Raw genomic sequence first — 115,343 nt, 5'->3', positions numbered from 1 at the left:
GCGAGAACGCGGGCAATACGAATACGGGCGGCAACGCGCCGGCCAATAGCAGCACGAACACGGGCGGAGGTTCCGCGGAGAAGGTCACGCTGAAGATGATGCACCTGTGGCCCGCCGGTAGCTCCAAGCAGCAGAACATGATCGTCAATGACATCATTAACGAATACCAGACGGCGAATCCGAATGTCACGATCAAGCAAGAGATTCTCGAGAACGAGCAGTACAAGAACAAGCTGAAGGTGCTCTCGGCTTCGAACGATCTGCCGGACATTGGTATGACATGGGCGGCGGGCTTCCTGACGCCATACGTGAAAGGTTCCCTGTTCGCTCCGCTCGACGACGTGCTCGGCGACGGGCTGAAGGATTCGTTCGTCTCCGGCACGACCGAGGCTTACGCGGTGGACGGCAAGACGTACGCGCTGCCGCTCGAGCTGAACATTACGCCGGTGTACTACAACAAGGCGATCTTCGCCAAATACAATCTTGAAGTGCCGCAGACGTACGCCGACTTCCAGAAGGTCGTCGACACGCTGCAAAGCAATGGCGTAGCGCCGATCGCCCTCGGCAACAAGGACCGCTGGACCGGCTCGCTCTGGTACATGTACCTGGCCGACCGTCTGGGCGGACCGGAGACGTTGAAGAACGCGATCAACCGCACCGGTTCCTTCGAGGATCCTGCGCTTGTGAAAGCGGCCGAAGAAGCGCAGGCGCTGGTCGATAAGAACGCGTTCAACAAAGGCTTCAACGGCCTCTCCAACGACGAAGGCAAGTCCGAATTCATGAACGGCAAAGCGGCGATGTACCTGATGGGTACGTGGGAACTGCCGAACTTCACGACGAACGAGACGATCCCGCAAGAATTCCGCGATAGCGTCGGCTTCTTCAAATTCCCGACGATCGAAGGCGGCAAGGGCGACATCGACAGCTGGGTCGGTGGTCCGGGCGTAGGGTTGTTCGTGGCCGAGAACTCCAAGGTGAAGGAAGAAGCGAAGAAATTCGTGAAGTTCTTCGTGGAGAAGTGGGGCGAGCAATCGGTGACCAAGGCCGGCGTCATCCCGGCTACGAAGGTCGATACGTCGAAGGTCGATCTGCCGCAGATGTACATCGATATCCTCAACGAGCTGGGCAAAGCGAGCAACATTACGCTGTTCGCGGACGTGCAGATGAGCCCGGCCGTGGCGCAGGTTCACCTGAACAGCATCCAGGCGCTGTTCGGCAAGCAGGTAACGCCGGCCGATTACGCCAAGGCCCATGAAGAGGCGCTGGCGCAGGAAGCGGGCAAATAAGCGAGGACGTTCTACAAGCGAGAAGGATCAAGAAGGGCATATCCCCATTGTGCGCGATATGTCCTTTTTTGTACGCAGAAGTAGCGGAATGCTGCATGTCCAACCTCACGGTTGTATACGCAAGCCAATCCGCCTAGGTCAGGTGAATGCTGCATTCCACGCCTTCCCGGCTATGAATGCAGGATCCATCACCCGTAAAGGAGTTGTGAAGCATGGACAAAGTCATGTCGAATAAAAAAATGATCGCGCTCTACGTTCTCCCCGCGCTTGCGCTCGTGCTCGCGCTGATCTACGTGCCGATCGTCCTCACCGGCTACTACGGCCTCATGAAGTGGGACGGCATCGGCGCCATGGAATTCATCGGCCTCGATAATTACAGCAGGCTCGTCCAAGACTCGGCCTTCTGGCAGAGCGCCTACCACGCTTTCTTGCTGGCCGCATTCTCCGCGCTCAGCCTGATCGCGTATCTGGCGATCGCGCTGGTGCTGTCCGGCGAGATCAAGGGTGCGAATCTGCTGCGCAAAATATATCTCATTCCGATGCTCTTATCCTCCGTTGCCATCGCGCAGCTGTGGTTGAAGATTTACCACCCGACGAACGGCGTCATTAATAGCCTGCTCGCCTCGCTCGGCTTCACCGGTACGATCGAGTGGCTGGCGGATACGAAGATCGTGCTTCTCGCTATTTTTATCCCGATCATCTGGCAGTATGCGGGCTTCTATATTCTCATCTACTACGCCGCATTGAAGAACATCCCGACCTCGCTCGTCGAGGCGGCGCGAATCGATGGGGCGAATCCGCTGCAGATTGCTTTTCGGGTCAAAATCCCGCTCATCCTCAGCGTCACCAAAGTCACGATCGTCCTGGCGATCGTCGGCTCGCTGAAGTACTTCGACCTCATCTACGTCATGACCGATGGCGGTCCGAACGGCGCGAGCGAAGTGATGGCCTCTTATATGTACCATCAAGCGTTCCGCAGTTTCGACTTCGGTTACGGCAGCGCGATCGGCTTCTTCCTGCTGCTCATCTGCCTTGTCGTCACCTGGCTGATCCGCAAGCTGACGGACAGCGAAGAAATTCAATACTCGTAATCGGAAAGGAGCATCAAGACTATGGCACAATCACTAGCTGCGCAGCGTCTGCCAGCCCATGCGAGCCATCGGCCGATCGGAAGCAGAATCGGCATGTCGCTCCTATATATACTCTTGGCTATTATCGCGGTCATTCAAGTGTTTCCGCTCATCTGGCTGCTGTTCTTCTCGCTCAAGGACAATCAGGAAGTGTTCAATCTCTCTCCATTCGCGTTGCCGACGGATCCGAAGTGGGAGAATTACGCGAAAGTTTGGACGGAAGGGAACATCAGCCAGTACTTCTTCAACAGCGTCTGGTATACCGTTGCGGCGGTCGTGCTGACGGTGCTGCTGGCGAGCCTCGTGACATTCGCGCTGACGCGGATGAACTGGAAGCTGAAGAAGCCGGTGCTCGGCCTGTTCATGGTCGGCATCATGATTCCGATCCACTCGACCCTTATTCCGCTGTTCCAAATGTTCATGAAAATCAATCTGACCGACCATCCGTTGTCGATCATCCTGACGTATACGGCGTTCAACCTGCCGCTCACGATTATGATTCTGCTCGGCTTCTATCAGACCTTGCCGCGCGAGGTGGAGGAGGCGGCTGTCATGGACGGCTGCTCGGTGAACCGCATCTTCTTCCAGATCATCCTGCCGATGACCTCGTCGGTCATTGCAACCACGGTAATCATTAACATGATTTACAACTGGAACGAATTCGTGTTCGTGAACACGTTCATCAGCTCCGACGGACTGAAGACGCTGACGGTCGGCATTCAGAATTTCATCGGCCAATATACGACAGACTGGGGCGCGATCGGCGCGACGCTCATGATCAGCATCCTGCCGATTCTGATCGTGTTCTTCATACTCAGCAACCGCATCATGGAAGGCATGACGGCCGGCTCGGTCAAAGGTTAATGACGTTAATTCATGCGTGGGAAGGACGGAATTATTGTGGTTAAGAATCAATTCTTCAACGCCCATCATTCGCCGATCGGCGCCTTCGCGAGCTTCACGCTCGGGTTCCCCGGCAGCGGCGGCGGGCTCGATCTGGAACTTGGCCGTTCGCCGAGACAGAGCGTCTATATCGGCGTCGAATCGAAGGAGCAGGCCGGCATGTACGACGCGCTGCCGTTCTTCGCGGCCGCCGACGACGAGAGCAAGAGGTACGATATCGAGAATCCGGACCCGGAGCCGAATAAGCCGAAGATCATTATTCCGTTCGCGAAGGAAGCGGTGGAGCGGGAATTCCGGCTCGGCACGGACACTTGGCGGGCGGGTGACATCACGTTCACGATCTACTCGCAGGCGCAGTCAGTTCCAGATCCAGCCACTGCAACTGACGAAGAGTTGAAGCTGGCGCTCGTACCGTCCGTATTGGCGGAACTCACTATTGATAACCGCGAAGGAAAGGCCGCGCGCCGGGCGTTCTTCGGCTACCAGGGCAGCGACCCGTACAGCTCGATGCGCCGCGTCGATGACACCATGGCCGGCATCGCCGGAATCGGGCAGGGACGGCTGACAGCCATTACATGCGCCGATCCGGACGTTCGCTCCGCGCTTCACTTCAGCGTCGAGAACATCCTGACGACGCCGCTGACGGAGAACTGGACATTCGGGCTTGGCCCTGTCGGCGTGCTCGTCATGGACGTGCCTGCAGGCGAGCGCCGGACGTACCAGTTCGCCGTCAACTTCTACCGAGGCGGCCTCGTGACGGCAGGCATGGACACAGCTTATTACTACACGCGATACTTCCGCAATATCGAAGAGGTGGCGAGTTACTCGCACGCGAACTTCAAGGCTTTGCGGGAACGGGCGGAAGCGTCGAACCTGCTAGCGGAAGCGCCGCATTTATCGGACGACCAGCAGTTCATGCTGGCGCACGCGATCCGCAGCTATTACGGCTCCACGCAGCTGCTCGAGGCAGACGGCGAGCCGTTCTGGGTCGTCAACGAGGGCGAATACCGGATGATGAACACGTTCGACCTGACCGTCGACCAGCTGTTCTTCGAGCTGAAGATGAACCCGTGGACGGTCCGCAACGAGCTGGACATGTTCGTGAAGCGGTTCAGCTACGAGGATCGCGTCCGGTTCCCTGGCGACACAACGGAATATCCGGGCGGCATCAGCTTCACGCACGATATGGGCGTCGCGAATACGATCTCCAGACCAGAATTTTCGTCTTATGAGCTGTACGGACTCGACGGCTGCTTCTCGCATATGACGCATGAGCAGCTGGTGAACTGGGTGCTATGCGCCGCGGTTTATACGGAGCAGACGGGCGACCGAGCGTGGATGAGGTCGCAGTTAGAGGTGTTGGTCCGCTGCTTTACGAGCATGCTGAACCGCGACCATCCGGACCCTGCGCAGCGCAACGGCATCATGGGTCTGGACAGCACGCGAGTAATGGGCGGCGCGGAGATTACGACCTACGACAGCTTGGACGTATCGCTCGGCCAAGCGCGGAACAATATCTATCTGGCGGGCAAAAGCTGGGCGTCCTACGTCGCGCTCGAGAAGCTCTTCGCCGACTTCGGCAAGCCGGAGTTGTCGCGGGAAGCGGGCGAGCAGGCGGCACGTTGCGCACGGACGATCACAAGCCACATGACGCCGGATGGCTACATTCCGGCGGTAATCGGCGAAGGCAACGACTCCCGCATCATTCCGGCGATCGAGGGACTCATCTTCCCGTATTTCACGAACCGTCAGGATGCGCTGGCGAAGGATGGCCCGTATGCGGACTATATCGAGGCGCTCGGCACGCATCTGGACACGGTGCTGCGCGAAGGCGTCTGCCTGTTCGAGGACGGCGGCTGGAAAATCTCCTCGACGAGCAATAACTCGTGGCTGAGCAAAATCTACCTGTGCCAGTTCATCGCCCGTCAGATTCTCGGTCTTGCCTGGGACGATAAAGGCGTGGCCGCGGATGCGGCGCATGTGCGCTGGCTGACCCATCCGACGTTGTCGGTATGGAGCTGGAGCGACCAGATCATTGCCGGCGAGATCGCGGGCAGCAAGTATTATCCGCGCGGCGTCACCGGCATTCTGTGGCTGGAGGAAGCCGGCGTATAGCTTTAAGGCGAGAAAAAGAGGGACTGCTTCGGCGTCATCGTATGATGACAGCCGTGCAGTCCCTCTTTGCGTTAACGGGATATTGTGAGGCGTGTGAGCCTTGTTGCTGAGTTCAGGCTTTACGTAACCGAGCGCTTATTCTTGCGGAAGTTTCTTGCGCAGCAGCTCGAGCTGCTCGGCGACAAGCGCATCCTTCGCCGGGTCGCTAGGCGCAGCTGGCGAAGTTGGTACGGAAGGCGTGCCATATACGCCGTGCGTGCCGTATGGCGCGTGCTTGCCGCTGAGTTCCAGGCGCGCTTCGAGCTCGGCGATTTTCTCTTCCATGCGCTGGAAGCCGCGTGCAGCGGTGCCACCCTCGAAACCGGCCGTGCTATTGAAGCTCGGCATCGCCGTGCGTGCTTTGGCTTCGGCTTGCTGCAGGCGGGCTGTCAGCTCGGTCCGTTTCTTGTGCAGCGCCGCGAGTTCTTCATTGGCGCTCTCCAGCTTGTAAGTCAGTTCGTGCTTGCGCGTAACGGCAGCCTCATGCAGCTCGAGGTAAGCCTTTGCTTTGTCGGCGTAATGCAGCTTGGCGGTCAATGCTTCGCGCGCTTCGGCTTCGCGGCCGGCAGCCAGCGCTTCCAGCGCCTTCGCCTCATATTGCTCGGTATAGCGGGACATCTCGGCGTGCTGTAATTTGTAGCTGCGCGCCGCAGCCTCTTGGCGGGCCAACTCGCTTTTGACCTCGGCGATCTCGTTCTCCATGTCGCGGATATATTGGTTCATCATGATTGCAGGACTCTCCAGCTTCTCCAATACCTCATGCGTTGCTGCTTTAGTCAGTTCTACGATCCGTTGGAATACGCTCATTATGAAACACTCCTTCAAGTTAATTAGGTTAATTGTTTAGGCGGTTAATGGTCGGCGGCTGTTTGGCGATTAGTAATGGTGGTGCATGCGCTCATCATAGAAAGGGTTGAACGTCGGTTCCTTCGGGATGATGACGGCGGCCAGGATGTAGATCAGAAGCACGCTGCCGAAGCTGAACAACGCGGTAACGACCAGCGCCAGGCGGATCAGGGTGGCGTTGAAACCAAGGTATTGGGCAAGGCCGCCGCACACGCCGGATAACTTGCTGTCAGTGCTCGAACGGAATAATTTTTTCATAATCGGAATCGCTCCTCTAATTAGTTTCTTGCTTATCTCATAAGGCAATCTGCGTTGTTTGTTTCGTTTGCGTCGTTGTTCTTATGGCTTAATTCTACCTTCGGATACGGGATACGGTAACAGTCCCGGGGCGGTTTTTGGAGCTAGCCCGGAGGCGGGGATTGAGGTCGGACCTAAGGTAAGGATGGGCACGCGCACGAGTAACTACTATAGAAGAACCTTTGCGAACTTTGGGAGTATCCCGCGACAATTGGGGTTTCTTTTGGCAGGGCGGACATGTAGCGGCGGTGCTTATCGGGCGGGATAGGGGATGGGGGAGTGAATCACCGTGAGACTGCTGCGACAAGAACGCCTACTCATTGACTGCGCGCTATCGGAACGGCCGCCTAATAACGAAGGATGCAACCGCATATAGGCTGACTTGCCAATTTCGCCTCGTTTTCCACTTCCCGCGGCATCGAATTACTCTCCCCCCGATCCCCCCTCCTCCATCTCATTATCCGTTCCGCCGGCCGCTCCGCACACGCCTGAAACCTCACACGAGATTCGAATTTGGACAACCCGGTACCTTGTGAACCTCACATAAGTCCATTTTTCGATGATTTCCCGCCTGCCCATTCAATTGTGAAACCTTCACAAATCCCATATTTGTCCATAATTCGCCCCTTATCCTGTCATTTTCTTGCAACGGCGCGAGGTTAACCGTTTTCAAACTAATAACGAACAATGACACTTCATGTTAGATGTAATGTTCGAGTTCTCCTCGAAAAAGGGGCGGAAAAACATTTTATTTATTAATCATTGCCAAAAATGAGCTTCTGCGTTAAAGTATGAATAAATAATGTTAGAAAATCTAACACACAAAACGAAGTTCGTTCGTGGGTAAACATAGCATCACGAATAATGTAACACAATCATGTTAGATATTAGATTGGAGTGTGGGTTTCCATGAAGAAGAAACTTGTTTTGGTAGGAAACGGAATGGCCGGTGTGAATTGCATCGAACAACTGCTGAAGCTGGCTCCCAACCGGTACGACATTACGATTATCGGCAGCGAGCCGCACCCCAACTATAACCGGATCCTGCTGTCTTCCGTTCTGGCAGGGGACGCAGATATGAAGGATATCGTCATCAACGACTGGTCCTGGTACGAAGAGAACCACATTACGCTGCACACGGGTCAGACGGTGAACGCCGTTGATTCCGAGCGTAAGATCATCTCCACTGACGGCGGTCTCAAGCTTCCGTACGACGAGCTGATCATCGCGACCGGTTCGAATGCCTTCATGCTCCCGGTACCGGGTGCCGACAAACCGGGCGTTATCGCTTTCCGCGATATTAAGGATTGCGAGACGATGATGGAGACGGCGAAGAGCTACCGCAAGGCAGTCGTTATCGGCGGCGGTCTGCTCGGTCTGGAAGCGGCGCGCGGCTTGCTGAACTTGAATATGGAAGTTACGGTCGTCCACAAACACCCTTACATTATGGAACGCCAGCTCGATTACACGGCATCGACGATGCTGCGCACCGAGCTCGAACAACAGGGGATGAAATTCCTGCTGAGCAAGAATACCGAGACGATCTACGGCAAGAAACGGGTAAGCGGCCTTCGCTTCACCGACGGCACGGAGGAAGAGGCGGATCTGGTCGTTATGGCGATCGGCATTCGGCCTAACGTGGCGCTGGCTCGCCAAGCGGGCATCACGATCAACCAAGGCATCGTGGTCAACGACTTCCTGGAGACGAATCTCCCGAACGTCTATGCGGTAGGCGAATGCGTAGAGCACCGCGGCGTCGCTTACGGCCTGGTCGCTCCGCTGTACGAGCAAGGCGCCGTTATTGCCAAACGGCTAGCTGGTCTGGAGACGGACGGTTACCACGGTTCGGTCGTCTCGACGAAGCTCAAGGTATCGGGCGTCGACGTATTCTCGGCCGGCGTGTACGCCGATCGTCCGGGAACGCGTTCGATCCGGGTGCAAGACGATTTCGATGGCGTCTACAAGAAAGTCGTCATTCAGGACGGTAAAGTGATCGGCGCCGTATTGTTCGGCGATATCACGGACAGCTCGCGCTTGTTCAAGATGATCCGTACGGGAGAAGACGTGACTGGTCACGAGAAAGAGGTGCTGCTCGGCGCATCTGGCGGCGGCGCGAAGAAGTCTGGCGCGGACATGGTAGCCGAGATGCCGGACGACGAGATTGTCTGCGGTTGTAACGGCATATCCAAGGGCGCGATCGTGAGCGCCATTAACGAAAAAGGCTGCAGCAGCGTAAATGACATTAAAGCGTGCACCAAAGCAGGCGGATCCTGCGGCGGCTGTAAACCGCTCATCGGCGATGTGTTGACATACGTGCTCGGCGCGGACGGCGTCAAGACGGTCAAGGAAGGCATTTGCGGTTGTACGACGCTCGGCCGCGACGAAGTGGTCGAATCGATCCGCAGCATGCATCTGACGACGTCGAAGGAAGTCATGAACGTCCTCGGCTGGTCGAATACGGAAGGCTGCTCGAAGTGCCGCCCGGCGCTTAACTATTACCTCGGCATGGTATGGCCGGATGATCACGAAGACGAGCGCGAATCCCGTTTCGTCAACGAACGCAACCACGCGAATATTCAGAAGGACGGCACATATTCGGTCGTGCCTCGGATGTACGGCGGCGTAACGACGCCGGCGGATCTGCAGAGAATCGCCAATGTGGCGATCAAATATGATGTGCCTCTGGTGAAAATGACCGGTGGACAGCGGATCGACTTGCTCGGCGTGAAGAAGGAAGATTTGCCGAAGATGTGGGAGGACCTGGATATGCCTTCCGGTTATGCGTACGGCAAGACGCTTCGGACGGTCAAGACTTGCGTTGGCGAGACGTTCTGCCGCTTCGGTACGCAGGATGCGATGGGCATGGGCATCAAGATGGAGAAGAAATTCGAACGTCTGCCTACGCCGGCCAAGTTCAAGATGGCAGTCTCCGGCTGCCCGCGTAACTGCGCGGAAGCGACGATCAAGGACTTCGGCGTTGTCGCGATCGACGGCGGCTGGGAGCTGTACGTTGCGGGTAACGGCGGAACCAAGCTTCGCGGCTGCGATCTGTTGACCAAGGTGAAGACCGAGGACGACGTCATGGAATGGTGCGGCGCTTACATGCAGTATTACCGCGAGACGGGCAAATACAACGAACGGACTAGCGAATGGCTGGAACGCATTGGCTTGGATACGGTGAAAGCCGCGCTCGAGAAGCAGGAAGACCGTTTGGCGCTCGTGGCGCGCATCGAACACTCGCTCAGCCTGACGAAAGAGCCATGGAAGGAAATTATCGAGGAGAAGGCGCTGAACGCGACCTATGTACCTCTTGCTGAAGAAGCGCCCGCGTCGGCACGATAAGCTTGAAGGAAAAGGAGTCTGGTGAGAGATGAAACGAATCCACATTGGCTACGAAACGGATATTGCAGAGAAGCGCGCACGGGTCGTGCGCATCGGCGAACTGGAAATCGCGATATTCAAGCTGACCGGCGGGGAGCTGAAGGCGATCGAGAACCGCTGCCCGCACAAGGGCGGCAAGCTGTCGGAGGGCATCGTGTGCGACCATCATGTGTTCTGTCCGCTGCATGATTGGAAGATCAGTCTTAAGGATGGACTCGTTCAAGCGCCGGACGAAGGCTGCGTAACGTCCTACCGGGTTGAGATTGACGGCGCAAGCGGCGAAGTTTGGCTCCATCTGCCGGAGGAGCAGACGATCGCATCCTAGGGTGCCGATCGTCTCATGAAGGAGGGGGAGTCATCATGAGCCATACGACCAACAGACCGATAAGGGCCTTATTGTTATCTACGCTCGCGATGGCGGCGTCCTTCATCATATGGAATATGCTGTCCCCGCTGGCGGGGCAGATCAAGGAGCTATACCAGTTGACGGGCTTTCAGGCCAGCGCCCTGGTGGCCGCTCCCGTGCTGCTCGGGTCGGTGATGCGCATCCCGATGGGCATCTATACCGACCGCTTCGGCGGCAGGAGGGTGTTCGCGCTTACGATGCTGTTCCTGGTCGTGCCGCTCGTGGCTGCGAGCTTTGCAACCTCTTATATGGGATTGCTGCTGTGCGCGCTTTTCATCGGGATGGGCGGTTCGACTTTCGCTATCTCGCTCACGTATGTGTCCAGATGGTTCCCGCCGCAGAAACAAGGCTTCGTGCTCGGGCTTGCGGGACTCGGCAATCTGGGGGTAGCGGCGGCAAGCTATGGCGTTCCGGTGCTTCACGCGCAAGCGGGACTGCCTGGGACCTTCCGTTTGCTGGCGATCATGATCGGCGTTATGGCGATCGGGTTCTGGTTCCTTGCGAAGGATCTGCCAAGACCGTCTACCGTCAAAACGTTCAAGCAATCCATGTCGGTGCTGCGCGTCAGATCCACATGGCTGCTGTCGATGTATTATTCGCTCACCTTCGGCGGTTTCGTCGCATTCAGCGTTTATCTGCCGACGCTGCTGAAGGAACAGTTCGCGCTTAGCGCAACGGAAGCGGGACTCCGAACGGCGGTGTTCGTGCTGCTGGCGACGCTCATCCGTCCGCTCGGCGGCTTATGGGCAGACCGGATCGGCTCGCGGCGCGTCCTCGCGGTCGTGTTCGTCGGAATCGCCATCTCGGCGCTTCTGATGGCGTTCTCGCTGGAGCAGATCCCGCTGCTCACGGCAGGCTGCCTGATGGGAGCGGCGTTCCTCGGAATCGGGAACGGCGCGGTGTTCAAGATGGTGCCGGAGGTGTCCCCGCAAGATACGGGGGCGGTGACCGGTATCGTAGGTGCGGCAGGCGGCCTTGGCGGCTTCTTCCCGCCCCTGTTGCTCGGCTTCATTCATGACGCGAGCGGCTCGTATGTATTGGGCTTCATCCTGCTGACGGCATTCGCAGTCGTATGCTTCGGCTTCAATCAATGGACCAAACGCCCTGGCATAGAGAAACGGGCGGCTCACGCGGTATAGCGCACGGCCCTGCGATAAGTTCGGCTCGCGGCGTAAAGCGCGGAAGAGAAAGTTCTGGTGTGGACGTGGAGGGGAATCGCTTATGGGAAAAACGAAGCTCGTTGTCATTGGTAACGGCATGGCTGGTGTACGGTGCGTCGAGGAGATTCTTAAGTTGGCGCAAGACGAATTCGCGGTGACGATCTTCGGCGGCGAGCCGCACCCGAACTATAACCGGATTATGCTGTCGAAGGTGCTGCAAGGGGATACGCAGCTGTCGGACATTACGATCAATGACTGGCAATGGTACAAAGATAACGGCATCGCGCTCTATGCGGGCGATCCTGTCGTGCAGGTCGATATCGAGCGCAAACGGGTCATCAGCGCAAGCGGCGTCGTCGCTCCCTACGATAAGCTGATTTTCGCGACGGGCTCCCTGCCGTTCATGCTGCCGCTGCCGGGCGCCGATCTCCCGGGCGTCACGGCCTTCCGCGATATTAAAGATTGCAATACGATGCTGGAGGCGTCTAAGACATACCGTAAAGCGGCGGTCATCGGCGGCGGCCTGCTCGGCCTCGAGGCGGCAAGAGGATTGCTCAATCTCGGCATGCAGGTGGACGTCATCCACATCAACGAGTTTCTGATGGAACGCCAGCTAGACCGGGAAGCGGCGATCATGCTGCGCCGTGAACTCGAGCAGCAAGGGATGAACTTCCTGCTGACCAAGAACACGGAGAAGATTCTCGGCAAGAAGCGAGCCGAAGGGATTCTGTTCAAGGACGGGACCAAAATCAACGTCGATCTGGTCGTGATCGCCGTCGGCGTGCGGCCGAACGTGAAGCTTGCGGCCGCCAGCGGCATTGAGATCGACCGCGCGATTCTGGTCGACGACTATATGCGGACGAATGTGCCCGACGTGTATGCGGTAGGCGAGTGCGCGGAGCACAGAGGCATGGTGTACGGCATGGTTTCCCCGCTGTATGAGCAGGGAAAGGTGCTGGCCAAGCAGATTTGCGGCCAAGAGACGGAAGGGTACGAAGGTTCGATTCTGGCCTCGCACCTCAAAGTCTCCGGCGTGGATGTATTCTCCGCAGGCGAGATCCGCGACAGCGAGACGGATACGTCTTATAAGGTGTCCAACGGTATCAAAGGGACCTATAAACGCGTCTTCGTCAAGCGCAACAAGGTTGTCGGCGCGGTGCTGTTCGGCGATAGCGCGGAAGGCGGCAAGCTGCTCGGCTATATTAAGCAGCAATCCGATGCTTCCGTGCTGGAGCAGGATACGGCGCAACCGGCCGGCGGCGATGCGGAGGAAGCGGCGATCTGCGCGATGGGCGACAAAGATACCATCTGTTCCTGCAACGGGGTGAGCAAAGGCGCAATTGTCTCGGCAATCCGCGAGAACGGTCTGGAGACTTTCGAGCAGGTACGAAGCTGCACCAAGGCATCCAGCTCTTGCGGCGGCTGCAAACCGCTCGTATCCGCGCTGCTGGCCTACACGCTCGCGAACGAAGAAGAGCCGGAACCGCCGAAAGTCACGGTGTGCGGCTGTACGACGCTGAGCCACGCTGAGCTCCGCGCGGCTATTGTTGCAGGCCGGTACGGCGATGTTCAGGCGGTCCGTTCCGCGCATGATTGGAAGAGCGGCGAAGGTTGCTCCGTCTGTCAGTCGGCCATTGCTTATTACCTCGGCGTTGCGGCTGCGTTGAACCAAGCCAAGACGAAACAAGAGGGCGCATGGACGGCCGCGGTACGCGAGACGGCGGCCGCCGAGGCCGAAGGGACGCAGGCAGCTGGCGCAGGCCTTGCCTTCTCGCAGCTTGCGGACGGCACGTATTCGATCATGCCGCGCATGTATGGCGGCGTGACAAGCGGCGACCAGCTGCGGCGCATTGCCGAAGTCGTCGACAGGTTCGCGATCCCGCAGGTGAAGCTGACGAGCGGCGGCGGACTGGATCTCCGCGGGATTGCCGCGGAGCAGCTGGCCGAAGTCGGCGCGGCGCTGGCGATGCCGGTCGCTGCCGCAAGTTACGGCAAGCCGATCGGCGCGGTTATCACCTGCGGCGGATCGCAGTACGAATCCGGTGCGTGGCGCGATTCGGTCGCGCTTGGCGCTCGGCTGGAACGACTGCTCGAGGGAGCCGCGCTGCCGGCGGAATTCACCGCGGCGGTATCCGGCAGCACGCTGCATCGCGCGGGTACGCTGACCGCCGACCTCGGTCTGGTCGGCACGCCGGCGGGCTGGGAGATCTATGCGGGGGGCAGCCGGACCAAGGAGCTGCGCGCGCCGCAGCTGATCGGAGTCTGCCCAAGCGACGAGGAAGCGATTGCGGTCGCGGCCGCATTCGTGGCGTGGTACCGGGAAGAAGCGGAGTATGGCGAGCTGAGCTGGCAGTGGATGGAGCGGGTCGGATTGATTCCGCTTCGCGAGGGGCTTTTTGACGGCGATGTAAGGGAACGCTTCATGGCGAATCTGCCTTCGGACGGGAATGTGCTGCCTTCGTCCCCGGCCGTCGGATATGTACACATGCAAGACAGTGTCGTAAGCAGTCTGTGATCGGGAGGAAGTAGCGATGGAGACCATGCAGCAGGATCATACGAATACAGGTGCGCCGGTATTGAAGGTGATGGATACGCAATGCCCGTTCTGCAGCGTACAGTGCAAAGCGCAGGTCATTGAGGAGTGGGCGCCTGGGGCAACAAAGCCGACCTATCGGGTCGAACCGAAGATGAATGCCGCTTCGGAAGGCCGGCTCTGCATTAAAGGGATGAATGCCTACCAGCATGCGCTGCATCGCGAGCGGCTGACCGAGCCGCTGCTGCGGCAAGGCGGCCAATTCGTCCCGATCTCGTGGGATGCGGCGCTCACGCTGATCGGCGAGCGGTTCACCGCGCTGCAGGATCAGTACGGCCGCGATACGGTCGGGGTCTACGGCGGCGGGTCGCTGACGAACGAATCGGCTTATTTGCTCGGCAAGTTCGCACGCGTTGCGCTGCGGAGCAAATATATCGATTACAACGGACGCTTCTGCATGTCGGCGGCGGCATCGGCCGGCAATAAGGCGTTCGGCATCGACCGCGGCTTAACGAACCCTCTCTCCGATATTCCGCTAGCCAAGTGCATTATTCTGGCAGGCACGAACATCGCGGAGTGCCAGCCGACGCTGATGCCGTATTTTACCCGGGCCAAAGAGAACGGCGCGTTCATCATCGCGATCGATCCGCGCGAGACGGGGACGACGCGCATGTCGGATCTGCATCTGAAGGTGAAGCCGGGGATGGACGCGGCGCTCGCGAACGGGCTGCAGAAGGTGCTGCTCGAGGAAGGGTTGATCGATGCGTCGTTCCTGGGCGCGCGGACGAAAGGCTTCGCGGAGCTGAAGGCGCATCTCGAAGCGCTCGATCTGGAGGAAATCGCGCAACTGACCGGAGTATCGGAAGCGAATATTCGGAAAGCTGCGGTCACCTACGGGAAGTCGAGCACGGCGATGGTGTTCACGGCTCGCGGCGTCGAGCAGCAGACGGACGGCTATATGGCGGTCCGCGCTTTCCTCAATCTCGTGCTGATGTCGGGTAAAATCGGCAAACCAGGCTCCGGTTATGGCGCCGTGACCGGCCAAGGCAATGGGCAAGGCGGCCGCGAGCATGGGCAGAAAGCCGATCAGCTGCCGGGTTATCGACTGATCGAGAATCCGGGCGACCGTGCCTATATCGCGGATGTGTGGGATATCGAACCGGAGGAGCTGCCGGGCAAAGGCGTGTCGGCCTATGAAATGATGGAGAAGGTCCACGCGCAAGAGATTCGTTCGCTGCTCGTTATGGGCTCGAATCCGATCGTCTCGAACCCGAACGCCAATTTCGTCGAGGAAGGCCTGCGCAAGCTCGATTTTCTCGTCGTGGCCGATATGTTCTTCTCCGAAACCGCGCAGCTGGCGGATCTCATTCTCCCTGTCACTTCCTATATGGAGAACGCGGGTACGCTGACGAATCTGGAAGGGCGCGTGCTGCTGCGCGAAGCGAGCCGTCCTCCGGTCGGCCAATCGCGGGACGACTGGAGGGTACTGAGCGATATTGCGGACCAGCTGGGTCGCGGTCAATATTTCGAATACGGCAGTGCCGAGGATATTTTCGAAGAGCTGCGCGTCGCGAGCCGCGGCGGAATCGCCGATTACTACGGCATCACGTACGACCGTCTGCGCCGGGAAGAGGGCGTGTACTGGCCGTGTCCATCGACGGGCACGGTGAGCACGGGCCGGCTGTTCGAGCAGCAGTTCGCGCACGAAGGCGGCAGGGCGGAGCTCATTCCGGTCGACAACCATATGCCGGCCGAGCTGACGGACGACGCATATCCGCTCTATTTGACGACGGGACGCGTGCTCTCGCAATACCTGACCGGCGTACAGACGCGCCGAAGCCGCTCGCTCGCGGCCCGCGATGTTGAATCGTTCGTGGAGCTGCATCCGAAGACGGCGCGGGCTTACCGGATTACGGACGGGGAACTGGTGCGCGTCACCTCGCGCCGGGGCACCATCGTCGTGCGCAGCCGGGTGACGACCGATATCCGGCAGGACACGGTCTTCGTGCCGATGCACTGGGGCGATTCGCAGTGCGTCAACAAAATCACGAACCAGGCGCTCGATCCGACGTGCCGAATGCCGGGGTTCAAGGTGTGCGCGGTCACGATTGAACCGCTCGTTAGCGGGGCTTAGAGGTTAGCATTTGGATAGGATAGGATAAATAGATCATAGAGACAAAATAAGAGATTCGGCTGATGGCGGCCGAGTCTCTTTGTAGTTGGGAGATATTCTATTCATGAGGCGCTCCGACGTAAAGCGGCAACGTCTCGTATTCCATAAAGGAGGCATCGACCACGAACGCACGTGTTGCAGGCGCGGTATAATCCTGCTGCGGATCAATAAGACCTGCCTCTACGACGGCTGCCACATACCCTTGAGCCCATTCGGATACTTTGGCATCGGTAATGGTGGTTTGTTGAGGAGAAAGACCGGTCGTGCGCGTTAGAATAACGGCCAATTCCTGGATCGTTACCAGCCCGTCGGGATCGAACCGGCCATTGCCTTTGCCGACCATAACACCTTTGGAGGCCACGGCGCTAATCGTCCTCTTAGAGACCCAATGCCCCTCGAGATCAACGAAATCCGCTTCCGCCTTTGCAGGGGGTTGCAGATCCAATAACCGAGACAGGACGACAGCAAGTTCGGCTCTCGTAATGGACGCATCCAGATGAGCTTCCCCGTCCGGGTAGCCCTTGAATATGCCCGCCTTTTTGAACGCTTCGTACTTCTCCGCGACGGTCAACTTGTCGTTAGCAGCGTACGCCGCGGAGTGACTCCATAATAGAGCTGCGGCCCCCAGCAGGCCCAATGCCTTCTTCATCGCCTAGCCCTCCCCCAAATTCCTATGCAAATTTTACACCATATATTGGAAACGAACGCAGAGGCGGATTTGTTGCAAAAAAATAGCCCGCATCGCTGCGGGCTCCAGTCGTTCTATATTAAAGGGGGGTTGTTGGTTCTTATTATAGGGATGGAATCTTAAATGAACCTGAGAAAGAGATTACATGAGGATTAAGTTTGTACCCTAAGAGGCTAAATGTTCCGTTCCTCATACGCAAAGGGTTCCTCGCACGAATAGATGTCATGGAAAAACCCCATATACGGGATATCGTCTTCCAGGCATTTGATGCAATAAGACAACTCTTCGTCGCACGTCGTCTCTTCACCGTTGCGCCGCATATGCTCAAATGTATCAACGATCCGTTCCATAAGAGTGACTTGGATGAACAAAGGCAATTGATCGATCATCGAAGGAGGGATCCCGGTCTCTGAACGGTATCCCTCGAGGGCCGTCTTAAAATATTCATCCATGAATGTTTGGCGTTTCCCCGCATCGGGTTCAGCAGCGATCCAGCCCACTCCGCTTTTCCAGAGATCCGCCAGGTCATACATATACCAGCCGAAACAGGAATTATCGAAGTCGTAAACCGTTATTTGGCCGGTATCATAATCGATCATATAATTCCCGTCGTTGTAATCCAGATGGATCATGCCGTAAGATTCAGGGGCCGTGTCCAGTCCTTCTAAGGTATGAAGGAGCTCCACCAGCTTCTCCTTAAGCGGCGATAAGGAGTCGGGGATTAGTTGATCGATATATGCGGTATTATATTTATCCGAAAAACGGTACCGGCGATGGACAGGTTGGTATTCTTTCGACAATTGATGCAGCTTCCCCAGGACTTTGCCGCAGTTATAATAATATTCGGTAATAGGGACCCCTTCCCGATACCGGTAATTATGGTCCACCAGCTTCTTGCCTCTGGCTTTTTCGAACAGGCAGACGAAAAAAACGCGATTATGATGCGTGATCTCTTCGACCAGATTCCCTTTGATGGAGTTGACCACATTCGCGACGCTGCCGCCATGCTCGAATAGATACCGGATAAATTCATTCTCGCCCAACAAGTCTTCCCGGCTCCTGTCGGTTAAGAAAGCGATTCGCAGTATTTTGGCAGGAGCGCCTTCTCGCTCGCAGCTGTAGACCAGGTTTCTCCCTCCGGCATGTGCTTCAACCGGCCTGAATTCATAGCCTTCCAACGAATACAACTCGGATGCTAGTGCAAGTAAATAGGCTTCACTGTTGTTGACAACCTCGTTAAAAATAATAGGTTTTCCTCCTTTAAGGGCCAACTGAAAATGTCTCGGTTGCGAGTATCCGAGCTCCAATATACATATCCATAATTTTACAAAGTAAAGAGTGCTTTGACAAAAGAAAGATCAGTTATAACCGATTTGTCCCGGTCTAATAAAGAGCTTACTCGCTAAAAAGCTCCTTATGCTCCTCTGGAATCACGGTAATGCTTTGAATCGCTTGTTCCTTGTTCGGCGTTAAATTAACGAGGAGCATCTCTCCGTTATCCAGCGTGATGACCGTATAACTTCTGAAATCTGCCCTGGATGAATTGATATCCTTCAGCTGCTCGAATAACGCTTTCGTGGCAATACCCTTCTTACCTTCACTAAATAAGGACTGGAACTTCTCATAATCATCGAAGGTCAGAGCATTCTTCAACGAGATAGCCGTATCATTCGGGGAGGTGTCGTTGGAAGCGCAAGCAGCAAGCGCAGTAATTACGAAACTCATTAGAAGTGCAGTAACGATCTTTTTAATTTTGGTCAACTCCTTTTGGGTCTGCTGTCTATAGGCATAAACGTTACAGTTTTTTGACAAAGTTGCGCCGAACCGAGCGGTGAAGAAGCAATCGACCTCTTGTTCCTTCATTTCAAGCGTGTCCACGAAGGGGACGTCAAGCGAGAGTCCGCACGTATGCTGCAAGCTGCACAAGCCTACCAGGTCAGCTCCCAAGGCACCGACGCCGCGAACGAAGCTCGCCGTAGAGCTTTGTCTTGGCGGAATCCCGCATATCGAACTACCTGCAATATTCCGCCAAGACAAAAGCGGGCCAACCGCGAAAGGACAGATCGAAGACGGCCGCGTCCGAGTCTAGCTAGTTACGGGTGTCCAGAGGGCCGTGGCCCTTGGTTCCCCTTGGCGGAGGGGGAAGGGGCGAGGGAAAAGGCTCTATAGTACCAAACTGTAAGATTTTTGTAAACTCTATTCTATCAAACAAAAATCTTATATAATAGGCAAGAATTGAAAAAAATAGAAAATAGGTGATCAACGGATGTCGCAAAATTTGACGGTGCCTGTCAAGCTGTACTGCTTCCCGTTCGCAGGAGCAGGAGCCAGCTTCTATAACGGCTGGAACGATTATTTCGGGGATTCGGTTGAGGTTGTGCCGGTTCAACTGCCCGGGCGGGAGCGGCTCATTGCCGAGGAACCTTACCGGGATCTCCATACGGCGGCAGACGCCTTCGCCTCCATGATCGAGACGGAGAATGGCGCCCATCCCGTCGCTCTTTTCGGACACTGCTTCCTAGGGGCAACGATGGCTTTCGAAGTGGCCAGACGGCTGGAGAGCCGCGGCACCGTAGAACTGGTCCGGTTGTTCATCAGCGCGGCATCTACGCCGCATAGCACGCGCACTTATAAACTTTCCTCCTGCGCAGACGATTGCTTCGTCGAAGAGGTCCAGAACCTCACCGGCTTTACGCACCATGCTTTCGCCATTCCGGAACTCAGAGAACTGCTGCTGCCGGCGCTTCGGGCCGATTTCGAAATGGACGAGACTTACATCCCCGCATCAAGAGATTCCATCCATGCTTCCATCACAGCTATGTATGCCACAGAAGACTCCTTTGTATCGCAAGAAGACGTTGCCCGCTGGCAAGCGTGCACATCCGGCGAATTCGAGCTGTTCGAAGTGAACGGCGAGCATATGTACATCACCCACAACTCCCACCAAGCGAAGACCATCATCCAAGGTACACTTGCAAAACTGTATAAGGAAGGTGCCCTCCACCATGAGTAGGTTACAAGACAAGGTTGTCTTAATTACCGGTGCCGGGCGCGGGATCGGACGGGCATGCGCGCTGCGAGCGGCACAAGAAGGCGCGGATCTCATCCTCACCGACATTGGCGGCGCCAAAGATTTCGTCCCGTACCAGCTGTCGTCCAGCGACCAGCTTGAGGTGACGGCCGAACAATGCAGGGCTTACGGCGCAAGCGTGCTGACGCAGCTGGCGGACGTGGGCAGCATGGACGATGTCACGGCGCTCGTGGAAGCCGGGCTGCAACGGTTTGGCCGCATCGACACACTGGTCAACAATGCCGGCATCGGCGCTCCGGCGGGCAAAGCGACGCATCTGTATACGAGCGAAGAGTGGGAAGTGCTGATGGGCGTTAACCTGTCCGGTCCATGGCGGCTCATTAAGGCGGTAGCGCCGGTCATGATCGAACAGCAGCATGGGAGCATGGTTAATATCGCGTCCACGGCGGGGTTGCTCGGCTATAAGCATTTTGCCGGCTATGTAGCATCCAAGCATGGGGTAGTCGGGTTGACCAAATCCGCGGCGCTGGATTACGCGTCTTACAATATTCGAGTGAATGCCATTTGCCCAGGTCCGGTATATGACGATGAACGGTTGGACGGCCATATGACGAAGGTGGTCGCGGACGCATTAGGCATTCGATTGGGGGATCAGGAATCGATCGATCTGGCATCGGTCGCAATGAATACGGTGGTATCTCCGATGGACGTAGCGGAGGCTATGCTTTGGCTGGCCAGCGACGGGTCGCATCGGGTGACGGGAACGACAGTAACGGTAGATGCCGGTTACGCAGCCAAATAGCACTGGAGGGAATTTATAATCATGCAAGCAAACAACTTCATATCGGCGCTCGAGATGGATCAGGCAGCTGTAACCCAGGTGTTCGTCCGTCGTCTTACCCATGCATCCGTGATCGGAACGATAGATTCGATCCTGCGCGGCGTCAACGGAGACGAAGCGCTGCGGGATGTCATGCATGCTTGGGTGGAGCGCACGGCCTCGAAGGAACAGCACGAGGAGTTCGTTCGCAGGGAGTCGGCGAGATCCATCGGCTGCACGGGACGCATGCGGGTCATTCTGGCGGTGGCAAGCGAAGACGAAGCCGATCTGATCATCGTGGCGAACCGGGAACGCGCGACATTCCAAGATCTGCTGCAGTTGAGCGATTATTTGTCGGAGCGTCGTCCAGACTTCGCGGTCTCGGATGCGGCCAAGCCTAAGTACGGCTCGTATATTCGGCCCAAATGGGGCGTTCCGAACTGGAGCAGCAAGGCCGGATATTCGCAGTCTTACCGCGCGCAGCTGCCTGTGCCGGAAGGCGTATTCGATTCCGCCCGCGTATCGTCGGCGATTGCCTACGCGCTGCTCTTGACGCTGGACCGGTACGGTTCGAAGAACGGCAAGATCCGGATCGAAGCGAACGACCAAGCCGCGAGGACGATCCGGACGGGCTGGCTGGACGATAACAAGCAGCTCCAGTTCAAGGACGAGGGTATTCATGCGGACGGGGCGCACAGTGCGATCGACGCGGGCATTATCATCTCCGATCTCGCTAATCCGAACGATGCCTATACACCTTGCTTGACTGCGCTCTACCCCGTCACCGTGAGTGTTACGACGTATAACGGAACTCTGCATGCCCTGGATGTCGCGGCTAGCGAAAAGATGGTGCAGCCGGCCGTGCTTCAGCAATTCGCCCAGCTGATTCAGTTCTATCTGCAAGCGCAGGCGGAGCGCAGCGATCTGTCGCCGCACCAATGGCTGAATCTGCCGCTGCCTTCCCAAGCAGCGGTCAGCCATACGCCATCGAAGAAGGGCCGTATCGGACAGCCGGACAATCTGGCTCTGCTTGCGCGGCTTGAAGCGGTTGCGGCAGCCTACCCGGGCAAGACGGCCGTATCGGGCGAAGACGGCAGTATCACCTATGCGGAATTCAAGCTGAAAAGCGATACGATCGCTAAGAAGCTGATCGCCTCGGGTCTCCATCCCGGCGACAAAGTGATCGTCTCCTTGGATCAGACGGTCGAGCTTGTGCTGATCATGGCCGCGATCGTGAAGGCCGGCGGCACTTATATTCCGGTCGATCCGAATTATCCGCAGGAGCGGATTACGTTCGTCATGGAGGACTCGCAAGCGACGCATATCATTACTCGTTCGAAGGAGCTGTCCGCCCTGGATGCGCTACGTCGCATCGCGCCGGAGCTGCTGATCGAAGAGGAGCCGGACAAGCTGGACTCCGTCGTTTTGCCGAACATCGTCGCGGACGTGGCGTACATGATCTATACCTCCGGCACGACCGGCCAACCGAAGGGCGTCATGGTGCCGCCACGGAATATTATGTCGTTGATCGAGGCGACCGAGCAGGAATTCAGGCTGACTCATCGCGATGTGTGGACGATGTTCCACTCGGCTTCCTTCGACTTCTCCGTGTGGGAAATGTGGGGCAGCCTGCTGACCGGCGGGCATCTGGTCGTCGTTCCGCGCCAGACGGCCCGTTCGCCGTATGATTTCTACGAGCTGCTCGCCGAGAAACAGGTAACGGTGCTGAATCAGACGCCGTCGGCCTTCTATGCGTTGACGAAGGTAGACCATGAGCAGCGCCAGGCGAAACTGACGTCGATCAGGCTGGTCATCTTCGGCGGCGAAGCGCTCGACACGTACAAGCTGTCGAATTGGCTGGAGCGTTACCCGGTCAGCTGCTGCCGATTGGTCAATATGTATGGCATTACGGAGACGACCGTTCACGTCACTTACCGCAACATCCGTCACCGGGATCCGGAGTTTCTGGCGAAATCGGTCGGCGTTGCGCTGCCGGGCTGGGAAATCTCGATCCGGGACGAGCGAGGCGAGCCTAGTTTCTATGGGATGGAGGGCGAGATCTGGGTCGGCGGAGCCGGTCTGTCGCACGGCTATCACAACCGCGAGGAGCTTACGAGCCAGCGCTTCGTCATCGATCCGAAGGATGGCCGCAGATGGTACCGCAGCGGCGATCTGGGACGCATGAGACCCGACGCAAGCGTCGATTACCTGGGACGGATGGACAGCCAGGTGAAGCTGCGCGGTTTCCGGATCGAGCTGGACGAGATACGCGCCGTTATTCAAAAATTGCCGAATATCCGCAATGTCGCGGTGATGCTGCATGACGGCCAAGACGGCGAATCTTCCCACAAGCAGATCGTGGCGTTCATCGAAAGCGCGGATCGCCTGCACGGGGATAGCGTTCGGGGCGAGCTGAAGAACAAGATGCCGGAATATATGATCCCGGCCCGCATCGTCCGGGTTGGTGAGATTCCGATGACGATCAACGGAAAAGTCGACTACGGCGCCTTGACGCTGAAGCTGAATGAGCCGCAGCAGGAGGAGCGCGCGAGCGATACGGGCAACAGCGCGGACGGTTATCTGTCGCTGTGGAGCAAGGTGCTGGGACATGCGATCGGACCGGATGACAATTTCTTCGAGTCCGGGGGCAACTCGCTGCTGGCTGTCGAGCTCTTGTCCGCCTTGAAGAAGGAAGTCGACAGCGCCCTGACGCTGCGGGATCTATACATCCATTCCTCCCCGAATGCGCTGCAGCAGTTCGTATCCAGCAAATCCATCCGATAGGGAGGCACGTCATGACTTCTAATCTGCCTAAGATAGCCGTCATCCATGGGGAAGGCTCTGCCTCCCCTCTCACGATCAAAGCCGCGACGCTGGGCCTTTGCCAGCCGGTATTCCTCTATGCGGCCGATTGCCCGCAGAAGGATAAGGCTCAGTTGGAACTGCTCAAGAATCATGCCGGCGTGCATAATCTGGCATCGCTCAGCGACCACGAAGCCGTGGCGCTGCTCCGTCAGGAACAAGTCGCGGGGATCGTCACGTTCAGCGAGTACGAGCTGCCTACCGTAACCCGGTATGCCGCTGAGCTTGGGCTGACTGCGCATTCCGGCGAGACGCTCCTTTATTTGACGGACAAATATGCGCAGCGGGAACGGCTGGGCGATTGCGGCGTGCATACCGTGCGCCACGCGATCGTCGACCGGAGCCATCCCGAACGAACCGCAACAAGCGTAGGGTTCCCGTCCGTCCTCAAGCCGCGCGTCGGCGCCGGCAGCCGATGGACGGTGAAGGTGAATACGCTCGACGAGCTGCGGCAAGCGCTATCTGCAAGCCCGGCCGACGGCGAGTATGTGTTGGAGGAATATTTGGCAGGCGATCCGGCTATGCAAGGTCAGTTCTACGGCGATTATGTATCGGTGGAATCGGTTCATCGGCATGGCGTATCGCAGCAGGTGTGCATTACGGCCAAATTGCCGCTCACGGCGCATTTTGCCGAGACGGGCATGTTCGTGCCGCATCCGTTCTCCCCGGAGCTGGCGGAGCGGATTAGCGCGCTCGAATCGCAAGCCATTCAAGCGATGGGCATCGCCGACGGCGTTACGCATACGGAGATCAAGCTTACCGCAGACGGTCCGAAGATCATCGAGGTTAACGGGCGTCTTGGCGGCTATGTGCCCGAGATCGTGAAGCGGGCAATGGGGGTAGATCTCGTTCGGGTCGCCCTGCAGGCTGCCTTGGGACAAGAAGTGAAATTCGCGGCAAGACGCAATGATTCGGTCGTCTATCAGGTGTTCGTGCCGGCGCCGGTTAGCGAGCCCGCATGGCTCGCCGGCATGAACGGCACGGAAGAGGCCGTAGGCTTGGACGGCGTTCTGCATATCGAGATGACCAAGGACAAGGGACAACTGATCGATTACAGGCTGGGCACGCAGAGCAACCTCGGCATCGTGTACGGCGAGGCGCCGGACTGGGAATCCTTCGCGGGCCGGATCCAGGAGATCCGGGCAACGCTCGTTCCGAAACTTACGGTTCCGGGAGGCAACGAAGTCTATGCACGGTAACATAATGGGCATGACGTTGGGCAGCCGTTTCGATGCGATGGCGGCGCAGACTCCGGAGCATACGGCCGTAATCCACGAAGGCACGGCGCTTACTTACCAAGCGCTTCAGCGGCAAGCCGATGCGTTAAGCAGCGCGCTGCTGCAAGCTGGCGTTACGAAGGATAGCCGAATAGGGATGCTGTGCGACCGGAGTGCCGAGTGGGTCGCGGCCATGATCGCGATCGTGAAGCTGGGTGCGGCGTACGTGCCTTTGGCGATGGAAGATCCGCTGCCGCATATCGAACAACTGGCGGCCGATGTTGAAGTGAAGCTGGTACTGACGGACCGGGATGACGTGGAACTGTCGGCCCCAACGTTGAATCTGAAGCGTGCCATCAGAATGGACGCGATCCGTTCCGCAGCGGACAGCCAGCCGGTCACGGACGACTCGCTCGCTTACATCATGTTCACCTCCGGGACGACGGGCAAGCCCAAAGGGGTCGGCGTCACGCAAGGGAACATCCTTAATTTGACCGTAAATGCCGATTATGTCCGGCTGGATGCCGACATCCGCGTGCTGCAGACCGGCGCGCCTACTTTCGATGCGTCTACATTCGAAGTATGGGGAGCGCTGCTGAACGGCGGTACGCTGGTGATTCCGGGCAAGCGCGGACTAACGGATTTTGACTATATAGAGGACATGGTACGTACCTACGGCATTACGACGATGTGGCTGACGGCTCCGCTGTTCCATATTGCCGCAGAGCAGAACCCCTCGATGTTCGAAGGGATCCGCGAGCTGGTCGTCGGCGGGGATGTCGTCAATCAGGCTGCGGTGAACAAGGTGCTGGAGGCTTGCTCGACTATCCGTGTCGTTAACGGCTACGGTCCGACCGAGTGCACCACTTTCTCGACGACCTACCGCATTCCGCACAGCGAGACGCTAGGGCCGATCCCGATCGGCAAACCGATCCGCAATGCGAGCGTCCATATTCTCAATGAGCAAGGGCTTCCCGTCCCGCAAGGCGAGATCGGCGAGCTGTATATCGGCGGCAAAGGGGTAGGGGCCGGCTACATCAATCGTCCGGAGCTTAACGCGGAGCGGTTCGTCGACAATCCATTCGGCGAGGGGAAGCTGTACCGGACCGGGGATCGGGTGAGCCAGGATGCTGCGGGCAATCTTCATTACTACGGGCGCAAGGACAGGCAGGTCAAAATCCGCGGCTATCGGATCGAATTGGCTGCCGTTGAAGCGATGCTCGAGTCGATCGACGAGATCGAGTCGGCTGCGGTATGCGTAGTTACGAACTCGCTCGGCGGGAAGGAGATCGGGGCTTGCGTCACCGTGCGCGGCCAGCGGGAGATCCATGGGGAGGCGATCCGCCAGGCATTCGGCCTCGTTGCGCCTTCCCATGTTATCCTGACGCATCTGAGAGTGGCCGATGCCATGCCGCTCAACAAGAACGGCAAGATCGATTACGGGCGGATTCTATCGTTCTTCGAACGGGAACAGCCGGCTTCGGAGAAGGAGAATGGTGTGCCCGAAGTGCCCGAAGCGTCCGAGGCATCCTCCGAGACGGATGAAGCACGCATGATGGAGCTGATCAGCAGCCGTACGGGATTCCCCGTTACGGACCTGACGACATCCTTCTTCGAGCTAGGCATCGATTCCCTGATGGCCGTTTATTTGGCGCGCGACATGACGAACGCTTTTGGCACGAAAGTGAGCGCGGTCGATATTCTCGCCCACGCGACGCTGCTCGACTTGATGGTATTCCTCGGCAAAGGAAGCGCGGCCGCACAGCCGGCAGCATCCGGCATCGACGGCGGCGCTCGCAGAAGCGAAGCCAAGCAGCTGCCGCTGCTCGAGCAGCAGAAGCCGTTCTTCGTCGACTACCAAGTGAATCCGCACTCGATCCGATACAATGTGCCGCTGCTGATCGAGTTGGCAGCCGAGGTATCCGTTCCTCGGTTGATGGACGCGCTGCGGCAGCTCGTCGCCAGGCATGACGGGCTCAGGCTGCAATTCTCGATGGCGGGCACGGAGATGATGCAGACCCTAATCGACGGGCCGGTCTATACGATTGCTCGCGTGGAAGGCCGGCCTGACCTGCAGCAGCTGATTCGGCCATTCGATCTGACGGGCGGCCTGCCGTTCCGTTTTGCTCTGATTGAAAGCGCGGACAGCGCATGGTTGTTCATGGATTTCCATCATATCGCGGTAGATGGCGCTTCGTTAGCCGTCATCGTTCAGGACTTGAATCGTCTGTACGGCGGACTTCCGCTCGCGGAGCCTGACCACAACTTCGCGGCCATCGTGGAGCAAGCGCACGAGGCCTTCGATAGCAATCGCGAATCGAGCAAGGCGTATTGGCAGACGCGTCTGCGGCAATACGGCGGGATGGAGGAGCTGCCGACCGATAAGCGGCCAGGAAGCGGGAATACGCACAAAAGCGAGGTGTTCCGTTTCCGGATCGGCGAGGGGCGAACGTCGGCGCTGCGCGCATGGGCAGCTGCACATCAGATGACCGTATTCGAAGGGCTGATGCTTGGCTACGCCTGCATGTTGCATGCGGTCACCGCAAGTCCGGAGGTGGTATTCGCCACGCCGACCCGCGATTATTCGATCGCTGCCGACGAGCCGACCGTCGCAATGCTGACCCATACGTTATGGGTCCATTCCGAGGCCAAACAAGAGCAGCCTCTCGCGGAATTCAGCCACGCGTTCGTGCAGCACCTACGGGAATCGCGGAAGTATGAGCATGTGCAGTTGGATGAGATGTACGAGCTGCTGCGCATGAACACGCCGGAAGCGCGCGGGGCGGTAACCGACTCGCTCATCGCCTACCATAGCGTGAAGGAGATGCAGACGGAACTTTTCGGCCGGCCGTTACAGCTGAAGCCGATCAGTCCGGACGAGGGGATGTTCTCCTTGAATTTGCAAATCTATGACGGCGCGGATCATCTGGCATGCGAGTGGGAATACGTAACCGGCTTATTCGAGCCCGATACGATCGCAAGTCTCTGCGATATGTTCGCCTTCATGCTGGAACGACTCGAGCAGCAGCATCCGCAAGACCGAAGCGTGCAGGATCTGGCAGCGGCCTATGTTCGCCTGCAGCTGGCGTAGCGCAAATTCAGGGAACGGAGAATGAGGATGAAACCGAGAAGAACGATGGGTCAAAAGAAAATAGTGGCGGCCTCCATGCCGGAAGCGGCCGCGTTCTGGGGCCAAGAGCTGAGCGGCGCGATTCCGTCCGCCTATCCAACCGATTTCTACCGGACGATGGAGCCCGGTGCTGCTCCGCAATATGCCGAGGCTTCGGCCAAGCTGGATGCCGGCTTGCTGGACAAGTTGTCGGCCGCTTTCGGCACGAATGTGCAAGACCGCGGCGAGGCGCTCGCTTCTGCCGTGCTGGCGCTCGTGTATGTCGCTTACAACGGAGTCGCGCAAGACTTGACGGTCCAATATGCCGCCGAGTCCGAGACCGGGAGCTTCCAGCTGCCGCTGCGCCTGAATCTGGCGGACGAGAGCACCTTCGCAGCCGTGCTGCATGGCGTGCGGGAATACATCGGCAGGGCGCACGCGCACAAGAATTACCCGACGGATCTCATCATGCCCCAGCATCACATCGTGATCGACGTCGCGCCGCTTCGCGAGGAAGCATCTCGCAGGACCGCAATGGAGGCGACGCTTACCTTCGAGTTTGCCGTCAATCCAGGCAGCGGGGATGTGAAACTGACGGTCATCGGTGACGCTTCGCGTTATCTCGAAGCATCCGTTCAACAGCTTGCGGACAAAGTATGCCTGCTGATCGAGCGTTGCGCTGAAGCGCCGCAGGCGAATCTGCTGCAGTTGGAGTTGCGTTCGGCCTATGACCAGGATCTCAGCCGCGCATTGAATGCGACTTCGTATCCGTTCTCGGATCAGATGTCGCTCGTGGACCTGTTCGAGCGGACATTCCAAGCGCAGGGGGCGGACTTGGCTATTCGTAGCCGCGAAGGCGATCTTACCTATAAGGAGCTCGACCGCAAATCGAAGCAGATTGCTTCCCATCTCCTTGCGTCCGGCGATCAAGGCGGTGAGCCGGTCGTTGGCATTATGGTCGACCGTTCCCCGGATTTCCTGATCGGCGTGCTGGGCATCATGCGGGCAGGCAAAGCCTATGTGCCACTCGATCCCAAGGCGCCCGAAGAGCGGAATCACCGCATCCTAAGCCAGAGCGGGGCAGCGATCGTGCTCTGCGCCGAGCGGTATAGGGACAAACTTCCGGCGTCGGTCGCTTGCTATGCCATCGAGTCGATCGATGGGACGGCTGCTCTCGAGCAACTGCCTGCCGTTGCGCCGGAAGCGCTGGCTTACGTTATTTTCACGTCCGGCTCGACAGGTCTGCCGAAGGGCGTCTGCGTCAATCACCGGAGCGCGGTCAACCGTCTGGAGTGGATGCAGCGACGCTTCCCGCTGCAGCAGGATGACGTCATCCTGCACAAGACGCCGTCGACGTTCGACGTATCGGTCTGGGAACTGTTCTGGTGGCAGATTGCAGGCTGCCAAGCGGCGCTGCTGCCTCCCGGCGAGGAAGCCAATCCCGAGGTCATCATCGAGACGATCGAGCGCAATTCGGTGACGACGATGCATTTTGTTCCCTCGATGCTGAACGCCTTCCTGGACTATGTCGAGCTCACGGGCAGCGCGGGCCGGCTGCAATCGCTGAGCCGCGTATTCTGCAGCGGCGAGGCGCTCAGTCCCCATCACGTCGAGAAGTTCTATAAGCTGCTCGGCAACGTATCGCTCATCAATCTGTACGGGCCAACGGAGGCGACCGTGGATGTGACGTGCCATATCGCCCGCAAAGGCGACAATCCGGTTCCGATCGGAGAGCCGATCGATAATATCCGGCTGTACATCGTCGATGACCGCGGCCAGGAGCGTCCGACAGGCATGGTGGGCGAACTGTGCATTGCCGGCGTAGGTGTGGCCAACGGATACATCAACGATCCTTCCCGAACGGCGGAACGTTTCGTGGCGATGCCTTCGCTCGGCGAAGCGGTCGTCTACAAGACCGGCGACCTGGCAAGAGTGCGGCACGATAAGACGATCGAATATTTGGGCCGCAATGACCGGCAGGTGAAGGTGCGCGGCTTCCGGATCGAGCTCGGCGAGATCGAACATGCGCTGACGAGCCAATCGTACCTTAACGATGCGGTCGTGCTCAGCCATGGCGAATCGGACGGCATGTATCATTTGTATGCCTATGTCATTGCGGCAGATAAGACGGTTACGTACAAGCAAATCGTGTCCGACCTGGCGCTTATCGTTCCTTCGTATATGATCCCCGACAACGTGTACCTTATCGAGCGGATGCCGCTTACCCCGAACGGCAAGGTGGACCGGAACGCGCTGTTGTCGCTTCGCGAGCTGGAGGCGCGACCGGAGAAAGTGCTGCCGGTTACACCGGAGGAGCAGCGGATGGCACGGATTTGGGAGCAGGTGCTGGGCCTCGATGAGGTCGGCGTGACGGACAACTTCTTCGCGCTCGGCGGCAATTCGATCAACTTCGTCTCCGTCCTGGCGCTGGCAAGCGAGAAGGGGATGAAGATCTCCTATCAGCAGCTGTTCAAGCACCCGACCATCCGCGAGCTGCTCAATCCGGACGGCGAAATCGTCAGCGACGAGGCGCTGCTGGATCAGATCGACGCCTTCGCGCTCATCTCCGAGGAGGATCGCAGCCGCGTTCCGGAGGGCATCGAGGATGCCTATCCGATGTCGATGCTGCAGGCCGGCCTTGTCTACCAGAGCATCGTCATGCAGGGAGACAACAACTACCACGATATCGTGTCGTACACGATTGCCGGCGCGATCGACGTCGACGTGTTCCGCGAAGCGGTCCGCAGACTCGTGACGGAGCAGCCGATCTTCCGCACCAGCTACAATCTGCGGGACTTCTCGCAGTACATGCAGCTTGTCCACCGCGAGCTCGACAAGTTGCCGCTGAACGTCCATGACCTGCGCGGTCTGAAGACGCAAGAGGAGCAGGATCAATGGTACGAGGAGTGGTTCTGGAAGGAGCAGCACCGTCCGTTCGAGTGGGAAACGCCGGGCCTGGTCCAGCTGCACATCCACATCTTGCGGGACGATTCGTACCGGTACAGCATCAGCCAGCATAATTCCGGCTTGGACGGCTGGAGCATGAATAAGGTGCACACGTACTTGTTCCAGACGTATTTTGACCTCATTAGCGCCACGAACGAGCGCACCGTCACGATCAGCGGCAACGACCATAACCGGAACTTCATCTATCTGGAGCAGCGGGCGATCAAGTCCGAGCAGCATCGCAAGTTCTGGGCGGATCTGCTTCAGGATGCGCCGGACGGCGTCATTCCGCGGTCCAGACAGCCGAAGCCAAAGCAGGGCAACGAGGTTGTTTTCCATGACGTCGCACTGCCGGAAGGGCTATCCGCGAGCCTCGTTAAGCTGGCCAATGAGCTGAAGGTGCCGGTGAAGGATGTGCTGCTGGCGTCCCACATCAAGTTCCTATCCTTGCTGAACGACAGCCCCGACGTGTTCATCGGCTACGAGATCGGCGGGCGTCCTGAACGTGCGGGCGCGGAGGATGCGCTGGGCGTCTTCTTGAATACGATGCCGTTCCGGGTGAAGCTGAACGAGCAGCATTCGTGGCGCGAGATGATTCGCAGCGTGTATGACGTGGAGGCCCAAGTGCTGCCGTTCCGCCGTTACCCGATGGCGAAGGTGATGCAGGATCAAGGCACGATCGGCATGCTGTTCGAGACGGTCTTTAACTTCACGCACTTCTATTCCCTGAAAGCGATTCGGGACCTGCCGGGCTTCGATCGCATCGACGTCCGAGCGGCGGCCATTACCGAATTCCCGCTGCGGATCGAATACTCCCGTCACTTCTACGACGATCAGGTCGAACTCAGCCTGCATTACCATACGGCGGCGTTCGATGAAGCGGATATGCGGAATTTCGGCCATATCTTCGTCCGGATTCTCGAAGCGATGGTGGAGCGGACGGATGAGCGGCACCATGATCTGGCTGTGGGCGATCATCTGGAACGGTATACGATTGTTCCGGCCGCGGAAGTTCAGCAGGGAGAAGGGCAGCATCAGCAGAAGGAAGAAACCGCGGAGTCGATCGAGCAAGCCGGGTATGCGGAAGCGGTCGAACGGGTGCGATCGGTCTGGTCGAGCGTGCTCGGCATTCCGGCAGACGACCTGAAGCTGCAGGACGATTTCTTCCTGATCGGGGGCAATTCGCTGTCCGCGATGAAGGTATCCTTATTGATGGAAAAGCAGTTGTCGCTCAAGACGATCATGCAAAAATCGGTGCTGCACGAGCTGGCCTCCGCTTTGCTGACGAACGGCGCGAAGCCGGTCGAATCGACGAATGTGCTTCAGTGCTTAAGCAAATCGGCGACTGCGGCGCAAACAATCGTCTTCATTCCGTATGCGGGCGGCAATGCGCTCAGCTTCATGCCGGTGGCCAAAGCGTTCGAGGCAATCGATGCCGATGTGTCCGTATACGCCGTTGAGCTGCCGGGCCACGACCCGAATGCCGCAGCGGGATCCTTGAAGGATTTCGCCGCCGTGGCGAAGCTAATCGTCGATGAGATCGAGCTTAAGCTTGGTAATTCGGAGTTCGTGATCTGGGGCCATTGCGTCGGTACCGCCCTTGCCTATGAGGTCACGCGGCAGCTCGAAGCTCGTTCCCGTGCGCCGAAGAAGCTGTTCCTGGCCGCGAAGGTGCTTGCGCAGCCGGGTGAGATCGAAGAGACCATCGAGAACGCGAAACGCCTTGTGTTCGGCGATATCGCCAAGTTCCACGCCGAATGGAGCGGGACGAACGAGCTGTCGACGCTCGGGGAGACGTATGAACGCCACCTGGTCAACATCTTCCGTCATGATTCCATCGAGTCCAACCAATACCTGCTCTCGCTCTGGAATCAGTCCGGCGCAGCAGCCTTGCAGACGCCGACGGTCGCCGTTGTGACCAAGGACGATCCTGCGACGCAGACCTATGCGAGCGAATGGTCCGCTTGGTCGCGCTTCGCGCCGGAGCTGAAGCTGCAGACGTTCGAGTTGGGCGGACACTACTTCTTCCGTACGATTCAGCGTGAGATTGCCGGCTACCTGCTGGGCGAGATGGACAGCAAGCGCCAAGCCATACCATCGCATTAATCGGTTCGTTTCCCGAATGCCGCAGCCTCCTTATTCCCGATTCGCGCCAGATGATCGGGAATGGGAGGCGCGGCTGCTTGGCTTAACGGCCGTTCACCTTACGAGTAGAGGATGTGCACACTTACCCATGCAAGAAGATCGTTTGCCTACCCAGCCTTTGCGTGTCGCTGCCGCTCAGGCGATCTCGCAGTCAGGCGACATTGCCGCCAACGTGGACCGCGCGGTTGCCATGATCGCGGAAGCGGCGCAGAAGGACGCGGATATCGTCCAGTTTCCGGAGAAATATTTGACCGGCTATGTGCCGGAGATTATCGTGACCGATCCCGACCGTTACGCGGTCCGCTCGAACGATCCACGGCTTGCTCCGATCCGCGAAGCGTGCAAGCGGCATAAGATCGCCGCAATCGTGGGCAGCCCGACCCTTTCGGACGAGGGGTTGCATATTTCGTCCATCGTCATCGGCGCGGACGGAACCGAGCTGTCCGCTTACCATAAGACGCATCTGTTCCATAGCGAGATTGGCGTGTTCCGGCCGGATCCGCGGCTGAGCATCCTTACGCTCAAAGGCTGGAAGATCGGCCTTGGCATCTGCTACGACGCCGGGTTCCCGGAGCATGCCCGGGCGCTGGCCCAGGCGGGCTGCCACGTCTACATGGTCAGCTCTCTCTTCAGCAAAGGCGGCGGCTATCTGGAGTCCCGAATCTGGTTCCCGGCACGTGCCTTGGATAACACGGTCTACGCGGTGATGACCAATCATGCGGGCAAGACCGGCGTATGGGATGCCTGCGGCGCAAGCGGCATATGGAGCCCGATGGGTCAGCTGATCGTCGCAGCGTCCGAGTCGGAGGCCGAATTGATCGTGGCCGATCTGCACCCGGAAGCGCTGCAAGCCGCCCGGAAGGCCGAGCATATGCTCGCGGACTCCGTAGGGATTCGCCATGCGGCAGACGATATTGTCGAGATCGGGATGGACCGTTAAATGAACGCGTTGGAACGGGACAAATGGATACGCAAGTATCCTGCAACGACGAATGGAGCGTCTTCGCGTCTCCTTGTGCTTCCGCATGCCGGAGGCTCTGCAAACTATTATTGGCCATTATTCGCACAGCTCAGCACCTGCGGCATCGACTGTATGGCGATTCAATATCCGGGTCGTCAGGACCGGATCCGGGAGACGATGATCGACCGGATCGACGACTATGCGGATCGGATCGCCGAAGCGCTCGAAGGGTTGGGTGATAAGCCGACGATGCTGCTTGGGCACAGCATGGGCGCGTTGATCGGCTACGATCTGCTCGCGCGGCATGGACGCAGGCTGCCGTTCATCGACTGCTTCGTCGCTTCCGCCCATCATCCGCCCCGGCGTCAGGCGCCGTCCCGGTTCGCAAGGCCGATGTCCGATGAAACGGTGCTCGCCCATCTTCAGGCATTAGGCGGCATGGATGACGAGCTATTGTCCGAACCGGCGCTGCTGGACATGATCCTGCCGGCGGTGAAGAACGATCTGGAAGCGGTGGACGTCTTCGCCATCGAGCGGCTGGAACGGCTGCATGTGCCGATCCTGGCGGTCATCGGCATGGAGGATAAGAGCACGAAGCGGGAGGGCGCTTCGGATTGGGCACATTTGACCGAAAGGGACTTCCGGCTTGCGGAGCTGCCCGGCGGACATTTTTATTTTGCCCATCAGCCTCGGGAGCTGGCTGGCGTTATCGTGCAGGCACAACATTTGGCGGGGAGGGAAATGACATCTTAAGTCTTCAGCGGAACTCGAGATTACTGCTGATCGGCCAGGCGCTCTCCTTCATGGGGGATTACTGCGTCTTGCCGGCGCTGCTGATTCTATCGACGTATTACCAGGATTATTGGGTCACTTCGGGCGTCATCATCGTGCGCAGCCTGCCCATGATCCTGCAGCCTTTCCTCGGCGTCTTCGTGGACCGGGTCAGCCGGGTGAAAATCATGTTATGGACCGATATTGTCCGCGGCATCATCTTCTTAAGCGTCACGTTGTTGCCCGAAGGGGAGTATCCGGCGGTCTTCCTGCTTCTCTTGCTGCTGTCTTACGGGAGCGGCATCTTCTTCAACCCCGCCCGGCTCGCGGTAATGTCTTCGCTGGGTGAAGATATTAAGCAGGTCAACACGCTGTTCGCCAAAGCGACGACGCTATGCGTCATTGCCGGCGCGCTGATCGGCGCGGGCTTCCTCGCGTTCGGTTCGGTCAAAGCGGCCGTTGCCTTCAACGCCGTCACCTATTTTGTCTCGGCCATCTTCATCGGGCGCATGAACATCGCGTCGGAAGTGAGTTTGAAGCAGAATCGGATGCCGATCATTGCCTCGTTCAAGGTCGGGCTGCAAGAGATCGGGCGTAATTCGTTCGTCCTGAACGGCGTGCTGACGATGATGGTCATGTCCGTGCTGTGCGGCGTCGTGTACAGCTATTTTCCGGTGGTCAGCCAGTCGATGGGCGACGGGGAGATCGGCAACTTCATCCTGACCGTCACGATCGGCCTCGGCGGGTTCCTTGGCGCGCAATTGGTGACCCGATGGGGGTTCAACAGCGACAAGGGCTTGCTGTATTTCGTGCTGCTCAGCGTCGCCTCGCTGGCCGTGTTCATGTATGCGGGCAGCTTCACGGTAGCTTTCCTTGCCGCGGTCTTGCTGTTCGTCGCGCTCGAATACGGGGAGGTGCTTGCGAAAGTGAAGGTGCAGGAGCACGCTCCTAACGACATGCAGGGACGGATCTTTGCGGTGTCGGAGGCAATGATCGGCCTGTCGATCTCGCTCGGGTCGGTACTGATGAACCTGGCGGGCACCCATCTCATTGTGGCGCTCCTTGCCGCGGGAATGGCCTTACTGTTCGTACATACCAAGATCGTGAACAAACTCGTTGTATCCGCGCCGAATGAACAATCGTCGAAAATGGTGTGAACGACAAGAGAAGAGAAGGAGAATGACGCGTGAGTGCGAATGCGTACACGGGCCGATGGCAGATTTTTAAGTATCGGCCTTATCTGCTTTATTTCATCGGCCATATTATCTCGATGCTCGGCACGGGCATGCAGTTCATTGCGACCAGCTGGCTTGCGATGGAGCTGACCGGCAGCAGCGCTTCGGTGGCGTATGTGCTGATTTTCACCTCCTTGCCGGGCATTGTGCTCTCTCCTGTGATCGGGGTACTCGTCGATCGATTCGACCGGAAGTGGATGGCGGTCCTGATGGACGTGTTCCGGGCCGGCGTGTTGGTGGCGATCCCGTTCTTATGGTGGGAGGGATTGCTCGAGCCATGGCATCTGTATCTGGCGACGTTCCTTGTCGCGCTCGGCGACGAAATCTACACGCCGTCCGCCATGTCGCTCATTCGGGAGGTGCTCCCGTCCAATATGCTGCTCTACGCGAACTCCACGAACGCGATTGCGATGCAGGCCGGCGTTCTGTTAGGCGCAGGGGTAGGGGGCGTCATCGTCGGGTTCTCTTCCGCGGTGACCGTCATGGTCATCAATGTGGTCAGTTTCCTAGTCTCGGCGGTCTGCCTCGTGCTCATCCGCAAAGGCTTCGTCCGTCCGGCGGCGGCAGCCGAGGCGACCAAGGGCGGCTTCCGCAGCTTCGTGGCGGATATGAAGTCGGGTCTTGCTTATATTCGGGGACGCAACGGCATTTTGTTCTTCTACGCCATGATTTTCTTCATCCGCATGTCGCTCTATACGATCAACGTGCTGCTTGGTCCGTTCGCCAAAGATACGCTGAAGGTCGGCGCGGCTGGATTCGGCTACATCGACGCTTGTTTCGCGCTCGGCGCGGTCACGGGCAATCTGCTGCTACCGGCCGTTACCAAAGCTAGAGGCAATCGCCCGGTCATGGTGATCGGCATGTTCGGCATCGCGATCGCCTTGGTCCTCTTCGGCTTCAGCGCGAATCTCGCCACGGCCATGGTGTTCTATTTCCTGATCGGCGCCTGCTTCCAAGTCGGCATCCTGTTCATGACCAGAGCCCAGGAGGAGACCGAGCTGACGTATCAGGGGCGCGTCCATTCCACGTTCAATACGTTTTTCTCCCTGCTGTCGCTCGGCATCTACCTCGGCATGGCGTATCTGATGGAGAATCTATCGTTCCGCTCGCTTTATGTCGTGCAGGGCGTCATCGTCGCGCTCGCGGCGATTATGGCTTACCGGGCGCTGTATGCGAGAGGGGCGAAGGTGAAGATGGCGGGGGATGTGTCGGGGTAGGCGAAAGGAAGACAATGTATGGCTTTTAGACCGAAATGATCTATATCAGGCTTGTAGTTGTAAAGTCATAACCCATGCGGTTCTTGATAGGAATAATATGGGTATGATAAGATTAGAATAGATAAAGGCCTTGGTGCTGGAACACCAAGACCCCATGTTAGGAAGCTGGTCCGCTTTAAGAGCGGGTAGGCCGAGCTCATGGTTTAGCGACAACGAATAGACCGCCAATCCTTAGTCGGGGAAGGTACGGTCTATTTCCTTTTGTTTTGGTTTAGTGCGACGAACAACGTTACGGCGAAAGTAGCGATGCCTAGAATCAGCGAGCCAAAGTCCACCATTAACGTAAGTACGTCCTTAACCTCCACGCGGCCACCTCCTTTCGGAGTCTCGGCCAAGGAAACCGCCCTTCAAATCTTCCAGACAACCCAACTGCCCAATTATACCAAAAAAAGCTAAGTTTGTGGTATATATTACCACTGGAGGTTTGCTCTACCTTTGAGAGGTCGCTCTCCGTTTCTATTCCTTTTGTGTTTATTAATATGGCTTGGAAATGTGCCAACATATGGGTATATTGGTAGAAGTAGATTTATAGCGACGTAGATAGGGGGAGATCGAATGCGACTAGCGGAAGCGCTTGTGCTGCGGGCGGACTGCCAGCGGAAGGTGGCTCAGCTGAAGGCGAGGCTGGGCCGTGTCATCAAGGTGCAGGAAGGCGATCAGCCCTCCGAATCGCCGACCGAGCTGTTGGAAGAGCTGAACCGGACGCTCGATGAGCAGACCAGTTGGGTAAAGCGAATCAATAAGACGAATGCGCTTAGCGCGTTCGATGCCGACCTTAGCTTGGCGGATGTGCTGGCCGAGCGGGATCGCCTCATGCAGGAGCGGAATTTCATGAGCGGACTGCTGGAAGAGGCGTCGATCAAGCATGATCGATACAGCCGGCAGGAGGTCAAATTTTACACTACGGTCGATATCGCGGAGCTGCAAAAACAGGTAGATGCCCTCTCGAAGCGATACCGCGAGCTAGACTTCAAGATTCAAGAAAAGAACTGGAGCACGGAGCTGCTGGAGGACTAATCAAGTTGGTAGTCAGCCCCCCATACAAGCGAGCATAACCCGCCAACAGGGAAAGTTGGACCTCCGAATAGATGCAGGGCCACCATCTAACCTATTACGGTATTGCCCAGTACGGTTACAAGATTGCGCGGAGCATGCAAGTAGAGTTCAGCTTGTTTATTGTTATGACCATATGCTGGTGTATGGGGCTGGCGAGGGCGGGTTCGGGGACTTGAGGCTGGCAGCGTAGAGACGGGTAGTCGTTGGACGGACTCGTCTTTTTTGTTTCTGAATATAGGCTCTGATATGCGATGAACGGCAATCCCATTCCCTAGGAGAAGCTCCCTGTGTGGCTATCTCAGACGAAGACTATCTTAACGGTCGGTCATTGCATGTCATAGCAACATGCGTCCGCAATGGAGGCAATAACTAGAGGAGGACAGACAGATGATCGAAACGGACATCTATTCCAAGTTGGTCGAAGACGCGCTGGCGAATCGGGAGCAATATCTAAGTGAAGCCAGACAATCGGTCGTTCGATGGGATTATTACGATAATGAGTTTTATCGCGTCGCCCCTATGTATTTTGAGCAAAATCTAAGGGCAAGAGGTCAGCGCATTGACGAATCCACTGCTTCCACGAGCCCTTGGAGTTATGCGTACGGGTTTGATCAGAACGGCCATCTTCGTTACGTGAGAAGAGGCAACGAAGAAGAGGGGATCGAGCGAGACGGCTCAAAGCTGATCAATCGGCGGTATAACGATAGAGGCGTTTATGCCATCGAAGAACTCGTATACGAACAAGGTATGCCCAGCCGTTTCCTCGAGTTTAAGGAACCGGAGTGTTATTTTAAAGAAGAATACATCCACCGGGAATCCCGTTTAGTTCATGCCTCCAGATTCGAGCAGTGGCCGCATAGACAAGGAACAAGGGCGTACGAATACGATTTCGCCTACAACGCGGATGGCCGACTGCAATCGATTAAGCAGGATGGTAAAGTGATGTATCAGGCTTTGACGATAGATGAAGCGGCCGCCCTTAGGCAAGAAGTGTTCGAAGGCCTGGTGCAAGAAACGGAGCGAACGATCCTTCGGTTCGGAGACGTAGTTACGGAGGACGAGCTTTGTTTCGTCGGGATTTGGATCCATGGTGAAGCTTTCGGCATCTTGAATCCCATCTTCTACGGCGGAGTTCAACGGATTAGGGAGCAGCAGCTTGCTGATGGCGATGAACTTGGGTTAATCTGGTCTGCGGCTGAGCATCCGGATTATACCGAGGCGCTGGAGAACCCTGCGCTGGAGGAACGTTTCTCGCTGCTGTTACAGTATTGGAAGTATCATTCCGGCGTTCCGGCCAAACGAGAAGTTGAACTGGAACGAGGAGATATGTGGTGGGAGTGCCTGGCACTATGGCACGGCGTAGCCATGGAACTAAACATGCGTGATTGGACAGATCGAATCCCGGCAACGGATACATTCGTTATTTTTATCGACGAGGAAGCGTTGATGGTTGTGAATGGCGATCTGGAGCACAGTGTGCCGTCTAAGAAGATCCGCATGCTGAAGGAGAAGGGGCTGCTTTAGCTCGTTCCGTAAATCGGAGGTACCTGGAATTAATCAGCTAGAGAGTCTCTATTCAAAGTTAAGGCTGTTACGAAAGTGAAGAAAAACGCCCTAGCATCGGCAACCCGATGCTAGGGCGTTCTTGTTTCACTAGCAGCCTACACGCCGAAAGCGTTATTGCGCGGCTTCCGCCGCAATCCGCTCCGGATGCGTATACACGTTCATCGTATCGCCGCGGATGAACCCGGCGCACGTAATGCCGAGATCGTCGGCGAGCTTCAGCGCCAGGTCGGTCGGCGCCGACTTGGACAAGATGACGCCGACGCCGATCTTCGCCGCCTTCAGGACGACCTCCGAAGAGAGGCGGCCGCTGAAGACGATGACGAGATCGCGCGTGCGCAGCTTGCCGATCAGGCTGTAGCCGAGCAGCTTATCGAGCGCATTGTGGCGGCCGATGTCGCTGCGGAAGGCGAGCAGCGAATCCGCCGTGCCGAGCGCCGCATTGTGCAAGCCGCCGGTGGCCTGGAAGGTGTCGGAGGCATTCTGCAGCTCACGCATCAGCGAGAGGCACTGCAACGGAGACAGCCGCACCTTCGAGGTCGAGGTGCGGGCCGTCTTCACGTCGCTCGCCAGGTAGAACTGGCGGCTCTTCCCGCAGCAGGAGCCGATGACCCGCTTGGAGGTGTCGGCGACCGTCGATGCGGCAAGCGCATGGCGGAGCTCGGCGTAGATGAACCCGCGGTCCTCGTCGATCGTGAGGGACTGCACATCGTCGGCGCTACGGATCGCGCCTTCGGAGGCGAGGAAGCCGATCGCCATCTCGCTGAGGTCGCTCGGCGAACAGACGATCGTGGCGAACTCGGTGCCGTTCACGTGGAAGGTGAGCGCCACCTCGGCCGCCACCTCATCCTCTTGCGTGATCAGCCCGCCCGCGTCGGCCTGGAACTTATACATTCGCCAGCTGGTCGTTGACGATAACGTCATGGCGCGGTCGTCCTTTCTGCATGTACTCTCGAGCGCCAAGCACCCGGGTTGCATCGTTAACCAAGCACTTCGGTCTCGAGCTCATCGATTCTTCGCTCCACGTAACGGGTATCCTTGAACGCATGATACGTCTCCGCTTTCTCCAGCACGACCGCGATATTGTACTCGGGGATGCCGGCCATCGGCTCGTAGACGCCTTTGGCTAAGAGGACGTTGCCTTCCGGCCAGAATAGCTCCAGATTGCCCGGGGCTACATCGCCGAGCTTGGCGCGGCCGTGGAATACGCCTTGCCGGTTGTAGACGACGACGGCGTCGCCGCTGGCGATGCCGAGCGATTTCGCATCCGCGGGGCTGACGATCACGTCTTCGCGGTGGGCCGCATTGAACGGATCGGTGTCGCTGTAGATCATCGAGTTGAACTGTTTGCCGCGGCGCGTAGTGGCATAGAAGTGCCCCTCCGGCTTACGCAGCTCCGGCAGCTCGACGGCGATCAGGTTGCCGCGTCCATCCGGCGTCGGGCAGATCCCGTCCTCGCACAGCCACGCATTCCCCCATTGGAACACGTCCCCGCGCTTGCTTAAGTGCTGAATGCCGTCGTAGTTCGGCGCAGCTCGGGCAATCTCCGCGCGAATGGCAGCGGCGTCCTTGAACTGGACGATTCCCGCCTGATCCGGCTTCACGCGCGCGGCCAGATCCATATAGATCGACCATTCCGTGCGTGCTTCGGGCATTCGCGGACCATCAATCTCAGGCGAGAAATAAACCATCCGCTCCGTTGACGTCGACGTGCCTCCGCCCGGCTGCTCGTATCTCGTCATGGCCGGGAGGACGAGGACCGCCTCGCGTGCATCGGCAAGCGTGGAGGTGTTCAGCACAATATCCTGATGCACGCGGATATCGACGGATTCCAGGCAGGCGCGGACGAAATCCGGATCCGGCATCGTCTCGATGAAGTTGCCGCCGGACGTGTAGAACAGCTTCAGCTTCCGCTCATGATTGTCCGGCAGCATCGCGTTCTCAAGCGAGACGCCGACGATATCGCCCTGCCAGCGCGGCAGCTCGAAGCCCCAGACTTGCTCGATGCGCGGAATGTCCTCGCCCTTGAACTCGCCGCCCGGCAGCGAGAACGGATCGGCGCCCATCTCTCCCGACCCTTGCACGCCGCTGTGTCCGCGGATCGGCATCAGGCCGCAGTGCTCGCGGCCAAGGAAACCGCGCAGCAGCGCGAGGTTAGCGACCTGCGAAATATTATCCGTGCCGAACCGGTGCTGCGTCAGCCCCATGCTCCAGACGAACACGCCGGATTTGGACCGAGTCAGCAGCTCCGCGAACTCGGTCATGCGCGCGCGGGTGAGGCCGGAGGATTGCTCCAGCTGCGCCCAGTCTTGTTGCTCCACATGCTCCTTGAGCGACTCATAGCCGTTCACATGCTCGCGGACGAAAGCATGGTCGATCGCCGAGCCGGCTTGCTTACGCTCCATCTCGAACCAATGCTTCATGACCCCGTGCATGAAGGCGATATCTCCGCCGATGTTCACCTGGTAGAAGTCGTCGGCGATCTTCGTGCCGAACAGCGCCGATTCCGGGATCGAAGGGACCCAATAACCGTCCATTGCGGGTTCCCGGTACGGATTGATGACGATGATCTTCGTGCCTTTGCGTTTGGCCGCGTACATATATTTGGTCGATACCGGCTGATTGTTGGCGGCGACGCTGCCCCAGAAAACGAGCACGTCGGTGCCGATCCAGTCCTTATAGTTGCAACTGGACGCGCCGATCCCGACCGAGCGCTTGAGCGCCGTCTTCGACGGCGAGTGGCAGATGCGAGAAGCGTTGTCGATATTATTCGTGCCGAGGAAGCGGGCGACCTTGGCCGCCGCGTAATATGATTCGTTCGTAATGCCGCGTGCGGTGAGATAGAAGGCGAGCTGCTTCGGATCGATGTTGCGGATCTTCGCGGCGATCAGATCGAGCGCTTCATCCCAGCTGGCGCGGCTGAACTTCCGCTCGCCCTTGCGGCGAATGAGCGGGTAGGGCAGGCGTCCGAGCTTGCGCAGCTCGGTGCTGTCCATCCGCCGCAGCTCGTCGATGTCGGCATGCAGCACGGACGGCTTGATGGCCGGCATCGTGTTCAGCCGCAGCAGGTTGAGCCGGGTCGTGCACAGATGCGGCCCTTCGAGCGTCTGGTCGTATAGGCCGGATACGCCGAGCGCGCAACCGTCGCATACGCCTTGGGTGAGTATGCGCATCGCGTAAGGCAGATTGTCGCGGTTATCGGCCATGATTTTCATCGTGTCTCTGATATGGTGCGGTTTGATGCGGCCCAGGCCGAAGGGCATGGCGCTCACCCACAGCTTCGGGTCCGGCTTGCCCGGCAGCTTGATGCGTCCGGAATGTTTGGTTGTGCCCACGGGGCTTCATCCTCTCTCATGCGAATGGGAATAAAAAAACCGCTACAAGAGCATGATTCTTTCATCGAAATGAAAAATCTTCTCGTAGCGGTTCGTCTCTGGCAGGTGCGCTGCTGAGTGCGGACATGCTGTCCTATATTAAGCTTCGGTAATGGGCAGGGGTCGGTCGAATACGAAGATGGACATGCCGAAATCCTTGTCGATGTCGATATCGACGTACAGGTCGATAAAGGCTGCTCCGAGCAGCTGTTCCATCTCGACGGGATGGTTGTTGCGGTAAATATCTTTTACCCACTGCGTGCGGGCTTCGCGCAGCATCTGCTTGCCGTCCTCCGCGGAGGCGATGAACTTCTCCACCGGGGAGAGGTTGCCCTCCATCTCGCAGATCGCCCAATTCTTGCAGAAGGTCGTGGTGATGCGGCTGGGTCCTCTACCCATATGGCGTTTGCGGTAGGCCTTCACCAGGTTGCTGAATTCGGCTTCTAATCTGTTCATGCGTACCATTCCTTCTGGCGCGAACGGCAAATCGGTGGCAGGGACGCTGCTTCCGTGTCGAGCGGTTCGCTTATGGCAAATCTTCTCCCATCTTAGCAAGAAAGCGGAATCATGACAAGATACGGAGGGCATGCTGAAAAAAAGGGGTTTTCAAGACGAATTTAATTGTGTACAATACAATTGTAATCAATTAAACGAGGTGACGGATAATGAACGTATACGATTTTGATGTAGTAACGCCCCGGGGCGAGAACAAGAAGCTCTCCGACTTTCGCGGACAGGTGCTGCTCATTGTGAATACGGCGACCAAGTGCGGCCTGGCGCCTCAGTTCGACGGCTTGCAATACCTGCATGAGAAGTACAAGGATCAAGGACTCACCGTCCTCGGTTTCCCGTGCAACCAGTTCATGGATCAGGAGCCGGAGACGAACGATACGGTCGAGCAAGCGTGCAAAATCAACTTCGGCGTGACGTTCCCGCTCATGGGCAAGGTAGACGTGAACGGGCCGAGTACGGATCCGTTGTTCCAATATTTGAAGAAAGAAACGGGCGGTCTGTTCGGCTCCGGCATCAAGTGGAACTTCACCAAGTTCCTCGTCAACCGCGAAGGCAAAGTCGTCAAGCGGTTCTCCCCGACGACGGCGCCGAAGAAATTCGAAGACGAAATCGTCAAGCTGCTGAATCAATCGTCGGTCGGCGTATAGTCCAGACAGACCCGTGCGCATGCTCCCCTAACAATAGACAGGTGTAATGATACGCCGCTATTGGGAGGGGAGTTTTTTTGTTCCTGTAAGAATATCCCACCACCGGGATTTAGAAGTATAATTGGTCTAGCAGCTTACAAGTCAATGAGGCGGGTCGGGTGGGCGCTGCGAAACACAACGTTGATGAGGTGGGAAACGTATGCTCCAAGGGTATGAAACGGTGAGGAAAAGTCCGATCCCATGGCGATTGATATTCGGTTTGAAGCTCATCGGCGATGCGGCTTTAGCGGGCGTGTTTTATTTTCAGCATTCGCTAGCTGATTTTTGGAAACTGGGCTTTATTCTCCTTTCCCTGCTGATCTTCCTCGGGATCAATGCCTTTTATCTGAATAGGAAGAGACGGCCGAATTGGCTTCTTCACGTCCTTCTCCTCGACTTCCTGATCTCCGCCGCCCACGGCTATGCCTATATCAGTGGAGATTTCCCCAACCATCTATCCATTGGCATCACCGCGCTGGCGATTCTGATGGTGATCAAGGGGATCCGAAGGCTGATCGCGGCCTGCCTGTTGCTGCTTGCCGTGTACGTTGCGACGATGGGCGGCTTCGACTGGCATAACCATCACGAGCTCCATATAACCAGCTATTTCATCTCCTGCTCGTTCATCCTCTTCGCGGGTATCGTGAGCGCCGTCATTCAGCATTATCAGCGCGCCCGCGAGAATGCGATGCAGTTGTACGCGATGCTGATGCAGTCTCATGAGCAGCTGGCCGAATATGCGCGCCAGACGGAGGAGTGGGCCGCGACGAGGGAAAGAGTGCGGATAGCGCGGGATATCCACGATACGGTAGGCCACAAATTAACGGCATTATTGGTTCAAATGCAATTGGCACGCAAGCTGGGCAATTCGGATTCCTCGCGTAGTCAGCACATCTACCTGGAGTGCGAGGAGCTGGTCCGATCGTCCCTGCAGGAGGTTCGGCTTTCGGTAAGAGCCATTCGCGAAGAGCCTGCGGGGGGCGCCTCCTTGGTTGACAGCATCGAGAAGCTGTGTGCGGAGTTTACCAGATTCACCGGCGTACGGACCGCTGTCGAGATGAAGGGAGTCCCCGTCGCTCTTCCCCGCAATCTCCAGTTAACGGCCTACCGCATCGCCCAGGAATGCCTGACGAATGCGCAGAAACACGGCGATGCCAAGCATGTGAACGTGGCATTGGCCTATTCGGAGAACGAGGTGTCGCTGCACATATGGAATGATGGCGTCATTCCCCAAGAACTGAAACCGGGCTTTGGTCTAATCAGTCTGCAGGAACGAGCGAGGGAGTGGAATGGAGAGGTGCGGTTTATACGGGAGGAAGGCGAAGGTTTTGCAGTCCAAGTGGCTCTGCCTTATTCGGCAGCGTGAAGGAAGGGGGTCCATCTTTGAAAATTCTTATTGTAGACGACCAGCGGCTGATGAGAGAAGGGCTGGCTGCCCTCATCGGCCTTGAACCGGGAATGGAAGTGGTCGGGACGGCGGTGGATGGGAGAGATGCCTATGCCAAGGCGCTGGAATGTCGGCCGCACGTGGTGCTGATGGATATCCGGATGCCAGGGATCGACGGCGTGGAGGGGGCCCAGCTGATCTTGAAGCATTTGCCGGGCACCAAGATCCTGGTTCTGACCACCTTCGATGATACGGAGTTGATTCTGCGCGCGCTGGACCAAGGCGTTCATGGATACTTGTTGAAAGATATGCCGTCCGAGGCGATCGTAAGCGCCATACAGACCGTTCATAACGGCGGAACGGTGCTTCAATCCGAGATCACGGCCTCGCTGCTCAGCGAACTGAACAAAAGGCCAACACGGAGCATGGATAAGCCGAATCTCCTGAGCGATAGCGAACTGGCAGCCTTAAAGGCGCTGACCGAGCGCGAACAAGAGATCCTTGCTTTGCTGGGGCAGGGACTCAATAATAAAGAGATGGCCGACCGGCTCGTCATCACGGAAGGCACCGTCAAAAACCACGTTTCTAACCTTATCGCCAAGCTTGGCCTGCGAGACCGCACCCAGGCCGCGCTCTTATCGGTCCGTAACCAAACTTACGTGTAATAAGGCATGACGTTTGGCATAGTGCATGAGATTCGTCATGTTCTAGCGATCAAACGTTCTGCCTTTTTCTTTGGAAATCCATGACTTATCGCAGCTTTGCCCGTTTCCGATTTCAGCTAGAATCAACTTAGAGCAGCAGCCAATAAGAAACGGGGAGATGTTGAGATGAAAAAAGTCAAAATCACGTATTGGATTATTACGGTATGTACGCTCATCGGATTCGGAATCAGCGCCTTTAATGAGATTGCCCATTCGCCCGCAACGTTCACGCAAACGACCGAGCTGCTAGGGTACCCGGCTTACTTCTTGACGCTTCTTGGGGTGGCCAAGATCATAGGGATCGTTGTTCTGCTGGTCCCCCGATATTACAGGCTGAAAGAATGGGCGTATGCCGGGCTGACGATTGACTGCATTTCCGCCTTCTGGTCGCAGATGGCAGTAGGCAATCCGAAGGGGAGCATACAGTCTGTCGTGGTCATCACTTTTGTTCTGCTATCTTATTATCTGCTGCTGAGAATGGAGCGAGGCGTAACGACGGCGTCAGCCGCTACATCTTCCCGAACCGGAGAGCAGAAAGCTGTGCTATAATGATCCAAGCTTCGCGCCCTGGACGCGCGATAGCCGCGGTTCGAAAACTCCCGCGTTATCAAAACTAGGAGGAAGAAACATGTTCAACGTATGGTGGGGCGTATTGTTCGTCCTGGTCAATTTCGCGTTGTTCCTGATCTGTTACCGGGCGTTCGGCAAGAACGGCCTGTATGCATGGATCGGGTTCGCGACGATATTGGCCAATATTCAAGTGGTCAAGACGATCGGCATGTTCGGGCTCGTCATGACGCTCGGCAACACGATGTACGGCACGATCTATCTGACGAGCGATCTGCTCAATGAGAAGTACGGCGAGCGCGCGGCGAAGAAAGCGGTCTGGTTCGGCTTCTTCTCGCTCATCGCCTCGACGATTATCATGCAGATGGTGCTGCAATTCGAGCGGTTCGAATCGGATATCGGGCAGGCGCCGATGGAGACGATTTTCGGCTTGCTTCCGGAGATCGCGATCGGCAGCTTAACGGCGTATTTCGTCAGCCAGTTCCTCGATGTGCGCATCTATTCGTACTTGAAGCGCAGATTCCCGAAGCCGAATCAGCTATGGATCCGCAATAACGGCAGCACGCTGATCAGCCAGCTGGTCGATTCGTTCATCTTCTGCGCGATCGCCTTCAGCAGCACGGCCTATTCGTGGGACGTAAGGTTCGATATTTTCATAACGACGTACTTATTCAAGTTCATTATTTCCGCGGCTTCGACGCCGATTCTGTATATCGCCAGGACATTTACGTTCAAGGATGAAGCATAGGATAGACGTATAGCGGTTAACGGGAAGCCGGTGCATGAGCGAATGCATCGGCTTTTCTTCTATATGAATGTAAGAAGGGGGCGAGCGCCATGGCAGACCGAAGCTTAACGGGCTTAATCTTTGATATGGATAATACGTTGTTGCGTTCGACGATCGATTTTCCGGCGATGAAAGGCGCGGTGGCGGCGTATTTGACGGAACGCGGGCACATTGAAGCCGACTTCGGATGGACGGCCCACACGACATCGACGCTGCTGGCCCATGCGGAGGCGTTCGGCGGCCTGAGCGCGGCAGGGTACGAGGAAGCGATGAAGATCGCGGCGGTCCATGAGCGCCGGGGGATGGTGGATGCCGGATTGGAGCCGTTTGCCGAAGAGCTGCTCGAACTGCTGCATGGCCAGGCCACGCTGGTGCTCATTACGAATAACGCGTACGAAGCGGCGGAGGAAGCGCTAGAGCGGACGGGCATCGGGCGGTACTTCGACCTCGTCATGGGCAGGGAGCAGCAGGGGGCGCTTAAGCCGTCGCCGGCGGGATTCCTTAAGGTAAAAGCGCATTATCCGGCGATAAGCGATGAGCGCTGGCTCTCGATCGGCGATTCCTGGATCGACGGGCAAGCTTCGGCAGAGGCCGGCATTCCGTTCGTCTGTTACGGCGGCGCCTTGCAGGCGATGGAAGAGCGGGGCGTGCGGCCGGTTGCGCAGATGCAGCGGCTCGATGAGCTGCCGGTGTTGTTGACGAAGCTGGGATTAACGATTTAGCACCTATAAGGTTCACGTGATGAAGCGACATGGCATTATCTGTAAATGAATGCGTTTTAATGCAGAGCCACCTTTGTCCGGTTTCACCATGTCGCCACAACGTCATGAATACCGCGGAGCGTTTCTCGCAGCTTGCGTCCCGTTTAAGGAAGGATACATGCAAGCGGAGAACGGGAGGCGTTCGTGAATGACGTATACGTACATTGCGGTGAAACTGGTGACCGGGTTCTTCGGGCTGTGGATCATGACGAGGCTGCTCGGCAAAAAAGAAATTTCGCAGCTGACCCCGTTTGATTTCGTCACCTCGCTCATGTTAAGCGAGCTGGTCGGCAACACGGTGTATGACCGCGAGGTGACATGGAGCGAGCTCATCTTCGCGCTCACGCTCTGGATGGCGCTATCGCTGGCGCTCGAGAAGGCGATGCAGCTGTTCCCTTGGCTGTCGCGCCCGCTTAGCGGGCGGCCGGATATCGTCATCCGCGACGGCCGGATCGACGAAGCGGCGCTGAAGCGCAACAAGCTCGATATGCATCAGCTGGGCATGCTGCTCCGGGAGCAGAACGTGTTCAGCGTGCAGGAGGTGGCGTGCGCGATATTCGAGACGAACGGCAACTTGAGCGTCTTGCTGGCCTCGTCGGCCGATACGGTGAAGCGGGAGGACTTGGGGCTTGCGCCGAAGCCGGCGCAAATGACGTATATTCTGATCGATCATGGCTGCATCGAGCATGAGGTGTTGAAGGAGATCGGCCGGGATGAACGGTGGCTGCACAAGCAGCTCCAAGCCCGCGGCGCCGCTCGCCCCGACGATGTGCTGTATGTGGAATGGTCGGCAGACGGCGGATTGCATATGCAGCTTAGGCAGGAGAAGCAGGCAGCTGGACCGACTGCGGCCGGGTGACGCAAGCAACCACAGGTGCAATTCTGTTAGAATAGGAGAGTGACAAGCAGAATGCCTATTCCTATAGCGGATAACCACCTCGTACAAGGAGATATAACGATATGAAATTTGGATTCGATATTGACGATACGCTGATTAATTTGCGCGAGCATGCCTTCCATCTGTACAGCAAGAAACTGGATAAGCAGGTAGAGATCGAACGTTTCCACGAGCTGACCGATGTGCCGATCCACGAGCTGTTCGGCATGACCCGCGAGCAAGGCAAAGAGATGTGGAACAGCCAGCGGGACTCCATCTACTATTCGGACTGTCCGCCGTTCCCGAGCGCGATCGACGTGCTGCAGCAGCTCGTGCGCGAAGGGCATGAGGTGTATTACATCACGGCCAGAGCGCCCGAGCATTGCGAGCGGACGCGGGACTGGATGATTGCGGCCGGTTTTCCGGTGGACCCGGACCGCTTCTATTGCGGCATGAGCGACACGGAGAAGGTGCACATCATCGAGCGGCTGGGACTGGACTTTTATTTCGACGATAAGCCAGCCGTGCTCGACACGCTCACCGGGCTTCCGGTCCAAGTGTACGTGAAGGACACGTCCTATAACCGCCATCTGACGATCCCGCGGATAACCGATTGGGAAGAACTGCTCGAGATCCTCAACTATAAGCAATGAGCTTGGAATATAAGCATTGACGCCCAATTTTTACGCCACTACAATGGGTAGTGTGAGGTGCTTCCTTTTATGAAAATACCCAACTTCAAGACGAACGAGAGCGGGCTTAACCGGTTCTTCGGACCGCTCGAATCGAAGATTATGAACATCCTGTGGGAAGGCGACGAGATGCCGATCCGGGATGTGCAGCATCGGCTGGAGCGCGAGAAGGCGATGAGCTTCAACACGGTCATGACCGTCATGAACAGGCTCGTCGACAAAGGGGTACTGCAGAAGCGCGTCGAAGGCCGCACGTCGTATTTCCGACCCGTACAGTCCAAGGATCGCTTCCTCGAGACGCAGTCCAAGGAGCTGACCAACGAGCTGATGGAAGAGTTCGGACCGCTGGTCGTCAGCCATATGCTGGACGCGATCGACGAGGCGGACGAGGACCTGATTGCGAAGCTGGAGCAAAAAATCAAAGCGTGGAAAAAGGAACGGTAGCCGATGTGGAATAAACACTCGAGACGTTTGTTCTGGGCAGGCGTATTGCCTGCAAGTCTCCTCCTGTCCCAAATGATCATCTATGTGCTTCATCTTGCCGCTGGTTTCAAGCTTCACTTCAATCTGTTCGAGCTGTGCAGCAGCATCGTGCGCAGATATGGGCTGCTCGTAGCGGTCCATGCGCTCGATGCGGTCGTCATCACGACGCTGCTGACGGGCGGGGCCATGGTGCTCTATCAGCTCATCGTCTCCAGACGCGCCATGTATAAGCTGCACCGCGCCAAGGATGACAAGCTGACCAAGCTCTACAATAGCCAGTTCGGCGGCGGTAAGCTTCGGCTGGTCATCATCGGCCACGATGCCCCGGCCGCGTTCACCTTCGGCTTCTTCCGTCCGGTGATCGTATTGTCGACCGGCATGCTGCAGCTGCTCGACGAGGAGGAGCTGGAGGCCGTCATTCTGCATGAACAGTATCATCAGAGCCATGCGGATCCGCTTAAGACGTACGTGCTCTTCTTATTCAGCCAGACGTTGTGGTATCTTCCGATTCTCGGCTGGGTCCATCAGCAATACAAGCTGGTCCGCGAAGTGCTTGCCGACCAGTACGCCCTGCAGCGCCAAGGCTCGCCGGCCGGACTGTCGAGCGCGCTCGTGAAGCTGCTCCGCCGCGGACGTCCGCAGCAGATGGCTTTCGCGCATGTATCCTTCGCGGATACGGGCATCAATGTACGCATCCGGCAGCTGCTCGACCCGCATGATCAGGCGTCCTTCAAGCTGCCGATCACGCGCGCGGCGATCTCGGCTCACGTCGTCATCGTGCTGTTCGTTATGTTCTATCTTGCTTGCCTATAATTCGTACCCGATAGATATGACAAAGGGACTGGATCCGCGTGGATCCAGTCCCTTTGTGTTTGATTAGGCCGCCCGTTGCAGCGGCAGACGGATGAGCAGCACGCAGCCTGCGACCTCACCGGTGCGCGGGTCGCGGCCGGAGGAAATATCGACGGTGCCGCCCAGCAGGTGGACACGCTCCATCATGGCGCTGAGGCCGAAGCCCGGCTTCGCATTGCCGTAGGCTTCCCCATCGTTCGTTAGCTGGAAGAGCAGCGCGTCTTCCTCATGGCGCAGCTCGAAGTGGAAGGCGCTGCACCGTCCATGCCGGAGGCCGTTCGTCATGCCCTCCATCAGCGCATGGTAGAGGATGCGCTCCTTCAGGCCGCTCATGGGCGGGAGCGGTTCGATCCGGGCGTGAATCTGGACGCCGGCATTGGAGGACGTCTCGCGGATCAGCTCCTGCAGCGCGCTGGCGAGATCGATCGATTGCTCTTCATCCTTAAGCATGCGCACCGTGCGCCGGATTTCGTCGAGCCCCTTGCGCACCATGCCGCCGGCGGTGTCGACCCGAGCGAGCGCCTGATCAAGATCCCGCGGAGCCAGCTTCTTGGCGGCTTCCATCTGCACGATCGCGGCGGTCAGCGAGTGGCCGACCACGTCATGCATCTCGTGGGCGATCCGGTTGCGCTCCTCGAGCACCGATACTTCGGCGAGCGCTTCGGCCGTCTCGCGGACGGAACCGGCGAGCACCTTGTTCGCCTCCTCCAGCTCGGAGGTGCGTACGGCAACGAGCTGCTCGAGCGACAGGTGGAATTGCGCCAGCTTCAGCTGAATGTTCATGCGCGCCATCAGCTCGCCTTGCGAGAACGGCTTCGTGACGTAATCGTTCGCTCCGGCATCGAAGCCCTGCACCAGATCGATCGTGCGGTCGCGGGCGGACAGCAGGATGATCGGAAGCTCGCTGGCGCTGTAGCGCTCGCGCACCTTGCGGCAGACGTCATAGCCGGTCATGCCCGGCATCATGACGTCGAGCAGCAGCAGATCGGGCTTGCGCTTGGTCGCCCCGAGCATGGCGATGGCCTCGAGTCCATCGGCGGCCTCGATCAATTCGTAATCCGCATGGCGCATGTAGTGGCGCAGCACCTGCAGATTGATCGGCTCATCGTCCGCGATCAGGATGAGCGGGCGGTGAGCGGTCGCGACGGCTTCATCGTCATCAGCAGCTTCTCCGGATGGATCGGAGGGCTGAGTAAGCAAGTCGGCAGACGGCGGCGAGAGCGCTGGCGGAGCAAGCGGGAGGACTTGGGCAAGCGAATCGAAGTCATTGTCCTGCTCGGATTCCGTCCCTAGCTCAGACAGAGGAGATTCCGCCTTGCTGATATTCGCGGCAAGCCTTGGCTCAAGGGCCGGCAACGTGAAGGTCACGCGGGTTCCCTTCGGGGAGGATACGACGCCGATCGTCCCGCCGTGCAGCTCCACGAGCCTTCGCGTAATCGATAGCCCAAGCCCGGTGCCGCCGCCCAGCTGATGTTCGGCCGCGGCGAACGGCTCGAACAGGCGCTGCATCTGTTCCTCCGGGATGCCTTTGCCGGTATCCGCAACCGTGATCTCGATCTGCTCAATCGCTGCGTCAGCAGGTAAGGGCAGTTCGATTCCCTCGTCTTCCTGCCTGATTGACTCATCGGCAGTCGGGTCATCTAATCGGCCCGCCTTTTCGCCCGTCTTGGTCTGCATACTTACGATCGACACCGTTACCTGCCCGGACTCGGTATACCGGATCGCGTTGCCGACCAGATTGTAGAGCACCTGCTCGAATCGCCCGGGGTCGGCCTGAATGACCAGCTCCGGCAGATCGGCCTCCACGTTGACGAGCAGCCCCTTGCGCGCGGCCAATGGCGCGAGCGAAGCGGCGACGGCTTCCGCCGTGCGGCGCAGATGAACGTCCGCAAGCGTCAGCCGGACATCGCGGTGCTTCAGCCGGTACAGGTCGAGAATATCGTTCACGAGTCCGAGCAGGCGGCCGGAGCTTGCGAGCACCAGCTGCAAATTATCCGCCATCGGCTTGCTGACCGGACCGGCCGCGCCGCCGAGCAGCGATTCGGTCAATCCGGCGATGCCGTGCAGCGGCGTCCTCAGCTCGTGCGACGTATTGCGCAGGAAGTCGTCCTTCAGCTGATCGAATTGCGCCATGGCTTCGTTCCGCGCGACCAATTCGTCCGCAACTTGTTTCAGCTGCTTATGGACGTTGGCGAACCGGCCGATGAGCACCATGACGAGACCGAACAGGAACAGCAGCATGCCAATGGGCAATGCGTACTGCAGCAGAAGCTCGATGAACCACGGCCAGGGCCGGGTATTCGCATCGGCGGTGACATAGTTGCGGATCACATGAACGAAGCCGAACACGAGCAAGGATACATAACCGAAGCTCAGCCAGAACATCTCGGACGAACGCTGGGTGCGGAGCGTAAGGATGAGCGTCCAGGTAACCACGGCAAAGATCGCGATCATGACATAAGGGAGCCAGCGGATCAGCAGATCGATGTAGAACAACGGATTGGCGAAAGCGCTGATCGCCGTCAGCAGCGTATAGGCCCCCATAACTGCCAACAGCACCCGGTAGATGCGAGCGTATTCCCGGCCCATCGCCGTGCCGTAGAACCCGAGGAACGCCCATATGCCGAGCGGCAGCAGCATATCCCGGAAGTAATACAGCCGCGCAAGGCCGTCCGCATAGAATTGCCACGAGGCGATGAGCGATGCAATCCCGAAGCCTGCACAATACGTCAGCAGCGTGAACCAGCCGTAGAGCTGCTCCTTGGGCCGACGGATGAACATCGCCAGCGACGCCGTGCCGAACAACACGAAGACGGTGGCGTACACGAGCATCGGCCAATCCTGTTCGATCTGGGCATATTCCATGAATTGACGTTCGCCGAAAGTGTTCCAATAGAGCGGGAGCGCCTCGCGATTCCAGAGCAGCTTCAGCGTCAACGATTTGCCCTCGTCGCTTGCATGCAGCCGGATCTGGTGAACGACGGCATTCGGGTTGACGTAAGAATCAGGGCGCTCCATGTTGAAGGAATAGACCGGCTTGTCGTCGAGGTAAACGTCCATATGCCTCATCCGATAAATGAAGAGATACGGGTCGCGCCCGGGGATGGCCGGCAGCTGCGCGCGTTTGAGCCACAGCGTGCCTTCATAGTGGGGCAGCCGGCGATGCGCCGCTTCGTCTAGCGGCATCCATACGGCATTCGGCCCCGGCTCTTCGCCGAAGTACGCTTCCCAACGAGCGACAAAACGAATCTGCCGTTCCTGCCGCTCTTCTACCGCTTGGCTTCCGACGGATTCCGCATGAACCTGTTTCGGCAGCAAGGCGAAGTGCAGCAGGGGGAGGACCAGCGCGGCCAGCAGCAGGACGGCTATCGGCAGCGTGAACGCGGATCTGGCGATCTGCCGCGAGTGCCCTGGGCTGCAACGATACTGCCCTGCGCGCAGCAAGCGGCCAGCAGTGCCGGCCGTAAGTCGGCGGTATGGTCCCGTGATGGGCGGCTTGGCGTGCGGATCAGTATGCCGCATCGAGCAGCAGCTCCTTCAGCAGCGCGATCGCGGCCTTGCGGTCGTTGGTGCCGATTTTGTTATAGATGACGCTAATATAGTTGCGGACCGTGCCCTCGCTCATGAACAGCGTCACGGAAATTTGCTTGTTGGTGTAACCTTCGATCATCAGAAGGATAATTTTGCGCTCGCGCTCGGTCAACACGAGGCCGCTGCGCTTCAGTTCGCGCTCGTCGAACGCGTCCGAGCCTGCGGGAGACAACGCGGACAGGCGCGCAGCGAGCTTGGCGGCGATCGGGGCAGGCAGCATCAGCTGGCCGAGCAGCGCTTCGCGGATCGTGCGCACGACTTTGTCGGCGGACATGTCCTTCAAGAGGAAGCCGTCGGCGCCGCCGGCCATCGCATCGACGATGAATTTGTCCTCGGCGAAGGTCGTCAGCATGAGCACGATGGTGGCGGGGAAGTCGCGTTTGATCAGCTTCATCGCCTCGATCCCGTCCATCACCGGCATTTTGATATCCATCAGCACGATATCGGGCTTCAAGGAAGCGACCGCCTCATAGGCCAGCAGCCCGTTCTCCGGAATCCCGACGACCTCCATATCCTCCTCCAGCTGAATGATCGTCTGCAGGCCATCGAGCAATAGCCGCTGATCGTCGGCAATCAGGACGTGAATCATAGTGAACTTCCTTTCTCTCGCGGGGCTTCTTAAGGAAGATCCCTTGCCCGCCTATTAGATGTAAGAGGCTTATTCTTGTGCTCAAATTCTAACAACTTTTCCGAAAGACGCATAGTGGTCATAGGGCAATATACGACACGGATGACAAAAGTGATGACAGGGCGTCACTAGTGGCATGACTTGCACCTGCCATAGGATAAGGGGGAAGCTTAAGGCGCATAGGGGAGGAAACGAGATGATGAAGCATTGGGGAGTTGGGCGGAAGCTATCTAGGAGGCTGGTGCCCCTTGGAATTATTGGAGGCTTATTGCTGGCGCAATTCGGAACGATGCCGAGCCGATCTTACGGGGAGATGCCGAAGGTGCTTCCGGTGTATGAGGACGCGTTGTCGCCGGAGTTCGCGAATTACGGCTGGGCGCAGGCCGATCTGGCCGAGAGCGGGACGGTGCATTCCGGGTCGCGCGCCATTGCGCTGGAGCCGGACGAAGGCCAGGCGTTGTATCTGTACAAGGATCGCATTCTGAATGCGGCCGACTATGAAGCGTTGCGATTCTGGGTGCATGGCGGACCGACGGGCGGGCAGGCGTTCAAGCTGGTGCTGTCGCTTGGCGGCGAGGGGATCGTGGAGATTGGCTCGGACGAATTGGTGCCCGGCGGCGCTCCGGCAGGCGCATGGTCGGAGGTTGAGATCAAGCTGGCCGATTACGGCGTCACCGGCCTGCTGGATGGCATCTGGATCTGGGGGAGCGGGGAGCAAGAGACGCTTTACTTGGACGATATCGCCTTCTATGCCAAGGAGAACGCCGGCGGAGGCACGGGGTCAGGGTCCGGTTCCGGCTCTGGCGAAGAACCTGGCGGCGAGGCAGTGACTGGCATTGTTTTTGAACAGCCGCAGCTGGTCATGCAGGCCGGCAAGCTTCGCGCGGCGGTGCTGAATGCGGTATTCGAGGACGGCGCGACGAGAGCCGTGAATGAGGATGTCCAATGGTCTTCCTCGGATGAGTCGGTGGCGACGGTAGCCAATGGCCTGGTCTCCGCAGTGAAGCCCGGCGAAGCGATCATTCAGGCGGTGCATGCGGGCTTTATCGCACAATTGACTGTAACGGTGAACGAAGGCGTGCCGACCCCGCCGATCGAGCCGATCGAAGGGAAGTACGTGTTCGATGACGCGCTGGGCGAAGGAATCGCCGATTACAGCTGGGGTCAGCATGCGCTGAATGAGACCGATATCGTGCATACGGGAGATTATTCGATCCGTTACGTCCCGAATGGCGACCAGGCGCTGTATCTGTACAGCGGCTACCCGATTACGGCCAAAGAATTCGACCAGCTGCAATTCTGGGTGCATGGCGGAGGCAGCGGCGGCCAACAGCTGCGGTTCGAGTGGAAGTCGGGCGGCGAGACGGTCGTGACGAAGCAGCTGGATGAGCTGCTGCCGGGCGGTATTCCGGCTGGAGAATGGGCCAAGGCGAGCGTGAAGCTGGCCGATCTGAATCTGCCGGGCGGCTTGTACGACGGATTGCTTATTGCAGGCGCTGCGGGAACGGGCGATGCCCCGGCTGTCTATCTGGACGATCTGGCGCTCACGAGCAAAGCGGCCGTTCCGGTGGCGATCGCCGAAGTGCGGATCGATTCCCCGCAGCTGGTCGTGCTGCCGGGCGAGACGCATCGGCTGCATGCCGAGACGATGCTGGCAGACGGGTTGACGGAGGATGTCACGGCGAAGGCGGCATGGTCGACCGACCGCCCGGACTTGATCAGCGTGGAAGGCGGCGTAGTGACTGCTTCGAGCGGCGGTGTCGGGATCGCCAAAGTAACCGCGGCTTACAAAGGCTTCGCCGGCGAGTCGTACGTGCAAGTAACGGAAGTGGCGGCCGAGACGCTGTATGACGAAGAGTTGGCGACTGGCTACCATAACTACAGCTGGCATGACAAAGACCTGGCGAACAAGGAGCAGGCCGCAAGCGGCGAGGTGTCGATCAAGTTCGAGCCGGACGGCTGGGACGGCGTGTGGATCGCCGGCGATCGGAAGCTGGCCGTGAGCGAGTATTACGGCGTGCGTTTTGCGATCCATGGCGGAGCGACCGGCGGTCAAAAGCTGCTGCTGCACGTCTACGACGGCAGCTACTCGCTTGGCGCGATCGATCTGAACGACGCGCTGCCGGAGGGCGGCTTGAAGCGGGGCGAATGGACGACCGTTACGCTGAACATGGCCGATTTCGGTCTTCAATCCGGTCAATTCGACGGCCTCATCTTCCAGGCGGCGACCGAAGAGAATCAGGCGGCGGTCTATATCGACGATATCGCGCTGCTGCGCAATCTTCATGCCGGCGAGGTGCCGGAGCCGGAGCTGCCTGAAGTACAAGTCGCGATCGATACGGCGGCAGACCGCAAGCCGGTGAATCCGGAGATTTATGGCATTAACTATGACGACATGCATCCGACGGAATCGAAACTGGCGTTCCCGGTGGAGCGTTGGGGCGGCAATCAGACGACGCGTTACAACTGGGAGTTGGATGTCTCGAACCGCGCGAGCGACTGGTATTTCATCAACTATCCGAATGACGTTGCGAATCCGCGCGAACTGCCGAATGGCTCGACGTCGGACCGCTTCATCGCGGATGTGCAGGGCCAGGGCGGCAATGTGCTGCTGACGGTTCCGACGATCGGCTGGACGCCGAAGAGCCGCGCGGTGACCTACGGGTTCTCGGAGGCCAAATACGGCGAGCAGCAGGATAGCGCCCAAGAACTGCCGGATGCGGGCAACGGCGTGCGTCCGGACGGCACACTCGTGACCGGCAATGATCCGACGGATACGTCGAAGCCGATCGGCACGGAGTTCGTGACGCGCTGGATGGACCATATCGACAAGACGACGGACGGCCAGGGCGTCCATTACTACGCGCTCGATAACGAGCCGGAGATTTGGTACGTGACGCACCGCGACGTTCATCCGGAAGCGCCGACGTACGACGAACTGTGGAGCAAGACGAAGGAATACGGCACCGCGATTAAACAGAAGGATCCGTCCGCGAAGGTATTCGGTCCAGTCTCCTGGGGCTGGTGCGCCTACTTCTATTCTTCCGCGGATAACTGCGCAGAGGGGCCGGACCGCGATCAGCATGGCGGCACGCCGTTCCTGGCTTGGTATTTGCAGCAGGTCGGGAACTATGAGAAGCAGACCGGATTGCGCTTGGTGGATTATCTCGACATTCATTACTACTCGCAGGAGGACGTCGTCGGCTCCGGCGAGGAAAGCCCGAATGCGGCCAAACGCCGGTTCCAGGCGCTCAAGTCGCTGTATGATCCGAATTACGTCGATCAGTCGTGGATTCAAGAGCCGATCCGCCTCATCCCGCGGATGAAGGAGATCGTGAACGAGAATCTGCCGGGGACGAAGCTGGCGATCACGGAGTACAACTTCGGCAATGGCAACGGCATCAGCGCAGGCATTGCGCAAGCGGAAGCGCTCGCGATTTTCGGCCGGGAAGGGGTCGATCTGGCGACGCGGTTCGGTACGCTGCCTGCCGGTACGCCGCTGGAGGATGCGTTCAAGCTGTACCTCGATTACGATGGCCAAGGCAGCAAGATCGAAGGCACGAGCGTGAAGACGGTATCGTCGCTGAGCGATGCGGTCGGTTCGTACACGATCGAAGGCCGCGGCGGACAGCTGTACGTGCTGCTATTCAACAAGGATACGATTACTCGCCAGGTGCATGTGGACACCGGCGCTGCTCGTAGCAGCAACGCCGCGCAATTGTACCGGTTCGACGCGAAAGACCGCCTTGGCGAAGCTGGCCTCGCTGCCGTTACGGGCGAAGGCGAGCTGACCGTGAAGCTGCCGGCGCGTTCGGCGACGCTTGCGGTGGTGAAGCGGTAGGAGGCGGATTTAACGCTAGGCATTAGGAGCAGGTACCAGAAGAAGTTGGTACTGTGAGGGTAATCATGGTTTTCCTATAATGTGGATATCAGGCAGCAAGCTTGATTCAATCAACCGATAACCCACTGGAGGAATACACATGAATACCGCACGCAAACGCAATACCGCCGCTTTTACCTTTATGGCCTGGGCCGCTTTTATCTGCGCCTTCACCGGCATGTTCATCGGCATCTACACGTTGGATGAGGTGCTCAGCGTCAAAGGCTACTATGCGATTACCGCTCTGTTCCTGACGATGTCGTCGTTCGTGCTGCAGAAGGTCGTCCGCGATAACATGGAAGATGAGCACGATGGCAAAAAACGCAATACGCCGGCCTTCACCTTCCTGGCCTGGATCGCTTTCACCGCCGCGCTGCTCGGCATGTTCATCGGCATCTACACGCTTGACCAGAATCTCTCGGTCAAAGGCTATTATGCCGTCACCGCGCTGTTCCTGACGATGTCGTCGTTCGTCCTGCAGAAGACGATCCGCGACAACAACGAGGATTCGTACGACGAGCACGGCCAGAAGCGCAGCGAGTTCGAATAAACGACGAAGGGAGTCTCCAGTTTCGACTGGGGACTCCCTTTGCGTTCAATTGCGTTTAGTCGGTCCTCACATCTGCAGCGCCGTCACTGCTAGCGGGAGAAGTGCTCCTTCGCCTCGCCGATTTTTTCCTGCGCCTTGCCCTTTAATTTATCCGCTTTGCCTTCGGCTTGAAGGGAGGCGTTATCGGTCATGTTGCCGAGCTGATCCTTCAGCTCGCCTTTCGCCTGCGATACCTTCCCCTTAACTTTGTCGCTCCAGCCATTGTGTTGTTCTGCCATTGGAATCGCTCCTCTCATGTGTAAAAAGGATGTACCCATGAATACCCGTCCACCTCTGAAGTCAAACATTCCCATATCGATAACTGTGCTAAAAGACCTAATCAAATCATGGTAAACTGCCGATTATTGTTATAAAATGTAGAAAAATATGTGGATAGGAGTCCGATTGGCGATGCGCAGTTTTCAGACACGGCTTGCGGCCGTGCTTTTTTCTTTTGTTCTCATAGCGGTCATCTTAATCAGCACCATCGTCTATCTCAAAAGCACGCAGCTGGTGCACGACATGGTCGGCACGCAGGCGGTGTCCATAGCGGAGAAAGCCAAATCCGAGATTGACCCCGCGGCGTTCAACGCCATCCTGGAAGAAGGCGAGAGCAGCCCGGCTTACGATGAACTGCGTGAGCGATTGAACGAGCTGCGCGAGACAAACGGGCTCAAGTATCTGTACACGATGCGGATGGCGGAAAGCAATGGCACCCCCGTATATGAATACGTCGTGGACGGACAGCCTCTAGGCAGCGAAGAGGCTTCGGCATACGGCGAAGCGGAAGGCGATCCGGACGAAGGGTTGATCGCCTTGTTCGATACCGGCCAAGTTCAGCTCGGGTCGCTCACCGAGTCGGACGACTACGGCGCTACGCTGACCGCATACCTGCCGCTCACGGATCAACAAGGACAACTGATCGGCGCGGTCGGGGCCGATTTTGACGCGGCTAATATCTATGCGCTTCAGGAGAAGAACACCAGGACGATGATTGTGCTCGCGATTGCTCTTCTTGCGGCGTCGCTGATCGTATCGGTCCTTGCCGCCCGTCTGCTCATTCGCCCGTTGAAAAGGCTGGCTCAGCAGATGGACCAAGCCGGACATGGTGACTTGACGGTAGCGGTGGATACGAGCCGCAAGGATGAGATCGGCCAGCTGTCCCGTTCCTTCGCAGGGCTCGTCGGCAGCCTGAGCGCCTTCATCACGCTGACTCGTCAACATACGACGCAATTGGAGCATTCGGTTGCGCTGCTGCAGGATAACGCAGGGACGACGCAAGAAAGCAGCGCGCGGATTGCGCAAGCGATGGAGCAGGTATCCGGAGGCGCGCAGACCCAGTTGCACCGGTCCGCGGAGACGACGCGCGCGCTAGACGAAGTGGCGGCAGGATCGGGCCGCATCGCCGGCTACGCAGCCGAGGCGGCGGAAAGCTCGGCAGCGACCAAAGCGAAGGCTGAGCAGGGTCAGGCGCGGATCGGCGGCGTCATTGAACAGATGGGCAGCATTCGCGCGGCATGCGAGGATGTGCGGCAAGTCGTCGGCGAGCTGAAGGAAGGCTCTCAGGCGATCGACCAGGTCGTCGTGACGATTGCGCAGGTCGCTGCGAGAACGAATATTTTGGCGCTGAATGCGGGGATTGAAGCATCCCGGGCAGGCGAATACGGCAAAGGTTTCGCGGTGGTCGCCGCTGAAATTCGCAAGCTGGCCGAGCAGACGGCAGCATCGAGCGAGCAGATTGCGGCCATGATCGGCCAATTGGGCAGCCGCACGCAATACACGGTCCATGCGGTAGAGACGGCCGTGGAACAGGTGAAGGCGGGGCAGCTCCATGCAGGACAAGCCGGAGTGGCCTTCCAAGACATTATGGAAGAGATTCGCCTGCTGGACCTGCAGTTCGAAGAGGTCTCTTCCGCTTCGGAGGAGATGGCGGCGGGTACGGAGGAAGTGGCAGCCTCGGTCTCGGAGTCGGAGGTGATCGTACAGCAGTCGGTGCTGCATTTTGCCGAGGTGGCAGGGGCATCGGCCGAACAGCTGGACCGCGTGACGGCGCTGAGCGTCGAAGCGGAGATGCTGGCGCGAATGTCGCAGGAACTGAACGCGATTATTAACCGGTTTAAGGTTTCATCCCATTAACGATATTACCGCGTCCCCTTATTGCGGCGGTCTGAGCGTTCTGACAAGAGCGTCGGCTGCAGCCGTAAGGGGATTTTTGCATGGCATATGCACAAAAAAACGACTGCTTCCCAACTGAGAAGCAATCGCCTGTTATGATGTCGCCGGGCTCAGCCGCAGGTCCCATACCCCGGTTCCGAACATGACTTTGAAGGAGGTGCCGTCGGGCCGGGCGTGCGCGCGGATCGTCGCGCCATGGCGTTCGGCAATGCTTCGGCATACGGCAAGGCCGAGTCCGGTGCCATGGGCTTTGGTCGTGAAGAAGGGGGTGAAAATGCTGCCGAGCACCTTCTGGTCAATCCCCGTGCCCTGGTCGCGTACCTCCAGTACGGGACCGCCCTGCTCGACGTAAGTAAGAATGGATAACTCGCCGCCGCCTTGCATCGCTTCTACGGCGTTGCGGAACAGATTGAGCAGCAGCTGCCGGATTTCATTCTCGTTCATGAGCAGTGGCGGCACTTCTTCAAGAACGAGATTCAGCGCAATGTTGTGCTCGATCGCATCGGCTTCGAGCAGCGGCAGCATATACCGGATGAGGTCGTCCAACCGATGCCGCGCTTTCTCGGTAACCTTGTTGCTGGCCAGCGACAGATATTCGGTAATAATCGAGCTCGCGCGTTCCAGCTCGCTGGAGATCAGCGTGAGGCGGCTATGGTAGGCTTCGAGATCCTTCTGCTGCCGGAACAGCTGGATGAACCCTTTCACCGTCGTCATCGGGTTGCGCACCTCGTGGGCGATGCTGGCGGCCATGGAGCCGAGCATTTGGTATTTGTCCATCTGGGTCAGCCGGTTCTCGGCATCCCGCAGATCGGTAATGTCATTCATGATGAACAAGATATGGTCGCTGCCATCGGTAGTAATATATTCGCCGACGAGCAGCCCGACCCGGGGTTCCGTGCCGGCCCGAAGGAACGTAATCGGATAGTTGTGGGTCGGTCCGTACTCGAGAATCTGGGCTGTCGCCCGCCGGAACTCCGACATGTCCTCCCAGAGCCCCAGCTCGGAGATCGGCTGGCCGATCATCGTGTCGGCCGGGTATTGGGTGATTTCTTGAAAATTATGGTTCGCTTCCAGAATGATGCCGCTCTTCACATCCATAATGAAGTTGATCGTCGGCGCATTATGGAAGGCGCAGCTGAACTTCTTGTTCGAGTCGGCCAGTTTGGCTTCGGCGGCCTTTTGCGAGGCAACGTTCCGCCAGCTGATCGCGAACCCGTCGCCGAACTTGAAGTGGAGCAGGTCAAGCACGCCGGTCATGCGTTCATCCGCATAGGGCAGTCCTTCGATAAGGACGACATTGCCGGTCTCTATCACTTGCCGGTAGGTGTTCAACATCCGCTCCGAGGTCAACGGGTAGATCTCGCTCAGTTGTCGTCCAATCTGGGCATGCTGAGGAACGCCGGTCAGAGTGGCGGCGGATTGATTCACATATTCGATGCGAAAATCGACGATGCGCTGCGAGTCGTCCCGGACCGCCGAATAAATGCCGAAGCAGTCGAGTGCTTGATCGAGGCTCGAGCGATGCCATTGATTGTTCGTGAACGCGTCAAAAGAAGGAATCAAGCTTCCAGTCGCATACAAGCGCGAGCCGTCTGGACTGAGGGCTGCTTGCCACCGGATCTGAGCGATTGCGCCGGAAGCCGTCAGCAGGCGTTCGTCGATCGTAAAGCGCTCTTCCTGAGCGGCTTCATGCCAACGCCTGCGGCTGGTCGCCCGGTCATCGGGATGAAGGAAGTCCGGCAGGGAGCAAGCCTGCTCCGCTCCGAATCCCGTAAGCCGTTGGAAGGCCAGATTGCTCTTTATGACACGAAGATCGAGGTCGAGCATGACCATAATCTCCGAGGAGAGCTGGAAAAATGTTTCGTATTCGCAAGCCGTTGGATTGGTGGCGGCATAGTCCGTCATCATTTGAAGCTCACCCGTCTTCTACAATTCTTGAATGCAGTTCGTATACAAGTTTTGCGTTGTTCAATCAACCGTAGCACTTCCCGGTATGGAACGCAATCCACCAGAAGTTGGTGATTTCTTCCCTATCATCTTGCGTGAATTATATCATAAGGCAAGGCGATATGGATGCGAATTGCAAGGACATCTGTCCTAAACGGCGAAAAACATGAAAACTTCTGTAGAATTTTGCCAAATGAGGGATTGCGTGCTGCAGCCGCAAATAGGAGCAGCGACAACTGGCCTCTGACTGGCACGGAAGCACTGTATTTGGCATCAATCCGGCGGGCGGCGCTCATGTAGGAGACGAGCGTTCCTAGCTGCCGAACGGCCAACGGGACAAGCCGGGAATGCTTATGGTTGACGCATCCGGCGGTGCGGGGTAGAATACAACATGTTAGGTTTTGAACTGACACAACATGTCATAATGGAGTGGGAATCGCATGTTGAATTTACGCGTTTGGGCGATATGCGGCTATGTGGCCGTGATCTATTGGATCTCCCTGCATCTGCCGGCGCTCAAAATGCTCTTCTATCCGACGCTTGGCGCCTTCTGCTTCTTGTTCATGTCCCGGTCGGATTACCGGGGGATCGGACGCATCGCGCTCGGCGCTTTCATCGCATCCTTGATCGGCACACTCATTTTCTCCTTCGTGCCCGGTATTATGGCTCTATTCATCAATACGCTGCTCATCATTCAGCTTAAACATCTGCTCAAGCTGAACGCGCCGCCGGTGCTCGCCGTATCGTTCATTCCCTTCTTCTCCGGGGCGGCGGAAGCTTGGCACGTGCCAGTCTTGATCGGCGTCTCGCTAACCGGATTGACGCTGCTCTTGATGGGCGTCGATTGGCTGGAGAAGAAGCTGCCAGACATGTCGTGGCTGCCTATCAGAAGGCAGGAGACGACGAAAGCCGAACAGGCGCCATGAGCGCCGTTTCGTACCATAATCTCCTCGTCCCGATCGATTGCGGGATGGGGAGATTTTTTTCATGAAAAAGACGTTGAATCGCGCCTTGCCGCCAGTGCAGGCGAGGGATTCAGCGTCTTGGTCACGCGCTACGCTTCGTGCTATGCTAGCAATATCGTGTACATAGCGTTGCTTATAGCGAGAGGGAGAGGGAAACATGGGAGCGAATCGGGTACGAGTAGGAGTTGTGGGGATCGGGGACATCGCGCAGAAAGCTTATCTGCCGATCCTTGCCGTCCACCCCCAGGTAGAAGTTGTCGGGTTGATGAGCCGCAACGAGGAGACGATTAAGCGCGCGGCCGATCAATATCGGATTGCTGGACGGTTCACGCAGCTGGAGGAGCTGCTCGCCCAGCGGCCGGACGTCGTGTTCGTTCATAGCGCGACATCTTCGCATTATGAGGTCGCGATGCGCTGTCTCGCGAGCGGCGTGCATGTGTACGTCGATAAGCCGCTCTCTTGCGATATTCGGGAGTCGGAGGAGATGGCGGCCGAGGCGGTATCCCGCGGCAAGCTGCTCGCGGTCGGCTTCAACCGGCGCTTCGCGCCGATGGTGACCGGGGCGAGGCAATGGCTTCAGGAGGCAGGCGGGCCGCAGACCGTTCTCGTGCAAAAGAACCGGACCAAACCGCAGCGGCGCATCGCCAAGGAAACGCTCTACGATGATGCGATCCATGCCATCGACCTGGCGATGTGGCTCGCTTCCGCGCGAGGCGGAGAGGCGGAGCTCGCCGCGGCGACGGTGCTGGCCGACGAACAAGGTCAGCTGCGCTCGGCGCTGGGCATGCTGCGGGAGCGGCAGAGCGGCTGCACGGCGGTATTCTCGATGGACCGCGGCGCGGGGCTGGACAGCGAGCGGATCGAGCTGCACGGCAGCGGCCGCAGCGCCGTTGTCGAGGAGCTAGAGCGCGCGGTGTTATACGGGGATGCTGCCGGCGGGCAGACGCTGGGCTTCGGCGGATGGGATTCGCATCTGCTGCGTCGCGGCTTCGTCGGCGTCGTGGAGCATACGCTTGCTTCGCTTGCTGATCCGGCTAGCTGCAGCATCAGCGCCGATAAGGTGCTCGGCAGCCACTATATGGTGGAGAAGCTGGCCGCTTATTTGGAAGGGTAGCATGAAAAGGCTCACGTGCTTGATAGCGCGTGAGCCTTTGTTAATTATAAGCGCAAGGAGCCGGCCCGGTTATTTCATCGACTCCGCTTGGGAGAGCGGGGCCGAGGCTTGCTTGGGGCGTCTGGCGAGAAACTCCAGTACCACGGAGGCGAGAATGCCGACGACGAGTCCGTTGCTGACGAGCGGACGGATCGCGAGCGGCAGTTCGATGAAGACGGACGACGGCGTATTCATGATGCTCATGCCGAGCAGAATCGGAATCGCGATGCGGTAGAAGCCTTTGGCATCGATCTGCTGGCCCTGGATCGAGCGGAAGGCCGTGCCGAACATTTGGAGATAAGCGATGAACAATACGGCGCTCCCGACGCTGAGCGGCAGCTGGGAGAACCATAGTCCAAGGGCAGGGAACAGCCCGAGAATGAGGAACAGGCCGCCGCCGATGGCCAGCGCTTGGCGGTGCAGGATCTTGGTGCTCTCGAGCAGTCCGAGCGACGAGACGAACGTGCCGAAGGGCAGCAGGCCGAACAACGGCGCCGCGATCGTCGATAGCCCCGTCAGCAGGAACGACCGCTTGTATTGGCTCTCCGTCGGTGACTGGCCATACAGTTTGCCGGCCGCGCTCAGGGCGGTAATCGTGTTCGACATATTGATCATGCCCACGATGAAGGACGTCAGCATGATACCGAAGTCCAGGCGCGGCGTTCCCCAAGGGAACAGCGGCGTTACGCTGACGCTATGCGTGACGGTGCCGCGGGCTTCCGGGAAACACAGCTCGAAGGCGATCCAGCCCGCGATAATCCCGATCAGCATGGCGAAGTTCGAGACCCATCCGCGCACCTTGATCTGGATGAGGCCGACGAGGACGGCGATCGCGGCAGAGAGCGCCGCGACGGGGGCGTTCATTTGGCCATTGGCTTGAATGTCCAGCATCCCGGTAAAAAAGTGCATAATCAGCTGCACGGCCAGCAGGAACAGCGAGACGCTCATGACGACCGGCGTGAACCAGCGGGTGATATGCTGCGCGGCGCCGAGCACGCCCAAGACGGTCATCATGACGCCGGCCAGGATGAAGCCCGCCGCAAGTCCGCCTCCGATCTCCGAGATCGAAGCGCCGCTGGCGGAAGCGGCAGAGGTGAGGCTAAGCGTAATGCCCCACCAGACGCCGGACGGTCCGTCCATAATGGCGTAGCGATGGCCGACTAACGCCTGCAGCACGCAGACGATGCCGGTCAGCACGCACGACAGCTGAAGCGTAAACGCGATCTGCTCCGCCGGCAGCCCGAACAGCTGGCCGAGCGTAAGCGGGACGACGATGGTATTGGCAAGAATAAAAAACATCCACTGAACACCGGCAAGCATGACTTGAGGCGATCGTGTTGTTGGGGGCATGTTGGATTCGTTCCTTCCTATACGTTCTCCATGTAAGTCGCAAACATGGTAACATAGGACGTAACATATAAGGAAATATGAAAATGCTTCAGCTTCCATACTTTTTTCATATACCTGGTGATGAGAGGGGGCGAGGGCTTGGACATTAAGCAGCTGCGATATTTCATCGCGATCGCCGAGGAAGGCCAGATTACCGCGGCCGCCAAAAGGCTCCACATGGCGCAACCGCCGCTGTCTCAGCAGCTGCGCGCGATGGAGGAGGAGCTCGGCGCCCGGCTGTTCGAGCGGGATGGCCGGGGGATGCAGCTGACCGAGGAGGGCCGGGCGCTCTACAAGCATGCGGTCCGCATCGTCTCCTCCGTGCAGGAGGCGGCCGATGAGGTGCAGGCCATTCGGCACGGCTTGCGCGGGCGGCTCGCGATCGGCATCAACACGTTGTCCGATGAACGGCTGCCCCGGATCCTGCGGCTGTTCCAGCAGCGGTATCCGAATTTCACGTTCAGCATCCAACAGAACGATTCCGCCCACCTGTGCCAGCAGCTGAAGGAGCGTTCGATCGATCTGGCGATCGTCCGCCTGCCGCTCGAGCTCGACGGCTTCACGCTGCATTACGTGAAGAGCGAGCCGCATTATTTTGTGACGGCCTACGATTGCGACGAGCCGGGCGGCTCGATCTCGTTCACGCGCATGGCGCGGCATCCGCTGATCGTACCGAGTACGGAAGGGTTGGGCTTGTACCAGCTGATCCGGGAGGAATTCATGAAGCGGGGGCTGGAACCGAACATCGTGTGCGAATGCTCGGATATTACGACGCTCATGCAGCTGGTCTCCTCCGGCTTCGGGGCGACGATCGTGCCGGAGACGGTGGTGAAGCTGCACCGCGGCGTGCCGGTGCGAAAGTATGCGCTCGAGGGGAATCCGTCCCCGGCGCTGTTCGGCTTGATCGGCCATGCGAGCGGCTGGGTGTCGAAGGCGGCGCAGGCGTTCATCGAGGCCTATAGGGAAGCGGGCTCGAAAGCGGCGGAGTAGGCGATTAAGCGGCCAGCTGGCGACTACGGCGTGCCGAGCAAGCGAGCAGGGCGTGGAACGCGCGAAGCCCGGAGGCGAATACCTCCGGGCTTTTTGTCACGAACAGCAGTAGATGACTTCCCCGCAAACTGACTTACATCCGCCGCGCCTGAGTCGGCTGCGGTCCGCTAAGCGCTTGACGGAGCGTCATCATGCCGCTGCCGAACGATACCAGGAAGCAGAGACCGGCCGAGATCGGCAGCATGGACCATTCGAGTATAGGCTGACCGAGTACCGTCTGCCAACCGATGGCGAGCAGTCCCGCGATATAGAGCACGCCCGTAATATGAACATAACGCTGCCGAATCGCCAGAGGAAGCGCTGTGGACTTCGTCAGCCACGCGACGATCGGGATCGCTTGCAGGGCATGGAATCCAAGCCCGTGCAGCCAGATGATATTGCCGCCGCTCCCCGTGAAGCGTCCGGTGTTCATCGAGATCCAGATGCCGGCGGCGAAAGAGAGCAGGATGGCGATGATCGCATACCGGGCGGACAGCACCATTTCCGGATTGGCCCGATAGGTTTTGGCACGGAAGAAGTACGAGGCGAACGGCAGGTAGAGCACGATCAGCAGCATGGCAACCGTCGCGAATAGCGTGCCCACGGTCATATCGAAGGCGCTGCCGTTCTCCACGAACCTCGGATCGATGCCGCGGAAGTTCTGAACCGTCTCCGCGAAGTAGGCATATAGCGATAGCGCAATATACGACCAGCTGAACAGGTTGCGGACCTTGTTGCCCATTCGAGCGAAAGGGCTGATGAGCGCCGTCGAGATCAGGAAGATCCCGAGTGCGGCGTTGAAAGATACGGCTTTGGCGACATCGCCGTCCGGCAGTACCTCGCCCCCCCTGAATCAACACCCAAATTCCGCATGCCGCTGCCAGCAAGAAGCCGAGCAGTCCGGTATAGAGCAATGCTTTTTCCGCCGGAACCAGCCTGGTCTGCCGTTCCTCCTTACGCTTGTGAGCGCTGCTTGCGTTCATCCAGATAACCCCACCTTCCACGTTGAGTTGATACCTTCATTGTAGAGGTGGGATATGGAAGAAACTTCCGGCGCTGGCATGAACCGCAGCTAGACCTTAGATGAGCGGACCGCTCCCGTCTAAAGTCGAGTGCAGCGGGGACGGAAGGCGGAGCAGAGGGGTTTAAAATTGGACGGCCCCCGTCTCTGATCGAGACGAGGGCCTAATTCATTACGCGCTGACATGCGCCATATATGGTAGCGTAACCGCTCATGTTTTCCAAATGTCATCGTCAACGATTCATGCTGCATTCCCGGTCTTGCGACCTGGAGCATCAATCAATGACCTTGTCTTGCACGAAAACAACGAAAGCCCTAACCTCTCAATCGTCCTTGCGGTTCCTAGACCGCGCCAGTGGTGAATCCGTGTTCCTTCAACTGCAGCCGGTAATTAAAAGGAATGATGTGTTCGGATGTGAGGAGTGTGAGATAAATCCATAATCCTGATCGAGGAATTTATAAGGGGTTACTTTCACTACAAGAGAGAATTATACAAGATTACAGGTTCAAACACAACTACAAAATTCAGGAATTTGTCATTTGACAGCCATGCAACCGTAAATCAGGAGGCTGAAACACGGTTGTCTCCAGAGGTGCTGTCGTCCGCATGATGCGGGTACATACCGAAATCTGATATTTGTCATATGGATCTCATGATATTCATGTCTGATGCGCCTACCCCTCCATCCGGTACGATGAAGACACGAAGTTAGCTCAAGGGAGAGTGAAGGCAATGACCGCGGTAATCGAATTGAAGCAGGTCAATAAGGCGTATGGCGGCAAGAAAGCTGTAGACAACGTGACCCTCACCATAGAAAAAGGCAGCGTCGTAGCGCTGCTCGGACCGAACGGCGCAGGCAAAACAACGACGGTCTCCATGATCCTCGGCCTGCAGCAGCCGACGAGCGGGACGGTGAAGCTGCTCGGCCAGGACCCGCGCGACATGCAGGTGCGCCAACGGATCGGCGCGATGCTGCAGGAAGTGAGCGTCGTCGACGGCCTGAAGGTGGGCGAGACGATCGAGCTGTTCCGCAGCTACTATGAACGGCCGCTGCCGCTCGAACGGCTGCTGAAGATCGCGAACCTCACGCAAGAGAAGGACAAAATGGCGGTCTCGCTCTCGGGCGGCCAGCAGCGACGGCTCGGATTCGCGCTTGCCTTGGCGGGCGACCCGGACATTCTGTTCCTCGACGAGCCGACCGTCGGCATGGACGTCACGAGCCGGCAGCTGTTCTGGGAGACGGTGCGCGCCATGGCGGTCGGCGGCCGCACGATCGTGCTGACGACGCACTATCTGGAGGAGGCGGACAGCATCGCCGACCGGATCATCGTCGTGAATCAAGGCAAGGTGGCGGCGGACGGCACGCCGAGCCAGATTAAGGCGGAGACGACGGGCCGAATCATATCGTTCACGGCCGGCGCAGCGCTAACGACGGAGATACTGCAGGCGATTCCGGGCGTAACCGGCGTGGAATGGAACGGAGGCCGCGTCAAGTTGACCAGCCTGGATACCGATCGGTTGATCGCGGAGCTCATCAGAAGGCAGCTGCCGATGCGCGATATTGAGATTCAAAGCGGCGGGCTCGAGGAAGCCTTCCGGATGCTGGTCGAAACGAAAGGAGCCGTGAGCTAATCATGAACCTGACGATGAGAGCGCTAAAGGCGCAATTGAAAGCGGAGCTGCTGCGTACGATCCGCAACCGCCGGTTCGTCATCTTCACCATCCTGATGCCGGCGATGTTCTACTTTATTTTTACGGGAACGGTCGGAGATACGACGCAGGTTGGGGGCAGCGACTGGAAAGCCTATTATCTGATGTCGATGACGGCGTACGGGGTGATCGGGGCGAGCATGACGACGATGGCCGTCCGCTTCTCGCGTGAACGCGCGCAAGGGTGGAATAAGCTGGTGCGTCTCACGCCGCTCCCCAGCTACGTGCAGCTGCTGGCCAAAATTTTTTCCCAAGGCGCGCTGAATATGGGGATTATCGTGTTCTTGTTCCTGCTCGGGGCTTTCGTCAAAGATGTCGAGCTGAGCGCGGCGCAATGGGTCGAAAGCGGACTGTGGATCTGGGTCGGCGGCTTCGCCTTCATGTCGCTGGGCACGCTGCTCGGCACCATTCGTAATGTAGAGCTGGTGCAGGTCGTCAGCAATCTGGTGTATATGGCGATGTCCGTGGCAGGCGGCTTGTGGATGCCGACGACGGTTATGCCGGATCTGATGCAGACCATCTCCAAATTCCTCCCGACCTACCGGCTCGGCCAAGGCGCGTGGGACATCGTCGGCGGCAGCGGATCCATTCCGTGGGCGAGCGTCGGCATTCTGGTCGCGTACGTGCTTGTCTTCATGTTCATCTCGACGTATATTATGAAAAAACAGGAAGCGGTGTAGCTCCCATGCGTCGATGGTTAAAGCGGTCCAGCGATGGACCGCCTTTGGTTTTTTTCGCGGTATGGCTCGTGTACATGGCCTTTCCGCTCTATACGCTGTTCCAGCAGCCGATGGAAGAACGGCTGATCGGGCTCGCGTTCCTTCTCGTGTTCGCTGCTTCCTACTTAATCGGCCAACAGGTGAGAGAGCTGCGCTTCTACATGATTGTGCTGCAGATCGCGCTTATCTCGGTTGCTTGTTTCCGGTACGATCCGAATTTCGTGTACATGTCCTTCTACCCTTCTCCGCTTATCGGGATGCTCGCGACGCTTCGGCAGATGCTGTTGGCTCAAGGCATCATGCTCCTCATGCATGGACTCGTCTTCCAATATTATTCCGTACATGAGAATGCCGAACTGGTCATTCAGCTGCTGCCGGCGATGCTCATCACGCTATTCATGCCCTTCGCGATTAGGACCGGGCGCCGATCTAGAGAGCTGCGCAGCAAGCTGAGCGTGGCGAACGAAGAGATCGCGCGGCTGTCCAAGCAGGAGGAGCGGCAGCGGATCTCGCGCGACCTGCACGATACGCTGGGCCATACGCTGTCGCTCATTACGCTGAAGAGCGAGCTGGCGGAGAAGCTGATCACTCGGAACCCCGAGCGCGCCGTGCAGGAAGTGAAAGATATCCAGGCGACTTCACGCGCTGCCTTGAAGCAGGTGCGGGAGCTCGTGCTCAATATGAGCGCGGTGACGATCCAGAGCGAGGTCGAGCAGGCCAAGCAAATCTTGGCCGCGGCCGGCATCGAATTTACGCTGCGCGGCGCCGTGCAGGCACCGGCTCCGTCACCGATCATCGATAATATCGCGGGCATGTGCCTGCGTGAAGCGGTAACCAATATCGTGAAGCATAGCAAGGCACGTTCCTGCTTCGTGGAACGGCAGGAACGTGCCGAATCGATGGTGCTCGTCATTGCCGATGACGGTATCGGACTAGAGGCGGAAGCTAGCGAGCACAAAGCAACGAGCGGCTTGCGCGGCATGCGGGAGCGGCTCAAGCTGATCGAAGGGCAGCTGCAATTTCAGCCTAGGGAAGAAGGGGGACTTCGGGTGGAAATGATTATCCCCAAGCTAGCGAAATCCATTGCGATGGAGAACAAGGAGGGCAGACACCCATGAGAGTCATCATAGCGGAAGACCAGGCCATGCTGCGAGGCGCCTTGAGCGCCCTGTTGGATCTGGAAGACGATATCGAGGTCGTCGGCCAGGCCGGGGACGGGCAGCAGGCACTGCAGCTGATCATGCAGGAGCGGCCGGATCTGTGCTTGCTCGATATCGAGATGCCGCTGCTGAGCGGTCTGGATGTAGCGGAGAAAGTGAAGGAGCTGCAGCTCGATTGCCGCGTCGTCATCCTGACGACGTTCTCGCGGGCGGGGTATTTTCAACGGGCGATTCGTGCGGGAGCGCGAGGCTTCCTGCTGAAAGACTCGCCGATCGAGGAACTAGGAGCCGCGCTGCGCACCGTGCATGCCGGCGGCCGGGCGGTCAGCCCGGAGCTGGCGCTCACGTTCTGGGAAGAGGAGAATCCGTTGACCGAACGCGAGCGCGAAGTGCTCAAGCTAGCGGCGGAAGGCTTAAGCGCCGGCGAAATCGCCAAGTCGCTCTTCTTAAGCGCCGGAACGGTGCGGAACTATCTCTCCGAGGCGATGCAGAAGCTAGAAGCGAAGAACCGAATCGAAGCGATAGGGATCGCGCAGAAAAAGGGCTGGCTGGGATAATGATGATGGATGTTACGAGGAAGGCAACAAGGTAGGGGCGCAGCCCCTACCTTTTTTTGTAGTGGAAGACGTAAGCCTGTCCGCAAGGACAAAGCGTTCCAAGCACCTCGATCCAATATCACCACCTCATGAAGTCCATTCCACCCCAAGGCATCAACATAACGAACGAAGCTCGAACCCGAAGCTTTGTCCAAGCGAGTGGAGGCATGTGGTGTTCATGCCAATCACTTGTTAGGACAAAAGCGTCTCAGACCACGAAAGGACAGATCGAAGACGGCCGCGTTCCGAATCTCGCTCCTTACGGGTGTCCAGAGGGCGGTTGCCCTCGGGGTCCCCTCCTCAGGAGGGGATTTAGGGGAGGTGCAGGTGGAGTCCAGAGGGACCAACCCTCGGCCCTCGGAGAGTCATATTATGGAAAATTATCCAAACCTAGCGAAACTTATGGCCAAGGTCCGCGTTTAACTTTACGCATATCAAGTGACGGAGCCTGGGGAGGCGAATCCGTGCAACTAGAACGGACTGGAGTGGGAAGGCTTTGAGAAGAAGCAATTCGTTTATGCAACGGGCAATAGCTATTATCATCATGGTAACGACCTTATCTTCGGTCAGTGTCAGTTGGAGCCAGACGGTGTCGGCAGGCGGAGCGTCACAGCCGAGCGAGTGGGCGGAGCGGGATATACAGGAAGCCGAGATAAGCGGCATTCTGCCCCAATGGGTGGAGGGACGCTATACGAGCAAGATTACGCGCGTTCAATTCGCCGAGATGATTCTGCTGCTGTATGAAGCGTTGACGGGGCAGCGGCTGGAAGGCCCGGTCAGCAATCCATTCCGGGACACGCGCAACTTCTACGCGGCACAGGGCGTCAAGCTTGGGCTGATGAACGGGACGAGCAAGACGACCTTCTCGCCGGATTTGCTCATCACGCGGGAGCAGTTGGCGGTCATGTTGTACAACACGATGACGATAACCAACTTGAAGGGACGAATGAAACAAGAGGCGCTGCCGGCTTTTGCCGACGAGGAGCAGATGGCATCCTGGTCGCAAGAGGCAATCGAGGCGATGGCGTCCGGCGGCTTGATTCAAGGGAGCGTCTATCAGAATGAGGTCTATTTTCTCCCGAAGCAGACGACGACGATCGAGCAGGCGATCGTGCTCGTGAACCGCATCCATAAGCAGTTCGGCAAGCTGAAGGTGGGCACGGAGAAGGCGCTGCTAACCGCCGTTCAGTACGGACTGACGCCATCCATTACGGATACACGGGTGCAGACGATCTACGAGGAAGCCCACACGGTGCTGGCGAAGATCATCCGGCCGGGAATGAGCGACTACGAGAAGGAATTGGCGATTCACGATTATCTGGTGCTGAACACCGTCTACGATGAAGACAATTACAATCAAGGGACGGTCCCCAAAGATTCCTACAGCGCCTATGGCGCGCTCATCTTGGGCATCGCCGTCTGTCAGGGGTACGCCAACGCCGCCAATCTCATGCTCAATCTGGCGGGCATCGAGGCGCATATCGTAACCGGGACGGTGAACGGAGAAGCCCATGCTTGGAACAAAGTGAAGCTGGGCGGGGAATACTACAACCTGGACGTGACCTGGGATGATCCGGTGCCGGATATAGCGGGCCGCGTGGATTACGGGTATTTCAACGTAACGGACGAGGAACTGCGCCAGGACCACAGCTGGAAGGATAGCCTGCCGGAAGCGGCGGCGACGGCCTTCAACTATTACGTCATGAACGGGCTCGTCGCCGAGAGCCGGGAGGAATTCGTGGACCGGATCAACCGGGCGATCGGAAGCTACGACACCGCCATCACGATCAAACGCAGCTATACGCGCGAGAAAAATATGGAGGAGCTGAAAGCAATCATCTTCAGCCATCCGATCGTTGCGGGCTTCGACTGCGTCTTCGGCAGCGGCGGGGTGCTGACGATCTCGCTGCGTTACCGCTGATCCTATTATCGTTTCGGCTTGATACTTGCCGGCGGCGGGTAACGAGCATCCTAGCTTAATCCGGTTTGGATACGATGCCACCCCTTCGGGCATGTTAAGGCTTAGCAGGCCTCGACTACCAGGAAAGGGCAGGTGAGACGTAAATGGCAAGACGAAGCAGGAATAGACTGATCGTACCCGGAGCGGAGCAAGGCATGCGCCAATTCAAGGCGGAAGTGATGCGCCGGCAAGGCTATGCGGTGGATCCGTCTAGACCCGACGACGTGAAATACGAAGTGGCCCGAGAGCTCGGCGTCCCGCTGACGCCAGGCGGAGACAACGGCAATCTGACGACGGAAGCGGCCGGCCATGTTGGCGGTCAGATCGGCGGCACGATGGTGCGCGAGATGATCAAGCTGGCTCAGCAGCAGCTCGTCGATCAGCAGCGGCAATAGATACGGCAAAAGCGAAAGCCCCGCGGTTCATGTAACCGCGGGGCTTTTGCGTGGATTTTGAAGAGAGGCTGTTCATTCAAACACGCCGAAGTGTTGGATAGCGATAAAGATCAGCACGCCAGCGCAAACCATAGCCAGCATATAGCTCCAATGGCGGACGGCATCCGGCAGCGCCGACCACTCGACCACCTTCATGGGGCCGCCGGCTTCGAGCCGGTCCAAGCTATCCAGATTGAGGTCGAGCTCAAAGTCCTGCATGCGCGGGTTTACGGCCGCCTTCGCCGTTTGCTTCGGATCGTTGGCGGAATCGGACATCTGGATCACACTCCTGTTCATCTCGAGCAAGCCGTTCACGGTCAAGCCTTGCTACTGCTAGTCTATGGCCGAGCAGTCGGAAAGATGTTGGGCGCTTCGTTCTTCTACGGCGCGCTTGTTCGAATTGGACGTATGGGACAACTCGGCAGGCGAATAGATTGAACGGATAGGAAGGATTGCAGGCAAAGCAGGGAGGGATTCACAAGGTGTTCAGAGCAAGGCGCGTACCGCCTGGGCGGTATGTTATGCTGGTTATTCCCATTTCTTATATAAGGCAGTTCATCATCTATGATTTCATAGGCGGCAGCGCGGCTTATTGGCTGATGCAAAAAGGGCATTTGCCGGTCGTCTCCGCCTTCATCGGAAGCATGATCGCGCCGATCGCGATGAAGCGTGCCGTCCAGAGCGGCTCGCGCTTGCGGCGGGTCAAAGCGATTCCCTATCGTCTTGCGGCCCAGCAGCGCGCAGCTGCCCACGGCTTGCAGGGGAAGGCGTGATCGTGGCGCCGCGTTCGGCAGCTGACGGCCAAGAAGGGCAGCCCCTCTCATCCAAGATGAGAAAGGCTGCCCCTCTTATTTAGGAAAGCATAATGGCATTAACCGTTGATTTTGACGCGGATGACGTTCCAGGACGCTTTCGGCAGGGAGGCTTCGATCTTGTTGCCGTCTACCGTCGCGTTGCCGCGCGTATGCGGCGTCACGTTGTTCGGGTTGTCGAGCGTGTTCGCTGCTTTCAGATCGTCGTTCTCGAGGACGATGTGCTCGATGATGCGGCAGGAGCCGAAGCTGCGCAGGTCGATCTCGAAGCCGAGTTCGCCATTCAGGTCACGGTTGACCGCGAAGATCGTCACTTCGCCATTCTCCTCGTTGTGAACGGCTACGGATTCGAGGTAAGGCACGTCCGTGTACTCCGTTGAATCGTATTTCGGCGAGTTGATGAGCGGCACAAGCGCCGTGCCGCGGCCGAACAGGCTGGCATGCATGTATGGATAGTAGATCGTCTGCTTCCATGCTGCGCCGCCGTTTGCGGTCATGATCGGCGCGATAACGTTGACCAGCTGCGCGATGCAGGCCATCTTGACGCGGTCGGCGCGCTTCAGCAAGCTGATGAGCATACAGCCGACGACGAGAGCGTCTTCGTGGTTGTAGATGTCTTCGAGCTGCGGCGGCGCGATTTGCCAAGGATCAAGCTTGCGGTCCGCGTCGTTCGAGTGGAACCAGACATTCCATTCGTCGAAGGACAGGTTGATCTTCTTTTTACCGCGCTTCTTCGCTTGCACATAGTCTGCGGTGGAAATGACGGTATTAATGAATTTATCCATGCCGAGCGACAGCGCCAGGAAGTTGGCGGAGTCATTGGTTCGGTTGCCGTAATATTGGTGCAGCGAGATATAATCGACGTTGTCATACGTCAAATCCAGCACGGTCGCTTCCCACTCCGGGAAGGTCGCCATCTGGAGGCTGGAGCTGCCGCAGGCGACTAGCTCGATCGTCGGGTCGACCCAGCGCATGACTTTGGCGGTCTCGTTCGCGATCCGGCCGTATTCTACCGCCGTCTTCGCGCCGATCTGCCAAGGGCCGTCCATCTCGTTGCCGAGGCACCATGTCTTGATCGCGTGAGGCTGCTCGTAGCCGTGTTTGCGGCGCAGGTCGCTGAACAGCGATCCGGATGGATGGTTCGCGTACTCGATCAGGTCGCGCGCTTCAGCCGGTCCGCGCGTGCCGAGGTTGACGGCCATCATCGCTTCGGTGTTGGCCTTCTTACACCAGTCCATGAATTCGTTCAATCCGACCCAGTTCGGCTCGATCGTGCGCCATGCCAGTTCCAGGCGGCTCGGGCGCTGATCGACCGGACCTACGCCGTCTTCCCAGTTGTACCCGGAGACGAAGTTGCCGCCCGGATAGCGGACGATCGGCACGTTAATGCCTTTGACCAGTTCGAGCACATCGGAACGGAAACCCTGCTCGTCAGCGGAAGGATGATCTTTCTCGTAGATTCCGCCGTATACCGCGCGGCCAAGATGCTCAATGAAGGAGCCGTAGATGCGTTTATCGACTTCGCCGATCTGAAAATCTTTGTCAACGATCATCTTTGCTTTGTTTGACATGAGGGTCACCTCTGTTTAGAATTAATTATAATATTAACCGATTAATATAATTTCGTTTCACCATCATTAAACACGATCGTAAAAGCGATTTCAAGCTTTTCTTTTCCGGAATTTAGAATTAATATTTGTATTAATGCACGGCCGAACGGAACTATTATTGAAGGGGAAATTATGATGACCATTATTCACGCCAATACGAATCGCAAATGGCTGCCGTTGTACGAGGCGCTGGCCAGCGATGTCCGGCTGCGTATCCTGGAATTGCTTGCGGATCAGCCGATGAACGTCAAGGAACTGGCGGCTGCGCTCGGATTGTCCAGCGCCATCGTGACGATGCACACGAAGAAGCTGGAGACCGGCGGGCTCATTCGTTCCGAGCTCGTCCGCCGCGGCGGCGGCACCCATAAGATGTGTTCGCTTGCCGTCAGCCGCGTCGATCTGGCCATCCCGATGCCGAGCGAACAGGAACGGGTAAGGGAGTTTCAAGAGGTATCGATTCCGGTCGGGCATTACACCCGCTGCGAAGTCAACCCGACATGCGGCCTCGCGACGACCGAGAGCGTGATCGGCCAATTCGACGATCCGCGCTACTTCTTCGAGCCGGAGCGGATGCGGGCGCAGATTCTATGGTTCGGCCACGGCTTCGTCGAATACCGGCTGCCGAACTACGTCCTGCCCGGCCAGGTGCTCGAGGAGATCGAGATTACGCTCGAGATTGGTTCGGAAGCGCCGGGGACGCGGGAGAACTGGCCGTCGGACATTCATTTTTACTTGAACGATACGCTCCTGGGCGTATGGACAAGTCCAGGCGATCCGGGCGAAGGACGCGGGATTCTGACGCCGGCCTGGTGGACGGTTAACCAATACGGGTGGCTGAAGATGGTCCGGATTACGAAGAGCGGCACATTCATCGACGGTCAAATCCTGTCGAGCGTGACGCTAGACGATATCGTCATGACGCGCAACGACTGGGCGCTGCGGGTCGAAGTTCCGGTCAATGCCGCGCATGTGGGGGGAATTACCTTGTACGGAGAAGGGTTCGGCAATTATAATCAGGACATTGTGTTCCGGACGTATCGCCAATCGAATTCGTAACCGCCGTACGCCGAGCACATAGGCGAAGCGAAGGACATAAGGGAGTGCGGCCTACATGGCATCAACGAAGGCGGCAGACCGCTATTTATATCAGATTTCGTATCATGAGGACGAAGCCGAGCTGTGCTTCATGGAGATGCGCGCTCTGCTAGGCGCCGAGCCGGAGGAAGGCTGCATCGTGACCGACCGCGAGCTTCCGCCATCGCGAAGCCCGTTCATCCGCCAGCGGCTGGCCGTTCTTCTGGAGGCGGCCGAGCTGGATGAACTTGCTTCGGCGGCTGCGCAGCTGGATATGGAAGGCCGTACCTACAAGGCGATATTCGTCGCGACGGGCGGCAGTCAGATTTACGAGGAACGGCTCGCGATCGAAAGACAGATCGGCCGCAGCATCCGCGGACGTGCGGACATGAAGCAGCCCGAGCGGCTGATCGGCATCGCTTACGCGCGAGGACAATGGCTGCTCGGAGAATTGGAGCGCGCAGAGGCGGCTTGGCTGGTCCACAATCAGAAGCCGCAGCCGTACTCGACGGCGCTCAGCACGCGCGTGGCTAGGGCGGTAGCGAATATCGCCGCTCCGTACACGGAAGGCGTGAAAGTGATCGACCCGTGCTGCGGGATCGGCACGGTCATTATCGAGGCGATCTCGATGGGCATCGACATCGTCGGCTGCGACGTGAATCCGCTGGCGGTACGCGGGGCGCGGACCAATCTCGCGCATTACGGCATGCCGAACGTGGTGCGCCTGCTGGATATGCGTCAAGCGGAAGGCAGCTATGACGCGGCGATCATCGACCTGCCGTATAACCTGTGCTCGGTAATGGAGCCCGAGGAGCGGATCGAGATGCTGCGGAGCGCCGGCCGGCTAGCGCCGCGGGTCGTGATTGTGACGACCGAGCAGATCGATGAGGACGTGGCGGCGGCCAGACTTGTCATTGCCGACCGCTGCGTCGTGCGCAAGAGCAGGTTCGAGCGGCAGGTGCTGCTCTGCTCGCGGCAATAGGCGAGCAGATGGCAACCTTTTGTCATGAATGGACAGCTGACGGTCATAAGGTGTATTACAGCAAGCAACTAACACAAGACTGGTGAGGAAAGCATGAAAAAAATAATGTTCACCGGGGGCGGGTCGGCCGGTCATGTGACGGTCAATCTGGCCCTTATTCCACGCTTCCAGGAGGAAGGATGGTCCGTCGATTATGTCGGCTCCGAGGCAGGCATCGAGCGGCAGCTGGCCGGATCCCTCCCTGAGGTGCGCTACCATGGCATCGCGACAGGCAAGCTGAGAAGGTACTTCAGCTGGCAGAATGTGAAAGACCCGTTCAAGGTGGTCAAAGGCGCGTTCCAGGCCTACAATCTCATCCGCAAGGAGAAGCCGGATGTGCTCTTCTCCAAGGGCGGCTTCGTGTCGGTCCCCGTCGTGCTCGGCGCTTGGTTGAACCGCGTGCCGGTGCTCTTGCATGAATCGGATCTGACGCCGGGCTTGGCGAACAAGATCGCGATCCGTTTTGCCACGGGGGTATGCACGACCTTCCCCGAGACCGAGGCGCATATGCGCGGCGGCAAAGCCCATCACGTCGGCGCGGTTATCCGCGAGGAGCTGCTGCAAGGCGACGCTGCCAGAGGCAGGGCGTTCTGCGGCTTCACGGCCGTGAGGCCGGTGCTGCTTATTATGGGCGGCAGTCTTGGCGCAAGGCGCATCAACCAGACCGTGCGGTCTTTGCTCGATGAGCTGACGAAGACATTCCAGATCGTCCATCTGTGCGGCAAAGGGAATGTGGATCCGTCGCTCGAACGCCCGGGCTACATGCAATTCGAGTATGTGCAGCAGGAGCTGCCGGATCTCGTCGCTTCTGCGGATATCGTGCTGTCGCGCGCCGGCTCCAACTCGATCTTCGAGTTCCTCGCGCTGCGCAAGCCGATGCTGCTCATCCCGCTCAGCAGGCAGCAAAGCCGCGGCGATCAGATTCTGAACGCGAAGTCGTTCCAGGCCGCGGGGTTCTGCGAGGTGCTCGAGGAAGAGGAGCTGACCGAACAGGCGCTGCTACAGAAGCTGTCGCTCCTGTACGAGAACCGCGAACAGTATAAAGCGAATATGCGCAAGAGCGAAATGAACGACGCGCTAACGGCCGTATTCGAGTTAATCAAGAAGACCGCAAGCAAATAATAAGCAATGCCAAAAAGCCGGATCACATGCAGATGCATGTGATCCGGCTTTTTCAATGAGCACATTTAGTGCTCTTGTTCTTAAGTAGAGCGTGTCCACAAAGTGGACGTCAAGCGAAGGTCAGCACGATGAGGCATTGTGGCGCATGCATCAGCAGGATATCACACCAAGGCAAAAAGTGGCGTATGGAAGCGGGCATGAAGCTTTGTCCAAAGGACAACGCGAGTCAATGCGGCGAAAGCACACATCGAAGACGGCCGCGTATCGAGCGACGCCGTTTACGGGTGTCCAGAGGGCAGTTGCCCTCTGGTTCCCCTCCAATGGAGGGGGAAGGGGCGAGGATAGACAACGGGTTCCAAAGGGCGAAGCCCTTCCTATTCACCCGGCGTGTAGCCGATCGTAACCACCAGATTACGCGTCGTCCCTGCCGGAATCATCGGCAGCTCCTCTTTGCGGTTCAGCTCCGCGTTGAGCGCCATCCACGGCTCCACGCAGATGAACGGCTTGCCGTCCACTTGCCACAGGACGACGTACTTGAAGTCGTCGCTATACGTTAAGCGGACGCGGCCGGTGCCATCGGGACCCGGGAAGGCGATCTGGCGCTCCTGAGCGTCCAACAAGGCGATCGATTCCTTCAGCCCGTCCATATCGATGGCGCCGTCAATCGGCTTGACGACGTTGTCGTTGTAATCGAGGAATTTCGTCGCATCCGTCTCGTAGACGAATTTCTTCGAGCTGATGTTGAAGTACGGATGGAAACCGGCATATACCGGCATATCGGTATCCGCTTGGTTGGCATAGACTTGGCGGATATGGAGCTGTCCGTCCTTGAGCGTATAGGTGAACTCGAGCGCGAAGTTCCATGGATATTCATTATACGTGCCTTCGCCCGCGGTCAGGCGCACGGTAAGCGAAGCTTCGCCTTCTTCGGACGTCGAGACGACCTCCCATGCGCGGTTGCGGGCAACGCCGTGATTGCGCATCTGATAGACGACGCCGTCCCATTCGTAAGCGCCGTTCACCAGCTGGCCGCAGATCGGGAACAGGATCGGATTGCCGCCGCGAATATTAGCCTCCGGGTCGATGAAAGTGTCCCGGTCGAGGTAGAACAGCTCCTCGCCGCGCAGTTTGCAGCTGATGGCGATCGCTCCGCGCTCCGGACAGATCGTCACCGAAGAATCGGTCGCGCTTTCCGTTAACGTATACAGGGTGTATGTATCTTGATGCGTTGTGACTTGGTACTGGCTCATCATCCAACCTCCATTATTCGTTCTCTCAAGTTTTGGCGAAATTTGTCTAGCGTTAGAATACCATATTTTGTCCATGATGGGCACGAACCGATTCGGCAAGGCCTCGGTCTTGAGACCGAGGGGAATTTACGCAAGGAGGAGGAGGAGCCGCGTATGCACGGCATGGTATGATTTCCCTGTACCGATATCTAGTGCGCGTAGCTATTCGATAATGATGAATACCAAGTTATGAGTTATAGGGGGCGCGTTCTATGAATGTGCAGTTTAAGAAAGGCGTGCTCGATCTGTGCGTCCTCGCCTTAACCGCCTGGGAAGACCGCTACGGCTACGAGCTCGCGGTCGCGATGTCCTCGAAGTTCGAGGTTGCCGTAGGCAGCGTCTATCCGCTGCTGAACCGGCTGACGCAGGAAGGTTATTTCTCCACCTATTTGCAGGAATCCCCGGAAGGGCCGCCGCGCAAATATTACAAGCTGACCCCGCTCGGGCATTCGCACTTGATATCACAAATCAAGGAGTGGCGAACGTTTCAACTGGCGGTCGATGAACTGATTAAGGAAGGTGTCGAGCGATGAACATGAGGGTGAGAGAGCAATATTTGAATCAGCTGTGGCAGCTGCTGTCACCGGTGCCAGAGCCGCTGCGCAAAGAATGGATGTACGACTACGAGGAGCATTTCCGCGCGGCGGCCGAGCAGGGACGAAGCGAGGAGGCGGCAGCCGCGGAGCTGGGCGACCCTCGGATCATCGCCAGAGAGCTGCTGCTCGGCTACCGGGTGGAACAGGCGGAGAAGAGCGGCAAAGTCGGTTCGGTCTCCCGGGCGGTGTTCGCGACGGTGGGCATGGGTTTCGTTAACCTCGTCTTCGTCCTCGGGCCTTATCTAGCGCTGCTCGGCGTTGTGCTTGCCTTATGGGCGGTCGTCGCTGCACTGGCGATCGGGGCGGTCGTTGCCGTGATCGAGGGGCTGAACGGAGAGGCGTTCAATCGGGTGCAGGGCACGTTCATCGCGATGACGCTGATCGGCCTCGCGATGCTGTCCGGCGCAGGGATGAAGTCGATGACGCGCGGCGTCATGCAGATGACGATCCGCTATCTGAAATTCAATGGACGAATTATTGGAGGGAGTAAGCGATGAGAAACTGGATTGTAGTGGCCTTGATCCTTGTCGTGGTCGGGCTCATCGGAACAGGGGTAACGTTAGGCTCCATGGGAGCTGATGCCTTCTCGTTCGGCACCGAGAAGGTGGAGAAGGTGGAGCGCATAAGCGCGGATGGCTTGAAGTCGATTATGCTGCAGACGGGCAGCGCGGACGTGGACATCGTGCCGGGGACGGGCAGCGAGATCGTCGCCTCCCTGGATGGCCGGGCGAGCAAAAAATTCCGGGATAAGATCAAGCTGGAGCTGGAACGCAGCGGCAATGAACTGAAGGTACAAGTGAAAGCAGGCACGGGATTCAGCATCGGCGTGAACATTCTGGATGTGGATCTGCGTCTTGAACTGCCGCAGGCGCAATGGGAGAAGCTGACGATTAACGGAGGCAGCGGCAATACCGACCTGTCGCAGCTGGAAGCCAAGGAAATTAAGCTGGAGCTGGGATCCGGCAATGTAAGCCTCCATCAGATCAAGGCGGGCAAGGTTGCCGTCGAAGCGGGCTCCGGCAATATGAATGTCGACGCCAGCGAGCTGGAGAAGCTCGACGTGGATGTCAGCAGCGGCAACGTGAAGCTGAGCGACGTGACGGCTGGGCAGATCGATGCCGAGACGGGGAGCGGCAATATCCACATCTCGTCCAAGTCGCTGACGGGCGGGATCCAGGCGGAGACCGGAAGCGGCAACGTGACGATCGCGACGGACGAGGAGCCGGCTTCGGCGAAGATTCAGTACGAGACGGGCTCGGGCGATCTGAAGAACGAGTGGGGCGGCAGCTATCAGGACGATGACCGGAAGCGGACGCTCGTGTTCGGCGGCGGCCAGTTCGAGATTGAGCTTGAGACGGGCTCGGGGAATATCAATTTAGAGCGCCGATAGCGCCTAGTCTGGCAAGGGGGAGAGGGAACACACAGAATTATGCAGCGTCAGTATGGAGCTTGGGAGCGGGGCGGGGTGTTTAGGCAATCTTTAGCTCCCGCCAAGCCAGGCGGACGATAACTTGGATTGACGGCATAGAGCGGAGCGGCGTATGCTGAGAGGAGTGCACCATACGGTATAAAGACCTACTAAGAATAGGAGGAATAGGCATGCGCGTGAAAGGGAGAACCGCCCTAATCGGCGGCCCACTGCTCGCGACGATTCTCCCTCTGGTCGGCTATGAATGGCTGCGCTCCTCTGCGGCCTACGATCTGATGATCCATTCCCCTCATGGTCATTTCTATATTGTAAGCATAATCGCGGCGCTCTCGACGATACTGGCCGTGGCCGTAGGTTTTGCGGGCTATCGCCTTCGCAACATCAAGGTCGAGTTCCTCGCGCTCGCCTATCTGTCGCTCGCCGAATTGTTTATTCTGCACGGGTTATCCACGCCCGGCTTCCTGATGCACGATTCCTCCTTGCCGGGCATAGCGTCGCAGCTGAGCTTACTGCTGGCGGTCATCTGGTTATGCTTGTCCGCGGCTTCGACCGATAATCCTATCGTGCAATGGCTGGCACGCAGGCGGATGATTCTTATGCCGGTGTGGGGCGGCGTGCTGGCGCTGTTGTGCGCCGCCGCTTTTTTTGCCCCGGAAGTCATCCAGTCCTTGCCGATCAGCCAGAAGCCTTACAATTGGATCTCGGCGACGCTGACGGTATTCGGATGCCTATGGACGATCGTTCGTTACCGCAGATCTTATCTCGCTGCGGGGTTTCCTTTGCAGCAGGCGATTGTCTATAGTACGGGGCTTATAATCGCGGCCCAATATATTATGACGACCGGCGAAGCTTGGCGGCTGAGCTGGTGGCTGTACCACGTACTGTTGGTCGGTTCCATGCTGGTCATGATCGACGGGCTGGGGCGGCAGTATTTTGCCCAGGGCTCCTTCCAATCCTCTCTGAGAGTGTTGTTCAAATCCGACCCTCGCGCGTGGCTTGAAGCCTGCATTACGCCAAGCGTCCGTGCGCTTATCATGGCGACCGAGGTGCGCGACGCCTATACGGCCGGACATAATATGCGCGTCGCGCTGTACGCGCTGCGGCTGGCGGAGGAGATGGGGCGCTCCACGGAGGAGCTTCGCGCGATCGCGCAGGGCGGCGTCGTCCATGACGTCGGCAAGATCAAGGTGCCGGATGCGGTGCTGAACAAACCGGGCAAGCTGTCGCCGGAGGAACGAAGCCTCATCGAGCGCCACCCGGTCTGGGGGTATGACGTGTGCAAGCAGCTCGGCTTCTTCCCGGATGAACTGTCGATCATTCGATCCCATCATGAAAAATGGGACGGCACCGGCTACCCCGACCGGCTGGCCGGCGAACGAATTCCGCTGCTTGCCCGGATCGCCGCCGTAGCGGATGTGTACGATGCGCTGACCTCCTCGCGGTCGTACCGCAAAGCGATGTCCCACGATGAGGCGATGCGCATCATCGTCGAAGGAAGCGGCACGCACTTTGACCCGATGTGCGTGGAAGCCTGGCAGCGGCTCGGCACGAGCGATGAAGCGTTCCTGCTCGAGATCGCCGCTTCGGACCGTTATATCCGTCTCGTTCCGAATAAGGACGAACGCGCCATAAGCGGTTAATAGAGTTATAGCAAGTCCCGGAAGGCCATTTCCATGGTTTTTCGGGGCTTTTTTTGTTGGGATAAGCGTTTAGAACCTTGATTGGGGTCTAGAATTAAGGGTTATGCTTTTATATAGTGGCGCCTTGGCGGAATGGAGCCGAAGACGCTGGCGGGGTTGAAGCGTTAAAGGAAAAGGGAGAGCGCCGAGGCGCTCTCCCTTTGTTCTTGCTAGGGTGCCATATTCATATTCGCGGCGAATGTGCCTAGGAAGAGAACGATCACGACCACGTAGAATACGATGCCGATAAGCGCAAAGATCAAAGTTGCTTTGGCGTAATTCGCTTTGGTCGGATTCGTGCCGCCGCCGAAAGCCCACACGAACAGCATGACGATATTCACGATCGGAATCGCCATCAGAAGTATCGTGAGCATCCAGTGCTTCACGGAGATCACCGGCGCCACCTGCTGCTCCGGCGCGGATTGGTAATAGTGCGGGTTTACATTCGGATCCATGTTGTTTGTTTCCCCTTTATGTATATTGAGCGATGCCTACGAATCGATAGAATGGTCGATGCAGGCCACTACAATCAGCTCGTATGAATCGTAATACAGGACAGGGGAGGGACTCAAGTTAAATTTTGCTAAATACTTCTAAAAATGCGCGTGATTGAGAGGCGATTAAGGCTGTGAACGCGAAGAAGCGGTAAGGTTATTTCTTCGTATAGGTGATCATCTCAAAATAGAAGGGGTCCCCTGGTTCGTCCCAATTAGCGTTAGCGAAGCGGATACCTACGGAAAAGCTAGGCTGCTCGTAAGTGGCCGCAAGATCCATGAACCCATACGAAATCGCGTCCTTATAGATCGTGCCGTTACTCGTTCCGTACTCTTCCAAATATTCGAGTGCTTCTTCAGGACTCGTATTCCAGTATGTATCCGTGGCGTTCTTGCCGTTATTGTATAGCTGCTCTAGATACGCCTTGTCCTGCTTGTACGTCTGTATGGAGGCGTCATAATTCCAAGAGGTTTCCATATACGCTACGGAGATCTGAACGAGCTTGCCGTTCTCGAACGTGAAAGTATATGAGCCTTTTCGGCCATTCGGGATTTGAAGCCAATAATTCACCAGATGCTGCCTGCCCTCTTCTTCCAACTCTCCGGTTGGTTCCGTTGACATCAGCTGCTTGACCTCATCCACCGTCATGCCGAATTGAACTGGCGGCAGAAACTTGTCTTCGGCTTGACCGATCCGAATGGCACCGGTGGCCCGCTCATAAGTCGCTGGGACATGCGCGGCTTCTCGCAAGAACGACAGCGGCACATAGACGGTGCTGCCGATCGTTCGAGGGGCGACGGTCAGCGCGGTCTTCACGCCATTGACGAGCGCCGTATTCTTGCCCGGGGCAAAAGCGATTTTGATCCCCGTCTTCGTCAGCACGATGAGCCTGGCTTTCGGGTCATAAGCGACCGCATAGCCCAGCTTCGCGAATACCGGCTTGTAAGGCAAGTAGATGCCTTTCGCGTCGGTTACGGGTTTGATGCCGTTGTCTTGGATTTGCTCGCCATTAATGAACAGGCTGATCGCAGCAGGAGCTGCAAGCGCAGCCGGGACGGCCCCGATCATGAGCAGAATGGCGGCGAGCAGGATGGTCAGAATGCGTTTCATAGACAGATAGCCTCCCCTAACATCTCTTTATTTTACCTCTACCATCATACAGGGAACTGAGAGATTTGTAAGCAGGAGGAAGAAATGGAAAGTTGTTGACGAATATTAGGGGGGCCAATTACAATGACGTTGCACGTATGCTGCGCCAAATTGAGGGCGATGCTTCTTCGCTGATCGTGAAGAACAACCCCGGATCTCCTGAGGAGAGCCGGGGTTTATTGGCGTTCGGCAAGTGTTAGGGCGTTATTGTTTTATTCGAAGAGGAGGCGGTTAACGATGTCGGCAGCTTCAGAAGAAACGCGCGTGATTTGGACTCGGGATGAATTGGTGGAGGCGTTCAGGAACATTGGGCTTCAGGAGGGGCAGACGGTATTCGTCCATACGTCGCTGCGCAGTCTCGGCTATGTGGTCGGCGGGGCTGAGACGCTCATTCGGGCGCTGCTCGAGGTTGTGGGCATCGATGGGACGATCATGATGCCATCGCAGACGTGGAAGAATCTCGATCCGCAAACCGGCGTTCATTGGGAAGCGCCTCAAGCGTGGTGGCCGATCATCCGCGAGCATTGGCCCGCCTACGATAAGGCGCTAACGCCGGCGATCGGCATGAGCGTCGTGGCCGAGATGTTCCGCAAGTGGCCCGGGGCTATGCGCTCCGACCATCCGGCACGTTCGGTTGCGGCCGTCGGCAAACATGCGGCTTACTTGACCGAAGGACATGATCTGAGCTGCATTTTCGGACCCGGATCGCCAGTCGATAAGCTGTATGGGCTCGATGGCCATGTGCTGCTCATCGGCGTCGGGCACGACAAGAATACCTCGCTTCACCTGGCTGAGACCAGAGCGGATTTCCCGTCCAAAACGATGACCGAAGAGAGCAGCGCGATCCTCGTCGACGGCAAACGGCGGTGGGTCACGTACAGCACGCAGGCGGTGGACGACAGCGATTTTGTCCGACTAGGCGAGGCGTATGAACGGGAGAAGCAACTTCCGATTCATCGGGTCGGGCATGCCGAGATTCGGTTCATGCGGCAGCGGGAGCTTGTCGATTGGGCGACGGCGTGGATGGAGCGGAATCGGGCTTAGCGAGTACGTAATGGCAGCGCGGGCAGCAGGGTGGAGTTAGTTGGCAATGGCAGCACTTCGTCTCGGGGAGGCGAAGTGCTTTTTTGCGCGGGGGAGGTACTAGAAGGCGGAATAATAGTGGTATACTTTTGAATAGCTGGTAGTTTAGAGGGGATATATGGCAAACATCTTGTCAGTCGTGAGGAGCAGGCATTTGGAACGAGAATGGACATTTGAGATCACAACCAAGAAAAGAAAGGTGCTGCTGTGGGTAGTACTGATACCGCTGGCTCTTCTTTTTGTATGGGTAATAAGAGTACCAGCGGACGTGAAAGAAATTACGCTGACCGAGGTAAAGTGGTCTGGAGACAAGTTAATCATTGACGGCGAGTTCAACAACAAGTTCGATCGCTATAAGGGATACTCGATCGTGCATACGAATTCAGGCTATGTCAAACTGAAAATTTACGCGGGTTTGATTGGGAAGCGAAAGATACATATTGAGACCAGAGAAACTAAGCTTAACTCTGTTTGTTTTTATAGAAAAGGAAGCGTGAAACCGGAGGATTTGATCAGACCTACAGGTTAATGGTTGTTCAACGTCTCGTCGGCAGGAAGAATCCGGCGGATAGTGGACTGTCTATCGGCTTCGATAATTGATCGTTATCCGGATCTCCGTAGGAATGGAGGTGCATCCACCGCATGAAAACGAAATGGAAAGTCGTCATTGGTGTTGTTGCTGCCTTGCTCATCTTTGCAATTTTTATCAAGCTTTCGAGTACGACGCTTACTGTGGAATATGCGACAATTGTGAAGAAAGCATCTGACTCCATTTCCCTCGTAAATGAAGGTGGACGACCTGTGGAGGTTACGACATCCATCGATTTTAGCGATCTGATCGAAGTCGGACAGAAGTATTGGGTTAGATATGAGCAAAAGAGCTGGGGACCGCCATACTTGTTATCCATTGAGAAGTGAGAATACTTGGGTTGAAGTTAATGAAGATGTACTTATGTAGGGGTTGTCACTTATCCTATTGAAACTTAAAGGGAGAATATAGATGCTTTCGGTGAAACTGATGTTGTCCGGTATATTTCTGATTCTGCTGCAGATCTTCATAAGCGGCGAATACGTGGTTACTTTCTTTGTTGAACCTGTTCCGATAATGCCGTTGTTTTCCGTTCTGCTTTTCGTCAGCGGTTTGATTGTAAGAGAGCGGTTTCCCAAAAAGAAGCGAGATACTGAATTGGAAGTGCAAAAATAGCAGGGAGCGCACTCATTGTTCGAGATAAGGTTTACCTCGCAAAGCCTGCTTCGCTAGCAAAGCAGGCTTGGGGCCGCGTCTGTTTGCGACACAAAAGGGAAGACATCCGAACGAAGACCGGCTGCCTTCCCGATTTTGAACGCGTAACCGCGCTAGCATTTGATACTCACACATTCAAAGTAGAGGTTCTTCTTCTCGTCTTCCTGAATGGCGGGGGCGAGCTCCTTAAACCAGTTCTCCTGCAGGTCGGATTCGGACAGCGCAACCGGTCTCCAAAAAGAAAGGTTTAGCTCGGGAAAATAATAATCGAATCCTAGATCAAAGCCATTACGTTCATATTTCGATAGTTGATCAATCCTGTCCACCAATTCCTCCGCTTTCATATTGAATACGTCCCAAGTCTCAAACGTGCAACGGACCACATCCTTCAACGAAGAGCAAATTTGAATGAAGTTCACCCTTCCCTCAGCGTCATATTCAACCTGAAAACTACGTTTAATCGCTCCTGGATCATGGTATCGCAGCGGGTTTTGTTCGTACGTGATTTCGTATTTATCCGTGTAAATCTGGAGGCAATCTTCTACCTCGGACTGCGACATGCCCAGCCGTAAGAGGCCGATTCCCTTCATAGGTTCTATTCTAAGCTGATCCAACTATATTCCCCCTCATACAACCTCATTCAAACTCGAAATGATATACGAAGTGAATTGCTGGTAGTTGCTTTGTTTCATATGATTCCCCAATTCAGAGGTAAATGGTTGGCATAAAAGAAGATTGGATTTACAAGTAGTAGATTGTAAATATGTGGTATTATAGGAAAGGCGGAGGGCTCACAATGAACAAACCGATCGTAGGTCAGATTGATTGTGTATACTTGCCTGTTATTAACGAAGAAGGAACGATTAAATGGTATGAAGAGAAGCTAGGAGTTCGTTGGACAGGCTTTAGTTTTCATCTAGGGAATGGTCCGGAGATCATGCTAGTAACCGTGAACCATAAAGAAGACGTGAAACTGACCTATCAAACCGACCATTGGGAAGGTAAAGATTATGAAATGCACTTACTCACGTTTAAATCGGATAACATCGAAGAGACGCATAGCACGTTAGTAGAGCGAGGAGTACAGGTATCGGATATTAAGCTGTATGATGGGAATCGCAAAAACTTTAGGTTTTACGATTTGAACGGGAATCGGTTTGATGTATGGTCCGGCTGGATCTGAGAGTAGCCAGATGGACAGTCAGGCGCAATTGATCACCTTTTAAGGAGCTCACACATGACCAGAGACGAGATTCTTCAGCAGCTCGAACGATCCGGCCTCGGGCAATATACGCAGGCCATCGGCGGCTGGATTTTTCCAACGGCCCAACTGCACCTGGAGCCTGCATCAGATGAGGAGATATCGGTCGGGAGCAGTAAGGCCGGCGGCAATCCGGATCTGCCGGAGGCGATAGCGTGGCCGAGGTGGAAGGACTTCGACATGACGTTCATCGCTCAAATTAATCTGCGTGACTGTCCGGCGCTGGACGAGTCGCTGCCCGCGAGCGGACTGCTAACGTTCTTCTATGCGGTAGCGGGTATGTACGAGGACGATGAATTCTATGGCGACCCTCTAACATGCCGAGTCATCTATACGAATGGGGAGCAGCTCAGTCAGTTAACGCGCAGGGAGACGCCCGCCAGTCTAACGGACGAAGCTCGAATGAAGCCGAACCGGATCTCATTCATTCCGGGGCTGTCGGTTCCCGCGTCGGAGTCCGCCTATCTGGAAAGCCTGGGCCTTGGGTGGAATGGCAACAGGGAGGATTTCGATAAGTATTGGGAGGTGTTCCTAAAGCCATTCCGAGCTGAAGGATATATCAATCGCTTCATGGGGCATCCTGATCAGATCCAGGGCGACATGCAGACCGGATGCCTAATCGCAACCGGCGAATACAATTGGGATGACATGCGGAATCCCGAGCTTCGCGATGCCATCCTTCTGTCTGCCTCCAAGTGGCGGCTTCTGCTGCAGATCGATTCCGAGGAGGAGAAGACCGGAATCATGTGGGGGGACGTAGGACGAATCTATTATTGGATCCACGAGGAAGATCTGCGAGCGCTTCGGTTCGACCGGGTCGTATGCGAGTTGCAGTGCTGTTGATGAAGCAATCGATGATCTCATAGGAGGCTGTATACGATGCTGAAACTGTTCGAATATAACTGGCAAGTTCGCGAGGATTGGTTCAATTGGTGCGAGACGGTGAATGAAGAAGAATTGCTGAAGCAGCGCACGGGCGGCGTGGGAAGCATCCTGTACACGCTGTATCACATTATTAATGTGGAGCTTGGCTGGATCAGCGGTATGCAGGGCAGTCAGGGGCAATTCCGACACTTCGAGGATTGCAACAGCGTAGCGAAGCTGCGGGAGTATTCGGCCCAGTCGCATGCCCAGATCGCTCCGTTTCTCTATGCGTGGGATGGCAGCCTGCAAGATCGCATCTTGAAGGACCAGAACCACGAAGGCGAGTGGGAGCAATTCCGGTACGGCGAAGTGTTGCAGCATGTGCTCGTCCATGAGATTCACCATATCGGCCAGCTGTCGATCTGGTCGCGTGAGCTCGGGAAGCAGCCGGTTACGGCGAACCTCATCCGTAGAGGTTTGTTCGATCCGATCGTGCATCCTTCCGTATAAAATAAATGCCGAAAGCCGGTCCGATCTTACCGATCGATCGGCTTTCGGCTTGTTTAGTCTCCGAGCGCGAACGAAGCTGCTTGCGTTTACCGCAGATGCTTGAGGTGCACGGAGGGTTCGTATGGCGCTAGCGGCTTTCCTTCTCGCAGCCGTTGCACGAAATCCGGATTGGCGAGCAACGGCCGGCCGAATGCGGCTACATCGATCACGCCGCTGCGAATCGCCTCCGACGCTGAATCGGCGGACAATCCGCCTACGCCGATGATATCGCCATCCCAATGTTTGCGGACGAGCTCGTGCAGCGTCCAATCGCCGCCCGATAACGGCTTCGCGAATGCGTTGGTCGACGGATGGATGACGCGCAGACCTGCCGATCGGAAGACGTCGAGGAACACTTGGACTTCAGCCTCGGGTTCCTCCCATCGGAAGTGAGCAAGGTCGTCTTTCAACTCGGAGAAGCGGACGACCACTCGATCCATAGCGACGACATCGCCTACAGCGGCGAGAATTTCCTTCAGGAGCAGGAGGCGGCCATCGCGATTGCCGCCATAGCGGTCTGTGCGCTGGTTGGTTACCGCCGTCGCGAATTGGTCGATCAGGTAGCCGTGTGCGCCATGGAGCTCGACGCCGTCGAATCCGGCTTCCACCGCATGTTGGGCAGCTTGCTTGTACTCGCGGACAACCTCCCGAATTTCGCTCGGCGACATCGCCTCAGGCGGAGCAAAAGGCTTCCGCAGCCGATGTACGAGACCGGTTGCTTGCAGTGCCGAAGGCGCTTGAGGCGCGAGGCCTCCCGTCAGATCGGGATGGGTCAGCCTGCCCACATGCCAGAGCTGCGCGAAGATCGTGCCGCCCTCCTCGTGTACCGCTTCGGTCACGCTGCGCCATCCTTTCACTTGCTCCATTGAATACAAGCCCGGCACGCCGAAAGTGCCTTTTCCTCTAGGCGAAGGCGTAATGCCCTCCGTAATGATTAAGCCGATTCCGTCCTTAGCCCGTCGGCGATAGTAAGCGGCAACGTCTTCTCCCACCACTCCGGATGCATCATTCGCGAAGCCGCGCGTCATCGGCGCCATCGCGATTCGATTCCTCAGCTGCCAGGCGCCGATCCGCGCCGGCTGCAGCAATTTGTGATTAGATCCCATTGTTATCCTCTCCTTCGCGCATTCTTTCTATGGCATTTATTTTATATAATAAGAACGTATGGTTACATAGAAAATGAATGTTGTTAAGTGATCATTAACTTGAAAATCCTTTTATTCCACCGAGTTGACCTTAATAATAAAGGAGCTGCCACCATGGATGATCTGGACAAACAAATCTTGCTTGCGCTGCAAGATCAGGGGAGGCTGTCGATGACGGACTTAGGCAAAGCCGTTTCGTTGTCCCAGCCGGCCGTTACGGAGCGAGTGAGGAGACTGGAGGAGAAGGGGATCATCGATCACTACCGCGCGGTCGTCGCACCGGACAAAATCAACAAGCCGATCGCGGCGTTCATCTTGTTCTATACGAAGGGCTGCGATCGTTTCGTGGAATATTGCGGGCAGGCGCCCGATGTGGTCGAGCTGCACCGCATCAGCGGACATCAGTATAATTTCCTCGTTAAAGTCGTGACCGAGTCGCTGCAGACACTCGAGAGCGCCATCAACGAGCTGGGCGCGCACGGCGATTCGACGACGCTCATCGTGCTGTCTTCTCCGATCAAGCAGGCGAAGCTGATTCCTTGACGAAGCGAGTGGGAGGCAGGCGTACGCACCGCGAGTCTTAAATCACCAGGAAGGAGTGCAGGCCATGCAAGGCTATAACGTGCTTATGATATTCAATCCCGAGATGGACCTGCTGCTCCTGTGCAAACGGGCGAAAGACCCGTACAAAGGCCTATATAACCTCGTCGGCGGCAAAATCGAGCCGGGCGAAGCCGGGCTTGCGGCGGCATATCGGGAACTGCTCGAGGAGACCAGCATCTCCGAAGCTGATGTGACGTTGCTGCATATGATGGATTTCACCTACCACTGGCAGCAGTGCTACGTGGAGGTGTATGCTGGCCGGCTGAAGCGGGAGGTCGAGGCTGCCGGGGATGAGCAGGATCTCAGCTGGTCGCCGCTCGACCGCGATTTCTTCGATATGTCCGTCTATGCCAGCGAAGGCAATATCGGGCATATGCTCGAACAAGCGAAGCTGTACCGGGAGAAACTAATGGGCGAAGATTAGGGGGCATCCCAGCCAGTATGTCCTCATGTTTGACGGGGGACGTGTCAGAGGTAAGTCAGAATTCTCCATTCGTCCTGCGACATTATGTAACGAAATCCTTCGCGAAATCCTGCAGATTGTCCAATTGCCCTTGCTGCTTCATCTGGTATATACTGTTCCCTAAGCAAGGTGTCATATTACCTTACATAGGAACTAGGGCGTACGATATACTCGGTGAGAAAACGTATAGCTGCGGGCCTGCGCGGCTCTAGCGCACCGTGCCGGATGTCATGCATCCAAGCATGGCGCGCATGAGGCTTGCGGGGTGATTTGCTGTCGAATAAGCCGGAATTGTACAAGCCTTAACAGAAGCTAATTGTGGATTTAACGCTAAATTTACAATTGGTTGTTATGCTATGCGAGGAATGATACAGAATGTATCTTGGCAAAGCGAAGGGAGAAGAGAAGATGCGGGTTACGTATCACGTCATCAAGAGACGGGTCAGCACCATTTTGGCCGGTTCGCTGTTAGCGGGCGTTGTGCTTACAGGCTACGGTCTGCCGGTGCACGCGGCAGTGGACGGCAGCAACATCGTCATTTCGCAGGTATACGGAGGCGGCGGCAACGGCGGCGCGCCGCTCAAGAACGATTTTATCGAACTCTATAATCCGACGAATCAAGATATCGATCTGACCGGCTGGCAGATTGAGTACGCTTCCGCGACGGGAGCATGGCCAACCAGCGGCAGCAATATTCATACCCTCACATCCGGTACGATCAAGGCGGGCGGTTACTATCTCGTGCAAGAAGCGGCAGGTGCGAGCACGACGGCCGCGGCGCTGCCGTCGCCAGACCAGTCCGGCAATCTTGCTATGGGCGGCACGAACGGCAAAATTCGCATTAAAGACAACAGTGGCTCGCTAGTCGACCAAGTCGGCTACGGCACGGTCAATGAGGCAGAAGGCGGAGCGGCAACAGGGGCGATTTCGGCAACGACGTCAGCCATCCGCAAGGACCTGGCGTCCGGCGGCAGAGGTCTGGATACGGACGTTAACGCCAACGACTTTAACGTCGCAACGCCGGATCCGCGCAATTCGAGCTACGGCTTCGAGCTGGCGCAAGTGACGGCTTCCCCTGGGACAGGCGTGGTAACATCCGGTACCGCGATTACGCTCACGACGACAACCGCCGGGGCGAGCATCTACTACAAGACGGCGGACGATACGGAGTTCAAGCTGTACGAAGCGCCGATCGTCATCACGAAGGATACGACGATCGAGTCCTATGCGAAGCTGGGCGAATCTTCGACGGTTCCAACGACGTTCACGTACACGCTGTCGAGCGTAAGTACGATCAGCGCTGCGCGCGTGCTTGCTGACGGTACGAGTGCTATCATTGCCGGGATCGTGACGCATAAGGAAACAAGCGGCGGCATGAACAATCTCTACGTGCAGGATGCGACAGGCGGCATTGTCGTCCGCGGTTCGGCGCTTACCGCCGAAGTAGGCGACAAGGTCGAAGCGGCAGGGACGGCATTGAACTACTTTGGCTTGGCCGAGCTCATGGTGGACGCGGGTAATGTCAAAATTACGCAAGCCGGCGCGGGAACGCCTGAGCCGCAGCTCGTCGAGGGCAGCGACATCGGCGCAGCGAATGGCGAAGCTTACGAGGCAGAATTCGTGAAAGTGCAGAACGTCACGATCGGCACAGGCAACTCGTACAACGAGTTCCAGGTTACCGACTCGAAGGGCAACGCGTTCATGGTGAAATCGCCGTATGTGGAAGCCGGCCAGACGTATGAGCAAATCCAGGGCGTCCTCACCTACACGTACAACAACTACATGCTCGTTCCGCGCTCGCAGAGCGATGTCGCGAAGAAGCTGCTGTCCGTAGTGGCGAGCCCAAGCGCAGTCGGCCGCATTACGGCCGGAACTCCTGTAACGCTGTCGACGCCAGCAACAGGCGGGCAGATCTATTACACGACCGACGGCAGCGCGCCGACGGCGGCATCGACGCCATATACAGGCGTGATCACCGTGAACGCGGACACAACGATCAAAGCGATCGTCGTCGCAAGCGGCCAGACGAGCGAAGTGTACTCGTTCGCTTACACGATCCAGCAGTCCTACGATAACCTGGCGATCCACGCGATTCAGGGCGCATCCCATCAATCCCCGTACGTCGGCCATACGGTCACGGGCGTGCAAGGGATCGTGACGCAGAAGCGCAGCGACGGCAAGTTCTATATCCAGGCGCCGAAGAGCGCGTGGGATAACGACGACAAGACGTCGGAAGCGATCCTGCTCGAGCCGAAAGTCGCGGTTACGGTAGCGGTCGGCGACAGCGTGACGGTATCCGGTTCGGTAGCCGAAGTGAAAGAAGAAGGTTACGCGGACGCGAACGATTTGCTCACGACCCAAATTACGGCATCGGCCGTTACGAAGGGGACAAGCGGCAATGCGGTGCCTGATGCCATCGTCATCGGCCGAGACCGCATTCAGCCGACAAGCATCATCGACAATGACGGCTTCACGAAGTTCGATCCGGAAGAGGATGCGCTCGACTTCTACGAGAGCCTCGAAGGTATGCGGGTGCAGCTGAACGACGCGCGCATTATCGGGCCGTTCGACTTCGAAGTTCCGGTTCTGCTCGGCGATCAGTCGGCCAGCGAGACGCTGACCGCGGCGGGCGGCGTCATGCTGACGGAAGACGACATGAACCCGCAGAAGCTGCTCATCGCGAAGGAGCCATCTTCGCAGGTGAAGACGGGCGACAAGTTTAACGGCGCGGTTACGGGCGTCCTGACGTATGATTACAGCAATTATAAAGTAACGCCGGACAGCGCCCTGCCGAGCGTAACATCGAGCTCCAATGCACGCGAGACGACGTCGCTGACGCCTGTGGAGGATAAGCTGTCGGTAGCTTCGTTCAATATCGAGAACTTCTGGAACAACACAAGCGCATCCGAAGTGACGCGCAAGAACAATATCGCCAAGGCGATCGTGAGCAACCTGAAGCAGCCGGACATCGTCGCCCTCGTCGAGGTGCAGGACAATAACGGTCCGACGGATAGCGGCACGGTCGATGCAAGCGCAAGCTTCGAGGCGCTGATCGCGGAGATCAAGGCGGCTGGCGGACCTGAGTACAGCTACACCGACATCGCGCCGGTGAACAACCAGGACGGCGGCCAAGGCGGCGGCAACATCCGCGTTGGTTATCTCTACAACCCGGCTCGCGTCACACTGGTCGAGAAAGAAGCGGGCAAAGGATCGGCGACGCAAGCCGTTACGTACGGCGAGAATGGCCTGAGCGTGAACCCTGGCCGGATCGATCCGACGAACGAAGCTTTCGACGCCTCGCGCAAACCGCTGGCGGCCGAATTCGAATTCAAGGGCGAGCGCGTTATTACGATCGCGAGCCACTTCAACTCCAAAGGCGGAGACGAAGCGCCGTACGGCGCGGTTCAGCCGCTGCCGGAGACGCTCGGAAGCGAAGTGCAGCGCCATAAGATCGCCGCCGTCGTGAACAACTTCGTCGATTCGATCTATGAGCAGGATCCGGATGCCAATGTCATCATCCTTGGCGACCTGAACGATTTCCAATTCTCCAAGACGCTGGAGATTACCAAAGGCGATAAGCTGACGAACCTGGTGGACGCGCTGCCGGCGAACGACCGCTATTCTTACGTCTACCAAGGCAACTCGCAGACGCTCGACCATCTGCTGGTCAGCAACTCGCTCGCATCGGTATCGGAGCTCGACATCGTGCACATCAACGCCGATTTCGATACGAATCTGGGACGCGTCAGCGACCACGATCCGCTGCTTGCGCAGATCGATGTGCTGAACAAGCCTGAGGAAGAGGAAGACTTCAACCTGCGCGTCCTGCATACGAACGATACGCATGCGCATCTGGACAATGTCGCCAAGCGCATCAGCGCGATCAAGGCTGCACGCAACGAGGATACGCTGCTGCTGGATGCCGGCGACGTCTTCTCCGGTACGCTCTACTTCAACAAGTTCAACGGCCTTGCAGACCTGTGGTTCATGAACTATGTCGGCTATGACGCGATGACGTTCGGCAACCACGAGTTCGACAAAGGGACTTCCGCGCTCAAAGATTTCGTCACTGGCGCTACGTTCCCGTTCGTCAGCGCGAACGCGGACTTCAGCAAGGATGCGAACCTGAGCGGTTTGTTTAAGGATGAAGTTGGCGCTCCTGCGGATGACGCCAATATCTATCCAGCCATCATCAAAGAAATCAATGGCGAGCAAGTCGGCATTATCGGCCTCACGACCGAAGATACGGCCTCGCTGTCTTCTCCGGGCGACGTGACCTTCAAGGAGCATATCGCTAGCGCGCAAGCGGCGGTCGAGATGCTCGAGGAAGCCGGCGTGAATAAGATCGTCGCCCTATCCCATCTGGGCTACTCCGTGGACCAAGAAGTCGCTGAACAGGTAGAGGGCATCGACATCATCGTCGGCGGCCACTCGCATACGACGCTGAAGGCTCCGGAAGTCCATAACGCGGATTCGGAACCGACGATTATCGTGCAGACGGGCGAATACGGCACGAATCTGGGTCAAGTGGATGCGATCTTCAACGAAGACGGCGTGCTGACTTCGTGGGCAGGCAAACTGACGGCGGTGGATACGTTCGCCGAAGATCCGGAAGCGGCCAAGAAGCTGAACGAGGAATACAAGCCGGCGCTTGAAGCGCTCAAGACAACGGTTGTGGGCAAAACAAGCGTGACGCTGGACGGCGAACGCGGCAATGTCCGTAAGAAAGAAACGAACTTTGGTAACTTGGTGACCGACGGCATGCGCGCCAAAGTCCAAAGCCTCGTCAAAGAGAACGACGTGAAAGGCTACGTCACGATCCAGAATGGCGGCGGTATTCGCGCTTCCATCAAGTATAGCGCAGAAGGCAAGCAGGACGGAGACATTACGCTTGGCGAGGTTATGACCGTCATGCCATTCGGCAACAACCTGACGGCGTTGAAGATGACCGGGGAAGAAATCATTGCGGCGCTCGAGAACGGCGTCAGCGGCGTAACGACGGGCGAAGGCCGGTTCCCGCAAGTATCCGGCATGCGCTATTATTACGACTCGACGAAGCAAGGCGAGATCGTCGATTCGATTACCGGCGAAGTGAAGCAGGTCGGCCAGCGGATCGTGAAGGTCGAGATCAAGCAGGAAGACGGCACGTTCAAGGCGATTGATCCGAGCGCGTACTATATCGTGGCGACGAACTCGTTCATGGCCAATGGCGGCGACTTCTACCGTTCGATGGCCAAGGCGAAGGGCGAAGGCCGATTCTACGAGCTGAATCTCGTCGACTATGAAGTATTCAACGAGTATATCGCGAAGGTTGGTACGCTGAATCCGACGGTTGAAGGCCGTATCACCGACCTGCAGGGGCAGTCTCTGGCCAAAGGCGCTGCGCTTAGCGGTTCCGGTTCGGTCAAAGCAGGCAAGGATACCGGCCTGACTTACGGGCTGGATGGCGTTGACGGCGAAGTATACGCGCAGGACATTACGATGACGTATGACGCGACCAAGCTGGAGCTGGTCTCCGTGACGAGCAAAGATCCGGAGAAGTTCGTGGTTGTGGAATATGAGGAGAAAACGCTGGGTACGATCCGGATTCTCGGTATTCACTTGGACGGAGCGCAAGCAGATCCGAACCAGGAGCTTGCTCAGCTGACGTTCAAGGCGAAGGCGGAGGCAGGCAACGGCTCGACGACGATTGCGGTAGCGAACCTGGTTGCGGCGAATGGTCAAGGGGTAGAGACGAAGCTCGACGGCACGTCGTACAACCTGAACATCGTTAGCGTGGATACAGCCGCGCTGAACAGCGCGATCGCTGAAGCGCAGTCGGTGGTTGACGCAGCGGTAGAAGGAAACCGCAAAGGCCAATATCCGCGAGGTTCCAAGGCAACGCTTCAGGCGGCAATCGATGCGGCGAAGGTCGTAGCGGCCAATGAGGATGCAACGCAAGCGCAAGTGGAACAAGCGGCAACCGAGCTTGCGGCAGCGCTGCAGAAGTTCCGCAGTCTGGTTATTACGCAAATTCCGGGCGACAACAACAATGACGACAAGGTCAGCATCGGCGACCTGGCGGTTGTGGCCAAAGCTTACGGCATGAAAGCCGGCGATGAAGGCTGGAATGCGGTAAGTGCATACGATCTGAACGGCGACGGCAAGATCGGTCTGGAAGATCTCGTCATCCTTGCTCGCCAAATTCTGGATTGGGAATAATCCCGGCCAGCAGACGGATACAGCAATAACAAGAAGGGGCGCTCCACGTCATGTTGAATGACGGGGGGCGCCCCTTGCTTGCTGGTTAAGCGTAGTTTCAGCTTTAGCTTTAGTCCCAAATATCGTTTGGCTTGACCCCAAGCTCATTGGCAATGAGTTCCGCCGTCAGGCGCTGCGGCTTGCGGATCTTGCCGTTGCGCAGTTTCGAGATCGTCTGCACCGAGATGCCGGTCGACTCTGACAGATCCTGCGCCGCAATGTTGCAGCGGGCCATCAGAATCTTCAGTTTCACGGAAGGATCGGCCTGCTCGGAGCTTGGACGAAGATCCGTCACAACGAACGCATACTGCTTCAAGCTGCTGTCGCCATGGTAGAACGGCGCAAAGATCAGATTCACTTCCAGATCGAGCGTATCGGCAAGCCGCTTCGTACGAATCGTGAGACTCTCCGGCTTGCGGCCGAGTACGGCACGCTTCACCGCCTCCATCGCGCGTTCCTGCTCATCTTCATGCACGATGCCCATGACGGATTGGTCGATGGAATCGATTCCGGGATCGAACACCGACATCGGATATTTCTTATCGATCCTGTCGATCATGAAATTCGCATCGACAATGCCCGAGATCAGCACCGTCTGCGTACGCAGCTGCTCTTCGATCCACAGGGCAGCGGACACGTCCTCGGCCGTTAGCAGCCATACCGGAACGGGATGCGTTTCAAGACGCTTGCAGGTCAATTTCACTTGTATCGGCTGGCTATGTTTGGGCCTTAATGCGTGAAGGGCTTTCTCTTCGGAGAGGGAGGACTCGCTCCAATCGGTGAAGAGGGTATACAGCTTAAGCTTGGCCAGCTCGGCTTCGGAATAGCCGGTCAGCCGTACGAATGCGTCGTTCGTACGATCGAAGAATGGCTGGTCGGGGCTGCCTTGGAGCAAGGCCATTGGTGTGTCCAAGGTTTGGAAGATTGTTTCGAATACAGGCATTTCGTCACCTCATTAATCCGCTCGTCATGGTTGCTAGTCAAAGTATAGTCAATTCTTTCGTTGATTTTCAACTGATTCCAGAACTGGTTAAGATATTAAACTCGGCTACAGGAGGACGCTGTATGGGCTGTTAGGCACGGTGTACACCCGGATTTTGCCGAATTTGGGGGAATCCTCCCTCTTTATGTACGGGCAGGCATCCGCCATAATAGAAACCAAGGCAGGAGTGAGCCTGACTAGTGAAGCGGTGATCGCCGTCTCTTCGGCGGAGTGCTTGCATACAGGAGCCATACAACAAATGGTTCCGGGCAAGCGGTAACCCTCTAAGCCGCTAAACGCCGTAAGAGGAGGAGGACCTTCAGATGAAAACATGTACTGTGGAAGATTGCGACAAACCGGTCAAAGCCAAGCAATATTGCGCCATGCATCATCAGCGCTGGCTCAGGCATGGCGATCCTGCAGCGGTTAAGGTCAGGCGTGCGTCCGACTTGCCCGCCTTTTGTCAATGGGTGAACTGTTCGCGCAAGGTGCTTAGCAAAGGACTTTGCGCTAAACATTACTATATTAAGCGCATGCAGACCACGGGCCAATAGGCCCGTTTTTTAGTATCGCAAGCTAGAATGACGCTTGGCGCTACCAACTTTCGCCCTTCCGGCCGATATAGGTAGAAGAAGATACTATAGTGTACGGGCCGCCGCCGCTCGCACGGTTAAGGTCCCGATTGGAAAGGATCAGCTATGAAACATGTCTCGCTGCGGATCAAATTTCTCGTCCTTATTATTCTCATCACATCGATCCCGCTCATACTGGTGGGCATGAGTACCTATACCACGGCTCAGAGCACGATCACCGAAGCGCTCGTCGAGAAAGCTTACTCGAAAGTGCGCAACAATGCCGACAATCTCTCCGGCTGGCTGAATGCGATGCGTTCGGAGATCGAGGGGATGAGTCGCGTCGATATTATCCGGCACGGCACGGACGAGGAGCGGAAAGCCTATCTGCATATTGAAGCTTCCAGAGCCCCTTCGCCTTACACCATGCTTGCTTATGCGAGCCTCTACGACACGCTCGAGATGCCGAACGGCGCAAAGGTCGGTCCATGGAACAAGCCATGGCAAGATGAATCCCGCGTCGGGCAGGCAACGCTCACCGATCCGTTCGTCAGCTTGTATTCCACGCATCCGTATATTCTCATTCAGGTGCCCGTCTATGGGCAGGATGACGCCATGATCGGCGCAGTGTACGCGGCCATCGACACCAAGAAGATGTACGAGCAATACTTGAATTTCCGGGTCGGTTTGTCCGATGAAGTTATTATGTACAATGCGCAGGGGAATCTGCTCTACCACCCGGATATGGATTATGAATTAAAAGCGAATCTGAATACCCCGGAACTGTCTTATAGCAAGATTGCCGTGCAGATGCTGGACAACCAGCGCGGATACACGGAAGTGAAGGCGGACAATCACCAGTATATGGTGTTCTATTCCGATGTCGGGCTGACGCACTGGAAGATCGGGCTGCGCGTCGCCATGAATGAATTCGATCAGCCGCTCACCTCGCTCTTCTGGCAGACGGTCGGCGCGATTCTGCTTGCCGAGGTTGTCATGACGCTGCTGCTGTGGCAGCTAATGAACCGGCTGGTCATCCGGATCAAGCGCGTACTTGCGGTAACCGAAGCCGCATCGGCCGGCCAATTCGACACGATGCCCGTACCCGATGACGGGGGCGATGAGATTTCGCAGCTCTCCCAATCCGTGAACGACATGACGGTTCATCTGCGGGAGATGTTCGATCGACTTGAAGCGATCATTAATCAGAATGAGTACTCGATTATCGGCGTGGACGAGGAATATCGCATCACGTACTTCAACAAGGCTGCGGAACGAATGCTAGGTTATCGCGCGGAGGAAGTGCTGCATCAAGCTACGCCGCTGTTGTACATGGATCCAGATAACTTGCGAGAGGCAGCCGAAGCGCTATCGCTGGAGTTGGGACGAACGATGCCACTGGATGTTACCTTGCTCAGGGAGCTGCGGAGGAATCAGGTCAGCTACGAGCGCGAATGGGTGTTGGTTCACAAGGACGGTACGCGTATTCCGGTCATGCACAGCTCGAGCGCGATTCGCGACCGGGATGGAAATACGGTAGGCGTCGTGGGAATTTCCAGGGATATCACGAAGCAAAAGCAGGAGGAGAGCATCCGCAACCGGCTGCTAGCTGTGCTTGAATCCGCGCATGATCTGATCGCCACCTTCGATCAGGATTGCCGGCTCGTGTATCTCAATCCGGCTGGCCGGGCCATGCTCGGCTTGGAGCATGAGACGGATCTTGAATCTGCACTCCATGACGAGGTGCCTGCATCTCTCGAGGAAGCGCTGCTCTCAGGCATGGATTATGCGCAAGCGCACGGATACCATGAGAGCGTTGCCCATCTGCACACGCTCGATTCACGAATCATCCACGTCTCCAAAATTATCGTGACGCATGAGGCAGCAGGCGAAATCTTCTACTCCTGTATCGCCCGCGATATTACCGAGACGACCCGGGTATACGAAGAACTCGGCATCGCCAAGCGTGAAGCCGAGGAAGCCAATCAGGCAAAGACGGTCTTCCTCGCCCGGATGAGCCATGAGATTCGCACGCCGCTGGCCGGCATTATCGGTCTGACCAGGCTGCTCCAGAAGACGGAGCTTACGCCGCTGCAGCGCGACTACGCGGATAAGACGCATTCGGCCTCCGAGGCGCTGCTCAGGATCATTAACGATATTCTCGACTTCTCCAAGGTAGAGGCCGGCAAGGTTGAGCTGAATGCCGTCAGCTTCAATCTGGAGGAGCTGCTGCAGAAGCTGGGGGATATCTTGAGCGTGTTCGTCGGCGGCAAGGAGCAGTTCGAGTTTCTGATCGACCTGCCGCGGCGGCTTCCGGCTGCGCTGATCGGGGATCCGCTGCGGCTGGAGCAGGTCCTGCTCAACCTGTGCGGCAACGCGGTCAAATTCACGAACCGCGGGCATGTGCTTCTTAGAATTGAACTTCCGGCTAGCGAATCGGATGGTGATGTGGCGGTACGATTCATCATCGAAGATACGGGGATCGGCATATCGCAAGAGCAGCAGAGCAGGCTGTTCGAATCGTTCTCGCAAGGGAATGCGGGAACGCAGCGCAAATACGGCGGCTCGGGGCTTGGGCTAGTCATTGCCAAAAGCCTCGTCGAGATGATGGGCGGCGCCATCACGTTCGAGAGCGTCAAGGGCGAGGGCAGCCGCTTCGAATTCACGCTGAATTTCGCGATCCAATCGTCGGCGACGAGCGAGGCGTACCAGATCGGCGAATATGCGGTATGGGTCGTCGAGGATTATCCTCTGGCCCAAGAGCATAGCTCGGCGATGCTGGAAGAGATGGGCCTCCTGCCGATCGTGCTTCCTTCCTGGCGGCTTGCTTTCGACCGGCTCAAGCGGGCGGGAATCGGCGCCTTGCCGGATGCGGTCGTGCTTGATTTCGAGATGCCGGATATGTACGACGATGACACCTGGCATTCCTTCCACGCCGAAGCCGTCGCGGCAGGCGTCAGTACGGTAGCGCTGACGACGACCTTCGGCCGGGAGGAGTTGCTGAAGCTTCCGGCCGAGGATCGGCCGGATGCGATTCTGGTCAAGCCGGTAACGCGGCTTACGCTCTACCGCGCGCTGCTGCCGATCCTGAAGCTGCACGGCAACGTGTGGGAAGCGCAGGAAGAACCAGCCTCCGAGGAGCGGGAAGTGGTGCTGCCCAAAGGGAATATTTTGCTTGCGGAAGACAATGCTATAAATCAGTTGGTTGCCGTCGAGCAACTGCGGGAATGGGGATTCACCGTCGAAGTGGCCGAGACGGGTCATGAGGTGCTGAATAAGCTGGAGCAGCGCCGCTGGGACCTGATCCTGATGGATATCCATATGCCGGAGATGGACGGCGACGAGGCGGCGGCAATTATTCGGACCGATGCAAGATTCGATGATCTGCCGATTATCGCCTTAACGGCGAACGTGATTCGCCAGGACCATGAGCGTTATCTCCAGATCGGCATGAATGACGTGCTGACCAAACCGCTGCAGACGGATAAGATGCTCCATACGGTGCTGAAATGGATCAAGCCCAAAGAACAGGAAGCAGCCTATCATGAAGCGGCGGCGGCTTTGGAGACGAGGCCGATTGCGGAGAGTGAAGAGGCGATCGCCCTTCCGACCGTGCCCGGCATCGATATGAGCGCGGCGCTCGCCCGCGTGAGCGGCAAGCGCGAGATTCTCCGCCATATGCTGAACGTGTTCGTTACGGACAGCGGGTTGTTCGAGCAGCGGTTCGCCGAGGCGATAGCCGAGCGTGATTATGCGACGGCGCGGCGTCTGGCCCATACACTCAAAGGAGTAGCCGGCAATCTGTCCGCAGCCGAACTCGCGGCGCTTGCCGATCAGCTGGAGACACTGCTGAAGCTTCCGGCCGAGCAGATTGACCTGAAGGAAGTCCATAGCACGGCGGCGTGCGTCTATCTGGTGCTGAAGCCGATGCTTGCGGCACTTTCAGCCAAATAAGTCATTTATTCAACAATATTTACAAATTCGACAGCATATCCTAACAATTTTCTAACATTCTATTGTGGCTCTAGTTCGCGGTATTGTATATTGATAGTAGACGTGCGTCAACGACAATCTTCAATTCGCTTCGAGGTGAACGCCATGTATAAAGTATTAGTCATTGAAGATGACGTCATGATGAGCGATATGCTTTCAATGTATTTGACCGGAGAAGGATATCAAGTTCACCAGGCGTTCGATGGGGCCACCGGTATGGCGCTGCTCGATGAGGTCAAGCCAGATCTGATCCTCCTCGATCTCATGCTTCCGGATAGCGACGGCACCGATCTATGCCGCAGCATCCGCCAGTTCTCAAGCGTGCCGATCATGGTCGTGTCGATGAAGACGGATGTGAGCGAACGGGTACAGGCGCTCCGTGCAGGAGCCGATGATTACTTATGCAAGCCGTTCAGCATGCATGAGCTGAGCGCTCGCTCAGAAGCCTTGATCCGCCGGGCCCAGCAGCTGCATCTGCCAGGGCTTACGCAAACGGGCGGGAACGAGACGCCACAGGAGCCGGAGTCGACCATTCAGCTGGATACGGAACGCAGACTGTTGCATGTCCGCGGCATGTTCGTGGAGACGACCTTCTCGGAGTTCGAGCTGATGAAGCTGTTCTTGGCTCATCCGGGCAAAGTATTCAGCCGCGAGGATTTGATTAATGCCATCCGAGGTTTCGATTCCTTCGTGACCGATCGCGCGATCGATGTGCACATCGTGAATTTGAGACGGAAGGTCGAGAACAATCCGAAGGAGCCCAAGTATATACGCACCGTCTGGGGAGTTGGCTACAAATATGTGCAGGAGGCCGGCGTTAGGCCGTAACCTCCCGTAAACCAATAGATAGAACCGTTCTGATATGCGAATTCGTTCGCATGCGGGAGGGTTCTTTTTTCTTGTATTTCTCCGGAGTGAAACGCACCTTCGCCACTAAAGGCGGCGCTAGCCGTTTCACCTTGAAATAGAAGCATTTATAAGTTTCACGTTTATAAATCATCTTCTATTTCTCCGGAGTGAAACGCGCCTTCGCCACTATAGCCGGCGATAGCCGTTTCACCTTGAAATAGAAGCATTTATAAGTTTCACGTTTTATAAATCATCTTCTATTTCTCCGGAGTGAAACGCGCCTTCGCCACTAAAGCCGGCGCTAGCCGTTTCACCTTGCATACAAGATGAATAAAGTTTTGTCCTTCCTGTTGCAGGAGCGAGAGGTTGCATGGTAGAGTGAGGATATTTCACTTAACGGATTCCTAATGGTTCTCCTCTAACTTTTCTAATGTTTTTATGTGAAAATTTGACTTAATAAACGGATCGTTACCAGATTAGCAAAGAGAGGAAGAGACGAAGACATGGACGCTAGATATCCAGTTTTGCAGAGCATATCGGAAGGAAGAGCTGCTGCGGGCTGGGAGGATTTTGATCGTCTGACAGGCTTACCGGGCCGGATGGCCGCATTCACCCTGCTGGGGCAAGCGCTGTCCAAGGGCAGGGCGAACGAAGTCGGTGTCATTGTTGCTGTCGTTGATTTTGACCGGTTCCATCTCATTAATGAATCCCGCGGTACCGTATTCGGCGATGAGGCGCTCAAGCAGCTCGGACGCCGATTCCAGAGCAAGCAGCTGAGCGAATACACGACATGCCGGATCGGGGGGAATACCTTCCTGCTGTTCCGATTCTTTGACAACGAACAATTGGTATCGGCTTGTACGGCCGATCTGAAGGCCAAGCTTGAAGTGCCGCTGCAGGTGGGCGGTCAGATGCTCTATCCGACTTGCAGCATCGGCCTAGCGGAGTGTCCGAAGCACGGTTTGACCGCGGAACGTCTGATGCGTCATGCGGAGACGGCGCTGCAGCAGGCGAAGGCGGCCGGAGGCAACCGGATCGGGGCTTACACGGAGGCGGACGCCAATCGCGCCAGCCGTAGAATGGAGCTCGAAGGCGCGCTGCGCGACGCATTAAGCGGCGGCCAGCTGTCGCTTAATTATCAGCCGATCTACGAGGCGTCCGGTCGTCTGCGGGGCTTCGAGGCGCTGCTCCGCTGGACCCATCCGGAGCTGGGCTTCGTCTCGCCGGCGGAGTTCGTGCCCCTCGCCGAACAGACGGGGCTGATCGTCTTGATTGGCGAGTGGGTCATTCGCGAGGCTTGCCGGATGTACCATGAGGCGGCGCAGCGCGGACTGACCGATATCGTCATGGCCGTGAATCTGTCGCCGCTTCAGCTTCGGGTGCCTGCATTCGTGGAGACGATCCTGTTCGTGCTCAGAGAAAGCGGAACGCCGCCGCAGGCGATCGAATTGGAGATTACGGAGAGCGTCATGATCGATGCCGGCGAAGCGACGGTTGCGGCGCTGGAGCAGCTGAGGGATGCGGGCGTCCGGATTGCGCTGGACGACTTCGGCACCGGGTACGCTTCGCTTACTTATCTGCGCGAACTTCCGCTGCATACGCTCAAGCTGGACCGCTCGTTCATCAATCATATTTGCAAGCAGCATCCCGAGCGGGTGATCGTGGAGTCGATGATTTCGCTCGTGCATCGGCTCGGTCTCGAGGTTGTCGCCGAAGGGATCGAGGATTATGATCAGCTGCTGCTCCTGCGGGAGTGGGGCTGCGATTTCATGCAGGGCTACCTGCTCGGCAAGCCGATTCAGGAAGCCGAGGTCGGCCCGCATCTGATGGAGCTGGTCCATTAGCGGGAGCAGAAGTAACAACGTGAGAGGATAGGCCGCAGGTCGGCTGTCCTCTTTTTTTATACCCTCGAGCGTAGTGACAGCGCTTACGCAAAATGCGAAAATAAATCCCGCACACCAGCGGCTGCGGGAAGACTTGGGCCACGGAACAAAAGAATCGCTTCAGCGAGGCGCGTCTTCGCTAGCGGCTTAGGATACTTCCAAGTATAGCTTCGTACCGTCGTTGTATTGGAAGATGGCGACGTCGCGGACCATTTCCACCGATGCGATGCGTTTCCACTTGCGGCGAAAATCGAGATTGAATTCAAGCTCGTGCAGCTTGTTGCGGAGCAGATCGAGAGAGGTCGTTTGACCGGAAGAGAAATGTACAGGAACTTTGCGATTCTTAAAGGTAATCACCTTTGTCATCGTCATGCACCTCCGAATGTATTGGTTACTCCGATTATAGGGTTTAGATTTTAGCCGCTTATAAAGGCTGCGTCAGACGTTTGTTTGATTTACTCACGTTTTTCTAACAATTGGCACCATTTGTTGCATATGCTTGATGTTCCCCTATTTTGCTACCAATATTAGTAGCTTATGCTTCATGTTGATTCTTCTTGTATAAAAACAAAAACCGCCCTGTCTGAATCGAGGGCGGCTGTGGCTTCGTGTGCATTCGCTCTCCCGTTAACTTAAGAAGCGGTTAACTGGAGAAGCTGCTATGTTTGCGTTTGTAATGGCCGTGCCCGTAATGGTGGCCTTGCTGCGGCGGGTATTGCGGCGGGCGCTGATACCCATGCTTGTAGTCGCTACTGCTATAGCGTTTGTAGTGACCGCCGTGACCGTAGTGTTTATTACCCGTAAGTGAATGAACGAAACGTTTCAGCAGATGTTTAAGCATCGTGATTAGCCTCCTTTTCATACACTGCGCAGTTGTGTATGCTTTGATTAGTTTTACGTATTTCCATCCGAAGGGTTTCTGTAAATTTCTACTTTGGGTGTCAGGGCGAGGGGGGAAATGATGATCAAGAAGCTTATCGAACGGCTGAAGCTTGCGATCCGCAACTGGCAGGACTATCCGCTTCGGGAGGGAACCGTCCTGTGCGGGCGGTATGAGCTCGAGCGGTTCTTAGGGATGGGCAGTTACGGCCAAGCGTACGAAGCGTTCGATCGGCGCACCGGGGTTCACGTGCTGGTGAAGCTGAATAAGCCGAGCAAGGGAGCGGTCGGAAGGGAACTGCTGCGACGTGAGAGCGAGCTCATGCGGCAGCTCTCACATGCGCAAATTCCGCGCTGGCAGGACAATTGCCGCGCGGGCCGCAGGCACCTGCTCGTCATGGAATTAATCGATGGCGATAACCTGGAGTCCCTGATGATGGAACAAGGTTACCGCTACGATGAGCTTACCACGGCTCATATTCTGCTGGCGCTGCTGGAGCCGCTAAGCCATCTGCATGAACGGGGGTATGTGCACCGCGACGTCCGAATCCCGAACGTAATGCAGAGCAGCGATGCGGACCGGCCGATGTCGCAGCGCATCTTCCTGATCGATTACGGCTTAGCTTGCCGCATTGGCGAGCAGCTGCCCGAGGCCCTCCGGATTGCGCTAGGCGAGCATGAAGAGGCGGAGGCGGATGGCAGCTGGGCGGGAGTCAAGCAGCGGATGCGGCGCCCGGAGCCGGCGAGCGACTTCTATGGGCTGGGGCATTTGGCGCTGTTCCTGCTCTATTCCGGCTACACCCCGAAGGAAGTCGAAGAGGCGGGAGACTGGCAGAAGGAGCTAGCGCTGTCGGCGGGGATGAAGGAATGGATTCTGCGGGCATTAGGAGACAAGGACCCGTTCGTTTCCGCCTCTGAGGGCGCTGTTTATTTGGAACGATTGGTGGAAGAAATGCAACAGAGTTGATTCAATCCCGGTACAAAACGGGTAAAAAACAGCAATTCGTCTATCCTCATGCGCATTGGCAAATCGGGTTGTAATTCGGCATGACGTTGTGTTTCTCCGTAAATGAGACGCAGGCCGTCCTCTACGGCGGCGCAGGGACGTTTCACCTTGTCAGGTAGGAGGCGTAGGCTTGACATTAGCCAAAAACTTTTTTGCCAGCATCAGTATCCTGATCACGCTCGCGTACCTATTCAACATTGGCCACAAATATCTGCTCGTCCATACTTCCGCAAGAGTCAAATACGCGCTTTCTGTTGCCGTCTTTATCGCAAGCGGCTGGTTAGCGATGGTGTTCGGCGTCCGAATCGGCGAAGTAACCATGTTAGACCTGCGTTATGTGCCGGTAATCCTGGCGATCCTGGTCTTCGGCAATCCTTGGACCATCATTGCCATTGGAGCAGGCATAGGGTTGGGGCGTTTCTATTTCAGCTGGGACCTGACGGCTGTGCTCGGTTTTGCAACGATGATAGTCCTCGGTATAACAGGCGCGATTCTCCACATCATGCTGAAACGGTCGACCTGGCGCTTCTGCTGGAAAGCTGCGACCGCCATTATCCTCATCAATGTACTGAATACGCTGCTGGCGTTCGGTACGGTTTCAATCAACGGATCGATGACAGTCGCGGTCTATTGGCGCGACGTCGGCCAATATGCGCTTCCCGGCCGAACGCTGATGTGCCTCTTATTCGTCTTCATTATCCGTGATTTCGAGAAAGAACAACGGCGCGTGGAAGAGCTGCGGACGATGAACACGCTCTTGCGGCGCCAGACGGAGCAGCTTCGGGAGGCCAAGCAGGACATGGAGCAGCAGGCGGCCGAGCTGCAGCGGGTATCGGCGTATAAGTCGGAGTTTCTGGCCAACATGTCGCATGAGCTGAAGACGCCGCTCAATAGCATCATTCTGCTCTCGCAGCTGATCCGCGACAATGAGGATCGGCGTTATGAGGAGGAGGATCAAGCGTATGCTGCGCTCATTCAGACGGCCGGAGACGAACTGCTCCAGCTGATCAACGACATCCTCGATCTGTCCAAAGTAGAAGCGGGGAAGATGGACGTCGTGTTCGAGCAGGTGTCTGTTCAGTCGCTTGTCCATCTGCTGCATCAGCAGTTCTCGCCAATGGCGCAGCAGAAGAAGCTGGAATTTAACGTACATATGCTCTCCGACGTTCCGGAGTCGATCATCACCGACGAGCTGCGAGTGAACCAGATTCTGCGCAATCTGCTCGTGAACGCCTTCAAGTTCACGAGCGCGGGCAGCGTAGTGCTGGAAGTTCGCCTGGAGGGATCCGGCCTCTACGGTCAGACCCCGAAGCGGGGTAAGGGAAAAGGCTGGCTCCGCGAGAGGCGCGCCGCGAGCAAACACGCCGACTGGCCGATGCAGCAGATCGCGTTCACCGTCATCGATACCGGCATCGGCATCGACGAAGCGAAGCAGCAGCTCATCTTCGAAGCTTTCCGCCAGGAAGACGGCGGGATCAACCGGAAGTACGGCGGCACGGGGCTGGGGTTGTCGATCAGCCAGCAGCTGGCCGCGCTGCTCGGCGGAAGACTCTCGTTGCGCAGCCGCAAAGACGCCGGGAGCAGCTTCACGCTGCATCTGCCCCTCTGTCCGCCGGCAACGAACACGGCGGCGGAGGAGTGCGCCTCGGCCAGCAGCGAGAGCAGTTAATCCGCTTTAGCGGCAAATAAACCAAAAACGTCCGAGACAGCCAATGGCTGCTCGGACGTTTTTGGTTGGAGGTGCCTCAAGCACCGGATGTTTGAAAGTCAGCGTGTCCACGAAGTGGACGTCAAGCGAGGGCAAGCTCATTGCATCATCCACGATCACACGCCCCAGGTCATCTCCCCAAGGCACAACGTATCGAACGAAGCTCGAACCCAAAGCTTTGTCCCATGCCAGGGAAGTCGGTCGTTCCATGACCGATCTTCCGCAGGGACAAAAGCGTTCCACCGCCGAAAACCAGCTAATACTTGTCAAGCTTTTGGACTTGGTGAGTACGAGTTTTATTGGTATACTTATTTTTGTGCATAACAAATAATCCTTCTCCACTAAGAAGGATTATGGTTAATTATGGATATTTTTTTAATGGTAGGGCACGTTCTTACGAAGGATGGCGTACACGTGATGGAGAAGCTTGTTCGCGCAAGCGATCACGACCACCTTGTAAGGCTTGCCCTCTTTCCTTTTTTTATCGTAGTACTGCTTAATCTTCTGGTTAGCGCCTCGTCGAATTCCACATTGAACGGCAAGATATAATGCGCGTCGAAGCCTTTTGGAGCCTCTTTTCGTAATCCGATTACTTGTAGCTGTAAACTTTCCTGAGCTACAAATACCAGGGTCTAATCCTGCATAAGCCACCAGTTGTTTCGCTTCCTCGAATTGGCTTGCATCCCCTAGTTCTGCCACGATGACAGCGGCAAGCTTATCTCCAACGCCTGGAATGCTTTTGACCAAATCGACCTCAGGCAATTCATTGGACACCTCTTGGATCAGCGTCTCCAATTCACTTAACTGTTTGTCAAACTCCAGAAGCAATGCAACCATACTGATCAGCGCCACAGTCTGAGCTTGGCTTCTAGCTTGTTTATCCCAGCCCCGCAAATGTTCCTGCAACTGTTCAGCTTTCTCCGCTACCCAGCGCTTAGAATGAGATTTTCCTACGCATTCGCTTATGATGTCGCTCACATCTGCGGTATTATCTTCTAAACATCGCTGTAAAACTTTTAATGATGTTGTTGCAAACAGGTTGCTAAATAATCCGAGGAATTCAGGGAACACCTGCTCAAGCAACGCTCTGCCGTTCAGTTTCAATTGTACGTACGTGGCTGTAACAAACTCATGCTGCCTCGTCAGATGCTGAAGCTCGCTGTA

Annotated in this window: 94 protein-coding genes and 1 pseudogene (1 of these 95 running past the window's edge); 69 read left to right on the top strand and 26 right to left on the bottom strand. The window is 57.3% G+C overall.

The window, feature by feature from the left end; translation table 11 throughout:
• From FHS18_RS21315 to FHS18_RS21300, 4 genes are all read left to right on the top strand, one after another.
• Positions 1-1,286, top strand: partial view of an extracellular solute-binding protein gene (locus FHS18_RS21315; protein ID WP_183602381.1) — the 3' portion only. It extends 91 nt beyond the left edge of the window; only the last 1,286 of its 1,377 coding nucleotides appear in the window; its start codon lies beyond the left edge, outside the window; the stop codon is at positions 1,284-1,286.
• A 212-nt stretch (positions 1,287-1,498) separates the two neighbouring features.
• Positions 1,499-2,377 (top strand): carbohydrate ABC transporter permease, encoded by an 879-nt coding sequence (locus FHS18_RS21310; RefSeq protein ID WP_183602379.1) that lies wholly within the window; start codon positions 1,499-1,501, stop codon positions 2,375-2,377.
• Between the two features lie 93 nt (positions 2,378-2,470).
• Positions 2,471-3,280 (top strand): carbohydrate ABC transporter permease, encoded by an 810-nt coding sequence (locus tag FHS18_RS21305; protein ID WP_409348563.1) that lies wholly within the window; start codon positions 2,471-2,473, stop codon positions 3,278-3,280.
• 12 nt (positions 3,281-3,292) lie between these two features.
• Positions 3,293-5,434 (top strand): glycoside hydrolase family 52 protein, encoded by a 2,142-nt coding sequence (locus FHS18_RS21300; RefSeq protein WP_221401413.1) that lies wholly within the window; start codon positions 3,293-3,295, stop codon positions 5,432-5,434.
• A gap of 135 nt (positions 5,435-5,569) precedes the next feature.
• Here FHS18_RS21300 and FHS18_RS21295 read toward each other — a convergent pair whose 3' ends face one another.
• Together FHS18_RS21295 and FHS18_RS21290 are read right to left on the bottom strand one after the other, a co-directional pair.
• On the bottom strand, positions 5,570-6,280 hold the full coding sequence (locus FHS18_RS21295) for a PspA/IM30 family protein (RefSeq protein WP_183602373.1): 711 nt from the start codon (positions 6,278-6,280) through the stop codon (positions 5,570-5,572).
• A 69-nt stretch (positions 6,281-6,349) separates the two neighbouring features.
• Entirely contained in the window at positions 6,350-6,577 is a 228-nt protein-coding gene (locus FHS18_RS21290; RefSeq protein WP_183602372.1) for a PspC domain-containing protein, read from the bottom strand.
• A gap of 948 nt (positions 6,578-7,525) precedes the next feature.
• On the opposite strand from FHS18_RS21290, the gene nirB (FHS18_RS21285) reads away from it, so the two are divergent.
• The 5 genes from nirB (FHS18_RS21285) to nasC all read left to right on the top strand — a co-directional run bounded on the left by nirB (FHS18_RS21285) (position 7,526) and on the right by nasC (position 16,230).
• Positions 7,526-9,958 carry a nitrite reductase large subunit NirB gene (nirB, locus tag FHS18_RS21285; protein WP_183602370.1) on the top strand — a complete coding sequence of 811 codons (2,433 nt, stop codon included), beginning with the start codon at positions 7,526-7,528 and terminating at the stop codon, positions 9,956-9,958.
• A 28-nt stretch (positions 9,959-9,986) separates the two neighbouring features.
• Positions 9,987-10,322 carry a nitrite reductase small subunit NirD gene (gene nirD / locus FHS18_RS21280; RefSeq protein ID WP_183602368.1) on the top strand — a complete coding sequence of 112 codons (336 nt, stop codon included), beginning with the start codon at positions 9,987-9,989 and terminating at the stop codon, positions 10,320-10,322.
• 35 nt (positions 10,323-10,357) lie between these two features.
• On the top strand, positions 10,358-11,542 hold the full coding sequence (locus FHS18_RS21275; RefSeq protein ID WP_183602366.1) for an MFS transporter: 1,185 nt from the start codon (positions 10,358-10,360) through the stop codon (positions 11,540-11,542).
• A gap of 82 nt (positions 11,543-11,624) precedes the next feature.
• Complete coding sequence (gene nirB, locus FHS18_RS21270; RefSeq protein WP_183602364.1) at positions 11,625-14,078, top strand: nitrite reductase large subunit NirB; 2,454 nt, start codon at positions 11,625-11,627, stop codon at positions 14,076-14,078.
• Positions 14,079-14,094: 16 nt separating this feature from the next.
• Positions 14,095-16,230: an assimilatory nitrate reductase catalytic subunit NasC gene (gene nasC, locus FHS18_RS21265; RefSeq protein ID WP_246427815.1), complete on the top strand. Its 2,136-nt coding sequence runs from the start codon at positions 14,095-14,097 to the stop codon at positions 16,228-16,230.
• Between the two features lie 97 nt (positions 16,231-16,327).
• On the opposite strand, the gene FHS18_RS21260 is transcribed toward nasC, so the two are convergent.
• From FHS18_RS21260 to FHS18_RS21250, 3 genes are all read right to left on the bottom strand, one after another.
• On the bottom strand, positions 16,328-16,918 hold the full coding sequence (locus FHS18_RS21260; RefSeq protein ID WP_183602362.1) for an S-layer homology domain-containing protein: 591 nt from the start codon (positions 16,916-16,918) through the stop codon (positions 16,328-16,330).
• Between the two features lie 212 nt (positions 16,919-17,130).
• A complete protein-coding gene (locus FHS18_RS21255) occupies positions 17,131-18,204 on the bottom strand; it encodes a phosphotransferase enzyme family protein (RefSeq protein ID WP_409348564.1) in 1,074 nt (357 codons plus the stop codon).
• A gap of 148 nt (positions 18,205-18,352) precedes the next feature.
• Entirely contained in the window at positions 18,353-18,820 is a 468-nt protein-coding gene (locus FHS18_RS21250) for a hypothetical protein (protein ID WP_183602358.1), read from the bottom strand.
• A 403-nt stretch (positions 18,821-19,223) separates the two neighbouring features.
• Between FHS18_RS21250 and FHS18_RS21245 the strand changes: the two genes are divergently transcribed.
• The 10 genes from FHS18_RS21245 (at position 19,224) to FHS18_RS21200 (ending at position 37,271) form a co-directional block, all read left to right on the top strand.
• A complete protein-coding gene (locus tag FHS18_RS21245; protein WP_183602356.1) occupies positions 19,224-19,970 on the top strand; it encodes a thioesterase II family protein in 747 nt (248 codons plus the stop codon).
• A complete protein-coding gene (locus tag FHS18_RS21240) occupies positions 19,963-20,790 on the top strand; it encodes an SDR family oxidoreductase (protein ID WP_183602354.1) in 828 nt (275 codons plus the stop codon). Before FHS18_RS21245 ends, FHS18_RS21240 begins: the two co-directional genes overlap by 8 nt.
• Before the next feature lie 21 nt (positions 20,791-20,811).
• Positions 20,812-23,592: a non-ribosomal peptide synthetase gene (locus tag FHS18_RS21235; RefSeq protein WP_183602352.1), complete on the top strand. Its 2,781-nt coding sequence runs from the start codon at positions 20,812-20,814 to the stop codon at positions 23,590-23,592.
• Positions 23,593-23,603: 11 nt separating this feature from the next.
• A complete protein-coding gene (locus tag FHS18_RS21230; RefSeq protein WP_183602350.1) occupies positions 23,604-24,869 on the top strand; it encodes an ATP-grasp domain-containing protein in 1,266 nt (421 codons plus the stop codon).
• Positions 24,859-27,978, top strand: coding sequence for a non-ribosomal peptide synthetase (locus tag FHS18_RS21225; RefSeq protein WP_183602349.1), 3,120 nt, complete (start codon positions 24,859-24,861; stop codon positions 27,976-27,978). The genes FHS18_RS21230 and FHS18_RS21225 overlap by 11 nt, the downstream gene beginning before the upstream one ends.
• A gap of 27 nt (positions 27,979-28,005) precedes the next feature.
• Positions 28,006-33,048 (top strand): non-ribosomal peptide synthetase, encoded by a 5,043-nt coding sequence (locus tag FHS18_RS21220; protein WP_183602347.1) that lies wholly within the window; start codon positions 28,006-28,008, stop codon positions 33,046-33,048.
• A 127-nt stretch (positions 33,049-33,175) separates the two neighbouring features.
• On the top strand, positions 33,176-34,027 hold the full coding sequence (locus tag FHS18_RS21215) for a carbon-nitrogen hydrolase family protein (RefSeq protein WP_183602345.1): 852 nt from the start codon (positions 33,176-33,178) through the stop codon (positions 34,025-34,027).
• Positions 34,028-34,801: a thioesterase II family protein gene (locus FHS18_RS21210; RefSeq protein ID WP_183602343.1), complete on the top strand. Its 774-nt coding sequence runs from the start codon at positions 34,028-34,030 to the stop codon at positions 34,799-34,801. It abuts the gene before it with no gap.
• Positions 34,795-35,976: an MFS transporter gene (locus FHS18_RS21205; RefSeq protein WP_183602475.1), complete on the top strand. Its 1,182-nt coding sequence runs from the start codon at positions 34,795-34,797 to the stop codon at positions 35,974-35,976. Before FHS18_RS21210 ends, FHS18_RS21205 begins: the two co-directional genes overlap by 7 nt.
• Before the next feature lie 29 nt (positions 35,977-36,005).
• Entirely contained in the window at positions 36,006-37,271 is a 1,266-nt protein-coding gene (locus FHS18_RS21200; protein WP_183602341.1) for an MFS transporter, read from the top strand.
• A 251-nt stretch (positions 37,272-37,522) separates the two neighbouring features.
• Here FHS18_RS21200 and FHS18_RS35525 read toward each other — a convergent pair whose 3' ends face one another.
• Positions 37,523-37,636: a putative holin-like toxin gene (locus FHS18_RS35525; protein WP_343060610.1), complete on the bottom strand. Its 114-nt coding sequence runs from the start codon at positions 37,634-37,636 to the stop codon at positions 37,523-37,525.
• Between the two features lie 250 nt (positions 37,637-37,886).
• Here FHS18_RS35525 and FHS18_RS21195 point away from each other — a divergent pair, with 250 nt between their 5' ends.
• Both FHS18_RS21195 and FHS18_RS21190 read left to right on the top strand, forming a co-directional pair.
• Positions 37,887-38,348, top strand: a complete 462-nt coding sequence (locus FHS18_RS21195; protein ID WP_183602339.1) for a DIP1984 family protein — start codon at positions 37,887-37,889, stop codon at positions 38,346-38,348.
• Positions 38,349-38,774: 426 nt separating this feature from the next.
• On the top strand, positions 38,775-39,911 hold the full coding sequence (locus FHS18_RS21190; protein ID WP_183602337.1) for a hypothetical protein: 1,137 nt from the start codon (positions 38,775-38,777) through the stop codon (positions 39,909-39,911).
• A gap of 153 nt (positions 39,912-40,064) precedes the next feature.
• Here FHS18_RS21190 and fdhD read toward each other — a convergent pair whose 3' ends face one another.
• From fdhD to FHS18_RS21175, 3 genes are all read right to left on the bottom strand, one after another.
• A complete protein-coding gene (gene fdhD / locus FHS18_RS21185) occupies positions 40,065-40,928 on the bottom strand; it encodes a formate dehydrogenase accessory sulfurtransferase FdhD (protein WP_246427813.1) in 864 nt (287 codons plus the stop codon).
• 2 nt (positions 40,929-40,930) lie between these two features.
• Positions 40,931-43,285: an FdhF/YdeP family oxidoreductase gene (locus FHS18_RS21180; RefSeq protein WP_183602335.1), complete on the bottom strand. Its 2,355-nt coding sequence runs from the start codon at positions 43,283-43,285 to the stop codon at positions 40,931-40,933.
• A gap of 138 nt (positions 43,286-43,423) precedes the next feature.
• On the bottom strand, positions 43,424-43,780 hold the full coding sequence (locus FHS18_RS21175; RefSeq protein WP_183602333.1) for a Na-translocating system protein MpsC family protein: 357 nt from the start codon (positions 43,778-43,780) through the stop codon (positions 43,424-43,426).
• Between the two features lie 209 nt (positions 43,781-43,989).
• On the opposite strand from FHS18_RS21175, the gene FHS18_RS21170 reads away from it, so the two are divergent.
• The 10 genes from FHS18_RS21170 to FHS18_RS21125 all read left to right on the top strand — a co-directional run bounded on the left by FHS18_RS21170 (position 43,990) and on the right by FHS18_RS21125 (position 51,594).
• Complete coding sequence (locus FHS18_RS21170; protein WP_183602331.1) at positions 43,990-44,484, top strand: glutathione peroxidase; 495 nt, start codon at positions 43,990-43,992, stop codon at positions 44,482-44,484.
• Between the two features lie 199 nt (positions 44,485-44,683).
• Entirely contained in the window at positions 44,684-45,889 is a 1,206-nt protein-coding gene (locus tag FHS18_RS21165; RefSeq protein ID WP_183602329.1) for a sensor histidine kinase, read from the top strand.
• A 17-nt stretch (positions 45,890-45,906) separates the two neighbouring features.
• Positions 45,907-46,575, top strand: a complete 669-nt coding sequence (locus FHS18_RS21160; protein WP_183602327.1) for a response regulator — start codon at positions 45,907-45,909, stop codon at positions 46,573-46,575.
• Positions 46,576-46,740: 165 nt separating this feature from the next.
• Entirely contained in the window at positions 46,741-47,163 is a 423-nt protein-coding gene (locus tag FHS18_RS21155; protein WP_183602325.1) for a DoxX family protein, read from the top strand.
• Positions 47,164-47,242: 79 nt separating this feature from the next.
• Positions 47,243-47,929: a queuosine precursor transporter gene (locus tag FHS18_RS21150; protein ID WP_183602323.1), complete on the top strand. Its 687-nt coding sequence runs from the start codon at positions 47,243-47,245 to the stop codon at positions 47,927-47,929.
• 89 nt (positions 47,930-48,018) lie between these two features.
• Complete coding sequence (locus tag FHS18_RS21145; protein WP_183602321.1) at positions 48,019-48,690, top strand: HAD family hydrolase; 672 nt, start codon at positions 48,019-48,021, stop codon at positions 48,688-48,690.
• A 187-nt stretch (positions 48,691-48,877) separates the two neighbouring features.
• The gene (locus FHS18_RS21140) at positions 48,878-49,588 is read left to right on the top strand and encodes a DUF421 domain-containing protein (protein WP_183602319.1); all 711 of its coding nucleotides are present in this window, start codon (positions 48,878-48,880) and stop codon (positions 49,586-49,588) included.
• Positions 49,589-49,689: 101 nt separating this feature from the next.
• On the top strand, positions 49,690-50,259 hold the full coding sequence (locus tag FHS18_RS21135) for a 5' nucleotidase, NT5C type (protein ID WP_183602317.1): 570 nt from the start codon (positions 49,690-49,692) through the stop codon (positions 50,257-50,259).
• A gap of 69 nt (positions 50,260-50,328) precedes the next feature.
• Positions 50,329-50,742, top strand: a complete 414-nt coding sequence (locus FHS18_RS21130; protein WP_183602316.1) for a BlaI/MecI/CopY family transcriptional regulator — start codon at positions 50,329-50,331, stop codon at positions 50,740-50,742.
• A gap of 3 nt (positions 50,743-50,745) precedes the next feature.
• Positions 50,746-51,594, top strand: a complete 849-nt coding sequence (locus FHS18_RS21125) for a M56 family metallopeptidase (protein WP_183602314.1) — start codon at positions 50,746-50,748, stop codon at positions 51,592-51,594.
• A gap of 63 nt (positions 51,595-51,657) precedes the next feature.
• On the opposite strand, the gene FHS18_RS21120 is transcribed toward FHS18_RS21125, so the two are convergent.
• Together FHS18_RS21120 and FHS18_RS21115 are read right to left on the bottom strand one after the other, a co-directional pair.
• Positions 51,658-55,155, bottom strand: a complete 3,498-nt coding sequence (locus FHS18_RS21120) for an ATP-binding protein (protein WP_183602312.1) — start codon at positions 55,153-55,155, stop codon at positions 51,658-51,660.
• Positions 55,142-55,813: a response regulator transcription factor gene (locus FHS18_RS21115; RefSeq protein WP_183602310.1), complete on the bottom strand. Its 672-nt coding sequence runs from the start codon at positions 55,811-55,813 to the stop codon at positions 55,142-55,144. Before FHS18_RS21115 ends, FHS18_RS21120 begins: the two co-directional genes overlap by 14 nt.
• Before the next feature lie 235 nt (positions 55,814-56,048).
• Here FHS18_RS21115 and FHS18_RS21110 point away from each other — a divergent pair, with 235 nt between their 5' ends.
• From FHS18_RS21110 to FHS18_RS34545, 3 genes and pseudogenes are all read left to right on the top strand, one after another.
• Positions 56,049-59,693 carry a glycoside hydrolase family 44 protein gene (locus FHS18_RS21110; RefSeq protein ID WP_183602308.1) on the top strand — a complete coding sequence of 1,215 codons (3,645 nt, stop codon included), beginning with the start codon at positions 56,049-56,051 and terminating at the stop codon, positions 59,691-59,693.
• Between the two features lie 139 nt (positions 59,694-59,832).
• Positions 59,833-60,036, top strand: a pseudogene (locus tag FHS18_RS34550) (YiaA/YiaB family inner membrane protein); the annotation flags it as partial.
• Positions 60,028-60,282: a YiaA/YiaB family inner membrane protein gene (locus tag FHS18_RS34545; protein ID WP_246427818.1), complete on the top strand. Its 255-nt coding sequence runs from the start codon at positions 60,028-60,030 to the stop codon at positions 60,280-60,282. The pseudogene FHS18_RS34550 and the gene FHS18_RS34545, both read left to right, overlap by 9 nt.
• A gap of 89 nt (positions 60,283-60,371) precedes the next feature.
• Here the strand turns inward: FHS18_RS34545 and FHS18_RS21100 are convergent, their stop codons facing one another.
• Entirely contained in the window at positions 60,372-60,560 is a 189-nt protein-coding gene (locus FHS18_RS21100; protein ID WP_183602304.1) for a CsbD family protein, read from the bottom strand.
• Positions 60,561-60,732: 172 nt separating this feature from the next.
• On the opposite strand from FHS18_RS21100, the gene FHS18_RS21095 reads away from it, so the two are divergent.
• Positions 60,733-62,457: a methyl-accepting chemotaxis protein gene (locus FHS18_RS21095; RefSeq protein WP_183602302.1), complete on the top strand. Its 1,725-nt coding sequence runs from the start codon at positions 60,733-60,735 to the stop codon at positions 62,455-62,457.
• Between the two features lie 132 nt (positions 62,458-62,589).
• On the opposite strand, the gene FHS18_RS21090 is transcribed toward FHS18_RS21095, so the two are convergent.
• Positions 62,590-64,404 (bottom strand): PAS domain-containing protein, encoded by a 1,815-nt coding sequence (locus FHS18_RS21090; RefSeq protein WP_183602300.1) that lies wholly within the window; start codon positions 64,402-64,404, stop codon positions 62,590-62,592.
• 479 nt (positions 64,405-64,883) lie between these two features.
• Between FHS18_RS21090 and FHS18_RS21085 the strand changes: the two genes are divergently transcribed.
• Positions 64,884-65,369, top strand: coding sequence for an HPP family protein (locus FHS18_RS21085; RefSeq protein WP_183602298.1), 486 nt, complete (start codon positions 64,884-64,886; stop codon positions 65,367-65,369).
• A 196-nt stretch (positions 65,370-65,565) separates the two neighbouring features.
• A complete protein-coding gene (locus tag FHS18_RS21080; RefSeq protein ID WP_183602296.1) occupies positions 65,566-66,522 on the top strand; it encodes a Gfo/Idh/MocA family protein in 957 nt (318 codons plus the stop codon).
• Positions 66,523-66,591: 69 nt separating this feature from the next.
• Here FHS18_RS21080 and FHS18_RS21075 read toward each other — a convergent pair whose 3' ends face one another.
• A complete protein-coding gene (locus tag FHS18_RS21075) occupies positions 66,592-67,911 on the bottom strand; it encodes a uracil/xanthine transporter (protein ID WP_183602294.1) in 1,320 nt (439 codons plus the stop codon).
• Positions 67,912-68,049: 138 nt separating this feature from the next.
• Here FHS18_RS21075 and FHS18_RS21070 point away from each other — a divergent pair, with 138 nt between their 5' ends.
• Entirely contained in the window at positions 68,050-68,940 is an 891-nt protein-coding gene (locus FHS18_RS21070; protein ID WP_183602292.1) for a LysR family transcriptional regulator, read from the top strand.
• Positions 68,941-69,073: 133 nt separating this feature from the next.
• Here the strand turns inward: FHS18_RS21070 and FHS18_RS21065 are convergent, their stop codons facing one another.
• On the bottom strand, positions 69,074-69,721 hold the full coding sequence (locus tag FHS18_RS21065; protein WP_246427811.1) for a hypothetical protein: 648 nt from the start codon (positions 69,719-69,721) through the stop codon (positions 69,074-69,076).
• Between the two features lie 1,012 nt (positions 69,722-70,733).
• On the opposite strand from FHS18_RS21065, the gene FHS18_RS21060 reads away from it, so the two are divergent.
• From FHS18_RS21060 to FHS18_RS21035, 6 genes are all read left to right on the top strand, one after another.
• Positions 70,734-71,633, top strand: coding sequence for an ABC transporter ATP-binding protein (locus FHS18_RS21060; RefSeq protein ID WP_183602290.1), 900 nt, complete (start codon positions 70,734-70,736; stop codon positions 71,631-71,633).
• Between the two features lie 2 nt (positions 71,634-71,635).
• On the top strand, positions 71,636-72,391 hold the full coding sequence (locus FHS18_RS21055; protein WP_183602288.1) for an ABC transporter permease: 756 nt from the start codon (positions 71,636-71,638) through the stop codon (positions 72,389-72,391).
• Positions 72,392-72,396: 5 nt separating this feature from the next.
• Positions 72,397-73,548 (top strand): sensor histidine kinase, encoded by a 1,152-nt coding sequence (locus FHS18_RS21050; RefSeq protein WP_183602286.1) that lies wholly within the window; start codon positions 72,397-72,399, stop codon positions 73,546-73,548.
• Positions 73,545-74,147 (top strand): response regulator transcription factor, encoded by a 603-nt coding sequence (locus tag FHS18_RS21045; RefSeq protein WP_183602284.1) that lies wholly within the window; start codon positions 73,545-73,547, stop codon positions 74,145-74,147. The genes FHS18_RS21050 and FHS18_RS21045 overlap by 4 nt, the downstream gene beginning before the upstream one ends.
• A 556-nt stretch (positions 74,148-74,703) precedes the next feature.
• Positions 74,704-76,107, top strand: a complete 1,404-nt coding sequence (locus FHS18_RS21040; protein WP_183602282.1) for a transglutaminase domain-containing protein — start codon at positions 74,704-74,706, stop codon at positions 76,105-76,107.
• A gap of 143 nt (positions 76,108-76,250) precedes the next feature.
• The gene (locus FHS18_RS21035) at positions 76,251-76,541 is read left to right on the top strand and encodes an alpha/beta-type small acid-soluble spore protein (protein WP_183602280.1); all 291 of its coding nucleotides are present in this window, start codon (positions 76,251-76,253) and stop codon (positions 76,539-76,541) included.
• A gap of 72 nt (positions 76,542-76,613) precedes the next feature.
• On the opposite strand, the gene FHS18_RS21030 is transcribed toward FHS18_RS21035, so the two are convergent.
• Complete coding sequence (locus FHS18_RS21030; RefSeq protein ID WP_183602278.1) at positions 76,614-76,856, bottom strand: hypothetical protein; 243 nt, start codon at positions 76,854-76,856, stop codon at positions 76,614-76,616.
• A gap of 206 nt (positions 76,857-77,062) precedes the next feature.
• Here FHS18_RS21030 and FHS18_RS21025 point away from each other — a divergent pair, with 206 nt between their 5' ends.
• Positions 77,063-77,353, top strand: a complete 291-nt coding sequence (locus FHS18_RS21025; protein ID WP_183602277.1) for a hypothetical protein — start codon at positions 77,063-77,065, stop codon at positions 77,351-77,353.
• Positions 77,354-77,451: 98 nt separating this feature from the next.
• Here the strand turns inward: FHS18_RS21025 and arfA are convergent, their stop codons facing one another.
• A complete protein-coding gene (gene arfA / locus FHS18_RS21020; protein ID WP_183602274.1) occupies positions 77,452-78,963 on the bottom strand; it encodes an arabinosylfuranosidase ArfA in 1,512 nt (503 codons plus the stop codon).
• A gap of 171 nt (positions 78,964-79,134) precedes the next feature.
• Between arfA and FHS18_RS21015 the strand changes: the two genes are divergently transcribed.
• The 3 genes from FHS18_RS21015 (at position 79,135) to FHS18_RS21005 (ending at position 82,219) form a co-directional block, all read left to right on the top strand.
• Complete coding sequence (locus FHS18_RS21015; RefSeq protein WP_246427810.1) at positions 79,135-80,058, top strand: ArsR/SmtB family transcription factor; 924 nt, start codon at positions 79,135-79,137, stop codon at positions 80,056-80,058.
• 55 nt (positions 80,059-80,113) lie between these two features.
• On the top strand, positions 80,114-81,058 hold the full coding sequence (locus FHS18_RS21010) for a TRM11 family SAM-dependent methyltransferase (RefSeq protein WP_183602271.1): 945 nt from the start codon (positions 80,114-80,116) through the stop codon (positions 81,056-81,058).
• Positions 81,059-81,151: 93 nt separating this feature from the next.
• Positions 81,152-82,219, top strand: a complete 1,068-nt coding sequence (locus FHS18_RS21005; protein WP_183602270.1) for an undecaprenyldiphospho-muramoylpentapeptide beta-N-acetylglucosaminyltransferase — start codon at positions 81,152-81,154, stop codon at positions 82,217-82,219.
• A 374-nt stretch (positions 82,220-82,593) separates the two neighbouring features.
• Here the strand turns inward: FHS18_RS21005 and FHS18_RS21000 are convergent, their stop codons facing one another.
• The gene (locus FHS18_RS21000) at positions 82,594-83,472 is read right to left on the bottom strand and encodes an aldose epimerase family protein (protein WP_343060608.1); all 879 of its coding nucleotides are present in this window, start codon (positions 83,470-83,472) and stop codon (positions 82,594-82,596) included.
• Between the two features lie 248 nt (positions 83,473-83,720).
• Between FHS18_RS21000 and FHS18_RS20995 the strand changes: the two genes are divergently transcribed.
• From FHS18_RS20995 to FHS18_RS20980, 4 genes are all read left to right on the top strand, one after another.
• Positions 83,721-84,041 (top strand): PadR family transcriptional regulator, encoded by a 321-nt coding sequence (locus FHS18_RS20995; RefSeq protein WP_183602268.1) that lies wholly within the window; start codon positions 83,721-83,723, stop codon positions 84,039-84,041.
• Entirely contained in the window at positions 84,038-84,601 is a 564-nt protein-coding gene (locus FHS18_RS20990) for an HAAS signaling domain-containing protein (protein WP_183602266.1), read from the top strand. The genes FHS18_RS20995 and FHS18_RS20990 overlap by 4 nt, the downstream gene beginning before the upstream one ends.
• Entirely contained in the window at positions 84,598-85,494 is an 897-nt protein-coding gene (locus tag FHS18_RS20985) for a DUF4097 family beta strand repeat-containing protein (RefSeq protein WP_183602264.1), read from the top strand. Before FHS18_RS20990 ends, FHS18_RS20985 begins: the two co-directional genes overlap by 4 nt.
• Before the next feature lie 209 nt (positions 85,495-85,703).
• The gene (locus FHS18_RS20980; RefSeq protein WP_183602262.1) at positions 85,704-87,173 is read left to right on the top strand and encodes an HD-GYP domain-containing protein; all 1,470 of its coding nucleotides are present in this window, start codon (positions 85,704-85,706) and stop codon (positions 87,171-87,173) included.
• A gap of 209 nt (positions 87,174-87,382) precedes the next feature.
• On the opposite strand, the gene FHS18_RS20975 is transcribed toward FHS18_RS20980, so the two are convergent.
• Together FHS18_RS20975 and FHS18_RS20970 are read right to left on the bottom strand one after the other, a co-directional pair.
• Positions 87,383-87,667, bottom strand: a complete 285-nt coding sequence (locus FHS18_RS20975; protein WP_183602260.1) for a hypothetical protein — start codon at positions 87,665-87,667, stop codon at positions 87,383-87,385.
• A 196-nt stretch (positions 87,668-87,863) separates the two neighbouring features.
• Positions 87,864-88,817 (bottom strand): copper amine oxidase N-terminal domain-containing protein, encoded by a 954-nt coding sequence (locus tag FHS18_RS20970; RefSeq protein WP_183602259.1) that lies wholly within the window; start codon positions 88,815-88,817, stop codon positions 87,864-87,866.
• A 92-nt stretch (positions 88,818-88,909) separates the two neighbouring features.
• Between FHS18_RS20970 and FHS18_RS20965 the strand changes: the two genes are divergently transcribed.
• The 5 genes from FHS18_RS20965 (at position 88,910) to FHS18_RS20945 (ending at position 91,143) form a co-directional block, all read left to right on the top strand.
• Positions 88,910-89,056 carry a hypothetical protein gene (locus FHS18_RS20965; RefSeq protein ID WP_183602257.1) on the top strand — a complete coding sequence of 49 codons (147 nt, stop codon included), beginning with the start codon at positions 88,910-88,912 and terminating at the stop codon, positions 89,054-89,056.
• Between the two features lie 37 nt (positions 89,057-89,093).
• Entirely contained in the window at positions 89,094-89,900 is an 807-nt protein-coding gene (locus FHS18_RS20960; protein ID WP_183602255.1) for an AAC(3) family N-acetyltransferase, read from the top strand.
• Positions 89,901-90,093: 193 nt separating this feature from the next.
• Positions 90,094-90,468 (top strand): hypothetical protein, encoded by a 375-nt coding sequence (locus FHS18_RS20955; protein WP_183602253.1) that lies wholly within the window; start codon positions 90,094-90,096, stop codon positions 90,466-90,468.
• A 113-nt stretch (positions 90,469-90,581) separates the two neighbouring features.
• Positions 90,582-90,857: a hypothetical protein gene (locus FHS18_RS20950; protein WP_183602251.1), complete on the top strand. Its 276-nt coding sequence runs from the start codon at positions 90,582-90,584 to the stop codon at positions 90,855-90,857.
• Between the two features lie 82 nt (positions 90,858-90,939).
• The gene (locus FHS18_RS20945; protein WP_183602249.1) at positions 90,940-91,143 is read left to right on the top strand and encodes a hypothetical protein; all 204 of its coding nucleotides are present in this window, start codon (positions 90,940-90,942) and stop codon (positions 91,141-91,143) included.
• Positions 91,144-91,295: 152 nt separating this feature from the next.
• Here the strand turns inward: FHS18_RS20945 and FHS18_RS20940 are convergent, their stop codons facing one another.
• Positions 91,296-91,796 (bottom strand): hypothetical protein, encoded by a 501-nt coding sequence (locus FHS18_RS20940; RefSeq protein WP_183602247.1) that lies wholly within the window; start codon positions 91,794-91,796, stop codon positions 91,296-91,298.
• A 182-nt stretch (positions 91,797-91,978) separates the two neighbouring features.
• On the opposite strand from FHS18_RS20940, the gene FHS18_RS20935 reads away from it, so the two are divergent.
• The 3 genes from FHS18_RS20935 to FHS18_RS20925 are packed head-to-tail and all read left to right on the top strand — an operon-like array spanning position 91,979 to position 93,817.
• On the top strand, positions 91,979-92,365 hold the full coding sequence (locus FHS18_RS20935) for a VOC family protein (RefSeq protein ID WP_183602245.1): 387 nt from the start codon (positions 91,979-91,981) through the stop codon (positions 92,363-92,365).
• 54 nt (positions 92,366-92,419) lie between these two features.
• Positions 92,420-93,286, top strand: a complete 867-nt coding sequence (locus FHS18_RS20930) for a YwqG family protein (RefSeq protein WP_183602243.1) — start codon at positions 92,420-92,422, stop codon at positions 93,284-93,286.
• A 36-nt stretch (positions 93,287-93,322) separates the two neighbouring features.
• Positions 93,323-93,817 carry a DinB family protein gene (locus tag FHS18_RS20925; RefSeq protein WP_183602241.1) on the top strand — a complete coding sequence of 165 codons (495 nt, stop codon included), beginning with the start codon at positions 93,323-93,325 and terminating at the stop codon, positions 93,815-93,817.
• A gap of 86 nt (positions 93,818-93,903) precedes the next feature.
• Here the strand turns inward: FHS18_RS20925 and FHS18_RS20920 are convergent, their stop codons facing one another.
• Positions 93,904-94,962 carry an oxidoreductase gene (locus FHS18_RS20920; RefSeq protein ID WP_183602239.1) on the bottom strand — a complete coding sequence of 353 codons (1,059 nt, stop codon included), beginning with the start codon at positions 94,960-94,962 and terminating at the stop codon, positions 93,904-93,906.
• A 153-nt stretch (positions 94,963-95,115) separates the two neighbouring features.
• Here FHS18_RS20920 and FHS18_RS20915 point away from each other — a divergent pair, with 153 nt between their 5' ends.
• From FHS18_RS20915 to FHS18_RS20905, 3 genes are all read left to right on the top strand, one after another.
• On the top strand, positions 95,116-95,544 hold the full coding sequence (locus FHS18_RS20915) for an Lrp/AsnC family transcriptional regulator (protein WP_183602237.1): 429 nt from the start codon (positions 95,116-95,118) through the stop codon (positions 95,542-95,544).
• Positions 95,545-95,608: 64 nt separating this feature from the next.
• Positions 95,609-96,028, top strand: coding sequence for an NUDIX hydrolase (locus FHS18_RS20910; protein WP_183602236.1), 420 nt, complete (start codon positions 95,609-95,611; stop codon positions 96,026-96,028).
• 414 nt (positions 96,029-96,442) lie between these two features.
• Complete coding sequence (locus FHS18_RS20905) at positions 96,443-102,268, top strand: 5'-nucleotidase C-terminal domain-containing protein (RefSeq protein WP_183602235.1); 5,826 nt, start codon at positions 96,443-96,445, stop codon at positions 102,266-102,268.
• 109 nt (positions 102,269-102,377) lie between these two features.
• Here FHS18_RS20905 and FHS18_RS20900 read toward each other — a convergent pair whose 3' ends face one another.
• Entirely contained in the window at positions 102,378-103,250 is an 873-nt protein-coding gene (locus FHS18_RS20900; protein WP_183602233.1) for a helix-turn-helix domain-containing protein, read from the bottom strand.
• 362 nt (positions 103,251-103,612) lie between these two features.
• Between FHS18_RS20900 and FHS18_RS20895 the strand changes: the two genes are divergently transcribed.
• The 4 genes from FHS18_RS20895 to FHS18_RS20880 all read left to right on the top strand — a co-directional run bounded on the left by FHS18_RS20895 (position 103,613) and on the right by FHS18_RS20880 (position 110,547).
• A complete protein-coding gene (locus FHS18_RS20895) occupies positions 103,613-103,843 on the top strand; it encodes a hypothetical protein (protein ID WP_183602231.1) in 231 nt (76 codons plus the stop codon).
• Between the two features lie 144 nt (positions 103,844-103,987).
• Positions 103,988-107,815, top strand: a complete 3,828-nt coding sequence (locus FHS18_RS20890) for a PAS domain S-box protein (RefSeq protein ID WP_183602229.1) — start codon at positions 103,988-103,990, stop codon at positions 107,813-107,815.
• A gap of 144 nt (positions 107,816-107,959) precedes the next feature.
• On the top strand, positions 107,960-108,682 hold the full coding sequence (locus FHS18_RS20885; RefSeq protein ID WP_183602228.1) for a response regulator transcription factor: 723 nt from the start codon (positions 107,960-107,962) through the stop codon (positions 108,680-108,682).
• A 524-nt stretch (positions 108,683-109,206) separates the two neighbouring features.
• The gene (locus FHS18_RS20880) at positions 109,207-110,547 is read left to right on the top strand and encodes a putative bifunctional diguanylate cyclase/phosphodiesterase (RefSeq protein ID WP_183602227.1); all 1,341 of its coding nucleotides are present in this window, start codon (positions 109,207-109,209) and stop codon (positions 110,545-110,547) included.
• Positions 110,548-110,733: 186 nt separating this feature from the next.
• Here FHS18_RS20880 and FHS18_RS20875 read toward each other — a convergent pair whose 3' ends face one another.
• Positions 110,734-110,952, bottom strand: coding sequence for a hypothetical protein (locus FHS18_RS20875; protein ID WP_183602226.1), 219 nt, complete (start codon positions 110,950-110,952; stop codon positions 110,734-110,736).
• A gap of 277 nt (positions 110,953-111,229) precedes the next feature.
• A complete protein-coding gene (locus tag FHS18_RS20870) occupies positions 111,230-111,427 on the bottom strand; it encodes a hypothetical protein (protein ID WP_183602225.1) in 198 nt (65 codons plus the stop codon).
• 117 nt (positions 111,428-111,544) lie between these two features.
• Here FHS18_RS20870 and FHS18_RS20865 point away from each other — a divergent pair, with 117 nt between their 5' ends.
• Positions 111,545-112,432 (top strand): serine/threonine protein kinase, encoded by an 888-nt coding sequence (locus FHS18_RS20865; protein ID WP_246427809.1) that lies wholly within the window; start codon positions 111,545-111,547, stop codon positions 112,430-112,432.
• 169 nt (positions 112,433-112,601) lie between these two features.
• Positions 112,602-114,140: an ATP-binding protein gene (locus tag FHS18_RS20860; protein WP_183602223.1), complete on the top strand. Its 1,539-nt coding sequence runs from the start codon at positions 112,602-112,604 to the stop codon at positions 114,138-114,140.
• 414 nt (positions 114,141-114,554) lie between these two features.
• Here FHS18_RS20860 and FHS18_RS20855 read toward each other — a convergent pair.
• On the bottom strand, positions 114,555-115,343 hold a 789-nt coding region (locus FHS18_RS20855; RefSeq protein WP_183602222.1), incomplete at its 5' end, for an IS110 family RNA-guided transposase.

The sequence above is a fragment of the Paenibacillus phyllosphaerae genome (assembly GCF_014192105.1).
In the GTDB taxonomy this organism is placed as follows: domain Bacteria; phylum Bacillota; class Bacilli; order Paenibacillales; family Paenibacillaceae; genus Paenibacillus_Z; species Paenibacillus_Z phyllosphaerae.
The sequence above is the reverse complement of the archived record's forward strand: the minus strand, read 5'-3'. Positions and strand labels throughout refer to the sequence as shown.

What these genes read in the sequence shown, in the direction of transcription:
- FHS18_RS21090 (WP_183602300.1), bottom strand. Translation starts at nt 64,404, where the DNA reads ATGATGACGGACTATGCCGCCACCAATCCAACGGCTTGCGAATACGAA.
- FHS18_RS21085 (WP_183602298.1), top strand. Translation starts at nt 64,884, where the DNA reads ATGTTGAATTTACGCGTTTGGGCGATATGCGGCTATGTGGCCGTGATC.
- FHS18_RS21235 (WP_183602352.1), top strand. Translation starts at nt 20,812, where the DNA reads ATGCAAGCAAACAACTTCATATCGGCGCTCGAGATGGATCAGGCAGCT.
- FHS18_RS20900 (WP_183602233.1), bottom strand. Translation starts at nt 103,250, where the DNA reads ATGCCTGTATTCGAAACAATCTTCCAAACCTTGGACACACCAATGGCC.
- FHS18_RS20875 (WP_183602226.1), bottom strand. Translation starts at nt 110,952, where the DNA reads ATGACAAAGGTGATTACCTTTAAGAATCGCAAAGTTCCTGTACATTTC.
- FHS18_RS20975 (WP_183602260.1), bottom strand. Translation starts at nt 87,667, where the DNA reads ATGGATCCGAATGTAAACCCGCACTATTACCAATCCGCGCCGGAGCAG.
- FHS18_RS21310 (WP_183602379.1), top strand. Translation starts at nt 1,499, where the DNA reads ATGGACAAAGTCATGTCGAATAAAAAAATGATCGCGCTCTACGTTCTC.
- FHS18_RS21225 (WP_183602349.1), top strand. Translation starts at nt 24,859, where the DNA reads ATGCACGGTAACATAATGGGCATGACGTTGGGCAGCCGTTTCGATGCG.
- FHS18_RS20865 (WP_246427809.1), top strand. Translation starts at nt 111,545, where the DNA reads ATGATGATCAAGAAGCTTATCGAACGGCTGAAGCTTGCGATCCGCAAC.
- FHS18_RS21115 (WP_183602310.1), bottom strand. Translation starts at nt 55,813, where the DNA reads ATGATTCACGTCCTGATTGCCGACGATCAGCGGCTATTGCTCGATGGC.
- FHS18_RS20920 (WP_183602239.1), bottom strand. Translation starts at nt 94,962, where the DNA reads ATGGGATCTAATCACAAATTGCTGCAGCCGGCGCGGATCGGCGCCTGG.
- arfA (WP_183602274.1), bottom strand. Translation starts at nt 78,963, where the DNA reads ATGTCAAACAAAGCAAAGATGATCGTTGACAAAGATTTTCAGATCGGC.
- FHS18_RS21130 (WP_183602316.1), top strand. Translation starts at nt 50,329, where the DNA reads ATGAAAATACCCAACTTCAAGACGAACGAGAGCGGGCTTAACCGGTTC.
- nirB (WP_183602370.1), top strand. Translation starts at nt 7,526, where the DNA reads ATGAAGAAGAAACTTGTTTTGGTAGGAAACGGAATGGCCGGTGTGAAT.
- FHS18_RS21155 (WP_183602325.1), top strand. Translation starts at nt 46,741, where the DNA reads ATGAAAAAAGTCAAAATCACGTATTGGATTATTACGGTATGTACGCTC.
- FHS18_RS21250 (WP_183602358.1), bottom strand. Translation starts at nt 18,820, where the DNA reads ATGAAGGAACAAGAGGTCGATTGCTTCTTCACCGCTCGGTTCGGCGCA.
- FHS18_RS20895 (WP_183602231.1), top strand. Translation starts at nt 103,613, where the DNA reads ATGAAAACATGTACTGTGGAAGATTGCGACAAACCGGTCAAAGCCAAG.
- FHS18_RS21075 (WP_183602294.1), bottom strand. Translation starts at nt 67,911, where the DNA reads ATGCCCCCAACAACACGATCGCCTCAAGTCATGCTTGCCGGTGTTCAG.
- FHS18_RS21125 (WP_183602314.1), top strand. Translation starts at nt 50,746, where the DNA reads ATGTGGAATAAACACTCGAGACGTTTGTTCTGGGCAGGCGTATTGCCT.
- FHS18_RS21050 (WP_183602286.1), top strand. Translation starts at nt 72,397, where the DNA reads ATGCGTCGATGGTTAAAGCGGTCCAGCGATGGACCGCCTTTGGTTTTT.
- FHS18_RS21030 (WP_183602278.1), bottom strand. Translation starts at nt 76,856, where the DNA reads ATGTCCGATTCCGCCAACGATCCGAAGCAAACGGCGAAGGCGGCCGTA.
- FHS18_RS20960 (WP_183602255.1), top strand. Translation starts at nt 89,094, where the DNA reads ATGTCGGCAGCTTCAGAAGAAACGCGCGTGATTTGGACTCGGGATGAA.
- FHS18_RS20990 (WP_183602266.1), top strand. Translation starts at nt 84,038, where the DNA reads ATGAACATGAGGGTGAGAGAGCAATATTTGAATCAGCTGTGGCAGCTG.
- FHS18_RS20945 (WP_183602249.1), top strand. Translation starts at nt 90,940, where the DNA reads ATGCTTTCGGTGAAACTGATGTTGTCCGGTATATTTCTGATTCTGCTG.
- FHS18_RS21290 (WP_183602372.1), bottom strand. Translation starts at nt 6,577, where the DNA reads ATGAAAAAATTATTCCGTTCGAGCACTGACAGCAAGTTATCCGGCGTG.
- FHS18_RS21150 (WP_183602323.1), top strand. Translation starts at nt 47,243, where the DNA reads ATGTTCAACGTATGGTGGGGCGTATTGTTCGTCCTGGTCAATTTCGCG.
- FHS18_RS21210 (WP_183602343.1), top strand. Translation starts at nt 34,028, where the DNA reads ATGAACGCGTTGGAACGGGACAAATGGATACGCAAGTATCCTGCAACG.
- FHS18_RS21000 (WP_343060608.1), bottom strand. Translation starts at nt 83,472, where the DNA reads ATGATGAGCCAGTACCAAGTCACAACGCATCAAGATACATACACCCTG.
- FHS18_RS21015 (WP_246427810.1), top strand. Translation starts at nt 79,135, where the DNA reads ATGATGACCATTATTCACGCCAATACGAATCGCAAATGGCTGCCGTTG.
- FHS18_RS21040 (WP_183602282.1), top strand. Translation starts at nt 74,704, where the DNA reads ATGCAACGGGCAATAGCTATTATCATCATGGTAACGACCTTATCTTCG.
- FHS18_RS21035 (WP_183602280.1), top strand. Translation starts at nt 76,251, where the DNA reads ATGGCAAGACGAAGCAGGAATAGACTGATCGTACCCGGAGCGGAGCAA.
- FHS18_RS21170 (WP_183602331.1), top strand. Translation starts at nt 43,990, where the DNA reads ATGAACGTATACGATTTTGATGTAGTAACGCCCCGGGGCGAGAACAAG.
- FHS18_RS20925 (WP_183602241.1), top strand. Translation starts at nt 93,323, where the DNA reads ATGCTGAAACTGTTCGAATATAACTGGCAAGTTCGCGAGGATTGGTTC.
- FHS18_RS21045 (WP_183602284.1), top strand. Translation starts at nt 73,545, where the DNA reads ATGAGAGTCATCATAGCGGAAGACCAGGCCATGCTGCGAGGCGCCTTG.
- FHS18_RS20985 (WP_183602264.1), top strand. Translation starts at nt 84,598, where the DNA reads ATGAGAAACTGGATTGTAGTGGCCTTGATCCTTGTCGTGGTCGGGCTC.
- FHS18_RS21010 (WP_183602271.1), top strand. Translation starts at nt 80,114, where the DNA reads ATGGCATCAACGAAGGCGGCAGACCGCTATTTATATCAGATTTCGTAT.
- FHS18_RS21195 (WP_183602339.1), top strand. Translation starts at nt 37,887, where the DNA reads ATGCGACTAGCGGAAGCGCTTGTGCTGCGGGCGGACTGCCAGCGGAAG.
- FHS18_RS20890 (WP_183602229.1), top strand. Translation starts at nt 103,988, where the DNA reads ATGAAACATGTCTCGCTGCGGATCAAATTTCTCGTCCTTATTATTCTC.
- FHS18_RS21065 (WP_246427811.1), bottom strand. Translation starts at nt 69,721, where the DNA reads ATGGGCAACAAGGTCCGCAACCTGTTCAGCTGGTCGTATATTGCGCTA.
- FHS18_RS20970 (WP_183602259.1), bottom strand. Translation starts at nt 88,817, where the DNA reads ATGAAACGCATTCTGACCATCCTGCTCGCCGCCATTCTGCTCATGATC.
- FHS18_RS20950 (WP_183602251.1), top strand. Translation starts at nt 90,582, where the DNA reads ATGAAAACGAAATGGAAAGTCGTCATTGGTGTTGTTGCTGCCTTGCTC.
- FHS18_RS20910 (WP_183602236.1), top strand. Translation starts at nt 95,609, where the DNA reads ATGCAAGGCTATAACGTGCTTATGATATTCAATCCCGAGATGGACCTG.
- FHS18_RS21215 (WP_183602345.1), top strand. Translation starts at nt 33,176, where the DNA reads ATGCAAGAAGATCGTTTGCCTACCCAGCCTTTGCGTGTCGCTGCCGCT.
- fdhD (WP_246427813.1), bottom strand. Translation starts at nt 40,928, where the DNA reads ATGCAACCCGGGTGCTTGGCGCTCGAGAGTACATGCAGAAAGGACGAC.
- FHS18_RS21055 (WP_183602288.1), top strand. Translation starts at nt 71,636, where the DNA reads ATGAACCTGACGATGAGAGCGCTAAAGGCGCAATTGAAAGCGGAGCTG.
- FHS18_RS21080 (WP_183602296.1), top strand. Translation starts at nt 65,566, where the DNA reads ATGGGAGCGAATCGGGTACGAGTAGGAGTTGTGGGGATCGGGGACATC.
- FHS18_RS21100 (WP_183602304.1), bottom strand. Translation starts at nt 60,560, where the DNA reads ATGGCAGAACAACACAATGGCTGGAGCGACAAAGTTAAGGGGAAGGTA.
- FHS18_RS21230 (WP_183602350.1), top strand. Translation starts at nt 23,604, where the DNA reads ATGACTTCTAATCTGCCTAAGATAGCCGTCATCCATGGGGAAGGCTCT.
- FHS18_RS21060 (WP_183602290.1), top strand. Translation starts at nt 70,734, where the DNA reads ATGACCGCGGTAATCGAATTGAAGCAGGTCAATAAGGCGTATGGCGGC.
- FHS18_RS20885 (WP_183602228.1), top strand. Translation starts at nt 107,960, where the DNA reads ATGTATAAAGTATTAGTCATTGAAGATGACGTCATGATGAGCGATATG.
- FHS18_RS21110 (WP_183602308.1), top strand. Translation starts at nt 56,049, where the DNA reads ATGATGAAGCATTGGGGAGTTGGGCGGAAGCTATCTAGGAGGCTGGTG.
- FHS18_RS20870 (WP_183602225.1), bottom strand. Translation starts at nt 111,427, where the DNA reads ATGCTTAAACATCTGCTGAAACGTTTCGTTCATTCACTTACGGGTAAT.
- nirD (WP_183602368.1), top strand. Translation starts at nt 9,987, where the DNA reads ATGAAACGAATCCACATTGGCTACGAAACGGATATTGCAGAGAAGCGC.
- FHS18_RS21165 (WP_183602329.1), top strand. Translation starts at nt 44,684, where the DNA reads ATGCTCCAAGGGTATGAAACGGTGAGGAAAAGTCCGATCCCATGGCGA.
- FHS18_RS20905 (WP_183602235.1), top strand. Translation starts at nt 96,443, where the DNA reads ATGTATCTTGGCAAAGCGAAGGGAGAAGAGAAGATGCGGGTTACGTAT.
- FHS18_RS21260 (WP_183602362.1), bottom strand. Translation starts at nt 16,918, where the DNA reads ATGAAGAAGGCATTGGGCCTGCTGGGGGCCGCAGCTCTATTATGGAGT.
- FHS18_RS21245 (WP_183602356.1), top strand. Translation starts at nt 19,224, where the DNA reads ATGTCGCAAAATTTGACGGTGCCTGTCAAGCTGTACTGCTTCCCGTTC.
- FHS18_RS21240 (WP_183602354.1), top strand. Translation starts at nt 19,963, where the DNA reads ATGAGTAGGTTACAAGACAAGGTTGTCTTAATTACCGGTGCCGGGCGC.
- FHS18_RS20980 (WP_183602262.1), top strand. Translation starts at nt 85,704, where the DNA reads ATGCGCGTGAAAGGGAGAACCGCCCTAATCGGCGGCCCACTGCTCGCG.
- FHS18_RS21300 (WP_221401413.1), top strand. Translation starts at nt 3,293, where the DNA reads ATGCGTGGGAAGGACGGAATTATTGTGGTTAAGAATCAATTCTTCAAC.
- FHS18_RS20935 (WP_183602245.1), top strand. Translation starts at nt 91,979, where the DNA reads ATGAACAAACCGATCGTAGGTCAGATTGATTGTGTATACTTGCCTGTT.
- FHS18_RS20880 (WP_183602227.1), top strand. Translation starts at nt 109,207, where the DNA reads ATGGACGCTAGATATCCAGTTTTGCAGAGCATATCGGAAGGAAGAGCT.
- FHS18_RS20995 (WP_183602268.1), top strand. Translation starts at nt 83,721, where the DNA reads ATGAATGTGCAGTTTAAGAAAGGCGTGCTCGATCTGTGCGTCCTCGCC.
- FHS18_RS21295 (WP_183602373.1), bottom strand. Translation starts at nt 6,280, where the DNA reads ATGAGCGTATTCCAACGGATCGTAGAACTGACTAAAGCAGCAACGCAT.
- FHS18_RS21135 (WP_183602317.1), top strand. Translation starts at nt 49,690, where the DNA reads ATGAAATTTGGATTCGATATTGACGATACGCTGATTAATTTGCGCGAG.
- FHS18_RS21220 (WP_183602347.1), top strand. Translation starts at nt 28,006, where the DNA reads ATGAAACCGAGAAGAACGATGGGTCAAAAGAAAATAGTGGCGGCCTCC.
- nirB (WP_183602364.1), top strand. Translation starts at nt 11,625, where the DNA reads ATGGGAAAAACGAAGCTCGTTGTCATTGGTAACGGCATGGCTGGTGTA.
- FHS18_RS21145 (WP_183602321.1), top strand. Translation starts at nt 48,019, where the DNA reads ATGGCAGACCGAAGCTTAACGGGCTTAATCTTTGATATGGATAATACG.
- FHS18_RS21275 (WP_183602366.1), top strand. Translation starts at nt 10,358, where the DNA reads ATGAGCCATACGACCAACAGACCGATAAGGGCCTTATTGTTATCTACG.
- FHS18_RS34545 (WP_246427818.1), top strand. Translation starts at nt 60,028, where the DNA reads ATGGAAGATGAGCACGATGGCAAAAAACGCAATACGCCGGCCTTCACC.
- FHS18_RS20915 (WP_183602237.1), top strand. Translation starts at nt 95,116, where the DNA reads ATGGATGATCTGGACAAACAAATCTTGCTTGCGCTGCAAGATCAGGGG.
- nasC (WP_246427815.1), top strand. Translation starts at nt 14,095, where the DNA reads ATGGAGACCATGCAGCAGGATCATACGAATACAGGTGCGCCGGTATTG.
- FHS18_RS21120 (WP_183602312.1), bottom strand. Translation starts at nt 55,155, where the DNA reads ATGCGGCATACTGATCCGCACGCCAAGCCGCCCATCACGGGACCATAC.
- FHS18_RS21005 (WP_183602270.1), top strand. Translation starts at nt 81,152, where the DNA reads ATGAAAAAAATAATGTTCACCGGGGGCGGGTCGGCCGGTCATGTGACG.
- FHS18_RS21305 (WP_409348563.1), top strand. Translation starts at nt 2,471, where the DNA reads ATGTCGCTCCTATATATACTCTTGGCTATTATCGCGGTCATTCAAGTG.
- FHS18_RS21190 (WP_183602337.1), top strand. Translation starts at nt 38,775, where the DNA reads ATGATCGAAACGGACATCTATTCCAAGTTGGTCGAAGACGCGCTGGCG.
- FHS18_RS21095 (WP_183602302.1), top strand. Translation starts at nt 60,733, where the DNA reads ATGCGCAGTTTTCAGACACGGCTTGCGGCCGTGCTTTTTTCTTTTGTT.
- FHS18_RS21175 (WP_183602333.1), bottom strand. Translation starts at nt 43,780, where the DNA reads ATGAACAGATTAGAAGCCGAATTCAGCAACCTGGTGAAGGCCTACCGC.
- FHS18_RS20930 (WP_183602243.1), top strand. Translation starts at nt 92,420, where the DNA reads ATGACCAGAGACGAGATTCTTCAGCAGCTCGAACGATCCGGCCTCGGG.
- FHS18_RS21140 (WP_183602319.1), top strand. Translation starts at nt 48,878, where the DNA reads ATGACGTATACGTACATTGCGGTGAAACTGGTGACCGGGTTCTTCGGG.